Source organism: Telluria sp. LT1R51-2, from assembly GCF_059685775.1.
In genome coordinates, this window is record NZ_JCASIM010000001.1 from 3,381,004 (window position 1) to 3,496,346 (window position 115,343).

Consider the following 115,343-nt stretch of genomic DNA (forward strand, 5'->3'; position numbering starts at 1 on the left):
GCATTGAACACCGACCCGGCCATCCACGGCATCCTGGTGCAGATGCCGCTGCCGAAGCACATCGACCCGAACAAGGTCATTGAAGCGATTTCGACGGCCAAGGATGTCGACGGCTACTCGGTGCTGTCGGCCGGTGAACTGATGACAGGCCTGGAAGGCTTCCGTCCATGCACCCCGTACGGCTGCATGAAGCTGATCGAAACCACGGGTGTCGACCTGCGCGGCAAGCACGCCGTTGTTATCGGCCGCAGCAACACCGTCGGCAAACCAATGGCCATGCTGCTCTTGCAAGCCAATGCCACCGTGACCATATGCCATAGCGCGACTGCGGATCTGGGCTATCACACCCGCCAGGCCGACGTTGTGGTGGCCGCTGTCGGCCGCCGCAATACCCTGACCGCCGATATGGTCAAGCCGGGCGCCATCGTGATCGACGTGGGCATGAACCGCGACGACGCGGGCAAGCTGTGCGGCGACGTCGATTTTGCCGGCGTGCGTGAAGTGGCCGGCCACATCACCCCGGTGCCGGGCGGTGTGGGCCCGATGACGATCACGATGCTGCTGCAAAACACGGTGGAATCGGCGGAACGCGAACTGAAGAACCAACGCTAACGAATCTGGAAGGACTATTGATGACGAACGAAACGAGCAATCCCCTCCTCGACTTTTCCGACTTGCCGCGCTTTGACGCGATCAAGCCCGAACACGTCACGTCCGCCATCGACAGTCTGATCGCCGAGGCGAACGCCGTCGTGGCGCAGCTCGAGGCGCCGCTGGATGAGGTTACCTGGGCCACGCTGGCCCCGCTCGACGAGGTCGGCGAGCGCCTGAGCCGCGCCTGGGGCGTGGTCGGCCACCTGAACCATGTGGTCGACACCCCCGAGCTGCGCGCCACCTACAACGAGAACCAGCCGAAGGTCGTCGAGTTCTCGACCGCGCTGAGCCAGAACGAGGCGCTGTTCGCCAAATACAAGCAGCTGCGCGAAAGCGCGGGCTTTGCCGCGCTGAGCGACACCCGCAAGCGCATCGTCGAGAATGCACTGCGCGACTTCCGCCTGGGCGGCGCCGAGCTCGCCGCCGATAAAAAAGAACGCTTTGCCGAAATTCAGGAACAGCAGTCGCAACTGTCGACGCGCTTTTCTGAAAACGTGCTCGATGCCACCAACGACTACAAGCTCGTGGTCGACAGCGAAGCCGAACTGGCCGGCCTGCCGGACGACGTAAAGGCTGCTGCAAAGGCCGCCGCCGAACGCGATGGCAAGACCGGCTGGCTGTTCACGCTGCACTTCCCGTCGTATTTCCCGATCCTGCAGTTCAGTACCAACCGCGCGCTGCGCGAAACGATCTACCGCGCCACCGCGACCAAGGCGTCCGACGCCGGCATCATGTTTACCGATGTCGCGAAGTGGGACAACTCGTCGAACATCGTCAAGTTGCTGCAACTGCGCAATGAAGAAGCGAAGATGCTCGACTACGGCAGCTTTGCCGATATCTCGCTGGTGGCCAAGATGGCGCAAAGCCCGCAGCACGTGATCGAATTCCTCGAAGACCTGGCGCGCCGCGCCCGCCCGTACGCCGAGAAAGACCTGGCCGAACTGCGCGCGTTTGCCCGTGACGAGCTGGCGATCGACGACCTGCAATCGTGGGACGTGGCCTTCGCCTCTGAAAAGCTGCGCGAGCAGCGTTACGCGTTCTCGGCCCAGGAAGTGAAGGAATACTTCCCTGAGCCGAAAGTGGTTGCCGGCCTGTTCGGCGTGATCCAGGAACTGTTCGGCGTGACCGTGCGCCCGGACGACGCACCGACCTGGCACCCGGACGTGCGCTTCTTCCGCATCGAGCGTGACGGCCAGCTGGTCGGCCAGTTCTACCTCGACCTGTACGCGCGCGCCGGCAAGGCGCAAGGCGCGTGGATGAACGATGCGCGCGGGCGCCGCCTGCTCCACGGCGGCGCCGTGCAGACGCCGGTGGCCTACCTGGTCTGCAACTTCACGCCGCCGGCGATGAAAGACGGCGTGTTGCAGCCATCGCTGTTCACGCACGACGAAGTGACCACGCTGTTCCACGAATTCGGCCATGGCCTGCACCACATGTTGACCGAAGTCGAAGAACTGTCGGTCTCGGGCATCTCGGGCGTCGAATGGGATGCGGTGGAACTGCCATCGCAGTTCATGGAAAACTTCTGCTGGGAGTGGGACAAGCTGCAGCAGATGACGGCGCACGTGAAAACGGGCGAACCGCTGCCACGCGCGCTGTTCGACAAGATGACGGCCGCGAAGAACTTCCAGTCCGGAATGCAGACGCTGCGCCAGGTCGAGTTCTCGCTGATCGACATGCACCTGCACTACGACTTCGATGCGCACAACGGGCAAGTCCAGACGCTGATCGACGACGTGCGCCGCAACTTTGCGGTGATCACGCCGCCATCGTTCAACCGCTTCCTGCATTCGTTCAGCCACATCTTCGCAGGCGGTTACGCGGCCGGCTACTACAGCTACAAGTGGGCCGAGGTGCTGTCGGCCGACGCTTATGCCGCATTCGAAGAAGCCGTCGTCGATGGCGGCGCCGACCTGTTCGAAACGGGCCGGCGCTTCCAGCGCGAGATTCTGGCGGTGGGCGGTTCGCGCCCGGCGCTCGATTCATTCAAGGCGTTCCGCGGCCGCGAACCCTCGATCGACGCCTTGCTGCGCCATAGCGGCATGAATGCCTGACCAATTGGATTGACCCTGTCGGGAGTGCCAGCGCACTCCCGATTTTCCATAAGCGCCCATGACCCGCATCGACTTTCATACCAATATCCCGGATAAGCTGGCCTATGCCTGCCGCCTTGCGCGCAAGGCATATGGCGCGCGCGCCAAAATCGTGGTGCTGGCCGATAGCCCCGAACAAGCCGACGCCTTGAATGCCGCCATGTGGACCGTGTCGGATACTGATTTCATTCCGCACGTGATGGCCGGCGACGGGCTGGCACCGCAAACGCCGATCGTGATTACCGATAATGAAGACAGCGAACTGCCGCACCACGATATGCTCGTGAACCTGACGCGCCGCAGGCCGCGCAACTTCACGCAATTTGCGCGTGTGTTTGAAATTATCTCGATCGATGAAGAAGACGCCGCCGAAGGCCGCAAACGCTATATCGCGTATAAAAAAGAATCCTATCCGCTGACCCACTTCGTCGCAGGACAATCATGAGCCACGATCCCGCTTTCGATACCAGTATTCCCGTGTTGACCGAAGTATTCGCGGAACCAACCGCGCCGGGCGCGCCGCTGGCGCAGCCGGCGCCGGTGGTGGAGGCCGAAGCCCCGCCGCCGCCTGCGCCCGTGGTGGCCGCGCTTGAGGATGCGCCAGAGGCGCTGGAACGGCGCGCCGTCGACCATTGGAGCGGCGAGCAATGGAGCGTGATGGAGCGGCGCGTCACTGAGCGCATCCTGCAGCAATTGCAGGGCCGGATCGATTTCGTGCTCGAACAGCGCCTGCGCGATGGCATTGCCGATGCCGTCGACAAAGCAATGACCAGTTTCTCGGCCGATATTCGCAACAGCCTCGGCGATACGCTGAACGACGTCGTGACGCGCGCAGTTTCCCAAGAAATTGCACACATCAGAATGCTGGAAAAATAAACCCGCTCCACATGCCGTTCTGCCTTTCATTTGATTCGAAATTAACCCCGCGCACGATTGTCATTCCAATTTGACGATTCAATAGTAAAATCCCTGCGCGGCCCTTCGAAACGAATCGAATCACCTAATCAAGGAAGAAACAAAATGGCAAACATCAATCTGTCGGGTTATAACCTCGCCGAACTGAAAGGTCTTCAATTCGATATCGAAAAGGAGATCAAAAACCGCCAGCAGCAAGACGTCAAAAAAGCGCGTGAGCAAATTCTCGAGATCGCCCAGAATATGGGCATCTCGGTCGAGGAACTGCTGGCCAAGGGCGGCAGTACCAAAGCCAAGAAGACGGGCGGCGGCGCGAAAGTCAATCCGCAATATCACAACCCGGCGGACAATACCCAGACCTGGACCGGCCGTGGCCGTCAACCTAAATGGGTTGTCGACGCACTGGGCAAGGGCAAGTCGCTGGACGATCTGCGCATTTAAGCCTTTCAGTACCACGCACGACCTGCACGCCGCCGCGACGTTCGTCCGGCGGCGTTCGCATTTCTGCCCGCCCCATCCATTGGCGTGTTTCGGCTAAGATTGCAACTTCAGCAATCAGCCGGTCGTCGTCGTGAAACGCACTCCCCTCATCGCAGCACTCGCCGGCGCCGCCATCCTGGCCGTCGGCACCGTCTTCTGGTTCACTGACCGGGTCGAACCCCACAGCGGCGCCACCCCGGTACTGACCGCCCCCGTCGCCAAAACGCAGCCATTCTGGCCTGCCCGCGTGCACCTGCTGGCCGGCGACGGCCAGGACGGCGTGCTCGACGGCGCAGCACCCGCCAGCCGCTTCAGCGATCCGTACGGCGTGGCCATCGGCCCGCGCGGCGCGATCTATGTCGCCGACGGGGGCGAGGCCAACCGCATCCGCATCGTCCAGCCCGATGGCGCGGTCTCGACGCTGGCCGGTGGCAAGGAAGGCTTTGTCGATGGCCCGGGCGCGGCCGCGGCGTTCAACACGCCGTCCAGCATCGCGCTCGACCACCTGGGCAACTTGTACGTGGCCGACACGGGCAACCACGCGATCCGCCGCATCGCGCCGGGTGGCGCCGTGACGACCCTGGCCGGCAACGGCAGTCCCGGCTATGTCGATGGCATCGGCCGTGCCGCCCAGTTCAACGGCCCGGTGGGCATCGCGGTGGACGACGCCGGCATCGTCTACGTGGCCGACACCTACAACGACCGCATCCGCCGCATTGCCCCCGATGGCACGGTGACCACGCTGGCCGGCACCGGCAAGCCGAACCTGTTCGACGGCCCCGGCCCGGCCGCGGCGTTCGATACCCCGAGCGCGCTGGCCGTCGACCACGACGGCAACCTGTACATCGCCGACACCGGCAACAACGCGGTGCGCCGCCTGCGCCCCAACGGCACGGTCGATACGCTCGCGCTGCCGCCCGAGGCCGAGCGCCGCCCCGCGCTGCGGCGCCCGGTGGGTCTGGCCGTCACGCGCGACGGTTACCTGTACATCGTCGCCAGTGCCGGCGGACGCATCCTGCAGATGACGCCCACGGGCGAATTCCGTCCGCTGGAGGACACCGACCACCCGCTCGAGCCGAACGGTTTCGGCAGCGATGGCACCGTGCAGCTCAACGGCCCACGCGGCATCGCGGTGGCGCGCGACGGCAGCCTGGTGGTGGCCGACGCCAACGCCCATCGCCTGCACCGCCTGGCGCCGCCGCGCGCGGGTGAAGCCGCGCCGGTGCTGGCGCGCCCGGCGCTGCAACGGCGCACCGAACCGATGCCCTGGCCGCTTGGCCCGCAAGACACGGTCCATGAAGTCGTGGGCGTGATGGGCGAAGTACGCGGCACGTATGGCGGCGACAGCCGCGACCACTTCCACGCGGGCCTGGACGTACGGGGCGACGTCGGCGCGACCGTGCTGGCGATCCTGCCGGCCAAGGTGACGGATCCGTATGCCAATTGGGGGTTCAACAACCTCGGCGAAGGCATGAGCGTGGGGCCGCTGTCGTACATCCACATGCGCGTGGGCCGCGATCCGCAGGGCCGCGCGCTCGATCCGCGCTTCCAGATCCAGCGTGAAGAAACCGCCAATGGCAAACCCACTGGCAAGGCCGTGCGCGTGCGGGTGCCGCGCGGCACGCGCTTTGCCGTCGGCGACAAGCTCGGCACGCTCAATGCGCTGGCGCACGTGCACCTCGATTACTACCAGGGCGGCTCGCTCGTCAATGCGCTCACGCTGCCGTTCACCGGCTTCGTCGACACGGTGACGCCGACGATCTCGCGCATCGCGCTGTACGACACTGCCGGCAAACGCATCACGGCGAACAAGGGCCAGCTCCTGCGCCTCGACCGTACGCTGGGCGAGCTGCAGATCGTCGTGAACGCCTACGACCAGGTGGATGGCAACCTGGCGCGCCGCAAGCTGGGCCTGTACAAGCTGGGCTACCAGGTGCTGCGCGCCGACGGCACGCCGCTGCCCGGCTTCGAACAACCCGTCATCACGCAGGTCTACGACCGCCTGCCGCGCAATCCTGACGCCGTGAAAGCGGTCTATGCGCCGACCAGCGGCATCACGGTCTACGGCAGCGCATCGACCCAGTTCGACTATGCGCTGAACAACCGCCTGCGCGATGGCAGGATCGAAACGGGCAGCTGGCGCATCGCCGACCTGGCGCCGGGTGAGTACCTGCTGCGCATCCACGCCGCCGACTATGCGGGCCAGGTGGCGCAGAACGGTCGCGATCTGGCGTTCGTGATCGAGTAGAGCGCCTGGCAGCGAGCCGCGCATGGCTGGTAGGCGTGCAAAAATTCGTGCAGGGCGTGGACGTGATTTACCGGATCGGCAAGTAGGCCGGCCTGCCTTGCCGTGCGCCATGTCACGTGCCTGTCATGGAGACGTGAACGGATGAGTGCTCAGGCGTATGATGGACTCATCCACTGTCCACGAGAGGCACCAGCATGAGCAAGCACCACAAAACGAAGCACCTGACACCCGAGATCGCGGCGGTTGCCACGCCCGATCTGACGGACGCAATTACCATTACAGAGGCGACCGACGTGGCCGATGCCGCCGACGAACCGCAAACGGACCAGCCGCTGCCGCAAGAGCCAGCGCCAGCGCCAGAAGTCAAACCAGCCCCGATCGGCGCCGTCAAGGCCGAGCCGGTCCACCTGCGCGGGCGCATGACGCTCGAAGATGCATTCCAGGCCATTGGCCTCAATTGTGTGGCCCAGATCGAAGCAAACGTGCCGGGCGTACTGAAACAGCATGTCGAAAGTCTGCACCAGATGCGCGTCGGTCTGCGCCGCCTGCGCGCGCTGCTCGCGATGTTCGAAGAACTGGCGCCGCCGCCGGTGCCGCTGCATGCAAGCGTCGAGTGGCTGTCCGGTGAACTCGGACCCGCGCGCGACTGGGATGTGCTGGCCGATTCCACCATCAAGCGCGTGCCGGGCATTGATGCGCAGGCGCTGCGCCAGGCCGCGCACGACCGCGCCACGGGCCACCACGCGCAGATCCTGCACGTGCTGCGCGATGCGCGCTACACCGAATTGATGGCGCAACTGACCGACTGGCTGAGCGAACGCCGCTGGCAGCCAGAAGGCGGCCTGCCGAAGGATTCGCCGCTGCAAGAGCGCGCCGCGAAAAGCGCCCTGCCCCTGCTGCGCGCAGCCGAGAAGCGCCTGGCCAAGCGCATCGACGGGCTGGATGAAGCCGACGCACCGGGCCGTCACCGTGTGCGCATCGCCGCCAAGAAGGCGCGCTATGCGGCAGAGTTCTTCCGCGATCTGCTGCCGGCGCAGCGCGTCAAGCGCTACCTCGGGCACCTTGAAAAGCTGCAGGATCGCCTGGGCGCGCTGAACGACCTGGCCGTGGCCGACCAGCTGCTCGAAGAACTCAAGGGTGGCAGCAGTCAGGTCGCCAAGCAGGCGGCCTATGTGCGCGGCTATATCGCAGCGACGGGGCAAGCCGATGCGCAGGGGTTGTCGAAAGTGCTGGCCGACGTCGCCAAGCGCCGCATCACGCGCTGATTCACACCGGCCACGCTGACAGCATGGCCATCCGATGCCCCGCCAGTGTGCGGGGCATCGCTACGTTTGCACCATGCGCGTACCGCGGTTTCGCAGCGCCGCACTGCCCCGGTGCACGCCGCGCCGCGCCGTTGTTCGTCACTGGTTTATCGCTTGCTGATCACTTTGCGCCGCCTGTGATTTGCTGTAACGTCGCCATGTAACGGGCCTTGCGCCACGTTTGCGGCGTTGTGACCATCACCATCTTGCGGAGACTTTCCATGCAGTTTTGCACCAGGCTTATCCCGTTCGCCATCGCCCTTGCCTTCGCCGGCGGCGCCAGCGCCCAGCAGGTCGTCAAAATCGGGCACGTCGGCCCGGTGTCGGGACCCAATTCGCACCTGGGCAAGGACAACGAGAACGCTGCGCGCATGGCGATTGATGAACTCAACGCCAAAGGCTTCACCATCAACGGCCAGAAGGTCACGCTGCAACTGCTGGCCGAAGACGACGCGAGCGACCCGAAACAGGGTACCGCCGTGGCCCAGAAACTGGTCGACGCCAAGGTCAATGGCATCGTCGGTCACCTGAACTCGGGCACCAGCGTGCCGGCCTCGCGCATCTATCACAACGCCGGCCTGGTGCAGGTCTCGCCGGCCACCACCGCAACCCAGTTCACGAAGCAAAAATTCCCCGGCGTGTTTCGGGTGGTGGCCAACGACGCCAAGCTTGGCGGCACGCTCGGCAAATACGCGGTCGAGACGCTCAAGGTCAAGAATATTGCCATCATCGACGACCGCACCACCTATGGCCAGGGCGTGGCTGCCGAATTTGCAAAAGCCGCCCGCGGCCCCGGCGTGCGCATCGTCGACAAGCAGTTCACCAGCGCCACCGCGACCGATTTCACCGCCATCCTCACGGCGATTCGCGCCAAGAAGCCCGACCTGATTTTCTTTGGCGGCATGGATGCGGTGGCCGGTCCGATGCTCAAGCAGATGAAGGCGCTGGGCATCACGGCCCGCTTCATGGGCGGCGACGGCATGTGCACCGAAGCGCTGGGCCGCCTGGCAGGCGATGCGGTGGGCGATGGCAAGGTGGTGTGCGCCGAAGCCGGTGGCGTGAAAGGCGCGCAAGAGCAGAAGATGGCCGAGTTCCGCGCACGCTTCAAGCAGAAGACGGGCCAGGAAGTGCAGCTGTATGCGCCGTATGTGTACGACTCGGTGATGGTGATGGCGACCGCCATGCAGAATGCGAAATCGTCGGAGCCGGCAAAGTACCTGCCGGAACTGAAGAAGATCAAGTACGAGGGCGTGACCGGCACGATCCAGTTCGACCCGTCGGGGGACATCCTGAATGGCGCGCTGACGCTGTACACCTACCAGGGCGGCAAGCGTACGCGGATGGATGTGATCCGCTGAACGACAACCCGGCGCCCGCAGGCGCCGGGTAGGACGTCAGTCCAGCATTACTTCACGTCGAAGCGATCCAGCTCCATCACCTTGGTCCAGGCCGCCACGAAGTCCTTCGCGAACTTCTGGCCGGCGTCGGCGCTGGCATACACTTCCGAGATCGAACGCAGCTGCGCATTCGAGCCGAACACCAGGTCGACGCGCGACGCGGTCCACTTCTTCTCGCCGGTCTTGCGATCGCGGCCTTCGAAGCGTTCGACGCCCTGGCCAGGCCGCGTCGTCGGCCGCCATTCAGTGGCCATGTCGAGCAGGTTGACGAAGAAGTCATTCGTCAACGCGCCCTTCTGCTGCGTCAACACACCATCGGCGCTGCCGCCGGTATTGGCGCCCAGCACACGCAGACCACCCACCAGCACCGCCATTTCCGGCGCGGTCAGCGTCAGCAACTGCGCGCGGTCGATCATCAACGATTCAGCCGGGATGCTGTACAGGGCTTTCTCGAAGTTGCGGAAGGCATCTGCCACCGGTTCCATCGCATGGAACGATTCTACGTCGGTCTGCTCCTGCGACGCATCGGTACGGCCCGGCGTGAATGGCACGGTGATGTCGTGGCCTGCCGCCTTGGCTGCCGCCTCGACGCCTGCATTGCCGGCCAGGACGATCAGGTCAGCCAGCGACACTTTCTTGCCGCCCGTCTGCGCCCCGTTGAACTCGCCCTGGATGCTTTCGAGCTGCGCCAGCACGCGGCCCAGTTGCTCCGGCTCATTGGAGGCCCAGTCCTTTTGCGGGGCCAGGCGGATGCGTGCACCGTTGGCGCCGCCACGCTTGTCCGAGCCGCGGAAGCTTGCGGCCGAGGCCCACGCCGTCGACACCAGCTCACCGATGCCCAGGCCGGATGCCAGCACCTTGTCTTTCAGGGCTTTGGCATCGGCGTCGTCAATCGCCGCGCCTTCAGCAGCCGGCACCGGATCCTGCCAGATCAGCACTTCGGCCGGGACCTCCGGGCCGAGGTAGCGGGCACGCGGCCCCATGTCGCGGTGGGTCAGCTTGAACCAGGCGCGGGCGAAGGCGTCCGCGAACTGGTCCGGGTTTTCCAGGAAGCGACGCGAAATCGCCTCGTAGGCCGGGTCCATGCGCAGGGCCAGGTCGGACGTCAGCATCGTCGGGCGGTGACGCTTGGCAGCGTCATACGCATCCGGCACGGTGGCATCGGCGTCCTTGGCGATCCACTGGTGGCCGCCGGCCGGGCTTTTCGTCAGTTCCCACTCGTGACCGAACAGGTACGTGAAGTAGTCGTGGCCCCACTGGGTTGGCGTGCTGGTCCAGGTGACTTCGAGGCCGCTGGTGATCGTGTCCGGGCCCTTGCCGCTGCCGAAGCTGTTCTGCCAGCCGAAGCCCTGGGCATGCAGGCCGGCTGCTTCCGGCTCTTCCTTGACGTGCTCGGACGGACCGGCGCCGTGCGTCTTGCCGAAGGTGTGGCCGCCGGCGATCAGCGCCACGGTTTCTTCGTCGTTCATGGCCATGCGGCCGAACGTGTCGCGGATGTCGCGCGCCGATGCGACCGGGTCGGGCTTGCCGTCCGGGCCTTCCGGGTTCACGTAGATCAGGCCCATCTGCACTGCCGCCAGCGGGTTCTCGAGGTCGCGCGAATGGGTGATCTCGCTGTCGTCGTCCTTGTCGATAACGCCGCGGCCTTCGACGCCGGGCGAACCCACCGTGTAGCGCTCGTCGCTGCCCAGCCACTTGTTCTCGCGGCCCCAGTACACATCGAGATCGGGTTCCCACACGTCCTGGCGACCGCCGGCAAAGCCGAAGGTCTTGAAGCCCATCGTTTCGAGAGCGACGTTACCGGTCAGGATGATCAGGTCGGCCCACGAGATTTTCTCGCCGTACTTTTGCTTGACCGGCCAGATCAGCCGGCGTGCCTTGTCGAGGCTGACGTTGTCAGGCCAGCTGTTCAGGGGTGCAAAGCGCTGCTGGCCGCGGCCAGCGCCGCCGCGGCCGTCGCCGATGCGGTAGGTGCCGGCGCTGTGCCATGCCATGCGCACGAACAGGCCGCCGTAGTGACCGAAGTCAGCCGGCCACCAGTCCTGGGAATCCGTCATCACCTTGGCCAGGTCGGCCTTGACTGCCTCGAGGTCGAGGCTGTTGAAGGCAGCGCGGTAATCGAAGTCGCCACCCATCGGGTCGGACTTGGTCGAATGCTGTGCCAGCAGATCGAGACGCAGTGCCTTTGGCCACCAGTCGCGATTGGTGGTGCCGGTGCCGGCTGCGCCGCTGAACGGGCACTTGGCCGGGATATTGTCCACACTCATTTGTTTCTCCTGTCTGGTCGGTAAGATTTGACAAAATTATAGGGAAACTTCGGGCGTTCATGGATTGGCAATGTTGATGGATGCGATAGCGGTTTGTCGCACGGTAGATTCACCGCAGATTCTGGCATACGCACTTTTGAACCGCCCTTACTTTCCAAACGACAACATTACATCGACAACCACGTTTTTGCGCGTTATCTTTCTTTCTTTCCAATCAGAAAGAACTTCTCGATGTCGATCAACCAACTCGTCTACGTCAGCCAGGCTACCCGCAAGATGTCCCCTGCCGACCTCGCCGCCATTCAGGATACGGCGAAAAACAACAATGCTCCACTCGACGTGACTGGAAGCTTGTTTTACAACGGCGGTTGGTTCCTGCAGGTTCTGGAAGGCCCGGTGACGACGCTCGACAAGCTGTACCACAAGATCGAACTCGATCCGCGCCACAAGAATTCGCGCGTTCTGTACAACGAACCAGCCAAGTTCCGTACGTTCCCACGCTGGAGCATGAACATGATCAACCTGAACGATCGTCAGGCCGACAAATACGATGAACTGGTGGAGGTGCTGGAAGCGGCGCAAGCCAATCGCCGGATCGGCGCAGCAGCCCCGGCAGTGGCGTTACTGAAGATGTTCGCAAGCTGATCCCGAGCTGATGCCGCAGCGGCGCTCGCTACCAGCGGTCGAGCGTCACAAAATCGCCCAGCGTTCCACGCTGAGCCCAGCCTTCGAGTTCCAGCATCGGCTTCGGATAAAACGCGGCCACGTGCCCGAGGCACAGGATCGCCACCGGCTTGCCGCCTTCCGGTATCCCGAGCAAGGCCGCGAGCTGGTCGGGATCGAACAGCGACACCCACCCCATTCCCAAGCCTTCGGCGCGCGCCGCCAGCCACATGTTCTGGATCGCGCAGGACACCGAGGCCAGGTCCATCTCGGGCAGCGTGCGGCGTCCGAACACGTGCCGCTCGCGCCCGTCCATCAGTGCCACGACCAGCACCTCGCCGCATTCGCGCAAGCCCTCGACCTTCAGTCGCATGAATTCGGCGCCACGCTTGCCCAGGGCGTCGGCAGTGGCCGCGCGCTCCGCTTCAACAAGCGCGCAGATCTGCTCACGCAATGGCGTTGACGCAATGCGGATGAAGCGCCACGGCTGCATCATGCCGACGCTGGGCGCCTGGTGCGCCGCCGTCAGCAGGCGCAGCAGCACCGCCTCGTCGATCGCACCAGGAATGAAGTGGCGCACGTCACGCCGCTCGGCGATGGCGCGGTAGACGCCGTCGACCTGGGCGTCGTCGAAGCGGTGCGCCATTGTCGTCATGCCTCGATGCCTGCCTGGTGGAATACCAGGTCTTCCACACGCTCACCGTTGCACAGGTGCTGGTCGATGATGCGGTCCATATTGTCCGGCGTGACATTGTAGTACCAGGTGCCGTCCGGGTGGACGCAGACGATCGGCCCGCCCTTGCACGCGGCAAAGCAGCTCACCCGGCTGCGCTTGACGCGCAGCGGGCCGCCATCCAGACCGCTGGCCTTGAACTTTTCGCCCAGGCTGTCGAACAGCGCCTGTGCAGCCCCATCGGCGTTGCAGCGAGGGCCGGTGCACACGAGCAGGTGGCGGCGGTAGACGCCGATGGTCGGTTTGACGACCTGGCGGGGCGTATCGGGTGCAGGGGAATCGATGGTGATCATCCGTTGGTCAGGTGGGTGGCAGGCGAACAAGGGGCGATCTTACACCACGCCGCCTGTGCGACCGCCCATAAAAAAGCGCGCCTTGCTCACGCAGGCGCGCTTTATGTCGTGCAGCAGCCGGACGGCTTATTTGGTCGCGAGCACCCACTTGACCAGCGAACGCGCTTCGGCTTCGCTGACCTGCGGATTGGCCGGCATCGGGACCGGGCCCCAGGTGCCCGAGCCGCCCTTGAGCACCTTCTGCACCAGCTTGTCTTCGGCGCCCTTCTGGCCGGCGTATTTTTCGGCGACGTCCTTGTAGGCAGGCCCGACCAACTTGGTAGCCGACGTGTGGCAGGCCATGCAATTCTTGGCCTTGGCCAGATCGGCCTGGGCCAGGGCGCTGCCTGACGCAAACGCCGACAGCACGACACACAACAACAGGGACCGCTTCATGGCATTCTCCGGATTAATAACTGAGTGAATTTTACCGGCAATCCTCCAGACCTTCTGCAAGCGATACACTCTGTAACGCGATCACCACATTTGCTCATACGGTGTAACAGAAAACTGCCAGATTTTCCCACCAGCATCATTTACGCCGTAAGATGTGTGGCTACAAGGAGTTCTCACCATGCCCCTCATCCTCTTGATCGCCCTGCTCGCCGCCCTGCGCGGCTTTGAAGTCTGGCGTTTCGCCGACCTGTCCTGGTGGTACATCATCGGCTTGATGGTCGTCGCGTTCATCTGGTTCGAGTACATCGAAAAGGCGCTTGGCCTGGACAAGCGCAAGGCGCACGACGTCGATGAACAGCGCCGCGCCGACCGCGTGAAAAAGTCGATGGAAAAACGCCGCTAGCACGACCGCATTGCCGCCAGCCGCAGGGCTTGTGACCACCTTGCTGTGATACATTGGACAACTCACCGAGTCCTGTCCATTCATTACCTCCATCAATGCATCCCGAACTGCGCCAGCTGCGCCATTTCGTCGCCGTGGCCGAAGAGCTGCATTTCGGCCGCGCCGCGCAGCGCCTGCACATGACGCAGCCGCCGCTCTCGCAAAGCATCGCCAATCTCGAAGACCTGCTCGGCGCGCCCCTCTTCTTGCGCAACCGCCGCATGGTCGGCCTGACGGCGGCCGGCAGCGCGCTGCTGCCCGAAGCACGCCGCATCCTCGACGAAGCCGGCGCCCTGCCCGAACTGGTGCGGCGCGCGGCCAGCGGCGAGGCGGGCCGCCTGGCGCTGTCGTTTGTGTCCACGGCGGGCCTTGGCATGCTGCCCGACGTGCTGCGCCGCTACCGCGCCGCATTCCCGGGCGTGCGCCTGGTGCTGCACGAGGCGACGTCCGACGTGCAGTTCGACGACCTGCTGTCCGGCCGCATCGATGCCGGCTTCGTGATCCCGCTGCAGCCCGGCGCACCGGCCGGCATGGCCGATCCGGCGCTCGACTACCGCAAGCTGCTCGACGAACCTCTCGTGCTGTGCGCGCCCAGCGGGCTGGCAGCGCTGGCCGCACCGGGACCGGTGTGGCTGCGCGACCTGCCCCCGCTGCCGCTGGTGATCTTCCCGCGCACGGTGGCGCCTAGCCTGCACGATGCGATCCTGGCCTGCTACCGCGCCGCCGGCGTGGTGCCCACGATCGGGCAGGAGGCAATCCAGATGCAGACCATCGTCAGCCTGGTTTCCGGCGGCATGGGCTTGGCACTTGTGCCACAATCCGTGTCGAACCTGATGCGCCCCGGCGTAGAATACCGTGCCCTGCGCGATGCCGCGCCGCTGGCCGAAACGGGCCTGGCATGGCGGCGCGATAACGATTCGCCCGTCCTCAAGGGCTTCCTCGACCTATTGAAGAAAGACTGATTATGCTGATTCATCCGCAGCCGGACCCGATCGCGCTCGCGCTCGGGCCGGTGCAAATCCACTGGTATGGCCTGATGTACGTGGTCGCCTTTGCCCTGTTCATCATGCTGGGCCGCGTGCGCATCCGCATGCCGCACGTGGCGGTGCAGGGCTGGACCAAGGATGACCTGGACGACATGCTGTTCTACGGGATGCTCGGTGTGATTCTCGGCGGCCGCCTGGGCGAAGTGCTGTTCTACCAGCCGCTGTACTACCTGGCGCACCCGCTCGAGATCTTCATGATCTGGCGCGGCGGGATGTCGTTCCACGGTGGCTTTTTGGGTGTGCTGATCGCGATGGCGCTGTGGGCCCGCAAGCGCCGCCGCAACATCCTCGACGTGTACGACTTCATCGCGCCGCTCGTGCCGCTCGGGTATGCCGCCGGCCGCATGGGCAACTTCATCAACGCCGAACTGCCGGGCCGCCTGGCCGACCCGAGCCTGCCGTGGGCGATGATCTGGCCGGGCGTGGCTGGTCCGCGCCATCCGTCGCCGCTGTACCAGGCACTGATCGACGGTGTGCTGGTCTTCATCATCCTGTGGATGTTCGCGCGCAAAGCGCGTCCGCGCCTGGCCGTGGGCGCGATGTTCACGCTGCTGTATGGCTGCGCGCGCTTCTTCACCGAATGGTTCCGCGTGCCGGATTGGGAAACCACCGTGTTCGGCTTGCCGATCACGTCGGGCCAGGTATTGTCGCTGCCGATGATCGTTGGCGCGCTGGCCATGCTGGTGTGGGCCTATCGCAAAGCGCCGGCGCGCCCCGTGACGGCATAAGTCCCCCTGGGTGGGCGAACGCACAGAGCGCCCACCCTCGCTGCATCCACAATGGGACTCCTCTATATGGAGTCCCGATGGTTCAAGTCCGGCGCACACGACATATCGGCTGGTGGCTGCTGCTCGCAGCCGTCATCGTTGCTACCGGCATCGCGTTTGCCATCATGTGGCGTCCCGCGCTGGCACCGCAGCTCACACCACCATCCTTCGACACCACCCGCATCGAACGCGGCGCCAACCTGGCGCGTCTTGGCATGTGCGCGTCGTGCCACACACCGGATCTGGCGCGGCCCTTCGCTGGCGGCAAGCCGATGAACACGCCGTTCGGCACGGTCCACAGCACCAACATCACCCCCGACACCACCACCGGCATCGGCGCCTGGAGCGAAGCGGCTTTTACACGCGCGATGCGCGAAGGTGTCGCGCGTGATGGTCACCTGTTGTATCCCGCCTTCCCGTACAACCACTATGTACGCATGACCGATGGCGACATCCAGGACCTGTACGCCTACTTCATGACGCGCCCCGCGATCGTGGCGCCGGCGCGCGAGAACCGGATGACCTTCCCGTTCGGATTCCGCCCGCTGGTGGCGTTCTCGAACGTGCTGTACCTGGACGATGCGCCCTGGCAGCCGGTCGCCGGGCAATCGGCCGAATGGAACCGCGGTGCGTACCTGGCAGACGCCGTCGCGCACTGCGCGGCCTGCCACACGCCGCGCACGCTGCTGGGCGGCCCCGATCTGAAGAAGCAGCTTGGCGGCGGCGAAGCCGATGACTGGTACGCGCCGGCGCTGAATGAACATTCGCCGTCGCCCCTGCCATGGACGCGCGAACAACTGCACGCGTATCTGCGCACCGGCGTCGCGCACGATCACGCGATGGCGGCGGGGCCAATGCAGGATGTGGTCACGCACCTGGCGCAAGCGGATGAACGCGACGTGGCGGCGCTGGCCGCCTGGACCCACAGCCAATTGGCCAAGGCGCCGCCGCGCAAGACACCGGCGCAGCAGGCCGGCCCGCTGCCCAAGCCTGCGAAGGACGATCCCGACCTGCAGCGCATGACGCTCGGCTACGCCGTCTACGCCAATTCGTGCGCGCGGTGCCACGACGCCGGGCGCGACGCCAGTTCCGGCACCGCGTTGCCGCTGCAAAAGGCGATCGCGCTGTACGACCCCGACCCGCGCGACCTGATTCACATCACGCTGGATGGCATCACGCCGCCCGATGGCGAGCCGTCGCGCTTCATGCCGGCCTTTAAAACGATCCTGACCGACGAACAGACCGGCGCCCTAGCAGCCTACCTGCGCAAATATGGCGCGAACCAACCCGTGTGGCCCGATCTGGACAAGGCCGTGCGCAAAGCGAGCAAAGAATGACGACCTACCGCCTGCAAGTGAACGGCAAGGTGCATGCCGTCGACCAGGATGCCGACACCCCGCTGCTGTACGTGCTGCGTAATGAGCTGGCCCTGAATGGCGCCAAGTTCGGCTGCGGCCTGGGCCAGTGCGGTTCGTGCACCGTGCTGCTGGATGGGAAGCCGGCGATGTCCTGCATGGTGCCGGTGTCCGTCGTCGGCCAGCGGCCGGTGCGCACGGTCGAAGGCCTGGGCAATGCCACCACGCCAGGCGTGCTGCAGCAAGCCTTCATCGACGAGCAGGCCGCCCAGTGCGGCTACTGCATCGCCGGCATGCTGATGCAGGCCACGGCGCTGCTCGAAAAGACGCCCGCGCCGACCGACGCCCAGATCCGCACCCACATGTCGCCGAACCTGTGCCGGTGCGGCACGCACATGCGCATCCTGCGCGCCGTACGGCGCGCCGCCAATACGTTGGCAGCGAAGGGCAAGCAATGACGATCGATACCGGCCGCCGCGCATTTCTCGCTGGCGGCGGCGCCCTGACCCTGTCCTTCGCGCTGCCGGCAAGCGCCTTTGCCGCCCCTGGCGAACTGCCCAAGAGCCTGGACAAGTCACCCTGGCTCGACGCCTGGATCCGCATCGAGGCCAATGAACGCATCACCGTCTTTACCGGCAAGGCCGAACTGGGCCAAGGCATCAAGACCGCGCTCTTGCAGGTAGTGGCCGACGAACTGCGCCTGGCGTCTGGCCGGCTGCAGCTCGTTACTGCCGACACGGCGCGCACCCCGGACGAAGGCATCACCGCCGGCAGCAATTCGATGAAGGACAGCGGCACGGCGCTGCGCCATGCGGCCGGCCAGGTACGTATGCGCCTGGGCGAACTGGCTGCCACGCGGCTGGGCGCACCCGTGGGCAGCCTGGCGCTGAAGGATGGCGCATTCAGCGCGGGCGGCCGGCGCGTCACGTTCGGCCAGCTGGTGACGGGCCAGGAACTGCACCTGCGCGCCACGCCGACCGCGGCGCCGCCCCCGCCAGGCCCGCGCACGGCAATCGGCAAGTCGGTGCCGCGCGTCGACATTCCGGCCAAGGTCACCGGCGGCGTCGCCTACGTGCAAGACCTGCGCCTGCCGCAGATGGTGCATGCGCGGATCGTGCGGCCACCGTCGCAGGCAGCGCGGCTGATCGCCGTCGATGTCGCCGCGATCGAACGCCTGCCGGGCGTGCTCAAGGTGGTGCAGGACGGGCGCTTTCTCGCCGTGATCGCCGAGGGCGAGTACCGCGCCGTGAAGGCGGCAACGGCGCTGGCGCGCGCGACGCGCTGGGAGACGCCGGCGTCGCTGCCAGTGCATCCCGACGTGAATGCCTTTATCCGCGCCCAGCCCGCCGAGGCGCTGCCGATTCTGGCGCGTGGCGCCGCCGGATCGGCGGGCCGCCAGTTCGCTGCGCGCTACACGCGCCCGTTCCAGCTGCACGCTTCCATCGGCCCCTCGTGCGCCGTGGCGCAACTGGTCGACGGCCGCTACACGGTCTGGACCCACGCACAGGGTGTCTACCCGCTGCGCACCGCCCTGGCTGAGCTGATCGCCGTGAACGAAGACACGATCCGCTGCATCCACGTCGAAGGGTCGGGCTGCTATGGCCACAACGGCGCCGACGATGTCGCGGCCGACGCCATCCTGCTCGCGCGCGCCCTGCCCGGCCGGCCCGTGCGCGTGCAGTGGATGCGCGAAGAAGAACACGCGTGGGAGCCGTTCGGCGCGGCGATGGTGGTGCAGGTGGCCGCCACGCTCGACAGCACGGGCCGCATCGCCGACTGGCAGCACGACGTCTTCACGCCGCCGCACAATACGCGCCCCGGCAAGGCCGGCAACCTGCTGGCGGCCACGCACCTGGCGCGCCCGTTTGCCCCGCCGGTCGCCAAGCCTGCGCCGCAACCCGAAGGCAGCGGTGACCGCAATGCGATTCCGTATTACGTGCTGCCCAATGCACGCGTGGTGCACCACTTCCAGCCAAAGCCGGTCCTGCGCTCGTCGGCGCTGCGCGGCCTGGGCGCCTACTGCAATGTGTTTGCCATCGAAAGCTTCATGGACGAACTGGCGCGCGCCGCGAACAGCGACCCGGTCGCGTTCCGGCTGCGGCATCTGGACGATCCACGCGCGCTCGACGTGGTCAAGCTGGCGGCAGCGAAGTTTGGCTGGGATGGCTACCGGCGCCCTGCCCGGCGCGGGCGCGGCTTCGCGTTCGCGCGCTATAAAAACCTGGCATCGTACTGCGCGATCGCAGTGGAAGTCGAAGTGGCGCGCGAGACGGGCCTGGTGCGCATCACGCGCGCAGTGAGCGCCGTCGATTGCGGCGAAATCGTCAGCCCGGACGGCGTGCGCAACCAGATCGAGGGCGGCATCATCCAGTCGGCCAGTTGGACCTTGCTGGAACAGGTGCGCTTCGATGCGTCGCGCGTGCTGACGGTGGACTGGGCGTCGTACCCGATCCTGCGCTTTGCCCAGGCGCCGGAGCAGATCGATGTGCACCTGATCGACCGCCCCGGCCAGCCGTTCCTCGGCACCGGTGAAGCGGCCCAGGGCCCGGCGGCAGCGGCGATTGCGAACGCGGTGTTCGACGCCTGCAGCCTGCGCATGCGCGACCTGCCGCTGGATCGCGCGCGGGTGCGCAAAGCCTAGTGGCGGCTAGTTGAAGGCTTTCCAGAACATGTAAGTGGCCAGCGCGTACAGGATGATGGCGAAGATGCGCTGCAACTGCCGCACCGGCATCTTGTGCGCGGTGCGCGCGCCGAGCGGCGCCAGGCCCATGCTGGCCACCACGATGATCGCCAGCGCCGGCAGATAGATGAAGCCGAGCGACCATGCGGGCAGACCGGGCTCGCCCCAGCCGTAAAACACGTTCGACAAGGTGCCCATCAGGGCAATCGGAAAGCCCAGCGCCGCGCTGGTGGCCACCGCGTTATGGATGCGCACATTACAGCGCGTCATGAACGGCACCGAGATGAACGCACCGCCCGCGCCGACGATCCCGGACAGGATGCCGATCACGCCGCCGGCGGCAAACATGCCCGGTTTGCCGGGCAGCTCGCGCGCTGCCGCCGGCTTTTTCCCGATCAGCATCTGGGTCGCCGAAAACGCCACGAAGCAGCCAAAGAAAAACGCCAGCACCGAGGTGTTCATCTGTTTGCCGATCCAGGGGCCGACCCAGGCGCCAACCAGAAGACCGGGCGTGAACAGGCGCACGATCGGCCACAGCACGGCGCCGTGCTTGTGATGCGCGCGCACCGACGACAATGAGGTGAAGAAGATGGTGCCGAGCGACGTGGCGATCGCCATATGCACGACGAGTTCATCGGGAAAGCCGCGCGCCGTGAAGATCATCGTGATGAACGGGACCAGGATCATGCCGCCACCGATGCCGAGCAGACCGGCCGCAAAGCCGCCAAACGCGCCCATCGCCAGCAGGGCCAGGATCAGCAGCGGATCGAATGCGGGCGCCATCATGTCGCGCCCTTGCCGCGTACCAGCGCAACGATCGCCGTGTACTGGGCCTTCGTGACCGGCGAAATCGACAGCCGGCTACCCTTCTGCAGCAGCACCATGTCTTCCAGCGCAGCCACCGTGCGCAGTTCGGCCAGCGGCACGAAGCGGCCCGCTTCAACTGCCTTGACGTCGACCGACACCCAGCGCGGCGTCTCCGGCGTGGCCTTCGGATCGTGGTAATGGCTGGCAGCGTCGAACTGGGAGGCGTCGGGGTATGGGCCGCTGACGATGGCGGCGATGCCGGCCACGCCCGGCAGCTTGCCGCCCGAGTGGTAGAACAGCACGCCGTCGCCGACGGCCATGGCGTCGCGCATGAAGTTGCGCGCCTGGTAGTTGCGCACGCCAAACCAGGCCACGGTGGCGCCGGGGGCGGCCAGGACGTCGTCGAAACTGACTTCGTCGGGCTCGGATTTCATCAACCAATAGCGCATCGCGCTGTTCTCCCTGCCAGCACACGATGCGCCGGATGCATCAACGAATGAGCACATAAAAAAAAGCGGCTGCGTACCGAGTGCGCAACCGCTTGTATGTTTAGTCCCCGCCTGTGCCGTTTTTGCCGGCATCCTGAACCACAACGGTTCAAGGCGGTCACGGTCAGATCAATTTCGGGTTCGTCGGACTAGCGACGCTCACACCCATCGAACTTGTTCCACGACCTATGCGTAAGAATGGTTCAAGGAATATATGGCAAATCTCGAACACCGCAGGGCAGGAACGAGTTTACTCCTTTGCCCGGCCCTGTCAAACGGATTCGGCCTTTCAGGCCAGATTTTCCTGGTCGGCCAAAACCCGGTCCAGCACCGTGTGCATCGACTCGAGCTTTTGCTTGACCTCGAGGATCGACATGTCCGACAGCGGTCCCTGCGGCGATTTCACCGACAGGAATTCAGCGGCCACGCTCAGCGCTGCCATCACGGCAATGCGGTCGGTGCCCTTGACCTTGCCCGAATCGCGCAGCTGGCACATCTTGCTGTCGAGATAACTCACGGCTTCGCGCAGCGTGCGCTGTTCGCCATCGCGGCAGGACAAACGGTACGACTGGCCCATGATATGTACGTCGAGATAAATCATCGTGCCCCCTCGGTTCGGGCGTGACCGGGATGCGGCGGGATCGGCGCTGTCGGATCGGGCGGTGCGCCGTCGGCTGATGCAGCGTCGACAGGCCCGGCCTCGTCAACCGTCTCATCCGGCGGCTTTGGCAGCTCGTCGAGCAGGGCTTCGACGCGGCGCTGCGCTTCGATCAGGCGCTCCTTGAACGCAAGGTTCTCGGCGCTGAGCAGTGTATTGGCCTGGCGCAGCAGGTAATTCTCGGCGCGCAACGACTGGGTCAGTTGCGCAAGCCGGTCGATTTTGTCTGAAAGGTCTTGGAATTCGGAAATCATCCGACACTATAGGATCGAGTTGCTTTTTCCGTCAACCGGTGCGGATTGCCGTGCGGCAGTAATGACAATCTGGCGTGCGGCGTCAATGTGGCTGGCAGTGTACGCTGCCGGCCTCCTGTCGTTTCACCCGGGTCGAATGAAGCTTGCCACAGCTTGTGAGAATGCCAATGTCATCATTGCGCTATATCACATGTTTAAAATGATTTCGCCATCATGCGCCTTGAAATGACAGGGTATCGTCCCTATAATTAGCACTCGTTAGCTGAGAGTGCTAACAACTCTTTGCAGACCGGCGCAGCATCATCAAATTGCTGCGACGGCGTCAAAAACGCCAGTTAAACCATTGAATATTAAGGAGTTTTGCATGAACCTTCGCCCTCTGCACGATCGCGTAATCGTGAAGCGTCTCGACCAGGAAACCAAGACTGCGTCCGGCCTGATCATCCCTGATGCCGCGGCAGAGAAGCCGGACCAAGGCGAAGTTCTCGCCGTTGGTAACGGTAAAGTGCAAGATAACGGCCAGCTCCGCCCTCTGGAAGTGAAAGTCGGCGATCGCGTGCTGTTCTCCAAGTATGGCGCTCAGACCGTCAAGATCGATGGCCAGGAACTGCTGGTGCTGCGCGAAGAAGAAATTCTCGCGATCGTCGCACTGTAATTTCTGACCCCATTCACGAACATTTCGGAGAAATAACAAATGGCAGCTAAAGAAGTAGTATTCGGCGACGCAGCGCGCGCCAAGATGGTCGAAGGCGTCAACATCCTCGCCAATGCAGTCAAAGTCACCCTGGGCCCAAAAGGCCGTAACGTCGTGCTCGAGCGCTCGTTCGGCGCGCCGACCGTCACCAAGGATGGTGTCTCGGTCGCCAAAGAAATCGAACTGAAAGACAAGCTGCAGAACATGGGCGCGCAGATGGTCAAGGAAGTTGCGTCCAAGACCAGCGACAACGCCGGTGACGGCACCACCACCGCGACCGTGCTGGCACAAGCCATCGTTCGCGAAGGCATGAAGTTCGTTGCCGCTGGCATGAACCCGATGGACCTGAAGCGCGGCATCGACAAGGCAGTTGCTGCCACCGTCGAAGAACTGCGCAAGATCGCCAAGCCAACCACCACCACCAAAGAGATCGCACAAGTCGGCGCCATTTCGGCCAACTCGGAAACCTCGATCGGTGAGCGCATCGCTGAAGCGATGGAAAAAGTGGGCAAGGAAGGCGTCATCACCGTGGAAGACGGCAAGTCGCTGAACGACGAGCTGGACATCGTGGAAGGCATGCAGTTCGACCGCGGTTACCTGTCGCCGTACTTCATCAACAACCCGGACAAGCAAGTCGCTGTGCACGAAAACCCATTCGTCCTGCTGTGCGACAAGAAAATCTCGAACATCCGTGACCTGCTGCCGGTACTGGAACAAGTCGCGAAAGCTGGCCGTCCACTGGTCATCGTCGCAGAAGACATCGACGGCGAAGCGCTGGCGACCCTGGTCGTCAACAACATCCGCGGCATCCTGAAGACCGTCGCTGTCAAGGCCCCGGGCTTTGGCGACCGTCGCAAGGCCATGCTGGAAGACATCGCTGTCCTGACCGGCGGCCAGGTCATCGCTGAAGAAGTCGGCCTGACGCTCGAAAAGGTCACGCTCGAAGAGCTGGGCCAGGCCAAGCGCATCGAAGTCGGCAAGGAAAACACCATCATCATCGACGGCGCCGGCCAGGCTGAATCGATCGAAGGCCGCGTCAAGATGATTCGCGCCCAGATCGAAGAAGCGACCTCGGACTACGACCGCGAAAAACTGCAAGAGCGCGTGGCCAAGCTGGCCGGCGGCGTTGCCGTGATCCGCGTCGGTGCAGCCACCGAAGTCGAGATGAAAGAAAAGAAAGCACGCGTTGAAGATGCACTGCACGCTACCCGCGCTGCCGTGGAAGAAGGCATCGTTGCCGGCGGCGGCGTGGCCCTGCTGCGCGCCCGTGCCAACATCACCGTCAAGGGCGACAACCCTGACCAGGACGCTGGTATCAAGATCGTCCTGCGCGCAATGGAAGAGCCACTGCGCATGATCGTCCAGAACGCCGGCGAAGAGCCATCGGTCGTCGTTGCAGCAGTGTTGGCCGGCACCGGCAACTACGGCTACAACGCTGCCAACGGCACCTACGGCGACATGGTCGAAATGGGCGTGCTGGATCCAGCCAAGGTCACCCGTTCGGCACTGCAGAATGCAGCGTCGATCGCCGGCCTGATGCTCACCACCGATTGCATGGTGTCGGAACTGTCGGAAGACAAGCCAGCCGGCGGCATGGGTGGTATGGGCGGCATGGGCGGTATGGGCGGTATGGACGGCATGATGTAATTGCCGGGGCGGTCCGGGCGAAGCGCGCTGCATGCTTCGCCCAGGTCACCCACGATAAAAAACCCGCGAGGTTTACACCTCGCGGGTTTTTTGTTGTCTGTGCTGACTGCCTTGTCGCGCGTTTCAGCGGGCGCGTGGGCCCTTGCGGCGCAGCCACAACAACGCGGCCAGTGCGATACCGCCAAGCCACAGCGTGCCTGGTTCCGGCACTTCGGTCGGCGCAACCGGGTCAACCACGCTGTTGCCAGGCGGCGTTGGGGCGGTTGGCGTCGCTGGCGTCGCTGGCGTGGCTAGTGTGACAGGTACATCGCCCGGCGTGTCGGTATTGGGACCCGGCGTTGGCAGCGATGGTGTGGAATTGACCGGCACTTCTGGTGCGCCGCCGCCATCGGGGGCTGCAACCGGGGTCAAACCCGTGTCGCCAATGCCGACGTTGCCCGGCACCGTGCCGCCGCCAATCTCCGTTGCCGGGGCCGGCGCGCCGATGACCGTGTCGTCACTGTCGACGATACGGCTGGCGGGGCTCAGCACGCCGCCACGATAGATCGGTGTGTCATACCAGTGCGGCATCCCGGGCGCCTGGCCCTGGCGGGATGGGGTCGGCGTCGTATTCGCCATCGTCAGCAGACCAGCGCCGTTCGGGAAGCTGGTCGCATAGTAGCGCTGCCCCACTGCCTCGCTGGTGCCCAGGTCATCCATGCCCACGGGCAGCACGCCGCCCTCTTCGCCGGGCGCACCAACCATGTCGGATGGGGCGGCAACCGCGAGCACGGTATCGAGTTCGGCTGCGCTTGGCCCATGGGGTTCGACCGGAAACTGTGGCACGTCCGAGATGCGGTTGGCACAGCGGGCGCGGATGTCGTGCTCGCCGTCGGTCAGGAGCGTCTCGCCCTGTTCGAGCATGACCTTTTTCGACGTCCAGTAGATCTGGTCGTTCTTCCGGTACGAGACGTACACGGCGCGCGGGGATGTCACGGTGACGGCGCGCGCATTGTCGACGTTGAAGGTGGCGTAGTGCGCCGCCACGAGGCGGTCGGTCCGCAGGATCTGCGCCAGTTCGACCTTGTCCGCCACACCACCCGGCACGACCGAGTGCCGGTAGATGCGCCGCGCCGCGCCTGGCTGCTGTGCAGGTGGGGTTGCGCTTAACCCGCGCGCTGCCGGCTGGACGGCCCCGGTGGCTGGTGTAGCGGTCGAAGCCAGCCCGAAAATCGGCCAGCTGATCGATGGCGATGGCAGCACGACGCCGGCCACACCGACGGCTACGCCCAGCACGGCAAGTGTCATCAGCCGCTTTTCACGATGCAAGCTTCGTTCGAGACGACGTTGATAAGTAGCGCGGGTGTCCATGGGCGTAATGACTGGTAGGAGTGATCCTACAGAATATCATTAGTTGCACCAACAAAATCAGATGCCAACATGAAACACATGGCAAGCGTGGCGAAAACCACGAAAGCATTTCCATGTGGAAATAATAAGGGGGTTAACGACCTTGGAGAGATCGAATTTGCCGCTGAAACGACCATGGTTTAGTATGGCCGTCTCTTTTCCCGGAACCTGCCATGTCCAATCGCGCCGCCTCGTTCACCCTGCGCACGACGCTTGCCACGCTCTTCCTGTGCTGCGCGGTCGCCAGCTGCAAGCGCGCCGAGCGCCCGGTGGCGCCGCCCGCAGCAGCGCCAGCCGCACCCGTCGTCCAGGCGCCCGCGTACAGCAAGGAACAGGCGATGGCCACACTGCTGGCATTGCCGGAGCTGGCAGCATGGTCGGCGCAGATCGAGCGGCGCACGGGCGGCAAGGCACGCGGCGCCGTGGTTGAAGACAACCCGGTGCCGCGCGAAGTGAATGGCAAGACCTACTACCAGCTCAGTTTTGTCGAGAACCGCGCGCAGGACGCGCGGCGGCAGGAAAGCTTTCTGGTCGCGCAGGACGGCAGCGAAATCCTGGTCGAGGACACCGAATCCGACACCCTGCTGAGCCTGCAGGAGTGGCGCCGCACGATCGAGCGCGTCAACCTGAAAAGCGCAGATTAACTATCCAGGTGCGAAATCAGTAGCCGGCGCGGATCCTGGCCCGGGGCCGGTCCATGCTGGCCATCGACCGAGATCCCGACGGCCATGATGTCGATCAGCAGCAATTGCAGGATGCGCGAAATCATCGACAGAAAACTCGTGCTGTCCTCGGCATGGTCGACCGCCAGGCACACGCTGGCCTTGCGCGCCAGCGGCGACTGGCTGTTGCTGATCGCAATGACGTCGGCGCCGGCCGCGCGCGCGATGTCCACCGCCTCCAGCAGTTCAGGCAGGCCGCCTGAATTCGACACCGCAATCACCACGTCGCCCGGCCCGAGCAGTTCGGCGGCAAGCGTGAACAAGTGCGCATCGCCATACAGCGCAGTGGGAATGCGAAAGCGGAAGAACTTGTGCTGGCCATCGAGCGCCACCGCGCGCGAATTGCCCATCGCGTAGAACTCGACCCGTTTGGCGCGGCTGACCATCTCGATCGCGCGGTCCAGCGAGCGCACGTCGAGCTGGTCGCGAAAACGCAGGATCGCCGAGACCGTGTTGTCGATCACCTTGGCCGACAGATCGTGCGTGCTGTCGCTCAGGCGCACCTGGCTGTGGCGCACGGGGATCGAGCCAGTCAGGCTGCTGGCGAACTTGAGCTTGAAGTCGGCCAGGCCCTGGAAGCCCAGCGAGCGGCAAAACCGGATCACGGTCGGCTGGCTCACGTCGGCCAGGCGCGCGATCTCGGCGATCGGTTCATTGAGCACCATGCGCGGCTGGTCGATCACGAGGCTGGCCACGCGCCCTTCGGCTGGCGAGAGCTCGTGGCGCAGCTGCGTGATGCGCTCCATCAGCGTGTTGGCCCCGCTGCGCCCGCGCAGGTGTTCGGCCAGGATGGTGGCCACGCCATGAAAGGCGGGGTTCGGCGTCGTGATCACCCAGGTCGGAATATCGGCCAGGTAGTCCGAGAACCGGCCCTTGGCTTCGAAGCGCGCGCGAAACGGCGAGCTGGCAAACCACTCGCCCAGGCGCGGCACGATGCCCCCGCCGATGTACACGCCGCCAAACGCGCCAAGCGTGACGGCCAGGTTGGCCGCCGCGCCGCCCAGCATGCCGCAGAAGCACTCGAGCGTTTCCAGGCACAGCGCATCGTTCTGTTCGAGCGCGCCGGCCACGATCGTCGCGGCCGTGCGCGGCGCGGCGTCGACGCCATTGCGGTCAGCCAGCGCGCGGTAGATCACTTCCATCCCGGGCCCGGAAATCAGGCGCTCGTTCGACACGTGCGGCCACTCGCGCCACGCGTATTGCAGGATCGCGAATTCGCGCTCGTCGAACGGCGCAAAGTTCACGTGCCCGCCTTCGCTGCCCAGCGTAACGAAACCGTCGGCAGTCGGGATGCCGCCCGAGACGCCCAGGCCCGTGCCCGGGCCCAGCACGCCGATGACGGCGCCCGGCACCGCCTTGCCCGGACCGACCTGCATCAGGTCGTCGCGGGAAAAATTGGGCAAAGCCGTGGCCAGCGCCGTGAAGTCATTGACGATCAACAGCGTGGCCAGGCCCAGCTCGCGCCGCACCGCATCGGTGGAAAACTCCCACGCGCGGTTGGTCATGCGCACATAGTCGCCGCTGATCGGATTGGCCACCGCAAAGGCGCCGTGGTGCAGCGTGACGTCCTGGTGGTCGAGCAGGTAATGGCGCAGCAGCGGCACGATGCCGGCGAAATCATCGCAGCGCAGCACCGCCACGTCGCGAAATACGCCGGGCGCGCATTGCAGCGCGAAGCGCGCATGCGTGGCGCCAATGTCCGCGAGCAGGCGCGGGCCATCGGCAAACGCCGTGCGCGCGAATTTTTCGGGCTGCGCGCCGGCCATCAGCGGTCCGCCGCCAGGCTACCGAACCAGGCGCCGAAAGGCGCCAGCGTGACGCGGCCCAGCTGCGCACTGCCCTGCAGACCATCGACCGGCATCTGCGCCACGCCGTCCGTTGCCGGCCAGTCGAAGCTGACTTCTTCGTTCGACAGGTTGAACGCAGCCAGCACGCTGTCGTGCCCCGCCAGGTCGCGGCGCAGGGCCAGGACCGGCTCGGGTGCATCGAAGAACGCGATCTCGCCGCGCGTGAGTTGCGGCAGGCTGCGGCGCAGGGCGATGAAGCGGCGCTGGAAGTTCAGCATCGAGTCATGGTCGCGGTCCTGCAGATCGACAGAGGCCTTGACGTGCGCGGCGTCCACCGGCAGCCATGGCTGGCCGTCGGTAAAGCCCGCGTGTGGCGCAGCGGCGACCCACGGCATCGGCGTGCGGCAACCGTCGCGGCCCTTGAACTCGGGCCAGAAGGTCTTGCCGTACGGGTCCTGCAGCAGTTCGTAGGGCACGTCAGCCTCGGTCAGACCGAGTTCATCGCCCTGGTACAGGCATGGCGTGCCCTTGAGCGAGAGCTGCATCGCCAGTACCAGCTTGGTGAAACCAGGCGCCGGGTTGATGCCGCCCCAGCGCGTGGCCACGCGGATCGCATCGTGGTTGCCGACTGACCACGACGCCCAGCCATCCTTGACGCGCTCGTTGAATTCCTCGACCTGGCGGCGCACGTGGGCCGCATTGAAGACCGGCGTGAGCAGGTTGAAGCTGTAGGCCATGTGCAGCTTGTTGCCGCCTTCGGTGTACTCGCTCATCTGGGCGAGCGCATCGTCCGAGCTGATTTCGCCGATCGATACAGCGCCGAATTCATTGAGCTGTGCGCGCACGCGCTCGAGGAACGCGATGTTCTCGGGCTGCGTCTTGTCGTACAGGTGCGCCTGCATGCCGTACGGGTTCACGTCCGTCACGGTCGACGTATCGCGCACCAGCGCCGGCGGGTTGCTGCGCAACTGGCGGTCGTGGAAGTGGAACACGCACGCATCCATGCGCACGCCGTCGACGCCGCGCTCGAGCCAGAAACGCTGCGCATCGAGGTGCGCCTGCTGCACCAGCGGGTTGTGGAAGTTCAGCTGCGGCTGGCTCACGAGGAAGTTGTGCAGGTAGTACTGCTTGCGGCGGGTATCCCACTGCCACGACGAGCCGCCAAACACCGACAGCCAGTTGTTGGGCGGGTTGCCGTCCGGGAGCGGGTCGGCCCACACATACCAGTCCGACTTCGGATTGTCGCGGCTGGCGCGGCTTTCGACGAACCATTTGTGGGTGTCGGCCGTGTGCGACATGACCTGGTCGATCATGATCTTCAGGCCCAGGCTGTGCGCCTTGGCGACCATGCGGTCAAAGTCGGCCAGGTCGCCGAACAGCGGATCGACGTCGCAATAGTCTTCGATGTCGTAGCCGAAATCGGCCATCGGCGACTTGAAGAACGGCGACAGCCAGACGATGTCGACACCCAGGCTCGCGATATAGTCGAGCTTTGCGGTCACGCCGTTCAGGTCGCCGACGCCGTCGCCGTCCGTGTCGAGGAAGCTGCGCGGGTACACCTGATAGATGATGGCTTCGCGCCACCAGTTCGGGTTATCGGTCGTCGAGATCTGGGTCATTGGCTGGTCCGGGCGGATGCATGATGTGGAATTCTAGGCAATATACATCAGGCGAACGGTCTTGACAATTCCGACCAGTCAGCGATAAATCAAATTTAGTCTTTTGATTTCAATGACTTGAAACGTTATAGGCGATTCTGCCGATTCTTCATCCGTACCTAAACTACGTATGCATGTTGCCACTTTGTTTCTAGTTTGTTTCACGACAATTTTTATGTTGCAAAGAGAGGCGTCCCCGTCATAGCATCGCGTCTGTTTGCCAATTCAAGGAAGCGGTTCGATGACATCTCTCGCAAAGCCAGGCACCGGGCGCATGCCCCGGCAAATCCCCTACATCATTGCCAATGAGGGGTGCGAACGCTTCAGTTTCTACGGGATGCGCAACATCCTGACGCCCTTCCTGATCACGACCCTCCTGATGTTTTTGCCGGAAGACATGCGCACCGGCGAAGCCAAGCACGTGTTCCACACCTTCGTCATCGGCGTCTACTTCTTCCCGCTGCTGGGCGGCTGGCTGGCCGACCGCTACTTCGGCAAGTACAACACGGTGTTCTGGCTCAGTCTCGTGTATTGCCTGGGCCACGCCTGCCTGGCCATCTTTGAAGACAACGTCAACGGCTTCTATTTCGGCCTGTTCCTGATCGCGCTCGGCTCGGGCGGCATCAAGCCGCTGGTGGCCAGCTTCGTGGGCGACCAGTTCGACCACACCAACAAGGACAAGGCGAAAGTCGTCTTCGACGCGTTCTACTGGATCATCAATTTCGGTTCGTTCTTCGCCTCGCTCCTGATGCCGCTGCTGCTGCGCGACTACGGTCCGGCCTGGGCCTTCGGCGTGCCCGGCATCCTGATGTTCATCGCCACCATGGTGTTCTGGAGCGGCAAAAAGAAATACGTGCACGTGCCGCCGGCACCGGCCAATCCGCACTCGTTCATGCGCGTGGCAAAAAGCGCGCTGCTGGCCAGGCAGCCGGGCCAGGGCCGTCCGGGCCTGAACCTGGCCTTGCTGGGCGCCGCCGGCGCATTGGCGTCGCTGGCCATGGCCGCCCAATGGGGCTTCGTGATCGCCGCCTGTACCGCCCTGGTGCTGTTGATGGCCTTTGGCGGCATGGGCACGTCGATGCAACTGGACCGCGCACGCGGCCTGCATCCGGACGACGCCGTGGACGGCGTGCGCGCCGTGCTGCGCATCCTGATCGTGTTCGCGCTCGTCACGCCGTTCTGGTCGCTGTTCGACCAGAAGGCCTCGACCTGGATCGTGCAGGCCAACACGATGACCACGCAGGTGAACCTGCTGGGCTGGACCTTCGACGTGATCCCGGCCCAGATGCAGGCCTTGAATCCCCTGCTCGTGATGCTGCTCATCCCGATCAACAACCTCGCGCTGTTTCCGCTGATGCGCAAGCTGGGCGTCGAGCCGACGCCACTGCGCCGCATGACGGCCGGCATCGCGCTGTCGGCCGCGGCCTGGATCGTCGTGGGCAATCTGCAGGTTGCGCTCGACGCCGGCGACGCTGTCTCGATCGCGTGGCAGATCGCGCCGTACGCGCTGCTCACGCTGGGTGAAGTGCTGGTCTCGGCGACGGGCCTCGAATTTGCGTACAGCCAGGCGCCAGCCTCAATGAAAGGCGTGATCATGGCCCTGTGGTACCTGGCCGTCACGGTCGGTAACCTGTGGGTGCTGATCGTCAATGCCAGCGTGAAGAACGAATCGGTGATCGCGTATATCGAAGGCTCGGGCGTCGGGGTGATGGCGTTCCAGATGTACTTCTTTGCCGCGTTCGCGCTGTTGTCGGCGGCGGCGTTCGGGTGGTATGCGACGCGCTACCGCATGGTCGACCACTATCGCAGCAGCGTCGCGGGGTAAGCGGTCCATGAAACGTCACCTTGTCCTGCTGGCAGCATCGCTGTCCTCCAGCGCGTACGCTGCTGTTCCTCCCGCCACCTGCGACAGCCCGGCCTTCCAGGAGGTGCTCAGCGCCTCCGCCGCCAAACTCGATGCGCGCGCCGTCTGGCTCGACCGCCGCTTCGTGCGCTGGCCTGGCGCGGCTGGCGACGGCGTGTATCGGCTGTACCATTCGCCTGCCGGCGGCATTCAGGCCGCGGCCGGCAGCAAGGTCACCGGCAGCGCCGGTTCGATCACGCTGGCCGTCTCGCGCGTCGCAGTGCCGCAAGCCGTCGCCACGCGCTTCAAATGGGTCGCCAGCGGCCCGACCCTGAGCGTGCAGGAAACCGACCTGGCGCGCCTGCCTGCCCTGCACCGCGAACAGCTGGTGCTGGTGCACGAAAACCCGGATGGCACCGTGCGCGACGCAACGCGCGTGCAGGCGGCCGGCGCACTCGACGACCTGTATGCGGCGGCCGAACGCATCCCGGATCTGGGCGCGACGCCCACCGCCAATAAAACCGACTTCAAGCTGTGGGCGCCAACCGCGCGCGATGTGGCCGTGTGCACCTATGACAGCGCAACGGGCCGCGCGAATGCCGTGCTGCCGCTGACGCTGGACGCCCTCACCGGCGCCTGGGCCGCCAGCGTCCCGCGCGATTTGTCCGGCACCTATTACAAGTACGCGGTCGACGTCGTCGCCGATGGCGCCGGGCTGGTACGCAACCTGGTGACCGACCCGTATTCGGTCAGCCTGAATGCGGACTCCAAACGCAGCTACATCGCCGACCTGGATGCGCCGAACCTGAAACCGGCCGGCTGGGACGCCACGCAGCCACCGGCCACGGTCAAGGCGCAGACCGACATGGTCATCTACGAGCTGCACGTGCGCGACTTTTCGCTGATCGACCAGACCGTGCTGCCGGCCAAACGCGGCAAGTACGGCGCGTTTGGCGAGACCAATTCGAACGGCATGCGGCACCTGCGCGCGCTGGCACAGGCAGGCCTGACCGACATCCACCTGCTGCCCGTGTACGACATCGGCAGCATCCCTGAAGTGGCATGCGCGCAGCCCGCCCCCGCCGGCGCGCCGGATGGCGAGAGCCAGCAGGCACTGGTCGTCAAGACCGCCCACACCGACTGCTTCAACTGGGGCTACGACCCGCAGCACTTCAACGCCGTCGAAGGCAGTTACGCGAGCGACCCGCAGGACGGCGCGCGCCGCATCATCGAGTTCCGCCAGATGGTCATGGACCTGCACAAGGCCGGCCTGCGCGTGGGCACCGACGTCGTCTACAACCACACCTTCATCGCCGGCCAGGAAGAAAAGTCGATCCTCGACCGCGTGGTGCCGGGCTACTACCATCGCCTGAACGCCGTGGGCGGCATCGAAGCATCGACCTGCTGCTTCAACACGGCGACCGAGAACACAATGATGGCCAAGCTGATGATCGACTCGTCGGTCCTGTGGACGCGCCAGTACAAGATCGATTCGTTCCGCTTCGACCTGATGGGCCACCAGCCGCGCGACGCGATGGTGCGCCTGCAGCAGGCCGTCGACGCGGCGGCAGGCCGCCACGTGCAGCTGATCGGCGAAGGCTGGAACTTCGGCGAAGTGGCCGACGGTGCGCGCTTCGTGCAGGCCTCGCAGCTGTCGCTGAACGGCACCGGCATCGGCACCTTCAGCGACCGCGCGCGCGACGCCGTGCGCGGCGGTTCGCCCGGCGACTCGGGCACACCGGTCATCAAGCAGCAAGGCTATATCAATGGCCTGGTGTATGACGCGAACGCCCTTGGCGGCGACGCGCAGAAGGCTGACCTGCTGCGCGCGGCGGACCTGATCCGCGTCGGCCTGGCCGGCTCGGTGCGCACGTATCCGATGCAAGGGTTCGATGGCCAGGTGCGCCAGTTACAGGCGATGGTCTACGGCGGCAACCAGCCGGCCGGCTACGCGAGCGAGCCGGGTGAAGCGGTCAACTACGTCGAGAACCACGACAACCAGACGCTGTACGACATCAACGTGCTCAAGCTGCCCGTGGCAACGAGCAGCGCGGAGCGCGCGCGGGTGCAGGTGCTGGGGATGGCGATCAATGCATTCAGCCAGGGCGTGGCGTACTACCACGCCGGCATCGACACGCTGCGCTCGAAATCGCTGGACCGCAACAGCTTCAATTCGGGCGACTGGTTCAACCGCATCGACTGGACCTACCAGGACAACTTCTTCGGCACCGGCCTGCCACCGGCGCCGGACAATGCGAAGGACTGGCCGCTGTTCAAGCCATTGCTGGCCAATGCCGCGATGAAGCCGGCGCCCGCCGACATCGCGTTCGCGCGCGACGCGTTCCGCGACCTGCTGCGCATCCGCGCCAGCAGCACGCTGCTGCGCCTGCGCACGGCCGACGACATCAACAAGCGCCTGCGCTTCTTCAATACGGGGCCGCAGCAGGAACCGACCGTGCTGGCCGCCTGGCTCAATGGCAAAGGCTATCCGGGTGCCGGCTTTGCCGGCATGGGTTACCTGGTGAACGTCGACAAACGGGCGCACACGATCAGGGACGCCACGCTGCGCGGCAAGCGTCTGAAGCTGCATCCGGTGCACAGCGCCCCTGGCGCGGCCGACAAGCGTGCGCTGAAGGCACGCTTCGACAGCGCCAGCGGCACCTTCACGATACCGCCGCGCACCGCCGTCGTCTTCGTCGAGTAGGGTGGACGGCTACGCCGTCCACGCGGTGATGGTTGGCAGCGAGATCAGCCGGCATGCTCCAGCACGGGCGCCGGCGCCGCCACCATCGCCAGCCGCGCAATCGCAAACGTGTTGCGCCCCTTGTCCTTGGCTTCATACAAGGCGCTGTCGGCCAGTTCACTGATCGTCAGCGCCGTCACGCCCGGCGCGTCGGCCAGTGCAATCCCGATGGTCGCGCTGACGGAAATCGGCTGGGAGCCGACCATGAACGGTGCTTCCATGACCTGCATGATCTTCTTGGCCACCAGCTCGACGTCGCGCGGCGAATTGACTTCGTCGAGCAGCACCGTGAATTCGTCGCCGGCCAGGCGCGCTACCATGTCGGAGCTGCGCACCACCTTGCGCACGCGCCGTGCAAATTCGACCAGCACCATGTCGCCTACCGCGTGGCCGTAGGTGTCGTTGATCCGCTTGAAGAAATCGATGTCGAGATAGAACAGGGCAAAGGCGCGCTCGCGCTGCGGCGCACGCTCCACGGCTGCCTGCAGCGCCAGCTCGAACTGGCGCCGGTTCGGGATGCCGGTCAGCGCGTCGGTGTGGGCCAGTGCGTGCAGGTTCCGTTCGTGCATGCGTGCAGCGGTGGCGTCGGTGGTCAGGATGTACACGCCCACCACTTCGCCATCGCGCAGATGCGGCAGGAAGGTCGAGTGGACGATGCGGATGTGCTTCTTGCGCACGATGTCATGCTCGCACTGCGAGGCCTTGCCCAGCCAGGCGTCGTCCAGCGCTTCCTTCTGCTGCAGGTAGAAATCTTCGCCGAATGCTTCCACCATGGTCTGGCCGACGACCTGCTCGGACGCCTTGCCGAGCCATGACTGGTGCACCGCATTGGCGAACATGTAGCGGTGATCCTGGTCGAGGTGCGCGATCAGGACCGGCAGGTTGTCGGTAATCGTGCGCAGGCGCTCTTCGCTGTCGGCCAGGCGGTCGCGCGATGCTTTCAGTTCGGTGATGTCCTTCATCGCCACCACCGCGCCGAGGGTCTTGCCCTGGGCGCTGCGCAGCGGCCGGCCACTGGCCAGCAGCGTGTACGGCGCGCGGCCGGCCGGTGCGATGACCATCGCGCCGTCGCGCACGACTTCGCCCTTGAGCGCGCGCACCAGCGGCACGTCGTCCATCGCCATCGGGGTCTGGCCATCGCCGTGGTACAGCGAATAGAACTGCGGCCATTCCGAGGGCGCGATCGCCTTCAGGTCGTGACCATGCAGAGCGCGCGCCGTGCGGTTGAACAGCGTCAGGTTGCCGACGGCGTCGCAGGCGACCACGCCGACATCGATCGATTCGAGCACCGCGTCGATCAGTTCCTGTTTTTCTTCCAGCTGCTGCTGCGTGCGGATGCGCTCCGAAATGTCATTGACGAAGGCGCCGATGTAACGCGCGCCGTTCCACTCGTGGGCCGCCACCGTCATCTGGATCGTGATCTGGCGCCCGCTCTGGGTCAGCGCCGGCAATTCGACATTCTGGTTCAGGTACGGGCCAGCGCCGGTATCGAGCAGGCGGCGGATATTCGCGTCATGCGCTTCGCGCTGCTGCGCCGGCATCACCAGCTCGGACAGCTGGCGACCGCGCGCGTACTCGCCCGACCAGCCGAAGATGCGCTCGGCCGACGTGTTCCATGCCACCACCACGCCGTTGCTGTCGGCGCCGATGAAGCCACTGAACGACGAATCGATGATCGTGCGGTTCCAGGCTTCGCTCTCGCGCAGCAGCGCTTCGGCCGCTTCGCGCTGCGTTACTTCGCGCGACAGTTGCTCGACCTTGTCTTCCAGTTCGGTGGTGCGCGCGACGATGCGCGCTTCCAGGTCGGTATTGAGCGACTTGAGCGCCTGCTCGGCGAGCATGCGCGCCGTCACCGCCTTCAGGTGATTGATTTCAACTTCGACCAGCCCGGCCAGGTCGGCCAGCACCTGGCGCTGCTCCTGGTTCAGGCGGCGCGGCGCGCGGTCGATGATGCACAGGGTGCCCACGGCCTCGCCATCGCTGTACACAGGATGCCCGGCGTAGAAGCGGATATGCGGCTCACCGGTGACGAGCGGGTTCTCGGCGAAACGGGGATCCTGCGCCGCGTCCTCGATCACGAGCAGCGCGCGTGCCTGTACCGCGTGGCTGCAGAACGACAGCGAGCGCGGGGTTTCCGAGGCTTCCAGACCGTGATGCGATTTGAACCACTGGCGCTCGGCATCGATCAGCGATACCAGCGCAATCGGCACGTCGAACGTCATGGCGGCCAGGCGGGTAAAGCGGTCGAAGCGGGTCTCGGCTGGGGTGTCGAGAATCTGCAGTTCGGCCAGCGCAGCAAGGCGGGCCTGTTCAATTAACATTTGGCTGACGATGATAAAACCTCTTCCATGGTCCGGAACGGGGGACGATAGGGCAGGACGACCCTGTCGACACGGCACCGGGGATTGGGGGAGCCACATGAAATGGTAGCACGCAGTGCTGTGTGGAAACTACAGGTTCCGTCCCGTGCGTCGCGTGGCGTTGACGTTTTTTTGACAACTTTTAGCGATACATCGGTACAAAAGCGCGTGGACGGGCCAGGCATGACCCGCAATGCAGGCTGTGTTTACGCGTGTCCGCGACCCCGTGGCGCCTGGTTCCTCAGATATCCAGGTGCGAGATCAGCAGCCGGCGCGCATCGATGTCGCCCTGGTGGTCAAGGCTGCCCTCCCCTTGGGTGCCAAGGGAAATCCCGACCGACATGATGTCGATGAGGAGCAGTTGCAGGATGCGCGAGATCATCGATAAAAAGCTCGTGCTGTCTTCGCTGTGATCCACCGCGAGGCACACACTGGCCTTCTTTGCCAGCGGCGAGCGGCTGGCCGTGATCGCAATGATGTCGGCGCCCCGCGCGCGCGCCGTGTCGACTGCCTCGAGCAGCTCGGGCAACTGCCCGCTGGTGGAAATCGCGATCACCACGTCGCCCGGCGCCAGCAAGTCCGCAGCGAGGTTCAGCAGGTGCGAGTCGCCGTACGATGCGGCCGGGATGCGAAAGCGAAAGAACTTGTGCTGGCCGTCGAGCGCCACCGCACGCGCATTGCCCAGTGCGTAGAACTCGACCCGGCGCGCGCGCCGCAGCAGCTCGATGGCGCGGTCGATCGCGTGCACGTCGAGCGCATCGCGAAACTTCAGGATCGCCGACACCGTGTTGTCGATCACCTTGGCCGACAGGTCATGCGTGCTGTCGGTGACGCGCACCTGGCTGTGGCGCACGGGGATGGTGCCGGTCAGGCTGCCGGCGAACTTGAGCTTGAATTCGGCCAGGCCCTGGAAGCCCAGCGAGCGGCAGAAGCGGATCACGGTCGGCTGGCTCACGTCGGCCAGGCGCGCGATCTCGGCGATCGGTTCGGACAACATCTTGCGCGGATGCTCGATCACGAGCGCAGCCACGCGCTGCTCGGCCGGCGAGAGCTCGTGCAGCAGTTGCTGCACGCGGTCGGTGAGCGTGTTGGCGCCGCTGCGCCCGCGCAGGTGCTCGGACAGGATCGCCGAGACGCCGTACAGCGCCGGGTTGGGCGTCATGATGATGTAGGTCGGAATCTGGGCGATGTAGTCACGGAAGCGCCCCTTGGCTTCGAAGCGGGCACGAAATGGCGACTGCGCAAACCAGGCGCCCATGCGCGGCACGATGCCGCCACCGATGAACATGCCGCCAAACGCACCCAGCGTCACGGCCAGGTTCGCCGCCGCGCTGCCCAGCATGCCGGCGAAGGTTTCCAGCACCTCGAGGCACAGCGGATCGTGCGCATCAAGGGCCGCGCTGACGATGTCGGCGGTGCTGCGTGGCGGCGCTGCGACGCCGTTGCGCCCGGCCAGCGCGCGGTAGATCAGTTCGATGCCGGGGCCGGAGATCAGGCGCTCGTTCGACACGTGCTGCCACTCGCGCCATGCGTACTGCAGGATCGCGAATTCGCGCTCGTCGCTCGGTGCGAAGTTGACGTGGCCGCCCTCGCTGCCGAGCGTGACGAAACCGTCGATGGTCGGGATCACGCCCGAGACGCCCAGGCCCGTGCCCGGCCCCAGCACGCCTGACACGGCATGGGTCTGTGGCGCGCCGCCGCCGATCTGCAGCAGGTCCTTCGGCTGAAAGCCCGGCAGCGCCATCGCCAGTGCGGTGAAGTCGTTGACGATCAACAGCGTCGACAGGCCCAGCGCGCGGCGCACGGCATCCGTCGAAAACTGCCAGTCGCGGTTGGTCATGCGGATGAAGTCACCGCTGATCGGATTGGCCAGCGCAAAGGCCGCATGGTGAATGCGCCCGCCCGGATGCTGTTCGAGATAGGCGTGCAGCAGCGGGATGATGCCGTCGAAGTCGTCGCAGCGCAGCACGGCGACCTGCCCGAGCACACCGGGCGCGGTCTCGAGGCCCAGGCGTGCATGGGTGGCGCCGATGTCGGCCAGCAGGCGCGGGCCGTCGGCAAAGGCGGCGCGCGGGGGTTTGCTTTTTGGATCAGGGTCTTCCGTCATCGCGCAAGGATAGCATTAACCCAATGACAAGAGAATGGGCCCTGGTCAGCGCACGAGCCCCTTGAGCAGCGCCTTGTGGAACTGCACCGGGTCCTGCATCTGCGGCGCGTGCCCCATCTCGGGGAAGGTCACCAGCACCGAGCCCGGAATTGCTTTGCGCGTGGTCTCGGCCAGTACCTTGTAGTTGCCCAGTGTCGGGCGCACGTCAGCGGGCGCGGCGTCCTTGCCGATCGCGGTCGTGTCCTTCAAGCCCATCAGCAGGAAGGTCGGCGTTTTGATCAACGGGAATTCATGCACCACCGGCTGCGTGTAGATCATGTCGTAGATGAGCGCCGAATTCCAGGCCACGAGCTCCTTGCCCTTGCCACGGTACATCCCGGCCAGCATCTGGACCCACACTTCGTACTCCGGCTTCCACTGGCCGTTGTAATAGGTCGTGCGCTCGTACTCGCGCACGCGCTCGGCCGACAATTTCAGCTCGCGCTCGTACCATTGATCGACACCCAGCGACGGCACGCCCAGGTTCTTCCAGTCTTCCAGGCCGATCGGATTGATCATCACCAGCTGGTCCGTCAACTCGGGATACATCAGCGCATAGCGCGTGGCCAGCATGCCGCCGGTCGAGTGGCCGATGATGATGGCCTTCTTCACGCCGATCGAGGCCAGGAGCTTGCGCGTGTTGTCGGCCAGTTGCTGGAACGTGTACTGGTAGTGCTGCGGTTTGGTGGATTTGCAAAAGCCGATCTGGTCGGGCACAACGACGCGGTAGCCGGCGTCGCTCAGCGCCTTGGTGGTACCAGCCCAGGTCGCGCCGCAGAAGTTCTTGCCGTGCATGAGCACGACGGTGCGGCCGTTCGGGCTGGCCGGCTTGACGTCCATATAGGTCATCTGCAGATCGACGCGCTGCGACGTGAAGCGGTATTGCTGCGTCGGTGCAGGGTAGGCGAATTCTTCGAGTTCGGCGCCGTAGACTGGCGCCGCGGCCGATTGTGCCTGCGCCGGGGCCAGCGCGAGGGCGAAACCGAGGCCCGCGATGGCGCGGGCGATGTGCGTAAAGACGGGCATAAAAGTAGGCATGAAAGCGGGCAGACTGGCAGCCGAAAATGGACAGAACGGCCAGTCTACCCCGGAACCCGGTCAGTCCTGCGCGATCAGCGCCACCTGTGCGGCGGTTGCGAACCGCACCTTGCCATCCTTGACCACGGCGGTATTGCCGGTGTACCAGTCGCGTACCGTGGCGCCGTCGTTGAAGACGCCGCCCACCGAAATGGCCACCGGCTGCTGCGTCGACAAGCCCAGCGCGACGACCACGCGGTCGCTCACGCCATTCTGTTCCCACGTGCGCTTGAACGTGTACGGGCTCGAGCCGATCATCTGGTGCTTGCCGGCGCCGACGGCCGGGTGCGCAGCGCGGAAGCGCCCCAGGCGCGCCCAGTGCGCGCGAATATCGGCCACGCGGTGCAGGCCACGCTCGGCGTTCGACGCCAGCTCGTCCCAGTTCATGAAGGTGCGCAGATTGGCGTCGCCCTCGGCGCCATCGAACTTCAGGACACGCGCCGTTTCGTCGCCGTAGTAGATCTGCGCCGCGCCAGGCGCCAGCAGCAGCTTGTTGGCCGACTCGAATGGCTGCTCGCGCAGCGGATCGAACGGGCTGCTGTCGTCGTGCGAGCTGATGTAGTTCAGCACCGAGAAGCCCTTCATCTCGCCATTGAGGATGGTCGAGTATTCCGAGAACACCTGTTCGTACGGGCGCTTGGCGTCGCTGCGCAGACTGAAGCTGATCATGCTGTCGAAGCCCTGGTTCAGGTAGTCGACGAATTCGCCGCCGCCCAGATCGAACTTGCGCGCGTGCTTGATCTCATAGTTGTAGACCTCGGACACCATCCAGAACGGCTTCTGGTCGATGCTCTTGGCCGGATTGGCGCGCTTCCAGTCCGCCAGCGCCAGGCTCGCTTCTTTTTTGAGTTCCTTCCACAGGCCAGGCTCGGTGTGCTTGACGGTGTCGGCGCGGAAGCCATCGATACCGAACTTGCGCACCCAGTCGGCATGCCATTTCATCAGATAGTAACGCGGCGCGCGCGGGTAGCCGGTGCGCTTGAAGAACGCATCGAGCTCCTTCACCTCACGCTCGTAGCGCCCTTCTTTCTTCCACTTGGCCACCAGGTGCGGCGGCAGGTCGACCGGCTTGTCGCTGCCCGTCAAGAAGTCCGGCAGGTTCGCCACCAGCGTGCAATCGACCGTCGTGCGCGCATCCTTGTAGGTGCAGGTAGGACCGGTGCGCACCCACGACGCCGGCCAGACTTTATCCTGCGGCGTGACGGGGCCCGTGTGGTTCATCACCACATCGAACACGATGCGGATGCCCTTGGCATGCGCCGTGTCGACCAGCGTGCGCAATTCGTCCTCGGTGCCAAACGCAGCGTCGAGCGCCGTGAAGTCCTTCGCCCAGTAGCCGTGGAAGGCGTAGCTCTTGCCGGTGCCTTCATCGGTCGCGCCGTGGATCTGTTCGATCACGGGCGTCAGCCAGATCGCATTCACGCCCAGGTCGGTGAAATACCCTTCGTTGATCTTGGCCGTGATGCCGGCGATGTCACCGCCCATGAAACCGCGCAGCGGCGCTGCGTCGTCCTTGCGGCCGTAAGCCTTGTCGTTGGCCGGGTTGCCATTGTTGAAGCGGTCCGTCAGCAGGAAGTAGACGGTCGCGTTCTCCCAGACGAACGGCTTGGCGGCGGGCGCAGGGCCGGGCAACTGGGCGCTGGCAGGGGCCATCGCACCGAAGGCAAGCAGCATGGCGGAAGCAAGGACGGGTAGTTTCATGCGGGGTTCCTGTGTAATGAAAGGGTCAGGTGACGACCGTAGGTTCGCTGCGGCCGGTGCGCTGGCGCAGATCGGACAGGCTTTCGGCCAGATCGATCAGGCCTTGCAGCGCGGCCTGCGTGTCGAGGTTGTGGTGCGCCGGATCGGCTTCGTAGCGTTCGAGATAGACCCGCACGGTGGCGCCTTCGGTGCCGGTGCCGGACAGGCGGAACACGATGCGCGAGCCGTCCGCCATGATGATGCGGATGCCCTGCTTGGTGGAGATTGAGCCGTCGACCGGGTCGGTATAGGCAAAGTCGTCGGCCAGCGCAATCTGGTGGCCGGCCAGCGTCTGCCCTGCCAGCTCGGGCAGGCGCGCGCGCAGCGCGTCCATCATGGCGCCGGCGGCGCCGGCATCCACGGCTTCGTAGTCGTGGCGCGAATAGTAATTGCGGCCAAAGCGCGCCCAGTGCGCCGCCAGCAGCTGTTCGACCGTCTGGCCGCGCACGGCCAGCAGATTGAGCCAGAACAGCACGGCCCACAGGCCATCCTTTTCGCGGATGTGGAACGAGCCGGTGCCATAGCTTTCTTCGCCGCACAGCGTGACGAGACCGGCGTCCATCAGGTTGCCGAAGTACTTCCAGCCGGTAGGCGTTTCGAAGCAGGCGATGCCCAGTGCTTCGGCCACGCGGTCGGCCGCCATCGACGTGGGCATCGAACGGGCGATGCCCTTGATGCCGCCCTCGTAGCCCGGCGCCACGGTGGCGTTGGCGGCGATGATGGCCAGGCTGTCCGATGGCGTGACGGCGATGCCGCGGCCGACGATCATGTTCCGGTCGCCGTCGCCGTCCGAGGCGGCGCCGAAGTCCGGCGCATCGGGCGCAGCCATCGCGGCAATCAGCTCATGGGCATTGACGGGATTCGGGTCCGGATGCCCGCCGCCGAAGTCTTCGCTCGGCACGCCATTGACGACCGTGCCAGCGGGTGCGCCCAGGATGCCTTCGAGGATCGTGCTGGCATACGGGCCGGCCACCGCGTGCATGGCGTCAAAGCGCATCCGGAAGCCGCTCGCGAACAGGCCGCGGATCGCATCGAAATCGAACAGGCCTTTCATCAGCTCGGCGTAGTCGGCCACCGGGTCGATCACTTCGATCACCATGTTCTCAAGTCGCGTGGTGCCCAGCACATCCAGGTCGACGGCCGCTGCGTCGCTGATCCGATACTGCGTGATTGTCTGCGTGTGCGCGAAGATGGCGTCGGTAATTTTCTCGGGCGCCGGACCGCCATTGTCGATGTTGTACTTGATGCCGAAGTCGCCGTCCGGGCCGCCCGGATTGTGACTCGCCGACAGCACGATGCCGCCCTGCGCGCGGTGCTTGCGGATCACGCAGCTGACGGCCGGCGTGGACAGGATGCCGCCCTGCCCCACCAGCACGCGCTCGACGCCGTGCGCGGCCGCCATGCGCAGGATGGTCTGGATGGCTTCGCGGTTGAAATAGCGGCCATCGCCGCCAACGACCAGGTGACGGCAGGCGCCTTCGCCCAGCGTCAGGAAGATCGACTCGACGAAGTTTTCAAGGTAGCCCGGTTGCTGGAACTCGGTCACTTTTTTGCGCAGGCCCGAGGTGCCGGGCCGCTGGCCGGCGAACGGGGTGGTCGCGACGGTCTGGATGGTCATGCTTTACTCCTGTCAATGTAAACGTTCACAACACTGCCGGACGGGGCCGGACAATGTTGATAAAACGTTACGATACGACAGACGCCGGATTTACGGCGCGCACACGCGAACCGTGCGCGCCGGACATCAGACGCCGGCCTTGACCGGCGCTGCCTTGTCCGTCACCAGAAGCGTCAGCAGTGCGGCGATGAGCATGCAGGCGCCGCCCAGCACGAGCGTGAGCACGGCGTGGCCATCGAACAGGTGCTTGGTCACAAAGCCCAGCAGCAGGCCGCTGACGATCTGCGGAATCACGACGAAGAAGTTGAACAGGCCCATGAAGTAGCCCATGCGCTTGGCGGGCAGCGAGCCGGCCAGGATCGCGTACGGCATCGTCAGGATCGACGCCCACGCGATGCCGATGCCGATCATCGGCACGACCAGCATGTTCTTGTCGGTGATGAGGAATACGCTGGCCAGGCTCAGGCCGCCAATGGTCAGGCACGTCGCATGGACGACCTTGCGGCTGGTCATGCGCGCGAACACGGGCAGGATGAATGCGGCCAGTGCCGACACGCCGCTGTACACGGCGAACATGATGCCGACCCAGCTACCGGCGTCCTGGTAGGCACTCGACTGCGCATCGGTGGTGCCATAGACGCTGTCGGCAATGGCGGTGCCGGTATAGATCCACATCGCGAACAGCGCGATCCAGGTGAAGAACTGCACGAATGCCAGTTGCACCATCGTGCGCGGCATCTTGCCAAAGCCGCCGAAGATCTCGGCGATGGCCACACCCACGCTGCGCGAAGCGGCGCGCTCCTTGTTGAACGCTTCCATGTCGGGCGGCGGCAGTTCGTCGGCGGACACCACGGTCCAGGTCACGGCCAGGAAGAACACGAGGCCACCGGCGTAGAACGAGTAACGCACGGTGTCGGGGATCACGCCGCCGATGACGGCGTTCGACACGCCCATGCTTTCAAAGAACGTCGGCAGGAGCGAGGCGATGACCGCGCCGCAACCGATAAAGAACGTCTGCATCGCGTAGCCGGCGGTCTGCTGCGACGGATCGAGCTTGTCGCCGACAAAGGCGCGGAACGGCTCCATCGACACGTTGATCGCGGCGTCCATCATCCACAGCACGGCCACGGCCATCCACAGCGCGGTGGAGTTGGGCATCAGGAACAAGGCAATGGCAGCCAGCACGGCGCCGATGAAGAAGAACGGCCGGCGGCGGCCCCACTTCGGGTGCCAGGTGTTGTCACTCAGGTAGCCGACGATCGGCTGGATCAAGAGGCCCGTGACGGGCGCAGCGAGCCAGTAGAGGGAAAAGTTTTCGGGGTCGGCGCCAAGGGTGGCGAAGATGCGGCTGGTGTTCGCATTCTGCAGTGCGAAGCCGAACTGGATGCCGAAGAAACCGAAGCTCATGTTCCACAGCTGCCAGAACGACAGGCGTGGTTTGAGCACGGTCGATTGCATATCCATGTGTGTCCCCAATCTGGCCCGACACGGGAGCGGGCGCTGTTATGTGAATGCGCGGCGCACTGGTGGTGGGCGCCGTTGATGCAGAGGCGTGCCGGAACAGACAACAATCCTGCCAGCGTATCTGTAGCAAAATAACATGGAGGTATCAGGGTGTCAATCGTGTAGATCCCATAGTGATACCAGCGCAACGCCCACAGGGTCTGTGGGGATTTGTAGTCAAACAACAGAGGCAGGAAAGCTTGTTGTTCAAGCTGCCGACGTAAAAACGTCGCTCCTGCTTGCACGGGAACGACGTTTTTCAGACTACGGTGAAACGATCAGTCCTTGCTGCCCTCGCCCTTGCGATGCGGCTTCTTGCCCGGCATCGGCTTGTCGGTCACCCGGCGGTCAGCGCCGCTTTTCGTGAACGGCTTCTTGGCGCCAGCGGCTGGCACGGCTGGCGTTTCGCCGTCACGCGTGATCGACAGCTGGCGACCGGCGACCCAGATCGACTTGAGCTGCGTGAACAGCTCGGCCGGCATGTCCGATGGCAGGTCGAGCGTCGAGTAATCGTCATAGATCTCGATGCGGCCGATCTGCTTGGACGGGATGTTTGCTTCGTTGGCGATCGCGCCGACGATATTGCCCGGCTTGGCGCCGTGGGCAAAGCCCACTTCGATGCGGAACGTCGCCATGCCCGGCTCAGGGTCGCGCATGACGCGCTCTTTCTTGAAGCCTGGGTCGCGCGCAGGCCGTGCCGGACGCTCTTCCCAGTCACCACGCGGTTCGCGCGGTGCACGCTCGTGGCTGCCGCCGAATTCGCGCTGCGATGGCATGCTCTCTGGACGCACGTCTCGGTCGGGCTTGGTCAGCAGCAGCGGCTCATCGCCACGTGCCATCTTGGCCAGGGCGGCAGCGATGTCGATCGCCGGCACGTTGTCGTCGCGCTCGACGTCTTCGATCAGGGCGCGGAAGACTTCGAGGTTGCCTTCGGCCAGCGTGGCGCGGATCTGGTCCTTGAAGCGCGTCATGCGCACTTCGTTGACGGCCTTGACGGTCGGCAGTTCGAGTGGCGACACCGGCTGGCGGGTCGTGCGCTCGATCAGCTTGAGCAGGCTGCGCTCGCGCGGCGTGATGAACAGGATCGCTTCGCCGCTGCGGCCAGCACGGCCGGTACGGCCGATGCGGTGGGTGTAGCTCTCAGGGTCCGATGGCACGTCGTAGTTGATGACGTGGCTGATGCGCTCGACGTCCAGGCCGCGCGCGGCAACGTCGGTTGCGACCAGGATGTCGATCTTGCCCTTCTTGAGGTTATCGATCGTGCGCTCGCGCTGTTGCTGGGCGATGTCGCCGTTGATGGCAGCGGCCGAGAAACCACGCGCCTGCAGCTTGGTCGCCAGTTCTTCGGTGCCCAGCTTGGTGCGCGCAAAGATGATCATGCCGTCGAAGGCTTCGGCTTCAAGGATGCGGGTAAGCGCGTCGAGCTTGTGCATGCCGGCCACCAGCCAGTAGCGCTGGCGGATATTGTCGGCGGTGCCGGTCTTGGCCGCAACCGTGATCTCTTGCGGCTCGCGCAGGTAGGTCTTGGCGATGCGCTTGATCGCTGGCGGCATGGTGGCCGAGAACAGCGTGGTCTGGCGCGTGGCCGGGGTCTTTTGCAGGATCTGCTCGACGTCGTCGATGAAGCCCATACGCAGCATTTCATCGGCCTCGTCCAGCACGAGGGTGGTCAGCTTCGACAGGTCAAGCGAGCCCTTCTGGATGTGATCGATGACGCGCCCTGGCGTGCCGACAACGACGTGCACGCCGCGGCGCAGCGACGACAGTTGCGGGCCGTAGCTCTGGCCGCCGTAGATCGGCAGCACGTGGAAGCCCTTGATGTGGGCGGCGTAGCTCTGGAACGCTTCGGCGACCTGGATCGCCAGTTCGCGCGTCGGCGCCAGCACCAGCGCTTGCGGCGCGGTCTGCTTGACGTCGATGTTCGACAGGATTGGCAGTGCGAAGGCAGCGGTTTTACCGGTACCGGTCTGCGCTTGTCCCAGCACGTCGCGCCCTTCCAGCAACAGGGGAATGGTGGCTGCCTGGATCGGCGACGGCGTTTCGTATCCGACGTCTTTCAATGCTTTCAGGACAGCCGCCGAAAGATTGAGGTCGGAAAACGATGGGATTGGGGTGTCTGACATAGAGGAAGTTGCTCTTATTAAGTAAGTACGAATGCGACAGTTTACACCGTTGCTTCGTGGGGGGCGCTAAATACAATGGACCGGGCGGCCGAAACCACAGAATCCGAACAATGAAAAATGCCCTTGCAGGCACACCTGCAAGGGCATTGGCGGTCATGGTCGCGCCCCGTTGGGTGGCGCCACCTTCGCTTGATACCGGATTACAGCTTGTAGTTCAGGCCGAACAGCATCTGGCGGCCATACTTGGCATAGCCGCGCGGACGGTCTTCGGTACCAGCGTAGCTGCGGAAGGCAGTGTCGGTCAGGTTGTTGACCTGGAACAGCACGGACAGACCTTCGACTTGCTTGAAGTCATAACCCAATTGCAGGTCGACTACTTTATCAGCTTTTACGTAAGTCAGCTCGGTTCCGCCGCCAATTCCGCCAATTTCACCCACATAATCGCTGCGATAGCGCTGGCTGATACGTGCCGAGAAGCCATCTTTCTCGTAATACGCCGTCACGTTGAACACGCGCTTCGACAGGCCCGGCAGCGGAATCGCGACATTGCCGAAGCGCTGGTCGAGAATCGAGATCTCGCTGTTGGTGAACGACGCGTTGGCGGTGATGCCGAAGCCGTCGAGCATCGGGTGGATCATGTCCAGCGGGGTCGACGCAGCAAACTCCAGACCGCGCAGACTGCCGCCATCGCCGTTGCGTGGCTGGGTCAGGGTGCCGATATTGGTCAGCGCACCTTGCAGGTTGAACTTCGAGAAGTCATTCGGCACGGTCACGCTGTAAATGTACGAGGACAAATCCTTGTAGAAACCGGCAGCCGAGATATAGCCCTTGTTGCCGAAGTATTTCTCGTACGACAGGTCGACCTGCTTGGCGCGCCATGGATCGAGCTGCGCATTGCCGCCGTTGCCGTACGGGGTGCCGGTGGTCTGGGCGGTCAGGCCCACTTCCAGCGCCGCGTTCAGCTGGTTCAGCTTGGCGCGGGCCAGCGTCTTGCCGGCGCCGAAGCGCAGGAATTGCTGGTCAGGCAGGCTCCACGCCAGATTGATGCTTGGCAGGTAGTCGGTGTACTTTTTACCGTCGGTCAGCGGCACCAGGTCGGCGAACGGATAGGCGCGCAGCGTGTTGGCGGTCGAGCTCTGGTTGGTTTCGATGACCTGCATGCCGATATTGCCGCGCAGTGGCATCGACATCAGTTCGGTGTCGATGTTCAGCTTGGCGTAGCCGGTCTTGACCTTCTCTTCGATGGTCCAGTTCTTGGTCGCGCCCCATGGCACCAGCACGGCTGGCGTGAATGGGCCGAAGTTGTTGGCCAGCACGCCGTCGATGTCCCAGCTCAGGCTGTTCTGCAGGCCGTACAGCGCTTGCGAATCGTTCAGCACATTGGCGCCGAAGGTGCCGTTGCCGATCTTCGAGAAGCCCGTTTCCAGGTGCTCTTTTTCCTTTTCACGCTTCGAGTAGTTGAAGCCGACTTCCATACTGCTGAAGTACGCGCTGTCGAACTTGCGCTCGATGCTCGTGCGGAACGAGGTCATCTTGTCGGTCATGTTCGGTGCATTGACATAGCCTTCGCCGAACTGGCCGCCGATGGCGATCTGCGACGGATCGTCGTAAGTGCCCGACAGGCCCAGCACAGGAATCGTGCCGCCGTTATAGCTGTAGTTCAGCGTCTGGCGAGCAGCGCGGCCGGCGTTGATCTCGATCAGCTGTTCCTTGTGGTCAGCCTTCGAGCGGCTGATGTCGACGATACCAACCCAGTCGCCCGTCGTGTAGCGGTTGTTCCAGCCGAAGGCGGTCAGCTTGTCGTCGCGCGTCAGGCGGTTGTTGCGCACCACCGGATTGACGTTGTTGGCGGTGCCACTGATCATCGTGCCATTCACGACCGTCGGGTTCGAGAAACTGACTTGCCCGTCGTCCTTGAGCGGCATTTCGATGCCGCGGCGGATTTCTTCCTGGTCGAAACGCGAGTGGTAAACGTCGAAGGTCGAGCTGAAGTTGCGGTTAGGACGCCATTCGAGCACACCCATCAGGCCATCGCGCACCTGGTTGCCGGTCGTGGCGATCGACTTCATGCCCTTTGGCACTTTGACGGTCGAGCCTGGCACGACATTGGTGTCGTCCACCCAGTCCCAGGTTTCGAACTGTTCGCCGACGTTCGGCTTGTCCTGGCGTGCGTAACCGATGGCCACACCGAGCGTGCGGTTGGCGAACTGGTCGATGTACGACGCGCTGACGCGGCTGCCGGTGTCCGGCGAGCCGGCGCTGATTTCACCTTTCGAGTTCTTTTCGCCGCGCACATTGACGGTGACGACGCGTTCGCGCAGCGACAGCGGCTTGATGGTTTGCAGGTCGACCGTGCCCGACAGGCCCTGGCCGATCACGGCGGCGTCGCCGGTTTTATACACGGTGACAGCGCTGATCAGTTCGGATGGGTACTGGTCGTATTCGACGGTACGGTCCGAGCTGGTGGTGACTTGTTCGCGGCCGTTGAGCAGCGCGGTCGACAGGTCGCCCGAGGTGCCGCGGATGCTGATCGACTGGGCCTGGCCGTTGACGCGCTGAGCCGACAGACCTGGCAGGCGGGCCAGCGATTCGGCGATCGACACGTCCGGCAGCTTGCCGATGTCTTCCGACGAAATGGCTTCGACGATGCCGGTCGATTCACGCTTGACGGCAATCGCGTCTTCAATGGCGCGGCGGATACCGGTCACGGTCACGGTGGTGACCGGCGCATCGCTGATGGCGGTGTCAGTCGTCGTGGCGGTTTGCGCCTGCGCGCTGCCGGCCATGATGGTGACAAAGATGGCGCACCCGGCGGCCACTGGGCTCAGCTGGAATGCGGAACGCTTGTTGGCGAAAGTTTTCATGATCTCCTCAGAACGACGTAATTTCCCTAGAGCAGCTTTCGACCGCCATGTTCGGGACTTTGTTATGACACGCCTCAACATCAACGCTCGGCGGGATTCTGTATTAAAACTAGATGCACTGTCAACGGGAGTACATTTCAAACGAACTCACCTGGCATGAAGTTCATAAATTCAATAAAAACAACCACTTACTAACTGATGAGCAGCCGGAGTGTGGTTTTTAAAGCCTGTAGTCGGGCTACAAACGCTCTAAAAAGCAACGGATTATGCTCAATTGCACCGAATCGGTGCGTGGGATGTAGTAAAACATTCATGCCTTGCAATACGCCTTGTAACTTCACTACACGAATTTTGTATTTTTACAACAGACAAAAAAAATCCCCGGCAGCCTTGCGGCTGTCGGGGATGGCTTGATGCGGATCGGAAGCTGCTTATGCAGCCTCGCCGGTCATCAGAACTTGTAGTTGGCGCCGAACTGGTAGGTGCGGCCGTAGTCGACGCGACGGGTGATCGAATCGCTGCTGTTCGTGTACTCCTGGTACGGCGCATTGTTCCAGTTGTTGGCTTGGGCAAACACCGACAAGCCCTTGGCGAAGCCAGACTGGATTTCATACGACAGTTGGAAGTCGACGATGGTCTCGCCCTTCACGAACGTGTACTGCAGCGTGTCCGAGAAGTCCGGCGACTGGCCCAGGAAGTCCGAACGCTTGCGCGCTGCGGCAGCGATCTGGAAGCCGTACTTTTCGTAGTACACGCGCAGGTTGCTGACCTTGCGCGACAGGCCCGGCAGCGGGATCGACTGCGCCGAGGTCTGGACATTGCCAAAGCCCAGTGCCGGAATGTCGATCGCCGAGCTGGTGAACGAGTGGTTGGCCATGATGCCGAAGCCGTCCAGCCACTCGCTCGCCATGTTCAGCGGAATGTTCACGGCCAGCTCGTAGCCCTTGATGCTGCCGCCGTTACCGTTTTCAGGACGGTTCAACACGCCAACGGTCGAGCCGGCGAAGTCGCCGGTGGTCGGCAGCGGCGTGGTCGAGGTCGTCCATGGCGCGAAGTCGTATTCTGACGGCGTGCGCAGGATGAACGTGTCGAGCTTCTTGTAGAACACGGCCGCGCTGACATAGCCTTTCTTCGCGAAGTACTTTTCGTACGACAGGTCGAACGCCTTCGCCTTGAACGGCTTGAGCCCCGGGTTACCGCCACCACCGCTGATGAACGGGTTGGTCACGCCGGTGTTCACGCCAAAGCCGATGCCGCCGCGCAGGTCGTCCAGGTTCGGACGCGACAGCACTTGCGCCAGACCCATGCGCAGCACCTGGTCGTTCTTCAGGTCGAACGACAGGTTCAGGCTTGGCAGCACGTCCCAGTAGCTGACGCTGTCGACGACGCGCACTGCCGGGCACGCATCGGCCGTTTCGCCGGTGCAGTTGCCGCTGTTGTAGCCGCCGCCGGTCTGCTTCGTGTGCACGAATTGCGTTCCGACGTTACCGCGGTATTCAAAGCCGAGCAGCTCGCCGTTCAGGTCGCCCATCAGGTAAGCGGTTTGGACCGTTTCCTTGACATCCCAGAACTTGGTCAGGATGTCGGCGTTGACCTTCGTGGCCAGCTGGTACACGGTGCCGAGCGAGCCGGACGGATTCCACGTAGCGATCGGAAGGCCGGTGGTGCCGGCAACGCCGGTACCCGTGCCCGGCATCGTCTGCGCAGCGAACTGGGCGCCGCCCAGGATCTCAAGACGGCCTTCTTCGCCGCTGCGCGCTTTTTCGCGGTCGGTGAAGTTGTAGCCGAACTGCACGGCCGACATCGGGCCCCACTCCACCGGACGCTTGGCGTTCAGGCGGATTGCCTTGAGCGTGTCTTCCACGTACGGCTGGGCCAGGTAACCGGCTTGCGGCAGGATGTTGGTGGCGGTGCCCGACCAGCCGTTCACGTCGGTCAGTTGCGCGACTGCGCGGTCCGAATAGTTCAGGCCCGTGCGCCATGCGACGTCGGTGAAATTGCCGCCGTTAAAGCCCGACCACGAAATCGTGTCCAGCGGGTTTGCATTGCCCGGCAGACCGGCGGTGGTTTCGTAGCGCGCGCTCAGCTTGGTCGCTTTCGACCAGGTGATGTCAGCGCTCGTGCTCCAGTCGCCCAGCTTCAGTTCGTTCTTCCAGCCGACCGTCTTCAGGTCGTCTTCCGACGTCTCGACGTGGTTACGCACCACGCCCTTGTAGTTGGTCAGCGTGCCGCTGGTGGCCACGCCATTTTGCACGACGACGTTCTGCAGCACGCCTGCCGGGTCATACAGGCCCGACGTGTTCGAGCCGACCGCGCCTTCGAAACCGCTGCGCTTCAGGCCCGTCTCGCCGGCCGAATAGAACAGGTCGAGGGTCGAGCGGAAATCGCGGTTCGGACGGAACTGCAGCGACATGAAGGCGCCGTCACGCTTGTGCGACGTCGATTCGGTGTCGGCGGTAAAGCCCAGCGGCACCAGCACATTTTGACCATTGAAAGGCAATGCGGCTGTGTTGCCGCCCCAGGCGTCGAACTTGCGCTGCTCGCCGCCGGTCTCGTCGTACGACGTGATGCCCAGCGCGATACCGAACTTGCGGTCGGCGAACTGGTCGATGTACGAGAACGAGACGCGGTCGCCGCTGCCTTCTTCGGCAGTGCGCACGCCCAGACGGCTGCGTTTGTAGTTGGCGGCAATGACGCGCTTGCCGAAGTCCAGCGGCTGCACGGTTTTCAGGTCGATCGTCGCGGCCAGACCCTGGCCGATGACGCTCGCGTCCGGCGTCTTGTAGATCACGACGCCGCCCATCAGCTCGGATGGGAACAGGTCGAATTCAGGATTACGGGCATTGCCGGTCGAGGCCATTTCGCGGCCATTGAGCAGCGTGCCGTTGAAGCTTGGCGACAGGCCGCGCACCGAGATTTCCGATGCACGTCCCGAACCGCGGCTGCGCTGGGCGGTCACGCCCGGCAGGCGCGCAATCGATTCAGCAACCGACGTGTCCGGCAATTTGCCGATATCTTCAGCCGAGATCGCTTCAACGATCGAATTCGAATTGCGCTTGATCGAGATCGCCGCTTCGATGCCGGTACGAATACCGGTCACGGTCACTTTCGAGACGGCGCTGTTCGGGAACGCGGTGGGTGCGGCGGCCGGCGCTTCTTCCGGGGTCTGCACCGTGGCGGCGGCCACGGGCGTGTTCGGTGCGACGGGAGTGGCTTCTTCGCTGCCCGAGGCTTGCGCATACGCGTTACCTGCCAGGACCGACAGCAGCACGGCGCAACCGGCGGCGAACGGGTTCAACGGGAATGCAAAAGTGGCTGCAGTACGGCGACGGGCCTGGGTGGCCCGGGTAGCGGTGGCGTTCATGTGTCTCCTCGGTTTTTCTTAACTGCCGGTTACGACTCTGTACTAAAACTAGAATCGGAACAGGGCAGCAATGTGTGGCGAGGATCATGGCATGGTTTGCACGGCAACAACATTGTGCACGTTGTACTTGGGCTACACATTTGCGGGGTTTTCAGCGCCTTAAAAGACTTTCTCACTGAATCTGAAGGCAATCTGAAGGTTGGCCCGTCTTGAGCCTATGTAGTCGGGGTGAAATCGAATCCACCCCGCATGATTGTTAGGCGGCAGGGTTTATAGTAACCTTCCATCAACACAACAATTACCGGCCCCGCGTTCCACTGTCGACATGCAGACCCTGTAGTCCAACTACGTCAGCAGTATCACGACTGGCACCAGCCCCAGAACCCATGAGACAACTCCTCGCCACCATCGTGCTCGGCAGCGCTTCGCTTGCCGCCTTCGCCCAGGCTCCGGCCATCGACCGCATGGAGCCGCCGTTCTGGTGGGCTGGCATGCACGACAACAAGGTTCAGCTGATGGTCCATGGCGAGGCGATTGGCGATCTGACGCCGACGCTGACCTACCCTGGCGCGCGCATCGCATCGGTCACGCGCACGCCAAACCGCAACTACCTGTTCATCGACCTCGTGCTCGACGCGAAGGTGGCGCCCGGCACGTTCGACATCACGTTCAGCGGCGCCGGCCGCACGACCACGCATGCCTACCGCCTGCTGGCGCGCGACCCGGGTTCCGCGACGCGCCAGGGCTTTTCCAGCAAGGACGCGATCTACCAGATCATGCCGGACCGCTTCGCCAATGGCGACCCGTCCAACGACAACGTCGCCGGCATGCTCGACAAGGCTGACCGCAAGGGCGGCCTGGGCCGCCACGGTGGCGACATCCAGGGCGCCATCAACCACCTCGACTACATCGCGGACATGGGCTTCACGCAGCTGTGGCCGACGCCGCTCATCGAAAACAATATGCCGGGCTACTCGTACCATGGCTATGCGGCCACGGACCTGTACAAGATCGACCCGCGCTACGGCAGCAACGAAGACTTCGTGCGCCTGTCGACCGAAGCGAAGAAACGCGGCATCGGCATTATCCAGGACGTGGTGCTGTCGCACATCGGTTCGCATCACTGGTGGATGAAGGACGTGCCGGCGCCGGACTGGATCAACTACAGCGACAAGTTCGTCCCGACCCAGCACTACCACACGGCGGTGCAGGACCCGTACGGCGCGAAAGAGGACGCCGACAACTTCACGCGCGGCTGGTTCGTCAAGAGCATGCCCGACCTGAACCAGTCCAATCCGCTGCTGGCCAACTACATCATCCAGAACAACATCTGGTGGATCGAATACGCAAAGCTCTCGGGCCTGCGCATCGACACCTTCGGCTATTCGGACAGCGCGTTCCTGTCGGAGTACACGCGCCGCATCATGGCCGAATACCCGAACCTGAACCTGGTCGGCGAAGAGTGGAACACGAAGGTGCCGGTCGTGGCGCGCTGGCAGCGCGGCAAGGACAACTTCGACGGCTACCGCGCCTACATGCCGAGCATGATGGACTTCCCGGTGGCCGAGGCGATGCGCAACGCGCTGGCCGACAAGAAAGGCGGCAACGTGTTCTCGGACGTGTATGAGACGCTGTCGCTCGACTACCTGTACCCGGAACCGGGCAACCTGGTGCTGTTCGCCGACAACCACGACATGTCGCGCATCTACAGCGTCGCCGGCGAAGACTTCGACAAGTACAAGATGGCGATGGTGTTCATGATGACGGCGCCGCGTATCCCGCAGTTCTACGTGGGTGACGAGCTGCTGTTTACCAGCCCGACGAAAGACCGCGACGACGCCAGCTACCGCATCCCGTTCCCGGGCGGCTGGGCCGGCGACAAGGTCAACGCCTTCACCGGCGCGGGCCTGAAGGACAAGCCGCGCGCGGCGCAGGCGTTCGTGCGCAAGCTGGCCAACTGGCGCAAGGGCCAGCCGGTGATCCACAATGGCCGCATGATGCATTACGGGCCGCAGAACAATACCTACGTCTACTTCCGCTACAACGCGGACAAGAAGGTGCTGGTCGCGTTCAACAACAACGCGAAAGAAATGGCGCTCGATGTCGACCGTTTCCGTGAAATGCTCACGGGCGTCACCAGCGGCGTGGATGTCCTGAGCGGCAAGACGTTCGACCTGCGCTCGAAGCTCACACTACCTCCAGGTGCTTCCGTTATCCTGGAACTTGATGCGCTGGAGCTGGAGGCAGCGCGATGATGCGCAGCGCCATCGCACTGGCTGCCCTCCTCGCCTGCGGCGCCGCCCACGCGCAGATCGATACCACGTTGTTTGTGCGCGGTGCGTTCAATGGCTGGGGGACGGCCGATGCGCTGGCGCCCAAGGGCAAGGGCATTTACCAGGCCGACATCGCTGTCGCGCCGGGTAACCATGCCTTCAAGCTTGGCAGCAGCGACTGGGCTGCCGAGTGGGTGATCGATCCGGACAAGAGCGTCAATGTGGCGCCTGATACCGCGTACCAGCTCGAACGCCTGTCAGGGCCGGAGACCTTCCTGTTCGTGCGCACGTCCGGCACCTACCGCTTCACGCTGGACGCGAGCGATCCGGCCAAACCGGCGCTGAAGGTCACGCGTCTTCCCGATGCCGACCGTGCCAGCGCGCCCGATCCGCACGCGGGCCACGCTGCCGTCGCCACGCAAGCCTGGCCGACCTGGGACGGCAAGACGGAAACGGTGCGCTACTCCACGCCGGATGCGCAGGCGCTGCTGCGTCAGTACGTCCAGTCAAGCACGATGAGCTTGCGCGATCCCGGTCCGCAGCATGTGGCGTACGCCGAACAGGAAGGCTTGCCGCGCGCCCGCACCGGCAACCTCGCCTTCGACGCGCTGTTCGCACTGGCCGGCGCCGAGATGCGCCTCAATTCGGTCAGCCAGATCAAGGACGGCAACTACAACGGCGGCAACGCCATCGATTGCGACTGCTTCTCCACCGGCGAGAAGTGGGCGTATGTCTGGACGCGCGACCTGTCGTACGCGGCCGACCTGGGCCTGGCCCTGCTCGACCCGCAGCGCGTACGCAATTCGCTCGACTTCAAGCTGTCTAGCTGGCGCGCCGGCGTCACGCCGGTGGCGCAGATCCCTGCCACGACGGACGGCCTGCAGATCGTGCAGGACACCGGCAGTGGCGGCAGCTGGCCGGTCAGCACCGACCGCCTGACGTGGGCCTTCGCGGCCGAAGAAACGCTGCGCACGCTGCCCGCTGCCGAGCGCGCGGCATTCGCCGGCAAGGCCTTGACGGCGCTGTCGAACACAATCGAGATCGACCGCGTGGCGGCGTTTGACGCAGCCACGGGCTTGTACACGGGCGAGGAATCGTTCCTCGACTGGCGCGATCAGACCTACGCCGCCTGGATGCCAGGCGACCTGGCGTCGATGGCCAGTTCAAAGGCGCTGTCGACCAACGTCGTCATCTTCCAGGCGCTCAAGCTGGCGGCGCAACTGGCGCGCGAACAGCGTGATGCGACGAAATCCGCGCGCTACACGCGCTGGGCATCGGCGCTGAAACGCGCGATCAACAAGGAACTCTGGCTGGCCGACGAAGGCATGTACAGCAGCCTTACCGCCGGTCACCTGGACGGCGCGCCGCTGCACAAATTCGACTGGCTCGGCCAGGCGCTGGCCATTGTCAGCGGCGTGGCCGACGACAGGCAGACGGCATCGATCCTGGCGCGCTATCCGCATGGCCCGATGGGCGCGCCCGTGATCTGGCCGCAGCAGATCGGCGCGCCGGTGTACCACAACCGCGCCATCTGGCCCTTCGTCACCGCATACGGCTTGCGCGCTGCGGTGCAGGGCAAGAACGCAGCGGTGGCCGATGCTGCCTATGCGACGCTGATGCGCGGCGCAGCGGTGAACCTGTCGAACATGGAAAACCTCGAGTGGTTGTCGGGCCAGCCACTGCTGCTCGACGAGAAGACCCCATCGCTGAGCGGCCCCGTGATCAACTCGCGCCGCCAGTTATGGTCGGTCGGCGGGTATCTGGGCATGGTGATCGGCAATGTGTTCGGCGTGACCGTGCAGGACGACGGTATCGCGCTGCGCCCGTTCGTGACGGCCAAGCTGCGACGCGAGACCTTTGGCGCATCGAACGAGATTGCGTTGCACGACCTGCGCCTGCACGGCAAGCGCATCGACGTCGTGCTGCGCCTGCCGCCAGCGGCTGAAGGCGACGGCTATCACCGGGTCGAGCGCATTCTGTTGAATGGCAAGCAGGTCAGGGACACGCTGCTATCCAGCGATTTGCAGGGCGAGAATCGTATCGAGATCGTGCTGGGCAAACTCGTCGCCGGGGCGCAAGGTATCCGCCGCGTGCAGGCCAATCCGTATGAAGAATCGTCCGTCACGTTCGGTCCGCGCGAACCGGTGATCGAGGCGCTGACGCGTGCATCGTCCGGCGCCGTGGGGTTGACGATTGGCGCGAACGGCAATGCGGCGGGCGTGACCTACCGCGTCTACCGCGACGGCAAGCTGGTGGCCGACAAGCTGCCGGCCGGCGCCTGGACCGATGACAAGGCCAGCGTGGCGTCGTGCTATGCGGTCGAGGCGCGCTTTGCCGACAGCGGCAATGTCAGTCACCACAGCCAGCCGCGCTGCATCGACGGGGTTGCTGGTGCTGGCATCGACATCGGCGTGACCGACCCGCGCGTGACGTCGAACCTGACGACCACGGCGCCGGATGCGCGCTTTTCACTACCCGCGATCCGCGACTGGGGCCGGCCGCAAGACCGCTTTGCCGTGGACGGGATGCGCGTCGAAAGCACCGGTGATTACCGGATCCAGGTGCGTTATCACAATGGTGCGAACCAGGTGAATCTGGGGATCAGTGGCGGCGTGAAGTGGCTGGCGTTGAAGAACAGCTCGGGCAAGATCGTGGCCCAGGGCGTGATCCAGTTACCGCATGCGCCGCTGTTCAAGGGCGCGACGCCAACCGTGTATTCGACGCCGCTGGCCGCGCGCCTGACAGCCGGCAACTACCGCCTGGAGATGACGGACTTCTACAATATGAGCTACCTGGAGAGCAACCGCACCTTCACCGGTGCCGGTGGCGCCGAACCGGCCAACCGGTTCGACATCCATGGCGTGCGCCTGCTGCGGGTGAAATAGGCCGGCTGGTTCAGGCAGCGTCGCCAGGTGCGGCGGCGGCTGCCTGTGGCGGCGCCAGCAGCAGCTTGAGCCGCCCTTCCAGTACCCGGAACTCGAACGGCGTCGCCATCTTGCTGACTTCGCCGTCGACGGCGACCTTCAGGCGCTTGCGCCCGTACAGCGACGGCGTGCGCACGGTCATGCGCTTGAACGAAAACGCCACGACGTCGTCGGCGCCACCCAGCTTGCCAAGTGCACCGCGCACCAGCAGGCCCAGCAGCCCCAACTTGCCCATCGGCTTGGGCGCCAGCGCCGCCAGCTGGCCATCCTCGACCGCATCGGTCAATTGCTCCATGCCGACCTGTTCCATCTGCAGCCGGTTATTGCCAACGAACAGCGTCGTCGTGCGCAAGCGTTGTTCCTTGCCATCGAGCTCGAGCCGGATCTGCAGATGGCGGTGCGCCCGCAGCGTCATCTTGATGGCCGAGAGAAACGCGACCACGCGGCTGCGTCCGAATTCGCGCTTGTCGTGCTCGCGTTCTTCGAGCAGCGCCGGGTACAGGCCGACACTCGCATTGACCAGGAATATCTTGTCGTTGAGCATGCCTACCTGCACCGGCTTGATCTTGCCGCGCAGCAGCGCGTGAACAGCCTCGGCCAGGTCTTCCGGAATCCCGTGGGTGCGCCCGAAATAATTAAAAGTACCTTGCGGCAGCACGCCAAACGGACATCCGGCCAGCACTGCCTGGTGTGCGACCGTGTTGATGGTGCCGTCGCCGCCAGCGGCCACCAGCACGCCGCCGCTGGCGACGGCCTTGGCCGCCATGTCCTTCGCGATCTGTTCGATGCGCTCGGGCTCGTCCACCACTTCCAGATGGCATACGCGGCCACCGGCATCCATGACCTCGTTGATCGTGGAGATGCGCATCTCGGTTTCGGAATGACCCGATCCCGCGTTCAGAACAATGAAGAAAGGAGCGTCAGGTAGCAACTCGGTGGCTGGCATCGCAGGGTCGATTCGGTGAAGGATGGTTGATCGAAATTGCAGCCATCGTATCACCGGCGTTGCCGGCGCTAGGTGCGTTATTCAACCGTCGCGTGCAGGCGCCAGGGCGGCGCGCGAAGCAGTCTCCAGCGATGAAAGTGGCGCATACCAGGGTCAGCGAAACATTTTGTTGCGCACACGATTCACTTTTTTACTTTATTTCAAGTTACCTGCCTGCCTGCCTGCCTGTAGCGTGACTGCACTCAATTAGCGTGCCGCGATACCTTTTTTTGCAGATTTTGCAAATGCGAAATTAATTCGAGCAGACCGAGTTCCTGTACCGTTTTTTGAAGGTCCACACTGGTTTTAATTTTTGCAATGCCATCGGCTGATTGACCCATGCACAGTGCTAACCAAACCGCTTTGGCATCGCCTGGACTGGATGCGGCTCCCGCCGCCACGAGAATGCCGGTGATCTTTGCGTATGGCGGTACCGGATTGGACAGGTAATAGGGTTGCGTTACCATGAACGGTATGAAACCTGACGGATCTTCGATCATCTTCGGGTTGCAAGCCAGCGCAGCTTGCTTCAGCGACAAGATGGAGGCGATCCATGGTGTCATTCCCTTTTCGCCGGCATCATTGATATGAAGCCTGACAAGGTCGGATGTCAGCAATGCAGAAACAACGTTCGGGTAGCCAAGATAGGCCGCCAGTGTCAGCGGAGATTGACGCTCCTGCTCTTTTCCGAGCAGACCAGCCGTCGAACCGCTCGAGATATATCGGCGTATTTCATCGGCAGCGCTGGCTTCGGCCGCGATCATTTCTTCAGCATTCCCTGTCGTTTCTCCCACTGAGTAAATACGGTCAGCCAAAGATGCGATGACACTGGATGGATCGCGTGCCAGCTCTGCGGCATTCGCACAGAAAGAAAACGAGAGACATGCTGCCAGTAAAAATGCGTAAACTGGTCGTGTTCTTCCGGATGTCGTCATGTGGTCCGATTGATTGGGTTTGATTGCTGCGTAAGCCAGATATTGAATTGAGCCATGAGCTTGGCATCGCATTCGAAGCCAGACTCTCCGTCTAAAGCAATGCAATAGTAGCCGAGCGGCGTTCCAAACGAATGGCAATCTTTGTCATCCTTCCAAATGGCACTGCAATGGATGACGAGTGCGCGCCTGAAGCGCACCGACCGCTGAGCGTCGTCATTCGGGGGGCACTAACGCCAGTGAAGTTTGAGGGATCGTGCAAATGCGCCCTTCAACCACGTGACAGCATCGGGATCGGCAGTACCCTTCACGCACCTGGCACGTCGTCAGCCGTCGGCCAGTGATCGGGATCCTGCAGCAGCTGGTACATCACGTAGGCATCGATATAGCCCAGGCGCTTGTGGCGAAACGCCTTGGGCAACGTGCCGACAATCGAAAAACCGAGCTTCTTCCACAGCCCGATCGCCGGCCCGTTGGTGCTGACCACATGGTTGAATTGCATCGCCAGATAGCCGCGCTCGCGCGCTTCGGTCAAGCTATGCTGACCCATCGCACGGCCCACGCCCGCGCCCTGCGCCGCCGGGCTCACCATGTACGAGGCATTGGCCACGTGATGGCCACGCCCGACCTGGTTCGGCACCAGGCGGTACATGCCCAGCACCCGGCCGCCCGCGCTCACCGCGACAAAGCTGGCCACGCCCTCGCCCAGCCAGTAGTGGTAGCCGGCTTCGCGGGACGTTGCCGTGCTGAAGACATAGCTTTCACCCGCCTCGATATGGGCGCAAAAAATAGTCCAGATCGACTCGAAATCGGCTTCGAGCGCAGGACGGATAACAAGATCTTTCACAACAATCTACGGGAGTGCCGGGACAGGGCGGTCCGCTATTTTGCCTGAAAATACACAGATTATCACGCACTATATTGACATTTTAGCTACGGCCGAGGCGGAAGTCGGCGCTGTCAGGGCGTCCCGGCAGATGCAGGCGGCTGGCCGCTGCGGGCGCTTCGGCCACGACCTGGCCGCGCCGCAAAACGAAGCGGCGCGGGGCGCGCAGGCGGATGGCTTCCACCGTCGAGCCGGCGTCGAGGATCACCAGGTCGGCATGGCAGCCCGGCGCCAGACCATAGCCGTCAAGGCCGAGGATGCGCGCGGGCGTCTCGGTAATGGCGGTAAAGCACGACTGCATTGCTTCGAGGCCCGTCATCTGCGCGACGTGCAGGCCCATGTGCGCCACCTCGAGCATGTCGCCCGAGCCCATCCCGTACCACGGATCGAGCACGCAATCGTGCCCGAAGGCGACGTCGACGCCGGCCGCCATCAGCTCGGGCACGCGCGTCATGCCGCGCCGCTTCGGGTAGGTGTCGTTGCGGCCCTGCAGCGTAATGTTGATGAGCGGATTGGCGATCGCCGCCACACCGCTCTCGGCGATCAGCGGAATCAGCTTGCTCACATAGTAATTGTCCATCGAGTGCATCGAGGTCAGGTGCGAGCCGGCCACCCTGCCCTGCAGCCCCAGGCGCTGCGTTTCGTACGCCAGGGTTTCGATATGGCGTGACATCGGGTCGTCGCTCTCGTCGCAGTGCATGTCCACGCGCAGGCCCCGCTCGGCGGCGAATTCGCACAGCAGGCGCACGGACTCCGCGCCCTGCGCCATCGTGCGCTCGAAGTGCGGAATGCCGCCGACGACATCGACGCCCATGTCGATCGAGCGCTTGAGGTTCTCGAACGCATTGGCGCTGCGCAGCAGGCCGTCCTGCGGGAACGCGACCAGTTGCAGGTCGAGGTACGGCGCGACACGGCGCTTGACTTCCAGCAGCGCCTCGACCGCCAGCAGCCGGTCGTCGCACACGTCGACGTGGGTGCGGATCGCCAGCAGGCCGCGCGCCACCGCCCAGTCGCAATAACGCAACGCGCGCTCGATCAGCGCATCCTGGCTCAGCTGCGGTTTCAGCTCGCCCCACAGCGCGATCCCTTCCAGCAAGGTGCCGCTCTGGTTGACGCGCGGCAGGCCGTAGCTCAGCGTGGCATCCATATGGAAGTGTGCATCGACGAACGGCGGGCTGACCAGGTCGCCGGCGGCGTCGATCTCGCGCACGCCCCGTGCAGCCAGTTGCGGCGCCAGCGCCGCGATGCGGCCATGTTGAATGCCGATGTCGATGCCGGTGCGGCCGTCGGGCAGCGTGGTATTGCGGATCACGAGGTCCATGGTGACTCCATTAAATGGTTGTCCGATTGTAGCAACTGCGGCGCCGCCGTATGGCAATGCTGCAACGCAATATCACCCGCGCCGAATAAGCCACCATCGTTCATTGCACGGGCCAGGAATCGTGGGTACACTGACTTTATTGCAGCGCGCCATACTTGACAGATAGGAAACTTCATGACCTCACTCTCCGAGCAGTTGTCCGCAGCACCCAATCATTACCTGACTGCACCGATGAACGCTCAGCTGACGGTGCTCAATGCCTTGACCACCCAGGCACTCGACAGCGCCAGCCGCATCACCGCGCTGAACCTGTCCACGTCCCAGGAAGTTCTCGAGCGCTCGGCGCAGACTGCGCGCCAGCTGATCGGCGCACGCGACGCGCGCGACCTCGCCGTGCTGCGCAGCCATGCCGAAGAACAGGTGCGCAGCCTGTTTGCCTACAGCCGCGAATTGCTCGGCATCGCTGCCGGCGTCCAGCCGTTTCTGGTACCCAGTGTGACGCCGGCACCAATGGCGGCGCCGGTTGCCGAGATGGCGCAGGCCGTCACCGAAGCCGGCGAAGACGCCTCTGCCACATTGCAGGCAGCGGCCGAGCGCACGATCGAGGCAGTTGCAGCGGCGCCGACGCCGGTTGCCGAAGCGCCAGCGCCAGCGATTGAAACAGCGCCAGCAGCAGAAGCACCCCAGCCTGCCCCGACCATCGAAGCGGTGGCCAGCATGGTGCAGGAACCAGCGCCCGATGACGCGGCGCTGAATGTCCTGTCGAGTCCTGATGCCGCCAAGCCCACGCCGATCGCCCAGGCTGCCGGCAACGGCGCCGTCCTGGCGGCAACGCCACTGGCACCAGCAGCCGCGCCGATCGAGCGGCGCGACCCTGAAATCCCTGCCACGGCGGCCGCGCCACGCCGGCGCCGCAAGTAGTGGCATGGCGGGCGTCATCGCCAGAGCGCAGCAGACGAGGGCACCAAGCAGGGTGCTGCGCTGCGCCAACTAGGCAAAACGACTACACTAGCGGGCTCTGGCCCGCTTTTTTTTCGGGCGCAACCGCAAGGAATTCGAATGAGTTTGTCCAGGCTGATCGGCGGCTTCGTGCGCCGTCATTGGCAATCCTATGCCTCATCGGCCGTGATGCTCGTCGGTGTGGCGATCTGCACGGTCCTCATCCCCCGCAAGGTCGGCGCACTGGTCGACGCGCTCGCCAACAACCGCCTGGCCGAACAGGACCTCCTGCTCGGCATCGCCCAGGTTCTCGGCCTGGGTGTGGCCATCTACGTGCTGCGCGTGTGCTGGCGCATCCGCCTGTACTCGGCTGCCTACCAGCTCGGCGTCGAGCTGCGCACGCGCCTGTATGCACGCCTGGCCGCGCAAGGCCCCGCCTTCTATCAGCGCCAGCGCACGGGCGACCTAATGGCGCTGGCCACCAACGACATCGATGCCATCGAGATGGCGGCCGGCGAAGCGTTGCTGGCCGCGTTCGACGGCACGCTCACGCTGGTGATGGTGCTCGGGATCATGACGCTGGGCGTGGACTGGCGCCTGGCGCTGGTCGCGCTGCTGCCGTTCCCGCTGATGGGACTCGCCTTCTGGTACATCTCGACCCACATCCAGAAGGCCGAGGGGGATGCGCTCAAGGGTTTCTCGAAGCTGAACGACCATGTGCAGGAGTCGCTGTCCGGCGTGCGCACGCTGCGCGCCCTCGGCCTCGAAGCGCGTAGCAGCACCCAGTTCGGCGTGCTGACGGCCAATGCGGCCGAGGCCAGCCTCACCGCACAGAAATGGGAAGCGGCCTATGAACCAGCGGTCGGCCTGGCGCTGACCGCCGCCACCGGCCTGACGCTGGGCCTGGGCGGCTACCTGGTCTGGCAGAACGAACTGACGGTCGGCGCGTTGACCAGCTTCACGATGTACCTGGGCCAGCTGATCTGGCCCATGTTCGCCGCCGGCTGGGTGGTTACGCTGATCGAACGGGGCCGCGCCGGCATGGCGCGCCTGCAGCCGCTGCTCGAGGCGCCGCTGTCGGTCGAAGACGCCGGCACGATCGACCAGGTGGGCCAGGGCCCGCTGGTGCTCGAAGGCGTCACGTTCACGTATGGCGTGAACGGCGCCGGCAAGGACGGCGCGGCCGCTGACGACACGGCGCAGGCGCCCGCCCTCTCCGGCGTGTCCGTCACGCTCGAACCCGGCCAGACGCTGGGCCTCGTCGGCCCGACCGGCTCGGGCAAATCGACGCTGCTGCGCGTGCTGCTACGCCAGGCGACACCGCAGCAGGGCCACGTGCGCTGGGCCGGGCAGCCGCTCGACGCCTATCGCCTGAGCGCCCTGCGCAGCGCCACCAGCTGGGTGCCGCAAGAGTCGTTTTTGTTCTCGGCCACGATTGCCGAAAACATCGCGCTGGCCCGGCCTGACGCCACGCGCGCAGAGGTCGAGGGCGCGGCGCGCATGGCCGCCATCCACGACGACATCTTGCGCTTCCCGTACGGCTATGACACGCCGGTCGGCGAAAAAGGCATCACGCTGTCGGGCGGCCAGCGCCAGCGCGTGGCGATTGCCCGCGCGCTGCTGGCCGACAATCCGCTGCTGCTGCTGGACGACGCGCTGTCGGCGGTGGACACCGGCACCGAAACGCGCATCCTCGAGCACCTGGCCGAGCTGCGCCGCGCGCGGCCCGAGCGCGCCGCCATCATCGCCAGCCACCGCTTGTCGGCGGTGGTCGCGGCCGACCACATCGTGGTGCTGCGCGCCGGACGCGTGATCGAAGCGGGCACGCACGACGAACTCTTGCTGCTGGATGGCTGGTACGCCAGCCAGTGGCGCTATCAACAATTGGAGGCCAGCCTTGACGCAACCTGAAGCAACGCTGGACACGGCCGACGCATCCATCACCACGAACGCGCCGCCGCCCAAGCTTGATAACAGCCTGGAACGCGGCGTGATGCGCGACCAGGCCAGACTGGCCACGCGCCTGCTGCGCCGCGCCGCCGCGCCCGAACGGCGCCCCCTGATCATCGCCACGCTGTGGCTGATCCTGGCGGCGGCCTTCGAAGTGGTCGGCCCGCTGCTGGGCAAGGCGCTGATCGATGACCACCTGCTGCCGCGCCATCTCGACTGGCCGCAGATGGCCCTGCTGCTGGGCGGCCTGGTGGTCACCGGCTGGGTCTCGAGCTGGGTGCGCTATCTGCAACTGATCCGCCTGTCCGGCGTGGCGATGCGCTCGGTGCAGCGCCTGCGCGAGTGGGTCTATGACCACGTGCTGCGCCTGCCGATGGCATTTTTCGACCGCGCCATCACCGGCCAGCTGGTCAGCCGCGTGACGAACGACACCGAAGCCGTCAAGACGCTCTACATCCAGGTCCTGTACGTCTTGCTCGACAACTCGATCGTCCTGATCGGCACGATGGTCGCGATGGCCTGGCTCGACTGGCGCCTGATGCTGATCGTGCTGTTGCTGGTGCCCGCGGTGGTCGGCATCGTCTGGCTCTACCAGCGCCTGTCGGCGCCGGCCGTCACGCGCGCACGCGCGCTTCGCAGCGACATCAATGCGCAGATGGCCGAGTCGATCGGCGGCATGACCGTCCTGCAGGCCAGCAATGCCGAGCTGCGCTTCGGTGAACGCTTCCTGGCGACCAACCGCACCCACTACACGGCGCGCCTGGCCGAGCTGCGCGCCAATGCCTTCCTGCTGCGCCCTGCGCTCGACCTGCTCAACGTAGCCCTGCTGGCATTGGTGATCTTTGCCTTCGGCCGGCGCGAGATCGGCGCCGTCGAAGTGGGCGTGCTGTACGCGTTCGTCAGCTACATCGCGCGTGTGGTCGAGCCGCTCATCCAGATCACGATGCAGTTCAGCGGCCTGCAGCAGGCGGTGGTCGCGGCCGCACGCGTCAACACCCTGCTCGATGAAGCGGGCGCACCGGAACACGACGTGGACCGCATGGACGGTGAGAACGCGTTTTCGCCCGATGCCCCGGCAGTCAGCGTGCGCAACGTCGACTTTGCGTACGTTCCCGGCCAGCCGGTGCTGCACGACCTGTCGCTGGACGTCCCGCAAGGTGCGTTCTTCGGCATCGTCGGCCACACGGGCAGCGGCAAGTCGACGCTGCTGTCGCTGCTGCTGCGCTACTACGTCGTCGAACAGGGCAGCATCGAGATCGGCGGCGTGCCGCTGGCGAAGATCGGCAACGAGCGCTTTCGCAACGAAGTGGGCCTGGTGCCGCAGGACCCGTTCATCCTGGCCGCCAGCGCGCGCGAAAACATCGACATGGGCCGCGGCCTGCCGCTCGAACGCCTGATGGATGCAGCGCGCGCGGCGCATGCGCATGACTTCATCAGCGCGCTCGAACAGGGTTACGACACGCAGCTGGGCGAAGGCGGCTCACGCCTGTCGTCGGGCCAGAAGCAGCTGATTGCCATTGCCCGCGCGCTGGCGGGCGAGCCGCGTGTCCTGCTGCTCGACGAAGCAACGTCGCGCATCGACAGCGCCACCGAACAGGTGGTGCAACAGGCGCTGGAAGAATTGCGCGGCAAGGTGACCATCATCGCCATCGCGCACCGCCTGTCGACGATCCGCGACGCCGACCGCATCATCGTGCTCAACCACGGCAAGATCACCGAGGCCGGGCCGCACGAAGAATTGATGCGGATCGAGGGTGGCCTGTACCAGCGCCTGTATCTGCTGCAGCAGATCGCGCTGTAGGGGATTCCCGGCGGAGCAGCTCAGGGGCGGCTCCAGTTGACGCAGCCGCCCGGGGCGCCCGCCCCGCTCACCAGCAGCGCGCCGTGCCGGTACAACGTCAGATGGTCCCTGGCCGGGATGGCCATCACGACCACGCCCATTGCGCGGTCGCTCCAGACCAGGCGCCCGTCGACGGCGTCGAGTGCGGCGAACACGTCACGCGGCCCGACACCCGGATGAAACACGACCGTGGTGAGGTTTTGTCCGGACGGCGGCACGAGCGCCCAGCCACCGAGGGCGGCGCTGCCGGCGGCCAGCAGCGCCAGGCTGGCCAGCGAGCCGCGCGCACCCGTGCCGCCACCGCGCCGCTGCAACCAGCGCCAGCCCAGCACCAGTGGCACGATGCCGAACACGACCAGCCAGGCCAGGTCCCACAACAGCGGATCGGGACTGTCGATGCGGATGCGGTGGATGCCCAGCAGCCAGTGCGACAGCAGTGCATCGATCGTATGCCACAGCCCGAAGCCGACCAGCATGGCGCCCGCCAGTGGCCGGCCCCAGTCCAGCGCGCCGCGCCGCTGCGCGCGCCACAGGCCCGCCAGGCCCACGAGCGCGACCACGTACATCAGCAGATGGAAGTAACCATCCCACAGCACCTGCAGGCGCAGGTCGTCCATGCCGGGCACGAGGCTAAACAGATGGTGCCATTGCAGGATCTGGTGCAGCAGGATACCGTCGAAGAAACCGCCCAGGGCAAAGCCCAGCGTCCCGCCCCACCTGACCCACGGTGATGTCCACATGACCGACCTCTACACAGATAATGTCCGGCCAGTATAGGTCGATGGTTCGACGGCGCACGCACGCTTGCCAGTGCTGCGTGAGACACTTGGAAACGATGCCGCTGTGTCATTTTTGTGACATTTCACGACAAACTGAATTTCTTGTTTGCAACAGCAATATAATGTTTCAAACCAACTTCTGCCGGTTGTTCCCGGTGCGACGAAACCACGGCATGTTCGCTATCCTGCACCGCGCCCTGTCGCGCTCCCGATCCAACGCCGTGGCCCTGTCCCTGTGCGTGGCATCGGCCTGTGCGTTTGCCAGTAACGCCCCGGCGCTCGATGCGCGCCTGGCCGAGATCCGGGAAGTCAACCGCATCGTTCCCGAACGCGCCCTGCCGATGCTCGAAGCCATCGAGGACCAGGCACGCGTGGCACCGCTGCCGCAGCGGATCGAATTTCTGAACCAGATGGCCGCCGCCCGCCACGGCATGGGTCAGCATGCGCAGGCATTCGCGCTGGCCAACGAACTCATTACCCTGGGCCGCCAGCACGACCATACCGGCGCACTGGCCAAGGGCCTCCTGATGCAGGGGTATGCCGCGTTCGCGCAGCACCGCCCGGGCGAATCCCATCGCCTGATCTGGGAGGCCGAGAAGCTGGCCAACACCACGAGCGACATCGATCTGCGCGTGCGCGCCGCGATATCGTCGGGCGAATCGTATGCCGAGGAAGGCAACCTGCCGCGCGCCCTGCAGGGCCTGCAGAGCGCCGCTGCGCTGGCGCGCTCGAGCGGCGATCCGATCCATACGGTGATGGCGCTGTATTCGCTGGCGCGCCTGTATTTGCAGATGCGCGAACCCGAAAAAGGCTTCGCCGTGCTGGACGAGGCCTACGCCGCCGCGGCCAGCGCCAACTCGCCCGGCCGCACGATGCTGCTCAAGCGGATGGAATACGGCCTGGCGATGGACAGCGGGCAGAATGAGCGCGCGCTGCGCGTGCTGCAGGAAGGCCTGGCGCTCGAGCGCAAGATCGGCGCCAGCAATCGGATCGCCGGCACCCTGGTCAACCTGTCCGACTGGTATCTCAAGACGGGCGACTACCGCAATGCGGTCAGCTACGCGCAGCAGGCAGTCGATGCCGCGCGCCCGCTGAACGATCGCAAGCTCGACGCGATCGCGCACCTGAACCTGGGCCAGGCCTTCCTGGCCACCGGACGGCTCGTCGATGGCAAGCGCCATATCGAGGCCGGTATCGCCGGCTATGAAGAAATGGGCGACAAGCCCGAACTGCAAACCGCGCTGGTGGAATACGGCGAGGCGCTCGAGCGCGCGGGCGATTTGCCGGGCGCCCTGAAGGCCTACCACCGCGAGCGCACCCTGTCGAACGAACTGTTCGAAAAGCGCCGCCAGCAGGCGATGCTCGAGCTGCAAGAGAAATACGAAGCCGAACGCAAGCAGCGCCAGATCGAACTGCTGCGCAGCGAGAACACGATCAAGTCGGCCGAAATCGACAACCGCCGCCTGCAGCAGCGCGTCTGGTGGCTGGTACTGGCCGTGATCGCGCTGGCGGCAGTGGTGGTGGGCCTGTTGTATCGCAAGGTGCGCCACGCCAATGCGCAGCTGCATGCCAAGAACACCGAACTGAAGCAGCAAAGCGTGCGCGATCCCCTCACGGGCCTGTACAACCGCCGTCACTTCCTCGAATACATGCGCGCGCTGCCGGCGTCCGTCCCGACAGCGCCCGGCGAAGAAGGCGTCGGCGCACTGTTCCTGCTCGACGTCGATCACTTCAAGCACATCAACGATACCCACGGCCACGCGGCCGGCGACACGGTGCTGACCACGATTTCGGCCAGCCTGGCCGAGATCCTGCGCGAGACCGACATGATCGTGCGCTGGGGCGGCGAAGAGTTCCTGGCTTTCCTGCCGTCGGTGCCGCGCCATCGGATGGACGAAGTGGCCGCGCGCATCCTGGCAGGCCTCAATGCCACCGTCATCGATCACGCCGGCGTGCAGATTAAGGTGACCGTGTCGATCGGTTTCGCGCCGTTCCCGCTTGCCGTCGGCAAGCAGATGATGGCGTGGGAACGCGTGGTCAACCTGGTGGACATGGCGCTGTACATGGCCAAGTCGCATGGCCGCAACCGCGCTTACGGCGTGCGCGGCTTTGCCGATGGCGAACGTGTCAGCCTGGATGTGATCGAACAGAACCTGGAACACGCCTGGCGCTCGGGCCAGGTCGACATGGCCATCGTGTACGGCGACCCGGACATGCCGCGCGCCGCCAACGCTTAACCTTCCTTGTCCTTGTCCTTGTCCTTGTCCTTGTCCTTGCCAGCATTCTCCTGAATCACCTGGCCTGCCCGCTCGACCGACTTGCCCATCTTCTCGGTGGCGCGCTCCAGGCCCCGGCTGGCTTCCTGCGTCGCATTGCCGACTTTCGCGCGCGCATCGTCGACTGCGTCGTCGGCGCGGGCGATTTCATCCTTCACCGAATTGGTGACCCCGGCAGTGGCCTGATCGAGTGCCTTGCCGACGCGCTCGGCCGGGCCCTTGCCCTCGTCGTCACGCGCGCAGCCGGCCAGCGCCAGCAGCAGTGCCGCCGCCAGCAGCGTGTTCGTGGTGATGGCTTTCATGCTGTGCTCCTTGTTTTCAACGCGTTCAATACTACACAAGGCGGGGCGGCGTGGCTGTCCTTACGGGGTCAGCGCGAAGGATCGGCCAGCGGATGGTCGCGCCGGCCGGCGTCGATGCGCGCCTTGACTTCGCGCGTGCGCGCGTCCTCGCCCCAGCGTTTGGTAAACGTGGCCAGGCGGGTGCGCGCCTGTTCGAAGCTGCCCGCATTCAGCAGGCGCTCGATGGCGTTGTTGGCGGTGGTCCACGCGGCGCGGCGCTGCTCGGCGCGGGTGCAGGCCGCTGCCGCCGTGTTGAGCGCACTTTGTACCTGGCGCAGCTGCTCGGGCGTCGCGCGGGTCTTGCGCAGCGCAATCAACTCGTCCTGCGCGTCCTTCGGTTTGCACTCCTTGGCCAGTGCAACGGCCGATGCCATGCGCCGCTCGATGCGGGCCGCAGTGGGTTTGGTCAGCATCCAGGCCAGCCACAGGACGCTCAGGCCGATGAGCCACCAGCGCAGGCGGATCGGTTTGCGCGTCGGGACGACGGGGCGTGGCGCGGCGTTCGCGCGAACGGGCGGCGGCGGCGGCGGGACGGGCCTCGGGGCAGGCGCTGGCTGGATTACTGGCGCGGGCGGCACTGGCGGCTTTGGTGGCATTGGTGGCACTGGTGGCGTTGGCGACACCGGTGGCACCGCTGGCATCACGACCGGCGGCGCCGGCACGGCGCTGACCGGCCCCTGCGCCGTTCCGCACCACGGGCAAAAATCGACCGGATGGGGAAACGCGCGGCCGCAGCCGGTGTTGATGCAGGAATCGTCGTGTGCCATGGTGCCCCGTATTTCGCTGTTGCCGTAAGTGCCGAAAGACGGCCTGCCAACTGCTGTCTTGATCGTGATCGAAGGCCGCATGATAGCGCCCCGCAGGCCCACGCGTCGCGCTGTTTGCTCGGTAGCGCCGCCTGATCCCTGACGGTGCAACGGAACGTATAATGGCCGCTTCCCTCTTCCCTCCTTGTGCGCCAATGACCGCTGCCGCCTCCCTTCTTTCCGACGACGACCTGCCCGCCACCGTGGTGGACGCCGCGACCGCGCACCTGGCGGCCGTGCTGTCGATCGCCCTCGAACACGGCCCGGCGCACAAGGCGCTGGTCGTGTACGACACACGCACGCCGCTGGCGCGTGCCCTGCTCGCGGGCTACCGGCGCAATCTGCCCGACGCGGTGTTCGTCGACTTCGACAGCGTGACGCCCGATGCGGTGCTGGCGGCGTTTCGTTCGATGGCCGCGCACGATCTGGTGGTGCTGGTCCAGTCGACCAATTTCCGGCTCGACGGCTTTCGCATCCGCGTCGAGCTGTTCAAGCTCGATCTGAAAGTGATCGAGCACGTGCACCTGTCGCGCATGCCCGGCATCCAGGGCGAACACTACATCAATGCGCTGGCCTACGACCCCGCCTACTTCCGCGGCACCGGGCGCGCGCTCAAGGCGCTGATCGATAGCGCGCCGCATGGCCGCGTGGTCGGCGGCGGCGAGACGCTCACGTTTGCCTCGCCGTTCGAAGCGGCCAAGCTGAATATCGGCGACTACAGCGAGATGAACAACGTCGGCGGCCAGTTCCCGATCGGCGAAGTGTTCACCGAAGCACAAGACCTCGAAGCCGTGCATGGCCGGGTGCAGATCCACGTGTTCGGCGATACCAGTTACCGCTCGAACCATCCCGACGTGCCGGTCACCTTGATCATCGAAGCGGGTCGCGTGACCGGCACCGAACACGCCACGCCCGCGTTCGAGCAGGTGCTCGAGAACATCCGTCTCGAGGAAGGCGAAGTCTGGGTGCGCGAGCTGGGCTTCGGGCTGAACCGCGCCTTCACGCGCGACCTGCGGGTCGACGATATCGGGACCTATGAGCGCATGTGCGGGATCCACCTGTCGCTCGGCGCCAAGCATGGCGTGTACACGAAGCCGGGCTTCAAGCGCAAGGATGCGCGCTTTCACATCGACGTGTTCGCGGTCACCGATGCGGTGTTCCTGGGCGACGTGCAGGTGTATGCCGACGGGCGCTGGCTGGCCTGAACCGGACCGCGCCCACCCGCGGATGGTATGATTTCGACCTCATTTACCAGGGCCCCATGATGCCAGACACCGTACCCCAGCACGTCAGGGAAATCCAGGCCATCGCCGCCGTGCCGCGCGTGCTGGAAACCGTGGCGACCATGACCGGACTGGGGTTCGTCTGCATTGCGCACGTCACCGACACGACCTGGACCACCTGCGCCGTGCACGACGAGCTCGGGTTCGGCCTGCAGGCGGGCGACCCGCTCGACGTCACCACCACGCTGTGCGAAGAAGTGCGCGCGACGCGCCAGCCGATCGTCATCGACAGCGTGCGCGACAGCGATTCGTACCGCGACCACCACACGCCGCGCCTGTACGGGTTCCAGAGCTATTTTTCGATCCCGATCTTCCGTCCCGACGGCGACTACTTCGGCACGCTGTGCGGTCTCGATCCCGAGCCGGCGGCACTGAGCGAGGGCGCCACGATGTCGGCGCTGACGCTGTTTGCCGAACTCATTTCGCGCCAGCTCGAAACCGACCGCTCGCTGCGCGACACGCGCTCGGACCTGCTGTCCGAACGCGAAACGGCCGAACTGCGCGAACAGTTCATCGCGGTGCTGGGCCACGACCTGCGCACGCCCCTGAGCGCCATCCTGACCGGCGCCGAACTGCTCAAGCGCCGCAGCACCGATCCGGCCACCGACAAGATCGTCGAACGCATGCGCAGCAGCGCCATGCGAATGGCCGGCCTGGTCGACAACGTGGTCGATTTCACGCGCGGGCGCATGGGCTCGGGCCTGGCGCTCGAACTGTGTCAGAGCGCCGACGTGCACCTGATGCTCGACCAGGTCGTCGACGAGCTGCGCGGCGTGTACCCCGACCGCGTGATCCGGTCCGACATCGCGCGTGACATCGCGCTGCGCAGCGATCCGCAGCGGCTCGCCCAACTGCTGTCGAATCTGCTCAAGAATGCGCTGCTGCACGGCGACAGCGGGGAGCCGATCCACGTGGACGCGCGCGTCGACGGCGCCAGCTTCGTGCTCGCCGTGAGCAACGCCGGCCCCGATCTGAGCCAGGCCGTCATCGACCAGCTGTTCAAACCCTACTGGCGCGCCACCTCGCGCGCCGGCGACGAAGGCCTGGGACTGGGCCTGTACATCGTCGACCAGATCGCGCGCGGCCACGACGGCGCGATCGGCGTCACGTCAATGGACGGGCGCATCACGTTCACCTTCAGCATGCCGGCGGCATAGCTTTCTCCCGGTGCTTGCCGGCCTGGCCGCACCTGCCCATACTGTTTGCCATTTGTGCAACCATGTCTGGAGAAGAAGATGCGTTCCGCCCTGCCCCGCCGCCACGCCCATATTGTGTATCTCGCCGCCTGCATCGCAACGCTGGCTGCTGCCGGCGCACACGCCGATGACAGCGCCGACGACAGCGCCGCCATCGCCCGCATCGAGTCCGGCCTGCGCCCGGAAGTCGCCCTGGCCGATGTGCCGGTGGCGCCCCTGGCCCTCATCGACGAAATGAAACGGCTGAACGTGCCGGGTATCAGCGTGGCAGTGATCAAGGACGGCAAGGTGGCCTGGACGCGCGGCTATGGCGTGGCCTGGACCGGCGGACCCGCCATTACGCCGCAGACGCTGTTCCAGGCAGCCTCGCTCAGCAAACCCGTGTCGTCCATGGCAGCGCTGCGCATGGTCGAACAGGGCAAGCTCGATCTGGACGCCGGCATCGACCAGGCGCTCACCAGCTGGACGCTGCCCAAGGGTGACGGCACGCCGAGCCTGCGCCAGCTGCTGTCGCACACCGGCGGCATGAGCGTGTCGGGCTTTCCCGGCTACGCCGCCGGCAAGAGCGTGCCGACGCTGCAGCAAGTGCTCGACGGCGCCGGCCCCGCCAACACGAAAGCCATCCGGGTCACTGCGGCGCCGGGTTTGGCCTTCCGCTACTCGGGCGGCGGCTACACCGTGGTGCAGCAGGCGATGATCGACCACGCCGGCCAGCCATTCGACGCGATCCTGCGCGAACTGGTGCTGGCGCCGCTGGGCATGAGCGCCAGCACCTATGCGCAGCCACTGCCGCCAGAGCTGGCGCCCAACGCCGCGCGGCCGCATGACGAAGACGGCAAGCCGTTCCCCGGCGGCGCCTACACCTATCCCGAGCAGGCTGCCGCTGGCCTGTGGACCACGCCGCACGACCTGGCGCGTTTCGCGATCGCCATCCAGCAGGGCGCGGCCGGGGCGACGGACGGCGTGCTCTCGCCCGCGATGACGCGCACGATGCTCCAGCCGGTGAAGAACAACTATGCGCTGGGCTTGCAGATACAGGACGGCGGCAAGGGCTTCAGCCACGGTGGCAGCAACCAGGGCTTCAAGGCGGTGTTCTACGCTGGCGTCGCTGACGGCAACGGCGCGGTCATCCTGACCAACGGCGACAATGGCATCGACGTGGCAGCAGGTCTGATGCGCGCCATCGCCTACGAATACAAATGGGACACCAACCAGACCAAGCTGCGCAAGGCCGTCCCCCTCGCGCCGGAAACGCGGCGCACGCTGGTGGGGCGCTACCAGCTCGACGCCGTGACGGACTTCGAGATCGCCGAGCGCAAGGGCGAGCTGGTGGTCAAGCAGCGCGGCGGCCAATGGGAACCGTTGTACGCGGAATCGGACAAGGTCTTGTTCGTGTTGTCGCGCGACCTTGAACTGCACCGCTACGACGCCGACTTTGGCACGATCGTGCAGGGCACGTGGGTGCGGGGGTATGCGCGCGTGACCGACATGTACTGAACATGCAATAAGCATGCAGGCGCCGCCATTGGTGTGGCGCGCGCCACATGTATCTGGATTTTTACAAATACGTTAAGCAATTGAGGAATATCAACGATAGAATTCCTGTCATATTTCCAACAACAAATCCAGGGGAATCATGTTTCGTTTGCCAATCGGCGTAGCAGCTCTATGCCTCGCAGCATCATCGTTTGCCGCAGCACCGTTCGACGACAAGTTCCGCCAGCTCGATGAGCTGCTGCCGACCCCAGGCACGATCCGCACCGCCTCCGGCGCCCCGGGCCACGCCTACTGGCAGCAACGCGCCGATTACACGATCCGCACCACGCTCGATGAAGCCAAACGCGCGCTCTCCGGCGCCGGCACCGTCACCTACCACAACAATTCCCCGGATACCCTCAAATACCTGTGGGTGCAGCTCGACCAGAACATCTACAAGACCGATTCGGATGCGCGCCAGAGCGCCATCCTGCCTTCGCGCGATGCCTGGGCCAACGGTACACAGACCACCGGCCTGAAATACGATGCCCTGCGCACCGTTCTCGAGGGGCGCACCTTCCCCGGCGGCTTCGACATCCTGGCAGTCAAGGATGCGGGCGGTCGCCCGCTGCCGTACACGATCAACAAGACGATGATGCGGATCGACCTGCCGCAGCCACTCAAACCCGGCGCGAAGGTGACGTTCGGGATCGACTGGCGCTACAACATCAATGAGCAGAAGGTGCTGGGCGGGCGCGCCGGCTACGAAACCTTCGACGACAAGAACGACCTGTTCGAAGTCGCCCAGTGGTTCCCGCGCATGGCCGCCTACTACGACGTGTATGGCTGGCAGCACAAGCAGTTCCTGGGCTCGGGCGAATTCACGCTGGAATTTGGCGACTACGACGTGCGCATCACGGTGCCGGGCGACCACATCGTCGCTTCAACCGGCGAACTGCAAAATCCGGGCGAGGTCCTGACGGCCGCCCAGCGCGATCGCCTGCAGCAGGCGAAGACGGCGAAAAAGCCGGTCATCATCGTGACCCAGGCCGAAGCCGAAGCGGCCGAGAAGGTCCGTAGCACGGCGATGAAAACCTGGCACTTCAAGGCGAAGAACGTGCGTGACTTCGCGTTCGCGTCGAGCCGCAAGTTCATCTGGGACGCGCAGGCGGTCAAGAGCGGCAAGCAAGACGTGCTGGCGATGTCGTACTACCCGAAGGAAGGCAATCCGCTGTGGGAAAAGTACTCGACCCAGGCGATCATCCACACCATCGAGCAGTACAACAAGTACTCGTTCGACTACCCGTACCCGACCGCGATCTCGGTCAACGGTCCGGTGGGCGGCATGGAATACCCGATGATTTCGTTTAACGGTCCGCGTCCGAGCAAGGACAAGAAGACCGGCGAGCTGACGTACTCGCAGCGCACCAAGTATGGCCTGATCGGCGTGATCATCCACGAAGTGGGCCACAACTACTTCCCGATGATCGTCAATTCGGACGAGCGCCAGTGGACCTGGATGGATGAAGGCCTGAACTCGTTCGTGCAGTTCCTGGCGCAGGAAGCCTGGGAAGCCAACTGGCCGGGCGGCCGCGGCGACCCGCGCGCCATCACCACCTACATGAAGAGCACGAATCAGGTGCCGATCATGACCAACTCCGAATCGGTCCTGCAGTTCGGTAACAACGCCTATGCGAAGCCGGCCACCGCGCTGAACGTGCTGCGCGAAACGGTGCTGGGCCGCGAACTGTTCGACTTCGCGTTCAAGGAATACGCCGAGCGCTGGAAGTTCAAGCGCCCGACGCCGGCCGACTTCTTCCGCACGATGGAAGACGCGTCGGGCACGGACCTCGACTGGTTCTGGCGCGGCTGGTTCTACACCACCGATGCGGTGGACGTGAGCGTGGACGGCATCACCGAGTACACGGTGTCCTCCAAGGACCCTGAAGTCGAGAAAGCCATGGCGCGCGCACGTCGCGCCGCCGAGCCGGTGTCGATCACGGACCAGCGTAACAAGGGCATGCCACGCCGCGTCGATGCGCATCCCGAACTGAAGGACTTCTACAACGAGAACGACGAGTTCACCGTCACCAACAAGGACCGCAACAAGTTCGCGGAAACGACGGCCGATCTGGAAGACTGGGAAAAGGCGCTGCTCAAGGAAGGCAAGCACCTGACGCTGGTCGACTTCTCGAACGTGGGCGGCCTGGTCACGCCACTGATCGTGGAACTGACGCTGAAGAACGGCCAGAAAACCATCGAGCGCATCCCGGCCGAAGTGTGGCGTTATTCGCCGACAAAGATCACGAAGCTGTTCGTCACCGATGAACCGATCGTCGGCCTGACGCAGGATCCGAACTGGGAAACGGCCGACGTCGACGTCAGCAACAACAGCTGGCCACGCAAGGCGACGCCGTCGCGTCTTGAACTCTTCAAGACCGAACGCGATCCGAACAACCTGATGCGCGACTTCAATTCGAAGCTCAAGACGAAGGATGCGCAAGGCACGCCGGCGCCGGAGGCGGCGCCAACGCCAGCGGAATAACGCGGCATCCAGTTGGTTCATTACCCGGGCGGAGCGATCCGCCCGATGTCATTTTTTGGGCACCACGATCATGAAACTCCCTCACCTGCACGCGGCCTTCGCGACCCTCACCCTTGGCGTTGCGATGGCCGCCAGCGCGGCCGGCCCGGCCTTCGACGACAAGTTCCGCCAGCTGGACGACCTGCTGCCGACGCCCGGCGTCACGCGCAACGCGGCCGGCGCACCGGGCCACGCCTACTGGCAGCAGCGCGCCGACTACAAGCTGCGCGTGACGCTCGATGAAGCCAGTCGCGCAATCAGCGGCGCCGGCACGGTCACGTACCACAACAACTCGCCCGACACGCTGTCGTACCTGTGGGTGCAGCTGGACCAGAACATGTTCCGCAGCGACTCGGACAACCGCAAGATCACCACGCTGCCGTCGCGCAGTGCGTGGCAGGCCAGGGGCAACGATGGCGTGAAGTTCGACGCGCTGCGCTTCACGCTGGAGGCAGGCAAGTTCGCCGGCGGCATCGAGATCGGGAGCGTGACCGGCAGCGACGGCCGCGCGCTGGCGCACACGATCAACAAGACGATGATGCGGATCGACCTGCCGCAACCACTCAAGCCGGGTGCAAAGGTGTCGTTCAACGTGGCCTGGCGCTTCAACATCCCCGAAATGAACGTGCTGGGTCGCCGCATGGGCTTCGAGCGCTTCAAGGATGGCAACGACATCTACGAAATCGCGCAGTGGTTCCCGCGCATGGCCGCCTACTACGACGCCGCCGGCTGGCAGAACGCGCAATACCTCGGCGACGGCGAATTCACCCTGGAATTTGGCGACTACGACGTGGCGATCACGGTGCCAAGCGACCATATTGTGGCCGCCACGGGCGAACTGCAGAACGCGGGCGAGGTCCTGACCAGCACCCAGCGCGAGCGCCTGCAACAGGCCAAAAAGGCCGGCAAGCCCGTGATGATCGTGTCGCAGGCCGAAGCGCAGGCGACCGAAAAGGGGCGCGCCAGCGGCAACCGCACCTGGCGCTTCAACGCCAAGAACGTGCGCGACTTCGCGTTCGCGTCGAGTCGCAAGTTCATCTGGGATGCGCAGGGGATCAAGAGCGGCAAACAGGACGTGATGGCGATGTCGTACTACCCGGCCGAAGCGAATCCGCTGTGGGAAAAATACTCGACGCCGGCCGTGATCCACACGATCGAGCAGTACAACAAGTACTCGTTCGACTACCCGTATCCGGTGGCGATCTCGGTCAACGGGCCGGTGGGCGGCATGGAATACCCGATGCTGTCGTTTAACGGCCGCCGCCCCGTCAAGGATGCCAAGACGGGTGAGCTGACGTACTCGCAGGCCGCCAAGTATGGCCTGATCAGCGTGATCATCCACGAGGTGGGCCACAACTATTTTCCGATGATCGTCAATTCGGACGAGCGCCAGTGGACCTGGATGGACGAAGGGATGAACAGCTTCCTGCAGTTCCTGGCCGAACAGGCGTGGGAAGAGAACTATCCGGCGCGCCGTGGCGAGCCGCGCGACATCGTCGACTACATGCGCAGCACGAACCAGGCGCCGATCATGACGAATGCCGAGTCGACGCTGCAGCGCGGCGCCAACGCCTACGCCAAGCCGGCCACCGCCTTCAACATCCTGCGCGAGACGGTGCTGGGGCGCGAGCTGTTCGACTTCGCCTTCAAGGAATACGCCGAGCGCTGGAAGTTCAAGCGTCCTACCCCGGCCGATTTCTTCCGCACGATGGAAGACGCGTCGGGCACGGACCTCGACTGGTTCTGGCGCGGCTGGTTCTACACGACCGACGCCGTGGATATCAGCGTCGACGGCATCAGCGAGTACACGGTGTCGTCGAAGGACCCGGAAGTCGAAAAAGCCTGGCAGCGTGCGCGCCGCGCCGCCGAGCCGGTGTCGGTGACCGACCAGCGCAACCAGGGGATGCCGCGCCGCGTCGATGCGCATCCTGAGCTGAAGGACTTCTACAACGAACACGACGAATTCACCGTCACCAACAAGGACCGCAACAAGTTTGCCGAAACGACGGCCGACCTGGAAGACTGGGAAAAGGCGCTGCTCAAGGAAGGCAAGCACCTGACGCTGGTCGACTTTTCCAATCGCGGTGGCCTCGTGATGCCGCTGATTGTGGAGCTGACCTTCAAGAGCGGCAAAAAAACGATCGAGCGCATTCCGGCCGAAGTCTGGCGTTATTCGCCGAAGAAGATCACGAAGCTGTTCGTCACCGATGAACCGATCGTCGGCCTGACGCAGGACCCGTACTGGGAAACGGCCGACATCGATGTCAGCAACAATAGCTGGCCACGCAAGGCGACGCCATCGCGCCTGGAGCTGTTCAAGACTGAGCGCGATCCGAACAACCTGATGCGCGACGCGGCGACGCCATTAAAATCGGCACCAACCGCGGCACCAACCGCGGCACCGAAGGCGGCCCAATGACGCTGCGCGGATTGAAATCGCTGCTCCTGGCGCTGCTGCTGTGCGCCAGCACTGCGGCCAGCGCGCACCGCTTCCACTTCGGCATGACCGACATCTCGTACAACGCGCGCACCGAAAGCACGGAAATCGTCCACACGTACACGGCGCACGATATCGATGCGCTGCTGCTCAATCTGTACGGGCGCCAGTTCGACCTGAGCGACGCGGAAGACCAGGCCGTGCTGCGCACCTACGTCGAACGTCACTTCTGGCTCGCCGACAAGAACGGCAAGAAGCTTCCTGTGACCTGGGTCGGCATGACGGCCGATGCGCAAAGCGTCATGATCTACCAGGAACTGGCCGCCACGCCCCTGTCGACAACCGCCGTGATCCACCAGGGCGTCCTGGTCGACTTCATGGCCGAACAGGTCAACACCGTGAACCTCAACGAAGGCGGCGCCGTACGTTCGCTGACCTTCATGCGCCAGACGCTCGAACAGCCTGCGCGCTGAACCCTTACTCTGAAATTGCCATGCTGCTTCGTCCGATGCCTCTTCGCCCAATCGCTTGCGTGCTCGCCGCGCTGTTCGTCTCATCGACCGCCCACGCCGATGATTTCCAGCTCCAGCGCGTGCTGGTCGAAGGCGCCCGCGCCAGCCAGCTCGGGATCGCCGATTCGGCCGGCGCCGGCAGCGCCGGTGCGAAGGACCTGGCCGGGCGCATCGCCTACCGGCCGGGCGAACTGCTCGAAGTCACGCCCGGCCTGATCGCCAGCCAGCACAGTGGCGAAGGCAAGGCCAACCAGTTCTACCTGCGCGGCTTCAATCTCGACCACGGCACCGATCTGGCCACCTGGGTCGACGGCATGCCCGTCAACCAGCGCAGCCACGCGCACGGCCAGGGCTGGACCGACCTGAATTTTTTGATCCCCGAACTGGTGGGCCGGCTCGATTACCGCAAGGGCCCGTACTCGGCGCGCGAAGGCGATTTCTCGTCGGCCGGCGTGGCCTCGCTCAGCTATGCCAATCGCCTGGTGAAAAGTATCGCGTCCGCGACGGTCGGCCAGGACGGCTATGCCCGCACGATGCTGGCCGGCTCGCCCGAGGTTGCCGGCGGCAGCCTGCTGTACGCGCTGGAGCTGATGAAGAACGACGGCCCGTGGACGCGCCCCGACGGCTACCGCAAGGTCAACGCCGTGCTGCGCTACAGCCAGGGTTACGCCAACAATGGCTGGAACGTCACGGCGATGAGCTACAGCGGCCACTGGAATTCGACCGACCAGATCCCGCTGCGGGCCGTCGAGGATGGCCGCATCGGGCGCTTCGACCTCATCGACGACAGCGATGGCGGCAAGGCGCGGCGCCAGAGCATCTCGGGCATCTGGCGCAGCACGGATGCCGATTCGGCCTCGAAAGTCAGTGCCTACGTGATCCGCAACGAGCTTGAACTGTTCTCGAACTTCACCTACTTCTTGAACGATCCAGTGAACGGCGACCAGTTCGCCCAGCCTGACCGGCGCGTGACGAGCGGCGTGGACGCCACCCACACCTGGCACATGCACCGCAGCGACACGCTGTCGTCCGACCTGACGGTGGGCGCGCAGCTCCAGAACGACAATATCTTCAACGGCCTGTACGACACCCGCAAGCGCGCGCGGATTGCCACCACGCGCGAAGACCACATCGTCGAGACGAGTGGCGCGGTGTTCGTCGAGAATGCCACGCGCTGGAGCGATGCGCTGCGCACGGTCGTCGGTGTGCGCGCGAATAACTACCGCTTCCGCGTCGATGGCGACCGGCCTGAAAACGCCGGCAAGGCGCACGACACGCTGGTCACGCCGACGCTGAACATCGCCTACGGCCCATGGGCCTCGACCGAGCTGTATGCCAACTACGGCCACGGCTTTCACAGCAACGATGCGCGCGGCACGGTCGCCACGGTCGATCCGAAAACACTCGATGCGGTGGAGCGCACGCCGGGCCTCGTGCGTTCGCGCGGCGTGGAGTTTGGCCTGCGCACCGAGGCGATTCCGAAGATGCAGATGTCGCTGGCCGTGTACCGCCTCGACTTCGATTCCGAGCTGACCTATATCGGCGACGCCGGCAACACCGAGGCGGGCGATCCGAGCCGCCGCTACGGCATCGAGTTTTCGAACTACTACCGGCCCTACAAATGGCTGTCGGTCGACTTCGACGCCGCCTGGGCACGCGCGCGCTCGCTGGGCAACCGGATCCCGGGCGCCATCGAAGGCGTCGCGCAACTGGGCGTCACGGTCGACCGCAGCGGACCATGGTCGGGTTCCCTGCGCCTGCGCTGGTTCGGCCCACGCCCGCTCATCGAGGACGACAGCGTGCGTTCGAAGGCGAGCGTGACGCTCAACGGGCGCGTGGGTTACCAGCTGGCAAAGGACCTGCAGCTGGAGCTCGAAGCGTTCAACCTGACCAACCGGCGCGCCTCGGCGATCGACTACTTCTACGAGTCGCAACTGGCGGGCGAAACGGCGCCCGTGGCAGATGTGCATTTCCACCCGATTGAACCGCGCTCGCTGCGCCTGACGCTGGTCAAGACCTGGTGAAGTCTGGCCGGGCAGCAATGAAAGTGCTAGGCTAGCGGGATGACCACTCCGCCCCTGCCCTATCTCGATCCGTCGCACCTGACGGCCGCACTGCGCGACACCGGCTACGCCCTGCTGCGCCCTGACGACGTTGCGCTGCTGGCCGGTTGCAGCCTGCCGGATCTCGCCACGCTCGTGCCGAGCTGGGACCGGCTCGAACTCGACGATTACCTGAAGGATGGCGGGCGCTATCGGCGCCGGCGCCACTCGTGCTTTATCGACGACGGCGCCAGCCTGGTGCAGACGCCGCACCGCGCGCACTGGCAGCCGGTCGAGTACAACGCGCTGCACGGCGGCATGCACCGCCTGTTCGCGCCGATGGAAACGGCGACCGTCGCCAACCCGGCCTGGGAACGCCTGCTGCGCGCGCTCGGCGCGGCCTGTTCGGCGGTAACGCCAGCACAGCCGTGGTTCGTCGAAGCGCACCAGTTCAGGATCGACACGGCGGACGGCATCGGCCGCCCGACACCGGAGGGCGCGCACCGAGACGGTGTAAATTTCGTGGCCGTGATCATGATTGGCCGCCACGGCATCAAGGGCGGCGAGACGCGCGTGTTCGACGCCGACGGCCCGGCCGGTCAGCGCTTTACGATGACCGAACCGTGGACACTGCTGCTGCTGGACGACGCCGCCGTGATCCACGAATCGACGCCGATCCAGCCGCTGGCCGAGCATGGTTACCGCGATACGCTGGTGCTGACCTGGCGCGCCGGGTCATTCCAGGGCGAAAACGCTTGAACAGAGCAAAAAAAACGCCCGCAGAACCTGTTGGTTGGCGGGCGGCAAATCCAATTTTCGGAGAAAACTGGAGGAGACAGTTCCAATATATCTCTTTTTATTGTGCAGTGCAATACGGTAGATCTACTGTTGTAAATTTGTAGAACGCCCTGCCAAACCGCCCATTTTTCCGCACTGCACTATTTGTAATGACACCCGTGCAGCCCTGCCGGGGGCGTCACATTTGCTACACTCAGTTGCTTGCCGGAGCGCCGGACCACCGGATTGCTGGACCAGGCCGCGATCACCCAGACACCATGAAAACCATTCGACATCCACGTGCCCTTGCCATCGCCCTTGGGGCTGCGTCGCTGTGCGCCGTCATTGCGCTGGCGACGATCAACCGCGCCGACGCCAAGGAAGAAAAGGCCGCGCCGCGCCCTGCCCTGAGCGTTACCACGACGCGTCCCGCCACCGCCAGCCTGCCGATCAACCTGACCGCCAACGGCAGCATCGCCGCCTGGCAGGACGCCGTCATCGGCAGCGAATCGAACGGGCTGCGCCTGAACGAAGTGCGGGTCAATGTCGGCGACGTGGTCAAGAAGGGCCAGGTGCTGGCCGTGTTCGCCGATGAAACCGTGCGCGCCGATATCGAGGGCGCGCGCGCCGCGCTGCTCGAAGCGAAGGCCAATGCCCTGGAATCCAGGGCAAACGCCGACCGCGCGCGGGCACTGGAAAGCTCCGGCGCCCTCAGTGCCCAGCAGGTCACGCAATACGTGACGGGCGAGCAGACTGGCGCCGCGCGCGTCCAGTCGGCCCAGGCCACGCTCACACAGCAGCAGCTGCGCCTGAAGTACACGCAGGTGACGGCGCCCGACAGCGGCGTGATCTCGGCGCGGGGCGCCACCGTCGGCGCCGTCGTCGGCGTGGGCACCGAACTGTTTCGCATGATCCGCCAGGGCCGCCTCGAATGGCGCGCCGAAGTGACGGCGCAGGACCTGGGCCGCATCAAGGCGGGCACGCGTGCCATCGTGCGCGGCGCGAGCGGGCTCGAAGTCACGGGCAAGGTGCGCGTCGTGGCGCCGTCGGTCGATCCGCAGACCCGGCTTGCGCTGGTCTATGTCGACCTGCCGCCGGCGCTGTCGGGCGACATGCCGCTCAAGGCCGGCATGTTCGCCAGCGGTCGTTTTGAACTGGGCACATCGAACGCCCTGACCGTGCCGCAGCAATCGATCGCGGTGCGCGACGGCTTCAGTTATGTATACCGCCTGAATGCCGACAGCCGCGTGAGCCAGTTGAAGGTCACCACGGGCCGCCGCCTGGGCGACCGGGTCGAGATTGTCGGCGGCCTGGCGGCTGACGCGCCGATTGTCGTCACCGGCGCCGGGTTCCTCAATGACGGCGATCTGGTACGCAATATAGCGACGCCCGCAGTTGCGCCAGCAGCCGCGCTGGGACCAGTACCAGCAAAGGCCGCACGATGAATTTCTCCGCCCTGTCGATCCGCAATCCGATCCCGGCGATCATGCTGTTCGTCCTGCTCACCGTAGCAGGACTGATGGCCTTCAATGCCAGCAAGGTGCAGGACTTCCCGGACATCGAACTGCCGATCGTCACCGTCACCGCCGTCCTCGACGGCGCCGCGCCGGCGCAGCTCGAAACCGAAGTCGCGCGCAAGATCGAGGACTCGGTCGCCACGCTGCAGGGCATCAAGAACATTTACACGCGCGTGCTCGACGGCGTGGCCACCGTCACGGTTGAATTCATCCTCGAGCGCGATTCGGCCGAAGCCGTCAACGACGTGCGCGACGCGGTCTCGCGCGTGCGCGCCGACATGCCGGCCGAGCTGCGCGAACCGACCGTCACCAAGGCCGCCACGGCCGGGCGCGTCGTCTCCACCTTCACGATCGCCGCGGCCGAGGGCTCGGGCCTGGACGACCAGGACCTGAGCTGGTTCGTCGACAACGACGTCGCCAAGCGCATGCTGGGCGTGCCGGGCCTTGGTGAAATCCGGCGCGTGGGCGGCGTCACGCGCGAGATGCGCGTGGAGCTCGATGACCAGAAGATGGCGGCGCTGCGCGTCTCGGCGCTGGATATCTCGCGCCAGCTGCGCAATGTGCAGCGCGAGGCGCCAGGCGGCCGGGGCGACGTCAGCGGCGTCGAGCAATCGGTGCGCACGCTGGCCACCGTCGGCACCGCGCAGGCGCTGGCCGCGATGGAGATCCCGCTGCCGGACGGGCGCCACGTGCGCCTGGACCAGGTCGCGCGCGTGCTCGACACCGTGGAAGAACCACGCGCCCTGGCCGAGCAGGATGGCCGCCGCGTCGTCGCCTTCGAAGTGTTCCGCACGCGCGGGGCCGGCGAGATCGATGTCGCCACCGGCGCGCGCGCCGCGATGGAACAGCTCAAGAAAGAAAACCCGAAGCTGATCGTCAACGAAGTGATCGACAACTCGGTGTCGGTCGACGAGAACTTCGACGCCTCGATGCACATGCTGTACGAAGGCGCGCTGCTGGCGGTGCTGGTCGTGTGGTGGTTCCTGCGCGACTGGCGCGCCACATTGATCGCCGCGGCCGCCCTGCCCCTGTCGGTGATTCCGGCCTTCCTGGGCCAGTACCTGTTTGGCTACACGCTCAATATGGTCACGCTGCTGTCGCTGGCCCTCGTGATCGGCGTACTGGTCGACGATGCGATCGTCGAGATCGAAAACATCTCGCGCCACCTCCACATGGGCAAGTCGCCGATGCAGGCCTCACTCGAGGCGGCCGACGAAATCGGGATGGCGGTCATCGCCACCACGTTCGCGCTCGTGGCCGTGTTTTTGCCGACCGCCTTCATGGGCGGCATCCCCGGCAAATTCTTCAAGCAGTTCGGCTGGACTGCCGTGCTGGCGATCCTGGCGTCGCTGCTGGTGGCGCGCCTGCTCACGCCGATGATGTGCGCGTACCTGCTCAAGGCGCCGAAGAACGCCGGCGTGGCCGGTCACGAGCCGCAGGATGGCGCGATCATGCGGCGCTACCTGGCCGTGATGCAGTGGTGCCTGCGCCGCCGTGGCCTGACGATGCTGGGCGCCGCCGTGTTCTTTGCGGGCTCGCTGGCGCTGGTGCCGTTGCTGCCGACCGGCTTCATGCCGCCGGCCGACCGCTCGCAGACGCAGGTCAACGTCGAACTGGCGCCGGGCGCCACGCTGGCCCAGACCCGCGCCGTGGCCGAACAGGTGCGCCTGGAACTGATGAAGGTCGAAGGCGTGACGAGCATCTTCAGTTCGATCGGCGGCGGCTCGAGCGGCGACGCGTTCTCGCCCGGCGCCGCCGCCGAAGCACGGCGCGCTGTGCTGACGGTGAAAACGGTGGACCGGGGTGACCGCGACGTGAAGCTGGGCGTGATCGAAAACACGATCCGCGACCGCGTGGCCGCCATTCCCGGCGCGCGCTTCACGGTCGGCATTCCCGATGCCGGCACCAAGATGCAGCTGGTGCTGCGCAGCGAAGACGCGAATGCGCTCAGCACCGCTGCGCGCCAGGCCGAGCGCGAATTGCGTGGCCTGCCCGGCATCGGCAACGTCAGTTCGAGCGCGTCGCTGGTGCGCCCCGAAATCATCGTGCGACCCGACTTTGCGCGCGCGGCCGACCAGGGCGTGACGGCGGCGGCAATCGGCGAGACGGTGCGCGTGGCGACCGCCGGCGACTATGAACAGTCGCTGGCCAAGATGAACCTGGACGAGCGCCAGGTGCCGATCCGCGTGAAGCTGCCGGATTCCGTGCGCGCCGACCTGGATGCGATCGGGCGTCTGACGGTGCCCGGCAAGAATGGCCCGGTGCTGCTCTCGACCGTGGCCGACATCACGATGGAAAGCGGCCCGGCGCAGATCAATCGCCTGAACCGCACCCGCAACGTCACGCTCGACGTCGAACTCTCGGGTCGCTCGCTCGGCGAAGTCAATACCGCGGCGCGCGCGCTGCCCGTGTTCCAATCGCTGCCGTCGTCGGTAACGATCGCCGAGCTGGGCGACGCCCAGGAAATGCAGGCGCTGTTTGCCAGCTTCGGCCTGGCGATGCTGATCGGCGTGCTGTGCATCTACGGCGTGCTGGTGCTGCTGTTCTCGGACTTCATGCAGCCGGTGACGATTCTGGCTGCGCTGCCGCTGTCGATCGGCGGCGCCTTCGTGGCGCTGCTCGTCACCAGCAATGCGCTGTCGATGCCGACGATGATCGGCCTGATCATGCTGATGGGGATCGTGACCAAGAACTCGATCCTGCTGGTCGATTACGCGATCCTGGCGCGCGAGGCGGGCATGAACCGTTTTGATGCGCTGGTTGACGCCTGCCACAAGCGCAGCCGGCCAATCGTGATGACCACCATCGCGATGGGCGCCGGCATGCTGCCGCTGGCGCTGGGGTTCTCGGGTGACCCGAGCTTCCGCTCGCCGATGGCGGTGGCCGTGATCGGTGGCCTCATCACGTCGACGTTACTGAGCCTGCTGGTGGTGCCGGCCGTGTTCACGTATGTCGACGACTTTGAAAATTGGCTCAAGCGCACCGGGCGCAGGATGCGGCGCCAGCCGGCGCGGGCCGTCGAGGTGGACAACACCCCGGCCTGAACGCGGCTTCTTCTCAGTGAGGTTCTTCGACGCCGGCAGCCTGCAACAGCTGCCAGAGCGCGAAGACCTTCGCGCCATCGTCGGCCGGGCAATACCGCAACAGCCCCGCCCTGCTGTGTTCATCCATCGCAGCGACAATCCGTCCGATCAGCACCGCATCGTCGTCGCTGACGATGGCGAGCGGGTGCGCCCAGCGCGGACAGCCCGGTTCGCGGCCGAACAGCCACACCGGCAGCACGCCCAGCAATAGCAGCGGGCACACGACGGGAATCAGATAAGTCCACCAGGGCGACCAGAGCGCGCCGACCAGGCCGGTCAGTGCCAGACTGGCCACGATGGTCGCGCCGTATAGCTGCGCGCCGCACCGCTCCAGCCAGTCCGGCGGATAGGCCCTTGCCAGCCGGTTCACCACGCCCTGCAGACGGACATGGTCGCTGCGTGACAGGGCACTCGGGGCAGGATAGACGACCGTGCGGAGCATGCTCATGATGGCCTGCCCTGCAAGGTGGCGATCAGCGCCACGACGATCGTGCATGCGATCCAGATCGACCACAGCGTATGCGTCATGAAATGCGCGCCGCGCAGTTGCTGCAGATAGCCGACCGTGGCGCCGGCGCCGATCGCCAGCAGCGCAGCGGCGCGTGCCCGCGATGGCCGCGCCGGCAGCCAGCAGACGGCCAGTGCCACCAGCCACAGCGCGCTCGACGCATGGCCGGCAGGCAGGCACTGGCCCGGCAGCGTATCGGCCGGGAACGCGCCGAACAGGCGCACGTACGGCTGCTCGCCGCCATAGCGCACCAGATCCCATGGGCAGTGCGATGCGCTCAGGTGCTTCAGGGTACTGGTCACGGCCGGCACCAGGATGGCGGCCAGCGCGACGATGCGTAGCTGCACGCGGCCAAGGGCACTCAGCGCGGCGCGGGGCCGCCAGGCGTCGATCAGTGCGTAGCCGACGATGCCCACGGCAAGCAGCATCAGGAGCTGCTTGACGATCACGTGGTTGAACGTGACGGTCAGCCACGTATCACGCCAGGGAAAGACGCGGCGCTCTGCGTCGAACACGGCATCGGCCAGCACCAGGTCGAGATCCGTATAGCGCCCGAGCCACAGGATGGCCAGCGCGCCCGCCGCCAGCATCATGGCCAGGCGCTGCAGGGCGTGCGCCGACAGCAGCGGCGCGTGCAACCCAGGCTCGGCCCGCATCTGGTGAAGCTCACGCATCTCGAGAATCTCGCGCATTTCATGCATGTCAGGCTCCCCGCACGCACGCATGGAACAGGTCCAGGCGCGGATTGAGCACGGCCGTGTTCACGTCGAGCATGCCGAGCACCGAGTGGAACACATTGTCATGCGACAGCGGTTCGTTGCGCCGCGCGGCCAGGCAGCGCCGGTCGATGCGGAACCGGTCGCTGAAGCTGTCGGACATCCACAGCATCATTGGCACCTCGGTCTGTTCGCGTGGCGCGAACATGTACGGCGCGCCGTGCAGATACACGTTGTTTTCGCCGAGCGACTCGCCATGGTCCGAGAAGTACAGCATGGCCGTATCGGCGTCCTGCGCGGCCGCGATCGCGCGCAAGCCGTCGATGGTCTTGCTCAGGAAGTAATCGGTGTACAGGATCGTGTTGTCGTAGGCAGCGCGGATCGATTCGCGCGAGCACGTGTCGAAGTCATTGCTCGCGCAGACCGGACCGAAGCGGCCGAACCCTTGCGGGTAGCGGCTGGCATACGCCGGGCCATGGCTGCCCTTCTGGTGCAGCACCACGACCAGGTCCTTGCTGCTGTTGGCAAGCAGGTCCGGCAAGCCATCGAGCAGGCGCTCGTCGTAGCATTCGTCGCCGCTGCAGTGCACGTTCTTGCCATCGGGCCGCGACAGGTCCTCGTACTGCACGCGCTTGCACACGCCCTTGCAGCCCGAATTGTTGTCGCGCCACAGCACGGCGAAACCCGCGTGCGTCAGCACGTCGAGCAGGCCTTCCTGGCTTGCTGCTTTGGACTGGCTGTAATCGTTGCGGCCGAAGGCGGAAAACACGCATGGCACCGACACCGCAGTCGCCGTACCGCACGAACTGACACGCGAGAAATTGATCAGGCCAGCTTGCCGCGCCAGCAGTGGATTGGTGTCGCGGCTATAGCCATCGAGCGAAAAATTCGCCGCCCGCGCCGTTTCGCCCACGACAATCACCGTCAGCGTCTTGCGGTGATGGCCAGCCCAGGCAGCGCCCTTCACGGCATCGCGGCCCAGCGGCGCGACCACGATCTGGGCCGCCCAGCGGCTGCGCAGATACCCATCCACGGCCTGGATGAAATTGGTGGGCGTGAGCAGGAAGCGCAGCTCCCGGTGCTCGTGCAGCGTCGGCGCCAGGCTCTTGAAAAGCAGCGCCAGCAGCATGAACGCCAGCAGCAGCGAGCCGCCCGCATTGCTGCTGCGCTTGAGCAGACCTTTCACGCCACGGGGAAACTGGATATTGGCACGCGCGATCCACAGCGATGGCAGCACGCCCAGCAAGCCGATCCTGGCGGCCATCTGCCAGCTGATCAATTCGGTCGCTTCGCGCGTATCGGTCTCGAACACATTCTGGATCATCGCCTTGTCGATGACGATCCCGTAAGCCGCGATGAAGTAGCCTGCCGCAGACGCCACCAGCACGAGGGCGATCAGCACCGGCTTGGCGAGGTAGCGAAAGCTGGCCAGTGTCAAACAGGCATTGAAGAACAGGACGACGATCAGGAAGGTGCCGGCCAGCATGGGCAGGCTTGACAGCGACACACCCCCGGCGGCATGGGCCAGCACGCTCCAGAAGGTGACGTTGCCCAGGCTTGCCAGCAACAGCGCCACGACCAGCACGAGCAGCGATGCATCGATCCGTCTTGTAAACAGTTTATCCATTTCACACCCTAGTCAACATTGCAGCAACCATCGCTGCAGTGCTTCAAGGATAGAAAGGATGATGGCAAGCCACCGTCAACGCGGCGTTAGGATGGCGTGAACGTCACAGGAAAAATGATGGTAAAGCGGCTGCCGCCGGTTGGGCGGTTTTCGTACACGAGCGATGCGCCCAGGTATTCGCAGATGCGCTTGACCAGCGACAGGCCCAGCCCGGTGCCGGCCGAGCCGCTCGACGGGATCGGGCGTGCACCCTCGCCCAGCGTCTGCCGTACCGCGTCGGGCAAACCACGCCCCGTGTCTTCGACCGTGATGCGCCCCGGTTCGATGACGACCGTCACCTCGCCCTGTTCGGTGTACTGGCAGGCGTTGCGAATCAGGTTGGCGATGGCCGACACGCACAGTTCGGCAGGCGCGCAAATGCGAAACGCGGCATCGCCGACACAGCGCAGCGTGACGGGCCGGCCAGTCACCATGGCTTGATAGCGCTCGGTTTCGCGGCGCGCGATCTCGTTGACCGAGACGGGAGAAAACAGGGCAAGCTGGGGTGCGCGTGCCAGCACCAGCAGCACCGTCACGCACTCCGTCGCTTCCTGCGCCGCCCGGTAAATGCGCTGCGCCGGCGCCTGCACCGCCGGGCCCCTGTTATTTTCGACCAGGATCTCGGCTGCGCCCATGATGACGGTCAGCGGCGTGCGCAGCTCATGGCTCACGTCGCCGGTGAACAGGCGCTCGCGGTCGAGGTATTCGCGCAACTCACGCGTGTGCGCGGCCAGCGCGCGCGCCAGGGTTCCCAGCTCGTCACCCCGTTCGGTGTGCGGCAAGGCGAATGCACCCTGCCCCACGGCGTCGGCCAGTTCGCGCAGCGGCGTGACGATGCGTCGGCCAACAAAGCGGCCAAGAAACAGCGCCAGCGTGACGAAGCCGGCAAAAAAGGCGGCGAACATCGAGTACACCAGGACTTCGATCTCTTCGTAATCGCTTTCGTGGTCGACCACGACATACGGCCCCCGTTCATCGGCGCCGGACAGCACATGCAGGCCGATGCCATCGACCTCGGCCTCGGACACCCCCGCCGGCAGCGCACGCAGCGACAGCGGGATATCGTCGCCCCGGTGAAAGCGCAGGCCCGCCGGCAGGTCGGCCGGCAGCCCGGCGGCAGCCCGGGGGCGCGCCCACTTTTCGACTTCGGCCAGACGCTCGTCGACCAGATGCACTTCGATCCCTTCGACCACCAGCGCGGCCAGCACGGCGAAGAACAGCGACAGGACGACACCGAACAGGATAAAGGCAACAACGATCGGCCGGCTGAGTGAACTAGCCGGGCGCATCGGGCATCGCCAGTTTGTAGCCGACGCCGGCGATGGTATGGATCAGGGGCGAGGCAAACGGCTTGTCGACCGCCTGGCGCAGCGCATGGATGTGTGTGCGCAGCGCGTCGCTCTCGGGCCGGTCTTCGCCCCAGACCGCCTGCTCGAGCGCCTCGCGCGGCACGATGCGCGGGGCCGCCGCCATCAGGCAGCGCAGCAACACATAACCGGTCTTGGTGAGCACGATCCTGGTGCCGTCACGCGACGCCTGTTGCTGATCGGGATCGAACACGAGCGGGCCGAAGCGCAGCACGCGGCTGAACGCGTGCTGCCCGCCCGCACGGCGCGCCAGCGCTTTCAGGCGCACGTCGAGTTCAACCAGCGAAAACGGCTTAACCAGGTAGTCGTCGGCGCCGCTGTCGAAGCCCAGCACCTTGTCCTGGAGACTGTCGCGCGCCGTCAGCATCAGCACCGGCGTCGCGCTGGAGAGCTCGGTGCGCAGTTTCTGGCACAGCTCCAGGCCGTTCAGGCCCGGCAGCATGACGTCCAGGATGATGACGTCGTAGTTGTTTTCGGACGCCAGGGCCAGGCCGCCGTAGCCGTTGCGCGCCGAATCGACGGCGTAGCCCTTCGGCTCCAGGAAGCCGTACAGGTTGGCCAGGATGTCCGGGTTGTCTTCGACGATGAGGATGCGCATGCTGGTCATTGTAAGGCGAATCGGTCGCCGTTTTCAGCGCGGGCGATAGCGCTGCTCGCGATACAGGATCGATGGCAGGATCACATGTGCCATCGCCTTGTCGACCTGCGCCTGCGTCGGGCTGCCGTTGCCCGGACTGAAATGCCCGCTGGCCGCGTCGTACCGGCCCGGCAACGGCGGCTGGCCGGGCCGCAGCACGGTGGCCGACGTGCCTTCAAGGTAGGCAAAATAATCGTTGAACTGGATCAGCGCGCGGCCCGGCGTCGTGCTGTCTTTCGCCAGGTCGCGTCCGATCATCGGGTGCGTGCTCGACACGCCCAGCAGCGACAGCAGCGTCGGCGCCAGGTCGATCTGGCTGGCGATGGTCGTGATGCGCTTCGGCGCGATGTCCGCGCCCAGGATCAGGCCTGGGATGTGGAATTTCTTGATCGGCACGAGGCTGTCGCCATACACGCGGTTGTCGTGGTCGGCCACGATCAGAAACACTGTGTCTTTCCAGTAGGCCTGCTGTTTGGCTGCGCGGATGAATTTGCCCAGCGCGTAGTCGGCGTATTTAACCGCGTTGTTGACGGTCTGCTTGTCGCCGTCGTGCAGCGCGATTTTACCGTCCGGGAATTCGAACGGCTCATGGTTCGACGACGTGAAGATCAGGCTGAAGAATGGCTTGTTCGCGGCATGCAGGGTATTGAGGCGTTCGAGCGACTTGTCGAACAGATCTTCATCGGATGCGCCCCAGCTGGCGACGAACTTCGGTTTCATGTCGCCGATGTCGACGATCTTCTGGAAGCCGTTGCCGGTGAAAAAACTACGCATATTGTCGAAGTGCGCTTCGCCGCCATAGACGAATTCGGTGTGGTAGCCCTGGTCGCCCAGGCCGGCCGCCAGCGTATAGAAATTCTGCTGCGACAGCGACAGCTTGACTGTACTGCGTGCGGGCGTGGGCGCATAACCGGCCACCACTGCCTCGATGCCGCGCACCGAACGGGTGCCGGTGGCGTACAGCTGCTCGAACCACCAGCCCTCGCCCTTGAGTTTTTCGAGCTCCGGCGTGACGGCCAGCCCGCCCAGCGACTCGACGAACGTCGCGCCCAGGCTTTCCTGCAGCACGATGACAAGATTCAACGGTTTGGCGCGCGTGACGGCTGCGCTCTGGTAGTGCCGCGTCGGCTGGTCAGCGTTGGCGAACTGGTAATCGCGCAGCCATGGCGCCGCCTTCACTTCGGCAAACACCTTCGCGCGCGGGAAGTCGCCATAGATATCGGACGACTTGGCTTCGTTGTCCATCGAGCGCATCGCGTCGAGCACCGACCATGCCGAATTGATGACGAGCGAATTGACCATCGCATCGCCCGTCAGCGCGAACATGGCCGGATTGGCAGGCCGGTGGCCGGTGGTCGAGCGGATCTGCATGAACACGAGCAGGCACAGGACCGGCCACACCAGCAGCATCCTGCGGCCCGGCCACATCGGCGTGCTGGCGGAGGCGCCTTTCAGCAGGCGCACCAGCGCGACACCCACGAGCACGGTGACCGCGCAGCCCAGCAGTACCGCCGTGCGGAAACCGTGCCACAGCGTGGAAAAGACTTCCCGCGGATTGTTCAGGTATTCGATGAACAGGCGGTTTGGGCGCACGTCGTACTGCATGATGAACTGCGGCGACGCGACTTCCATGAACAGGATGAAGATCAGCGCCAGCGTCGTCCAGCCCAGCGTGAAGCGTTGCCACAGGCGGGCCGTACGGCGATGCGCCAGGAACGGTGCCAGCAGCAGCGGAATGGCCAGGCAATAGCCAAGCAGGATCAGGTCGGCGCGTACGCCCTGCACGATGATTTCGAGCATGGCGCCGGTCGCGCGCACGCGGTCCCATTGCCAGGCCAGCATCGCCAGCCGAAAGCCCGAGAGCAGCACCAGCCCGATGAGCAGCATCTGCACCAGCGGCGCGAACGGGCCGGCCATGCGTGTGCTGCGCGCCAGCCAGGTGGATGCCGGACGCGTCTGGGCAGTAGTTGCCTCATGCAGGTAGAGCTTGTCAGTCTTCATGAATCCGTCGGATGTGCCAGGCGTGCCCTGCCCGGCGATAAATCGATCACGCGGAACTGAATCCAACGCGCCTTCTGATGCGGTATGGATGCTAGATTGCCTACCGTCACCACGACGTTAATCAGGCGTTAAGAAAGCGTTAAAACGCCGGACGCAAAAAAGCCTGGCCAGCAGATGCTGGTCAGGCTTCGGATCGGCACATCGATGATGCGCCGGAATCAATCCACAATATTAAACTGTGGAATTAATCGCGGTACGAGTTGTAGTCTTTGCGGTAGTCGTTGCGATAATCGTCACGATAGTCGCTACGGTCGCTCGAGCCACCCAGCAGCTTGGCCAGGATGAAGCCGACGCCGACTGCAGCCAGCAGTGCGCTGCCTGGGTTGTTCTTGACGTATTCCTTGCCCTGGGCCGACAGGTCCGAGTATTTCTCGGTGATCTGGGTCGAACGGTCGCCGAATTTCTCTTGCGCGGTGCTGATCAGGCCAGTGACCTTTTCGACGCCTGCGTGTGCCTTCGAAGCGATGTTGTCGACGACTGGCTGAGCGGCTTGCGCTGCCTTGTCGATGGCGCCGTGGGCTTTCTCTGGCGTGATCGACGACATGGCTGCCTTGATGCTGCCAGCGGCGTTTGCTGCGGTGTCGCTGATCGACGATGCGGCCGACGATGCGGTCGACGAGGTCGATGGCGTCGACGACGAACCGGTGGTCGAGCCCGACGTGTTGCCGGCGCCGGTGCTGGCGCTGCTGCCGCTGTTGCCCAGACCGCTGTTGCCGGTCACGCTGCTCGTGCCCAGCGAACCGGTGCCGGTGCTGGTGCCCGACGACGATGCGTTTTGCTGGTTGCCCGAACCTGGGTTCGATGCGTTGGTTGCGTTGATGCCTTTACCCTCGGTAGACTTTTGATTATCCATGATGTAACCCTCATAAAATAGTGATCAACGCGGAGTAGAACGAAATTCGACTAGCACCACATCTTTGATTGAATAAGTCCGATACAACAAGCGGGAACGATCTTGGACTGCGCTACATCAACTTCGGTTCGACCCGGCGTCTCTGTACATTTTCTTAGCGTCCCATCCCGGTTGGCCACCTTGCGGCAACTTTCCGAGTCGCAGTATCGGATTCACTGCGTCGCGATACAAAAAATACAATGGCCACCCGGCGCAGACCGTGCGCTGCCTAACAGAACCATCACATCGGTTCACAAAGCGGTCATTTTGGGTGATTTAGGCGCACTTTACTGACAGCTGACGGTACCATACGCCCCCTATTACTTGCAGGAACGGACGACATGGCAGCAGAGAAGGACCCGGGCGCGGCGCGCCTGCCGCCGCTGCGACGCACGGATGCGGCGCAGGCGGAACAGGACGCGGCAGCGCGCGCGCAGCGCGACGCACAAGTGCGCGGCGTCGACTCGATTCCGGCCATGCGCGAGGCCATCAAGGCCGCGGCCCGTGCCCTGCCCCCGTTCACGCACGTGCCGCGCCTCGCGCGCCTCGATGCGGCGGCATTCCGCACGCATGCGCTGGCCGGCATGCCGTTTCTGGTGACGGACGTGGTCGGGCGCTGGCCAATCGTGCAGCTGGACATGGCCACCCTGCGCGCGCAGTACGGCCACCTGCCCGTGCGTGCGCGCGTGGGCGACTATGTGCACACCGCGCTCGCGCCGGACCGGGCCATGCAGGACATGCTGCTGCGCGACTATCTCGATCTGTCCACGCTGCCCGAATCGGGATTGCCGCCGTATGTGGGCAACCTGGCACTGCGCGAATTGAACCGGCTGTGCCACTGGCCAGCGTATTTCGACAAGATGGGCCCGCCCCGCTTCTGGATCGGCCCGGCGCGCACGATCACGCCGCTGCACTGCGACTATGACGACAATATCTTTGCCCAGATCCGCGGCGTGAAGCGAATCTTCCTCGCCCCGCCCCACCACGACGCGTATTTGTATACGCGGGAAGCCAATCCGCTGCTGTTCGGCTCACCGGTCGATCCGGAAGCGCTGGACGACGCGCGCTTTCCGCTGGCGCGCCAGGCGGCGCTGGTGGAAGTAATCGTCCGGCCGGGCGACATGCTGTATGTGCCGGCCGGCTGGTATCACCAGGTGCGGGCGCTGGAATTTTCGCTGTCGTCGAACCGCTGGGCGCGCGGATTGCCACTGGCGCTGGCGAGTCGGCAGCCTGATTAGGCGGCCTTCTTCGGTCGTTCGATTGCGGGCTCGGCCGACTTTTCCTCGCCCAGCTTCAAAAATTGCGTGGAAGGCCGGCCATCGGCATTGTGCTGCACGATGCGCTCGGGCCGGCCCTTCGCATCGAGCCAGACCTGACCGATGCCGGAACCATTCCACAGGCGCTCGCCGTGCTTGCGCTGGTCGGGCAGGTGCGGCGTAATCGACATGGCGCGCCGCTTGGTGAACCAGTTCAGCGGCGAGCGCGGCGAATACAGCCAGCGATTGAGGCGGTCGAGCCAGTTGAGCAGGTCTTCAGGGAATTCGTTCTTGAAGCCGCTGCTGGTGATCTGCCAGATATGCGGCGGCCGGGTGTCGTCGCGCACTTCGACGTCGTAAGCAAACGAATAATGCACGTCGCCCGACAGGATCACGTAGTTGCCCGGTGTGCGCGAGTGGCGGAAGATGTTCAGCAGGCTGCGGGCCGCGCCGCGGTGCGCCATCCAGTTCTCGGCGTCGACGGTCAGGGCCTGGCCCATCAGCGTCGCAATCTTCTGCACCACCTCGATCAGCTTCACGCCGAACATCGGCGCCGCCGACACGATTACCGCGGCCGTCTCATCGATCAGCTCATGCTGGAATTCGGTCAACGACTCCCAGTCCATCAGGCCCGACGGATGGCTCGGGCGACGCTGGTTGCGCCAGCGCCGCGTGCGGGTATCGAGCACGATGACGGCCGGCTGCGTGCGCAGCATGTAATCCCACTGGCGGAACGTCAGCAGCCGCTCGATCAGCGCGCCATGCGGTTCGGGTTCGAGGCGGTTCTTGCTATCGGGCCTGGCGGCCATCGCCGCCATGTCGTCGAGCACCTCGCCGAAGACATCGGGCCGGTTGCCCCAGCCCTGGCACAGCATGTAGGCCACCAGTGCATTGCCCATGATGCGGCGCGAAAACGGGTGGCCGTAGGCGGTTTTTTCCCACTTGTACGACAGGTTCCAGTCATCCGTGACGTCGTGGTCATCGAAGATCATCAGGGTCTGCACGTGCGCCATCAGGCGCGCGGCGCGTGGCAACTCGTCGCAGAAGCCGTGAATGATGCCGGCTTCGTCGTGCCAGCGCTCCTGGTGCTTGGGGTCGAGCTGGGGCATCGCGATCTCGCCAATCACCTGCCACGGCACCGGCGACCAGACCAGCAGGTACATCGCCAGTACTTCGCCCAGCGTCATCAGGTGGTTATAAGCGTTGGCCGTCGTGAAGATCGGCTTTTCCACGCCGCCGAAGAACTTCTCGCGCAGCGCCTCGCTCGACTTATGCGCCGGCAGCAGGCGCTGGCGGCCATAGTAGCCGTCGGGATGGGCGTACAACTCGTCGCTGTCGGCGACGATGGCGCCTTCGACGCATTCGCCGAACAGGCCCAGACGCTCGATCAGCGCGTGGGTCGCGCCCAGCATCGGGCCGGCCACGTCGTCGGCATACACCTGGTCGCCGGCCAGCAGCAGCATCGACGGGCGCTCGCCGGCCTGATCCACGTGCCCGGCAATCAGATCGTCGCCCCGCGCCAGGCCGTCGCGCGACGGGTGATGGGGCTTGCGGCACGAGCCATAAAGGATGTTGTCGGAGCGGCTGCGCAGCACCATATTGGGCATCGCGGCGCCGTCGTGCACCAGATGCGGCGCCCATGCAGCGATGCCCTGTTCGACGCCTTCGACATCCGTCAGCAACAGGTCGTAGTCGATCAGCGTGTCCTGCGGCAGCGGCTCGGGCAGCGTGACATCGATAAAGTGAATGTGCGCATCGCGCCCGATCGGAATGATGCGGCACGAGGCTTCATCGACCACCAGCCGCTGCGCCTCGCCGCCATGCGGTTCCAGCACCAGGGTGAAGGACAACGGCGTGCTGCCGACCAGCCAAAGGACGAGACGGCCAGGTTCGAGGCGGCGCAACAGGGGGCCGACGAGGACGGATGGGAGGCCGTTGGGGGTGTGTATGTGGATCACGCGGACGACGGCTGGCTGTGAAAAAAGTCGGGTCAGTGTAACAGAGCCATCTGGAAATCAAAGTTGCTTATCCATCCGCGCGGGTATGCATGATCACGTCAGATGCGCTCTCGGCGATATCAAGGAAGTTGTAAATTCTGCTTGCACGGCGCGCAGACTGCGATAGAATAAATGAGAATCATTATCATTTGATGGAGGGCACTGTCCTCCTGCCACTTTCTGTGCCAAGAGGATCTGCCATGTGCGACAAACACGCTTCGACCGTACCCTGCTCCAACGATGGCGCGCAGAGCTCGCGCCGGCGGCGCGTCTGGGAGTTGTCGCATGCGTCGCATTGCCCGCTGGTGGGCGTGGGGCTGCCGTTGAATGGTTTGCGCAAGTTGGTCGAGAAAGTGACTGGCGGGAAGGTGCTGCATGACGATTACGATATCCACGTCGGCACCGTCAGCGAATGCGCATTGCGCACGCCTGTCGCCGATGCGGTTCAGAAAGAGCTCGAACGTCGCTATGCGCAGCATATCCAGCGCTTCCGCGCAGCCAAGACCACCGAACAGGTCGAAGCGATGTGGGCGGCGGCCGTTGCGGCGGGCGATGTGGCTGGCGCATTCTGGGCTGGCCTGTCACATCCCCGCTGCACGGTGGCGCTCGAAGAGAAGATGTGCCGCGATATCCACATGGTCCAGCACCAGGCCGGCGCCTGCGCCCGCGCCGATCTCAACAAGTTCAATGCGATCGTCGCCGACCATTCCCGGCTCGAACGCGAGGTCGTCCGCCTGCAGGAGCGCTGCAACGCGCTGGCGCACGAAAAGGCGCTTGACGCCGAGCGCCATGAGCAGCTCTTGATGACCGCGCGCGCCGCCACCATTGCGCGGGATGGCGATGTCGCCACCCTGCGCGCCGAGCTGGCGCGGCTGCAAGCCAGCATCCCCGACCTCGATACCCGCGAACGCATGGCTGAACGCATCGCGCAACTGGAAGCGCGCGAGCAGGCCCTGCGCTCGCAGGTCGCTGAACTGAAGACATTGCGCCCTGCCGCACCCGATGCCGAAGCGGCTCCCGCGCCGACGGAGGAACCCGTCGCCGTTCCCGTTGCGATGCCGGTACGGCTGCACAACCGCGCCGTGCTGTGCGTTGGCGGGCGCAGCAGCAGCGTACCAATCTACCGCACGATGATCGAACGGGTCGGCGCCCAGTTCGCGCACCACGACGGTGGCCTGGAAGACAGCAGCAGCCAGCTCGATGCCAGCCTGGCCGCTGCCGACCTGGTGATTTGCCAGACCGGCTGCATCAGCCACAGCGCCTACTGGCGCGTGAAAGACCATTGCAAGCGCCATGGCAAGCGCTGCGTGTTCGTCGACAATCCGAGCGTGTCGAGCCTGGCGCGCGGGTTGCAGGAAGCTGCGACCGAGGATGTCCAGCCTGGTTGACGGCCTGCGATCGGCCAGCACGCGGCTCGCCGCCATCCTGGCCTCACGCGGCGCAGTATTCGATCGACACAGGACTGCGTGCCGCCAGCGATCATCAGCCCATACAGCGCGCGAACAAGAAAAAAGGGTTACCGGCCGAAGCCTGTAACCCTTTTTTCTGACTAACTAATTTTGGTGCCGCTGACCGGAATCGAACTGGTGACCTTCGCATTACGAATGCGCTGCTCTACCGACTGAGCTACAGCGGCGAAACCTGTGCTTCGCCTTCCATCATGCCCGACAAACAAGCCGTCGCTCACGAAAGAGCCGTATTCTAGCAAACAAACCGGCAACCTTGCTAGTGTGTATCGCGTCACTTTCGCAAGATTTCCGGTTTGCCTAATTTATACGCAGGCGAGCAGGTGGGCCATCAGCCCGCGTGATAGCCCGTAACCACATCCACTTCTTCCTTCGAACCCAAAAACACCGGCACGCGCTGATGCAGCTTGGTCGGCTGGATATCGAGAATGCGGCCCTGGCCGTCGGTGGCGGCGCCGCCCGCCTGCTCGACGATCATCGCCATCGGATTGGCTTCGTACATCAGGCGCAGCTTGCCTGGCATGCTGGTGTCGCGCAGGTCGGCCGGGTACATGAAGACGCCGCCGCGGGTCAGGATGCGGTGCACGTCGGCCACCATCGAGGCGACCCAGCGCATATTGAAGTCCTTGCCGCGCGGGCCGGTCGAGCCTGCCAGCAGTTCGTCGACGTAACGCTTCACCGGCGGATGCCAGTGGCGCTGGTTCGACATATTGATCGCGAATTCCTTGGTCGCTGCCGGAATCTGCATATCGCTCTGGGTCAGCACCCACGAACCCTGCTCGCGGTCGAGCGTGAAGCAGTGCACGCCGTTGCCGGTCGTGAGCACCAGCATCGTCTGCGGGCCGTACACGGCGTAACCGGCGGCCACCTGCGTGCTGCCGGCCTGCAAAAAGTCCTGCTCGGTCGGGTCCTGCATGCCTTCCGGCGCCTTGAGCACCGAGAAGATCGTGCCGATCGACACGTTGACGTCGATGTTCGACGAGCCGTCCAGCGGATCGAACAGCAGCAGGAACTCGCCCTTCGGATAGCGGCTCGGGATCTGGCGGATGGTTTCCATTTCTTCGGACGCCATCGCGGCCAGGTGACCGCCCCACTCGTTTGCTTCCAGCAGGATTTCGTTGGAGATCACGTCGAGCTTTTTCTGCACTTCGCCCTGGATGTTTTCGGTGTCGGCACTGCCGAGCACTTCGCCCAGCGCGCCTTTGCTCACCGAATAGCTGATGCGCTTGCAGGCGCGGGCCACGACTTCGATCAGCAGGCGCAACTCCGCATTGATGCTCTGGTGCTGGCGTTGCTCTTCCACCAGGTACTGCGTCAGACTTACGCGTTTCATGGGTTCCTCAGGTTGTGTTGAATATGTTTAGTTGGCCAGCGCCTTGCCGACGATCTCGCGCACGTCGTTCGACAGCTTGACCTGCCCCGCCACCTTCTGCAAGGCTTCGCGCATCTGCCACTGCAGGGCCGGCGCGTAACGGCGCCAGCGGTCCATGGCGCGCGCCAGGCGGCTGGCCACTTGCGGGTTCAGTGCGTCGAGTGCGATCACTTGCTCGGCCCAGAAGGCGTAGCCGCTGCCATCCGGCGCGTGGAACTGTACCGGATTGTTCACGCAGAACATCGCCACCAGGCTGCGCGCGCGGTTCGGGTTGCGCAGCGTGAAGGCCGGGTGCGTCATCAGCGCGCGCACGGCGGCCAGGTCGGTGGTCGGGCTTGACGCCTGCATCGCGAACCATTTGTCCACGACCAGAGCCTCGTTCTGGAATTCGTCATAGAACACGGCCAGCGCGTCGGCCGCCTGCGGCACGCGCGCGGCGACCAGGGCAGAGAGCGCTGCGGCGCGGTCGGTCATGTTGTCGGCTTCATCGAACTGGCGCTGCGCCAGTGCGACGCTGGCGGCGTCCGGCGCGGCGTTCAGGTAGGCCAGGGCCAGGTTCTTCAGGGCGCGCTTGCCGGCCGAGGCTGCGTCCGGGCTGTAGGGTCCGGGCGTGGCGTTGGCCTCGTACTGGGCCATGAGCTCGCTGCGCAGGCGCGCACCGAGGTCGGCGCGCACGAACTGGCACGCGACGTGCACGGCCAGTGGATCGACGCACTCGAGCTGCTCGGCCACCATCGATTCGGACGGCAGCGTCAGGCACTGCTCGCGGAAGGCCGGATCGAGCGTCTCGTCGACCAGGATCTTGCGCAGCGCCTCGATGAAGGTCTCGTCCAGGTTCAGGCTGGCGGCGGCATCGTCCTTGCTACCTGCTTCGCCGGTCAGTTTCAACAGGCGCTCCATGGCCAGGCGCTGGCCCGCTTCCCAGCGGTTGACCGGATCGCTGTCGTGGCTGAACAGGTGCAGCAGGTCGGCATCGGTGTAGCCGCCCTGCAGGATGACCGGCGCCGAAAAGTCGCGCAGCACCGAGGCGACCGGTTGCCCGGCCACACCCGTGAAGACGAAGGTCTGCTCGGCCTCGGTCAGCTCGAGCACGGCGGTGGTGCCGCGCTGCTGGCCATCGACGACGAGTGGCATGTCGGCGCCGGCGGCGTCGAGCAGGCCAACGGCCACCGGGATGTGGAACGGCAGTTTTTCGGGTTGGCCGGGCGTGGCCGGGCACGTCTGGAACAGCGTGAGCGTATAGGTCTGCGCGGCCTCGTCCCAGCGGCCCTCGAAGCGCAGCACCGGCGTGCCGGCCTGGCTGTACCAGCGCTCGAATTGCCCCAGTTCGCGGTTGTTGGCGTCGGCCATCGCGTGGCGGAAGTCGTCGCACTCGACGGCTTGCTCGTCATGGCGCGCGAAGTACAGGTCCATGCCCTTGCGGAAACCGTCAACGCCAAACAGCGTCTGGTACATGCGCACGACTTCGGCGCCTTTTTCGTACACCGTCACGGTATAGAAATTGTTGATCTCGACAAACGAGTCGGGCCGCACCGGGTGCGCCATGGGGCCGGCGTCTTCCGGGAACTGGGCCTGGCGCAGCGTGCGCACCTGGTCGATGCGGGTGACGGCGCGCCCGGTGGCGGTGCCGATCATGTCGGCGGTGAATTCCTGGTCACGGAACACCGTCAAGCCTTCTTTCAGCGACAGCTGGAACCAGTCGCGGCACGTCACGCGGTTGCCGGTCCAGTTGTGGAAGTATTCGTGCGCCACCACCGCCTCGATGCCCTGGAAGTCGATGTCGGTGGCCACGCGCGGGTTGGCCAGCACGAACTTGGTGTTGAAGATGTTCAGGCCCTTGTTTTCCATCGCGCCCATATTGAAGTCGCTGGTGGCGACGATCATGAAGCGGTCCAGGTCGAGCTCGAGTCCGTATTTTTCTTCGTCCCAGCGGATGCTGTGCTTGAGCGACTGCATCGCGTAATCGGTCTTGTCCAGGTTACCGTCCTCGACCCACACCTGCAGCAGCGCGTCGCGACCGTCGGCCAAGCGGAAGGTTTCTTCCTGGCAGACCAGTTGCGCGGCCACCAGGGCGAACAGGTAGGACGGCTTCTTGAACGGGTCTTCCCACAGTGCATAGTGGCGGCCATCGTCCAGGTCGCCTTCTTCGAGCAGATTGCCGTTGGACAGCAACACCGGATAGCGGGCCTTGTCGGCGCGCAGCATCACGGTGAACTTGGCCATCACGTCCGGACGGTCCGGGAAGTACGTGATGCGGCGGAAGCCTTCGGCTTCGCACTGCGTGAAGAAGTTGCCGTTGGACACGTACAAGCCGCTCAACGTCGTGTTTTTATCGGGTGCGCACAGCGATTCGATCTCGAGCACCACATCGTCCGGCGCCGAGCGGATCGTCAACAGGTTGTTGGCCAGCGTGTAGTCGCGCTTGCCCAGCAGCTTGCCATTCAGGCGCAGCGCCACCAGCTCGATGTCTTCGCCGTGCAGTTCGATGCCGCGCGTAGTGGCGGCCGGGTTGCGCCGCAGCGTAAGCCGGCTGGCCACGACGGTGCGCGCCGGGTCCAGGTCGAAGCCCAGTTCGACGGTATCCACCAGATAGCTGGGCGGGGTATAGTCCTTGCGGAAGATGGTCTGGGGCGTATCGGGGCGCATGGTGGGCTCGGGCTGACACAGTGGATGAGGGGCTTATTTTACCAACAAGCTTTTGGATCGCCGCCGACGAATTGCCATGTATCGCTTTGTATGCACGGTAACCGGGTGTAAAAGTGGCTCCACCGAATCTGAACAACGGGTAATCTTGAAGATCGGGGAAAGACCGACAAGACAAACGGGAGATTTGCATGAAACGCTTCATCACCATCGCTCTGGGTACCGCGTTCGCGTTGCTGCTGGGCGGCTGCGCGACGAGCATCCGCAGCGATGTCACCACGTTCCACCAATGGCCGGCGCAGATTGCCGACAAGAGCTATGTGTTTGAAGTCCCTTCACCGCAGGACGATACCCTCGAGTGGCGCAGCTACCAGAACCTGGTGCGTGGCCAGCTGGCACGCCAGGGCTTCCGCGATGCCAACGGCGCAACGCCGGAGTTGACGGTATCGATGCGCTTTACCACCACCGACGTGCCGGTGCGCGTGATCGAACCGTTGATGACGCCGTATTTCTATCCGAGCGCGCGCTTCGGCTACGGCGGCTACCGCGGCGGCTTCAACCGCCGCTACTGGGGCGGCTGGTACAGCCCGTTCTACGATCCGTTCTGGGGCCCGTACCCGTCCTACCAGACCTCGATCGAGCACCAGTACCGGCGCGAGCTGCAGGTGGCGATCAAGTCGTCGCGCGACGGCAAGCGCCTGTTCGAAGTAACCGTGCACAACACGAGCCGCAATATGTCGACGCCTGAAGTCATGCCAGCGCTGGTGCAAAGCGCGTTCGAGGGCTTCCCTGGCCAGTCGGGCGTGGCACGCCGCGTCGTGGTGACGAAGGAACCGGGCGCTTGACCAGGCCTTGAAGACGGACCGAAAGCCAGGCAACGCTGCCTGGCTTTTTTTACGTCCGCCCATTTACTGCTAACTGAAATACGCCTCCGACCCGAACGTGATGGCCACGACCAGCAGCAAGGCCAGCACCAGCACGACCAGCAGCCGCCCGAATTTCGGCGCGCCATCGCCCGTCGGCCGCGATGGCGGCGCAAACGGCGACTCGTCACGGGTATCCCTCATGGCAGCAGCACCGTCGAGCCCGTGGTGCGGCGCGACTCCAGCGCGCGGTGCGCATCGGCCGCCTGCGCCAGCGGGAACGTCTGGTTGACGTTGATGGTCACCTTGCCGCTCGTGACCATCTCGAACAACTCGGCCGACATCGCTTCGGCTTCCTGCTGATTGGTCATGTAGTCGAACAGGGTCGGGCGCGTGATGTACAGCGAACCGCGCTTGGCCAGCTCGCCAGGCGTGAACGGTTCCACGGCGCCGGACGCATTGCCGAAGCTGACCATCAGGCCGCGCCGCTGCAGGCAGTCGAGCGACGCGGCAAACGTGTCCTTGCCCACTGAGTCATACACCACCGGCACGCCGACCCCGCCCGTGATCTCTTTCACACGCGCGACGATGTCCTCGTCGTTGTAGTTGATGACATGCGCAGCGCCATGCGCCAGCGCCAGTTCGCCCTTCTCTTTGGAGCCGACGGTGCCGATCAATTTCACGCCAAGGGCGCGGGCCCACTGGCAGGCGATCAGGCCCACGCCGCCGGCTGCGGCGTGGAACAGGATTGTCTGGCCGGCCTTCAGCGGGTAGGTCGAGCGAAACAGGTATTGCACCGTCAGGCCCTGCAGCATCATGGCCGCTGCCGTCTCGAACGAGATCGCGTCGGGCAGCTTGACGACAACCGCGGCCGGCATCACGCGCAGCTCGGCGTAGGCGCCGTTGGGCCCGCCGGCGTACGCGACGCGGTCGCCCGGCTGCACGTTGGTCACGCCCTCGCCCACCGCCTTGACCACGCCCGCGCCTTCCTTGCCCAGGCCGCCGGGTAGCGGCTGCGGGTACAGGCCGGTGCGAAAATACACGTCGATGAAGTTCAGGCCGATCGCGTGCTGACGCAGCAGGATCTCGCCCGGGCCGGGCGCGCCCACGTCGACATCGACATACTCCATCACCTCGGGGCCGCCATTGGCGGCGATGCGGATTGCTTTGGCGTGCATGCAGTTCTCCTTTGTGTGCACCAAGAATACCGTATTCGTGCTCGTCGGCGGCGAAAGCACCGGCGCGCCAGACTGTTGTTTCCATGCCGATTCGCGCCCCCGGCTTGATGGCCCTTGGACCTTTTTGCAAGGGGGCGCTATGCTAGAATGTCGGCCACTCTTGCATACCGTCTAAGGAATTCTCGACATGGCTGGACACAGCAAATGGGCCAATATCAAGCACAAAAAGGCCGCAACTGACGCCAAGCGCGGCAAGATCTGGACGCGCCTGATCAAGGAAATCACCGTCGCCGCGCGCATGGGCGGCAGCGACATCCCGTCCAATCCGCGCCTGCGCCTGGCAGTCGAGAAGGCGGCCGATGCGAACATGCCGAAAGATAACGTCACGCGCGCGATCCAGCGCGGTTCGGGCGAACTCGAAGGCGTCAACTACGAAGAAGTGCGCTACGAAGGCTATGGCATCGGCGGCGCGGCGATCATCGTCGAGTGCCTGACCGACAACCGCGTGCGGACCGTGGCCGAAGTGCGCCACGCGTTCAGCAAGAACGGCGGCAATATGGGCACCGAAGGTTCGGTTGCGTTCATGTTCCAGCACACGGGCCAGTTCCTGTTCGCGCCGGGCGTGGACGAAGACAAGCTGATGGAAGCGGCGCTCGAAGCCGGCGCCGACGATGTCGCGGCCGACGACGAAGGCGGCTTCGAAGTGCTGTGCGATCCGCACGCCTTCGCGTCGGTGAAAGAAGCGCTCGAAGCGGCCGGCTTCAAGGCCGAAGTGGCCGAAGTCATCATGAAACCCGCCACCGAAACGGTGTTCACGGGCGACGACGCGATCAAGATGCAAAAGCTGCTCGATGCACTGGAAAACCTGGACGACGTCCAGGAAGTGTTCACCAACGCCGTGATCGACGAATAACCTGGTAGGCAATATGAAAATTCTCGTAGTCGGCTCGGGCGGCCGCGAACACGCGCTGGCGTGGAAACTGGCCCAATCGGAACGCGTGCAGACGGTGTTCGTCGCTCCCGGCAACGGCGGCACCGAGCTCGACACGCGCCTGGTGACGGTCGACCTGCACGAGCCGCAGGCGCTGGCCGACTTCGTCGTGGCCGAGCACATCGCGCTGACGCTGGTGGGCCCTGAAGTACCGCTGGCTGCCGGCATCGTCAACCTGTTCCGCTCGCGCGGCCTGAAGATCTTCGGCCCCACCCGCGAAGCAGCCCAGCTCGAGAGCTCGAAAGATTTCGCCAAGTCGTTCATGCAGCGCCACGGCATCCCGACCGCGAAGTACGAGACATTCTCTGATGCCGCTGCGGCCCACGCCTACATCGACGCCAACGGCGCCCCGATCGTCATCAAGGCCGACGGCCTGGCGGCCGGCAAGGGCGTTGTCGTCGCCATGACGCTGGAAGAAGCGCATGGCGCGGTAGAGCATATGCTGGCCGATAACGCCTTTGGCGACGCCGGCGCACGCATCGTCATCGAAGAATTCCTGGCCGGCGAAGAAGCCAGCTTCATCGTCATGTGCGACGGCAAGAACGTGCTGGCCCTGGCCACGAGCCAGGACCACAAGCGCCTGAAAGACCACGACCAGGGCCCGAACACGGGCGGCATGGGTGCGTACTCGCCGGCGCCGATCGTCACGCCGTCGATGCATGCGCGCGTGATGCGCGAAATCATCAACCCGACCATCCAGGGCATGGCGCGCGACGGCATTCCGTTCACGGGCTTCCTGTACGCCGGCCTGATGATCGATGCCGACGGCAATCCGCGCACGCTCGAATTCAACTGCCGCATGGGCGACCCGGAAACCCAGCCGATCATGGCGCGCCTGAAAAGCGACTTCGCCACCGTGCTGGAGCACGCCTGCAACGGCACGCTCGACACGGTCGAACTCGAATGGGACCGCCGCACCGCCGTGGGCGTCGTGATGGCCGCCGCTGGCTACCCCGACAGTCCGCGCAAGGGCGACGTCATCGACGGCATCCCGCCCGAAGTACCCGAATGCGTCACCTTCCACGCCGGCACGCGCGTCGTGGGCGGCACGCTGCAGGCCAGTGGCGGCCGCGTGCTATGCGTCGTGGGTCTGGGCGACAGCGTCAAGATGGCGCAGAAGCGCGCCTACGAGACGGTCGAGAAGATCCACTTCAATGGCGCGCAGTACCGGCGCGACATCGGCTGGCGCGGCATTAAGTAAGCACCATCCTCACAACGAGTGACCACCACGTGCGCAGGTGTACAATCTGCGCTCTTTTCATTTCCCGACCGCGATCGTTCCATGCCATCCCTTCATAGCGCAGCCATCAAGGCCTGGTTGCTCGACCTCCAGGCACGTATCGTCCAGGACCTCGAACAGGTCGATGGCAAGCCATTCCTGCGCGACGCATGGGAACGGCCCGAAGGCGGCGGTGGCATCTCGCGCCTGATCGAAGAAGGCAATGTGTTCGAGCGCGGCGGCGTGAACTTTTCGCACGTGATGGGCGCTGCCCTGCCCCCGTCGGCCAGCGCCGTGCGCCCCGAACTGGCAGGCCGCGCCTGGGAAGCAATGGGCGTGTCGCTGGTGCTGCATCCGCGCAATCCATACGCGCCGACGGTGCACATGAACGTGCGGTTTTTCGAAGCGACCGCGCCCGGCGAAGAGCCGGTCTGGTGGTTCGGCGGCGGCATGGACCTCACGCCGTACTACGGCGACGAGGCCGACGCGCGCCACTTCCACCAGAGCTGCCACGACGCGCTGGCGCCGTTCGGTCCGACGCTGCATCCGCGCTTCAAGACCTGGTGCGACGAGTATTTTTATCTGAAGCACCGCAAGGAAGCGCGCGGCGTGGGCGGCATCTTTTTCGACGACCTGAACGAACTGGGGTTCGAGCAGTCGTGCGCGCTGATGCAAAGCGTCGGCAACAGCTTTACCACGGCCTACCTGCCGATCCTGACGCGCCACAAGGACCGCCCATACGGCGAGCGCGAGCGCGATTTCCAGGCTTACCGGCGCGGCCGTTATGTCGAGTTCAACCTGGTGTGGGACCGCGGCACGCTGTTCGGCCTGCAATCGGGCGGGCGCACCGAGGCGATCCTGATGTCGATGCCGCCGATCGTCAAGTGGCGCTACGACTGGCACCCCGAGCCGGGCAGCCCGGAAGCGCGCCTGACGACCGACTTTTTGCCGCACCGGGACTGGCTCGCGCCGTGACGGCCTGCATCGCCGTGCTGGGCGGCAGCTTCGATCCGGTGCACCTCGGCCATGTCGCGCTGGGCCAATTGTTTTGCGGCTTGTTGCAGGCGGACGAATTGCGCATCCTGCCCGCCGGCCGCCCCTGGCAAAAGAACGGCATGGAAGCGGGTGACGCGCATCGCATCGCGATGCTCGAACTGGCGTTCAGACCACTGAACAACGACCAGTTGCACGTCGTGTTCGACCTGCAGGAAATCGAACGCACGACGCCAACCTACACGGTCGAGACCTTGCGCGCGCTGCGCCGGGAACTCGGCCCGCAGGTATCGATCGTATTCCTGATGGGCGCCGACCAGCTGCGCAATCTGGATACCTGGAATGAATGGCGCGAACTGTTCGCGCTGGCCAACCTCGGCGTGGCCACGCGCCCTGGGTACGACCTGGCGCAAGAAACCTTGCCGCCACCGGTGGCACAAGAATTGTCGACGCGCCTTGCGACGCCCGACACCGTGCGCGCAAGCAGCCACGGAAAAGTTTGCCTCGCACCGACGCTGGACGTCGACATTTCGTCAAGCCGCATTCGTGCGGCCTTGCACGCGGGCCAGGAAGCGGACGCAAACGCGCTCGCAATGGCGCAAGTGCTAGACTATATTCAACAACATAACCTGTACAAAAACTAATGGATCTCAAGAAACTTCAAACCCTCGTCGTTGACGCCCTGGAAGATGTCAAGGGCCAGGACATCGTCATGTTCGACACGACGCACCTGACCAGCCTGTTCGACCGCATCGCCGTCGTCTCGGGCACCTCGAATCGCCAGACCAAGTCGCTGGCCGCATCGGTGCGCGACAAGGTCAAGGCTGCCGGCGGCGACGTCATCGGCATGGAAGGCGAGGACACCGGTGAATGGGTGCTGGTCGACCTGGGCGACATCATCGTCCACATCATGCAGCCGGCCATTCGCCAGTACTACCGCCTCGAAGAAATCTGGGGCGAAAAGCCGGTCAAGCTGGGCGCCGCCAAGCGCAAGTCGACCGCTGAAGGCGCTGAGGCCGACGAAGCCAAGCCGAAGTCGAAGCACCTTGCCGCCAACCAGGACAAGGTCGAGGCCAAGCCGGTCAACGAACGTAAACCTGCCGCCAAGCGCGCCGCCACCGTCGCCAAGACCATCGCTGCCGAAGGCCCTGCTGCCGCCAAGAAGCCGGCTGCCAAGAAGGTTGCCGCCAAGGCCGTCCCAAGCGGCAAGACCGTGAAGGTCGGCCCGAGCAAGACCGAGACCGCCGCTGTCGAAGCGACCAAGGCCAAGCCGCCAAAGCGCGCCGTGAAAGCTGCCGCGCCGAAAGAAGCGCCAGCGGTCGAGGCGCCAGCCAAGAAAGTGATCCGTCGTATCAAGAAGGATGCCGAGTAAGCGTCCATGCAATTGATCATTGCCGCGGTCGGTCACAAGATGCCGGCCTGGATCGAGTCGGGTTTCACCGAGTACACGAAGCGCATGCCACCCGAGCTGCGCATCGTGCTCAAGGAAATCAAGCCGGTCGAGCGCTCTGGCAGCAAGACCGCCGCCACGGCGATGGCGCTCGAACGCGAGCGCATCGAAGCGGTCTTGCCCAAGGGCGTCCGCATCATCGCGCTCGACGAGCGCGGCCGCGACCTGACGAGCGTCGGCCTGTCGCAGCAGCTGGAAACCTGGCAACGTGACGGGCGCGACACCGCATTCCTGATCGGTGGCGCCGATGGTCTCGATCCCGAGCTCAAGGCGCGTGCCGAGGGCCTGATCCGTATTTCCAGCATGACGCTGCCGCACGGTATGGTGCGGGTCATGCTGGCGGAGCAGTTATATCGTGCCTGGTCAATCACCCAGAATCACCCTTACCACCGGGTCTGAATTTTGCTTTTGCAGTAATTCCTTACCTGCCCGACAGCCTTGCCTGATCGTCCGAATCGATGAGAAACAACCAGAACAAGATCTACCTCGCTTCGAAAAGCCCGCGCCGACGCGAATTGCTGCGCCAGATTGGCGTTGACTTCGAGCTGATGCTGCTGCGCAGTGATCCGGCCCGCGCGGTCGACGTCAGCGAAGACGTGCTGTCGGACGAAGACGTGCACCATTACGTGGCGCGCGTTGCCAAGGAAAAAGGCGCGTTTGCCTTCAACCTGCTCCTGCAACGGCGCCAGCCGCTGCGCCCGGTATTGACGGCAGACACCACTGTCACGATCGATGGCGAAATTCTCGGCAAGCCAGCGGATAACCGAGAGGCGATCGCCATGCTCGAGCGCCTGTCAGGTCGTACGCACCAGGTGCTGACCTCGGTCGCCGTGCACGCCGAACGCGTGGCCGAGCAAGTTACGCAAGTATCGAACGTGCGCTTTGCCAAACTCACGCCGGAACAGATCCGCGCCTATTGCGCCACACCCGAGCCGTACGACAAGGCCGGCGGTTATGGCATTCAAGGCCCGGCGGCGCTGTTCATCGAGCACATCGAAGGCAGCCACTCCGGCATCATGGGCCTGCCCCTGTTCGAGACCGCCAGTTTGCTGCGCAAGGCGGGCCTGACGGTCTGAATTGATCGCCTTCCCGCCCCGGCGATGCCCCGTGAGCGTGTATCATGATCACCCTGAACAATACGTGCGGCAGGGTCCATGAACGAAGATATTCTCATCAACATCACGCCGCAGGAAACACGCGTCGCGCTGGTCTTGCAAGGCGCGGTGCAGGAACTGCACATCGAGCGCACGCTCACGCGTGGGTTGGCGGGGAATGTCTATCTGGGCAAGGTCGTGCGCGTGCTGCCAGGCATGCAGTCGGCGTTTATCGACATCGGCCTGGAACGCGCCGCTTTCCTGCACGTGGCCGACATCTGGGAAGCGCGCAGCCATGACGGCAGCAACGTCCCACCTACCGCGATTGAAAAACTGCTGTTCGACGGCCAGGTATTAACTGTCCAGGTCATCAAGGACCCGATCGGCACCAAGGGCGCGCGCCTGTCGACCCAGATCTCGATTGCCGGGCGCATGCTGGTGTACCTGCCGCAAGACCAGCACATCGGCATCTCGCAAAAAATCGAAAAGGAAAGCGAGCGCGAACGCCTGCGCACGCGCCTGCAAAACTTGCTGCCGCCCGACGAAAAAGGCGGCTACATCGTGCGCACGATGGCCGAAGAAGCACCGGACGACGACCTGGCCGCCGACGTCGACTACCTGCGCAAAACCTGGGGCGCCATTGTCCAGGGCGCCCGCACCCGGCCACCGACCACCCTGCTCTACCAGGACCTGTCGCTGGCCCAGCGCGTACTGCGCGACTTCGTGCACGACGAAACCGCCACCATCCAGGTCGACTCGCGCGAGAATTACCTGAAACTCGTCGAATTCGCGCAGGTCTACACGCCGAGCGTGCTCTCGCGCATGGCGCACTACACGGGCGAGCGGCCGCTGTTCGACCTGTACGGCGTCGAAGAAGAAATCCTGCGCGCGCTCGGTCGCCGCGTCGACCTGAAATCGGGCGGCTACCTGATCGTCGACCAGACCGAGGCGATGACGACCATCGACGTCAACACGGGCGGCTACGTTGGCGGGCGCAATTTTGCCGACACCATCTTCAAGACGAATCTCGAATCGGCGCACGCCATCGCGCGTCAGCTGCGCCTGCGCAACCTGGGCGGCATCATCATCCTCGACTTCATCGACATGGAGAACAACGAGCACCGCAACCAGGTGCTCGCCGAGCTGAAGAAAACCCTGGCACGCGACCGCACCAAGGTCTCCGTGAGTAACTTCTCGGCGCTGGGCCTGGTGGAAATGACGAGGAAGCGCACGCGCGAATCGCTGGCCCACATCCTGTGCGAACCCTGCCCGGCCTGCTCCGGCAAGGGCCAGGTGAAAACCAGCCGGACGATCTGCTACGAAATCCTGCGCGAACTGCTGCGCGAAGCCAAGCAGTTCAACCCGCGCGAGTTCCGCATCGTCGCGTCGCAAGAAGTGATCGATCTGTTCCTGGAAGAAGAATCGCAGCACCTGGCCATGCTGGGGGACTTCATCGGCAAGCGCATTTCGCTGCAGGTCGAGAAGGGATATCACCAGGAACAGTATGATGTGATTTTGATGTGAATTTTTTCCTTTTAATTACAAGCACTTAGATAAAGTATTTCCAGAATTTAGCGAATCGCTACACGCGTAACTACACAAATCTATCGATGCAAAGGAGGTAGCGTTAGTCAGGATTGTTTGCGGCTGATATATGCTCCTTGGCCCGCTTTGTGGATTTTCTCTCTTGTACTGAATCGAGCGGCACAAGTGATAGATACCCGCCGTTAACCATATCGGTCGCACGCCTCATATCAGATTTCATACGGTCCGCCGTTCGGGCAAGTTCAGCATCCGTGAGAAAGTATTATGAGAGGCCGATTGTCGCCGGCGTGCTGTTCGTTTTGCGTTTGACACAGCCTGACCCACGAGCGGCCGTTCGGCAGCTGCCCTCAAGTGCGATGAGCTATTAAAAAAGGTATTTTAAAGCTCAGTTGCTTGTTATTTTCAAAATTTTCTTGAAACTATGAAACTTACTTTTCAATGGTTACGCACAAATCTTACGGGAATCTCTACACCATTTCTGGGTTTGTCCTGGACTCCCCCGGCCTCGGAGAGGGACGCGATACGCAAACTACTTATTTACCTCGAAGATCGTCGTGCATTGTATTTATCGAGATATGAGTATCAGCATTCAGGCCGTTCAGAGCACTTAACTGAGTCTGTCTTGGACATCAGACGGACGTTAACCGTAACATTGCAATCGGTTGATTTTCAGAGTGAAACAAAACAGCTCCTTGAATCAATGCGCGTTGCCTGCCGAAGCTTTCTCGACGATACTCCGCGAATCGTTCGCTCATCCGAAGACAATCGTAAAGCCGCCGTGTCCTCAACGAATATGCGCCCACTACAAAAAGCGATGGCAACTTCTATTGCTAGCCTTGCGATCTTATATCAATTTGACTTGGACGAGAATCTCTCAAGTTTGGTTAGCTCCGTTCTTTAAAACGCGCACATTTCGTGCGGTGTCCGCCGTTGGTATAAAGCTTTTCTGGCCTAGGGCTTTTGGCACTCGCTTGCGCAACTAAGGCTGCGTCATCCCAGCGCCTTGTTACCGC

87 protein-coding genes, 1 tRNA gene and 1 other RNA gene (1 of these 89 running past the window's edge) are annotated in these 115,343 nt (G+C 64.5%); 48 read left to right on the forward strand and 41 right to left on the reverse strand.

The window, feature by feature from the left end:
- The 8 genes from folD to AC56LH_RS15015 form a co-directional block, all read left to right on the forward strand.
- Window positions 1-612, forward strand: the 3' portion of a protein-coding gene (gene folD, locus AC56LH_RS14980; protein WP_499647285.1) for a bifunctional methylenetetrahydrofolate dehydrogenase/methenyltetrahydrofolate cyclohydrolase FolD. It extends 249 nt beyond the left edge of the window; only the last 612 of its 861 coding nucleotides appear in the window; its start codon lies off the left edge, out of view; its stop codon occupies window positions 610-612.
- Window positions 613-632: 20 nt separating this feature from the next.
- The gene (locus AC56LH_RS14985; protein ID WP_499647287.1) at window positions 633-2,708 is read left to right on the forward strand and encodes a M3 family metallopeptidase; all 2,076 of its coding nucleotides are present in this window, start codon (window positions 633-635) and stop codon (window positions 2,706-2,708) included.
- Window positions 2,709-2,766: 58 nt separating this feature from the next.
- Window positions 2,767-3,192 (forward strand): DNA polymerase III subunit chi, encoded by a 426-nt coding sequence (locus tag AC56LH_RS14990; protein ID WP_499647289.1) that lies wholly within the window; start codon window positions 2,767-2,769, stop codon window positions 3,190-3,192.
- On the forward strand, window positions 3,189-3,623 hold the full coding sequence (locus AC56LH_RS14995; RefSeq protein ID WP_499647291.1) for a DUF2486 family protein: 435 nt from the start codon (window positions 3,189-3,191) through the stop codon (window positions 3,621-3,623). Before AC56LH_RS14990 ends, AC56LH_RS14995 begins: the two co-directional genes overlap by 4 nt.
- Before the next feature lie 144 nt (window positions 3,624-3,767).
- Window positions 3,768-4,103, forward strand: a complete 336-nt coding sequence (locus AC56LH_RS15000; RefSeq protein ID WP_183555866.1) for an H-NS histone family protein — start codon at window positions 3,768-3,770, stop codon at window positions 4,101-4,103.
- Between the two features lie 130 nt (window positions 4,104-4,233).
- Entirely contained in the window at window positions 4,234-6,390 is a 2,157-nt protein-coding gene (locus AC56LH_RS15005) for an NHL repeat-containing protein (RefSeq protein WP_499647293.1), read from the forward strand.
- Between the two features lie 194 nt (window positions 6,391-6,584).
- Window positions 6,585-7,655, forward strand: a complete 1,071-nt coding sequence (locus tag AC56LH_RS15010; protein ID WP_499647295.1) for a CHAD domain-containing protein — start codon at window positions 6,585-6,587, stop codon at window positions 7,653-7,655.
- Between the two features lie 260 nt (window positions 7,656-7,915).
- Complete coding sequence (locus tag AC56LH_RS15015; RefSeq protein WP_499647297.1) at window positions 7,916-9,052, forward strand: branched-chain amino acid ABC transporter substrate-binding protein; 1,137 nt, start codon at window positions 7,916-7,918, stop codon at window positions 9,050-9,052.
- Between the two features lie 47 nt (window positions 9,053-9,099).
- Here AC56LH_RS15015 and katG read toward each other — a convergent pair whose 3' ends face one another.
- Window positions 9,100-11,358: a catalase/peroxidase HPI gene (gene katG / locus AC56LH_RS15020; RefSeq protein WP_499647299.1), complete on the reverse strand. Its 2,259-nt coding sequence runs from the start codon at window positions 11,356-11,358 to the stop codon at window positions 9,100-9,102.
- A gap of 231 nt (window positions 11,359-11,589) precedes the next feature.
- Between katG and AC56LH_RS15025 the strand changes: the two genes are divergently transcribed.
- Window positions 11,590-12,003, forward strand: a complete 414-nt coding sequence (locus AC56LH_RS15025; RefSeq protein ID WP_499647301.1) for a BLUF domain-containing protein — start codon at window positions 11,590-11,592, stop codon at window positions 12,001-12,003.
- A 28-nt stretch (window positions 12,004-12,031) separates the two neighbouring features.
- Here AC56LH_RS15025 and bluB read toward each other — a convergent pair whose 3' ends face one another.
- The 3 genes from bluB to AC56LH_RS15040 form a co-directional block, all read right to left on the reverse strand.
- Window positions 12,032-12,667, reverse strand: coding sequence for a 5,6-dimethylbenzimidazole synthase (gene bluB / locus AC56LH_RS15030; RefSeq protein ID WP_499648478.1), 636 nt, complete (start codon window positions 12,665-12,667; stop codon window positions 12,032-12,034).
- A 5-nt stretch (window positions 12,668-12,672) separates the two neighbouring features.
- Window positions 12,673-13,047 (reverse strand): (2Fe-2S) ferredoxin domain-containing protein, encoded by a 375-nt coding sequence (locus AC56LH_RS15035; protein ID WP_499647303.1) that lies wholly within the window; start codon window positions 13,045-13,047, stop codon window positions 12,673-12,675.
- Window positions 13,048-13,173: 126 nt separating this feature from the next.
- Window positions 13,174-13,482, reverse strand: coding sequence for a c-type cytochrome (locus AC56LH_RS15040; protein WP_499647305.1), 309 nt, complete (start codon window positions 13,480-13,482; stop codon window positions 13,174-13,176).
- A gap of 178 nt (window positions 13,483-13,660) precedes the next feature.
- On the opposite strand from AC56LH_RS15040, the gene AC56LH_RS15045 reads away from it, so the two are divergent.
- The 6 genes from AC56LH_RS15045 (at window position 13,661) to AC56LH_RS15070 (ending at window position 19,733) form a co-directional block, all read left to right on the forward strand.
- Window positions 13,661-13,885, forward strand: a complete 225-nt coding sequence (locus tag AC56LH_RS15045) for a TIGR04438 family Trp-rich protein (protein ID WP_499647307.1) — start codon at window positions 13,661-13,663, stop codon at window positions 13,883-13,885.
- Between the two features lie 95 nt (window positions 13,886-13,980).
- Window positions 13,981-14,886, forward strand: coding sequence for a LysR family transcriptional regulator (locus AC56LH_RS15050; protein WP_183555877.1), 906 nt, complete (start codon window positions 13,981-13,983; stop codon window positions 14,884-14,886).
- Between the two features lie 2 nt (window positions 14,887-14,888).
- Window positions 14,889-15,698 (forward strand): prolipoprotein diacylglyceryl transferase, encoded by an 810-nt coding sequence (lgt, locus tag AC56LH_RS15055; protein WP_482899955.1) that lies wholly within the window; start codon window positions 14,889-14,891, stop codon window positions 15,696-15,698.
- Window positions 15,699-15,775: 77 nt separating this feature from the next.
- Window positions 15,776-17,074, forward strand: a complete 1,299-nt coding sequence (locus tag AC56LH_RS15060; RefSeq protein WP_499647309.1) for a c-type cytochrome — start codon at window positions 15,776-15,778, stop codon at window positions 17,072-17,074.
- The gene (locus AC56LH_RS15065; protein ID WP_499647311.1) at window positions 17,071-17,550 is read left to right on the forward strand and encodes a (2Fe-2S)-binding protein; all 480 of its coding nucleotides are present in this window, start codon (window positions 17,071-17,073) and stop codon (window positions 17,548-17,550) included. The genes AC56LH_RS15060 and AC56LH_RS15065 overlap by 4 nt, the downstream gene beginning before the upstream one ends.
- Entirely contained in the window at window positions 17,547-19,733 is a 2,187-nt protein-coding gene (locus AC56LH_RS15070) for a xanthine dehydrogenase family protein molybdopterin-binding subunit (protein WP_499647313.1), read from the forward strand. Before AC56LH_RS15065 ends, AC56LH_RS15070 begins: the two co-directional genes overlap by 4 nt.
- Before the next feature lie 6 nt (window positions 19,734-19,739).
- On the opposite strand, the gene AC56LH_RS15075 is transcribed toward AC56LH_RS15070, so the two are convergent.
- The 5 genes from AC56LH_RS15075 to AC56LH_RS15095 form a co-directional block, all read right to left on the reverse strand.
- On the reverse strand, window positions 19,740-20,555 hold the full coding sequence (locus AC56LH_RS15075; RefSeq protein WP_499648480.1) for a sulfite exporter TauE/SafE family protein: 816 nt from the start codon (window positions 20,553-20,555) through the stop codon (window positions 19,740-19,742).
- The gene (locus tag AC56LH_RS15080) at window positions 20,555-21,028 is read right to left on the reverse strand and encodes an EVE domain-containing protein (RefSeq protein ID WP_499647315.1); all 474 of its coding nucleotides are present in this window, start codon (window positions 21,026-21,028) and stop codon (window positions 20,555-20,557) included. Before AC56LH_RS15080 ends, AC56LH_RS15075 begins: the two co-directional genes overlap by 1 nt.
- A gap of 100 nt (window positions 21,029-21,128) precedes the next feature.
- A non-coding RNA gene (ssrS, locus tag AC56LH_RS15085) (6S RNA) lies at window positions 21,129-21,310 on the reverse strand.
- Window positions 21,311-21,356: 46 nt separating this feature from the next.
- Complete coding sequence (locus AC56LH_RS15090; protein ID WP_482899960.1) at window positions 21,357-21,668, reverse strand: cell division protein ZapA; 312 nt, start codon at window positions 21,666-21,668, stop codon at window positions 21,357-21,359.
- On the reverse strand, window positions 21,665-21,979 hold the full coding sequence (locus AC56LH_RS15095; RefSeq protein WP_499647317.1) for a hypothetical protein: 315 nt from the start codon (window positions 21,977-21,979) through the stop codon (window positions 21,665-21,667). Before AC56LH_RS15095 ends, AC56LH_RS15090 begins: the two co-directional genes overlap by 4 nt.
- 364 nt (window positions 21,980-22,343) lie before the next feature.
- Here AC56LH_RS15095 and groES point away from each other — a divergent pair, with 364 nt between their 5' ends.
- Both groES and groL read left to right on the forward strand, forming a co-directional pair.
- On the forward strand, window positions 22,344-22,634 hold the full coding sequence (gene groES / locus AC56LH_RS15100; RefSeq protein ID WP_183555885.1) for a co-chaperone GroES: 291 nt from the start codon (window positions 22,344-22,346) through the stop codon (window positions 22,632-22,634).
- A gap of 39 nt (window positions 22,635-22,673) precedes the next feature.
- Complete coding sequence (groL, locus tag AC56LH_RS15105; protein WP_183555886.1) at window positions 22,674-24,320, forward strand: chaperonin GroEL; 1,647 nt, start codon at window positions 22,674-22,676, stop codon at window positions 24,318-24,320.
- Window positions 24,321-24,443: 123 nt separating this feature from the next.
- On the opposite strand, the gene AC56LH_RS15110 is transcribed toward groL, so the two are convergent.
- A complete protein-coding gene (locus tag AC56LH_RS15110) occupies window positions 24,444-25,607 on the reverse strand; it encodes a PEP-CTERM sorting domain-containing protein (RefSeq protein ID WP_499647318.1) in 1,164 nt (387 codons plus the stop codon).
- A gap of 275 nt (window positions 25,608-25,882) precedes the next feature.
- Between AC56LH_RS15110 and AC56LH_RS15115 the strand changes: the two genes are divergently transcribed.
- Window positions 25,883-26,353, forward strand: a complete 471-nt coding sequence (locus tag AC56LH_RS15115) for a hypothetical protein (protein WP_499647320.1) — start codon at window positions 25,883-25,885, stop codon at window positions 26,351-26,353.
- On the opposite strand, the gene AC56LH_RS15120 is transcribed toward AC56LH_RS15115, so the two are convergent.
- Together AC56LH_RS15120 and AC56LH_RS15125 are read right to left on the reverse strand one after the other, a co-directional pair.
- Window positions 26,350-28,197 (reverse strand): glucokinase, encoded by a 1,848-nt coding sequence (locus AC56LH_RS15120; RefSeq protein ID WP_499647322.1) that lies wholly within the window; start codon window positions 28,195-28,197, stop codon window positions 26,350-26,352. The genes AC56LH_RS15115 and AC56LH_RS15120 overlap by 4 nt on opposite strands.
- A complete protein-coding gene (locus AC56LH_RS15125) occupies window positions 28,197-29,837 on the reverse strand; it encodes an alpha-amylase family glycosyl hydrolase (protein WP_499647324.1) in 1,641 nt (546 codons plus the stop codon). The genes AC56LH_RS15120 and AC56LH_RS15125 overlap by 1 nt, the downstream gene beginning before the upstream one ends.
- Window positions 29,838-30,117: 280 nt before the next feature.
- Here AC56LH_RS15125 and AC56LH_RS15130 point away from each other — a divergent pair, with 280 nt between their 5' ends.
- Both AC56LH_RS15130 and AC56LH_RS15135 read left to right on the forward strand, forming a co-directional pair.
- The gene (locus AC56LH_RS15130) at window positions 30,118-31,701 is read left to right on the forward strand and encodes a POT-type proton-dependent oligopeptide transporter (protein WP_499647326.1); all 1,584 of its coding nucleotides are present in this window, start codon (window positions 30,118-30,120) and stop codon (window positions 31,699-31,701) included.
- A 7-nt stretch (window positions 31,702-31,708) separates the two neighbouring features.
- Window positions 31,709-34,423, forward strand: coding sequence for an alpha-1,6-glucosidase domain-containing protein (locus tag AC56LH_RS15135; RefSeq protein WP_499647328.1), 2,715 nt, complete (start codon window positions 31,709-31,711; stop codon window positions 34,421-34,423).
- A 44-nt stretch (window positions 34,424-34,467) separates the two neighbouring features.
- Here AC56LH_RS15135 and AC56LH_RS15140 read toward each other — a convergent pair whose 3' ends face one another.
- The 9 genes from AC56LH_RS15140 to AC56LH_RS15180 all read right to left on the reverse strand — a co-directional run bounded on the left by AC56LH_RS15140 (window position 34,468) and on the right by AC56LH_RS15180 (window position 53,257).
- The gene (locus tag AC56LH_RS15140) at window positions 34,468-36,783 is read right to left on the reverse strand and encodes a sensor domain-containing diguanylate cyclase (RefSeq protein ID WP_499647330.1); all 2,316 of its coding nucleotides are present in this window, start codon (window positions 36,781-36,783) and stop codon (window positions 34,468-34,470) included.
- A 280-nt stretch (window positions 36,784-37,063) separates the two neighbouring features.
- The gene (locus AC56LH_RS15145; protein WP_499647332.1) at window positions 37,064-38,929 is read right to left on the reverse strand and encodes a glucokinase; all 1,866 of its coding nucleotides are present in this window, start codon (window positions 38,927-38,929) and stop codon (window positions 37,064-37,066) included.
- 45 nt (window positions 38,930-38,974) lie between these two features.
- Window positions 38,975-39,994 carry an alpha/beta fold hydrolase gene (locus AC56LH_RS15150; protein ID WP_499647334.1) on the reverse strand — a complete coding sequence of 340 codons (1,020 nt, stop codon included), beginning with the start codon at window positions 39,992-39,994 and terminating at the stop codon, window positions 38,975-38,977.
- 72 nt (window positions 39,995-40,066) lie between these two features.
- Window positions 40,067-41,746 carry an alpha-amylase family glycosyl hydrolase gene (locus AC56LH_RS15155; protein ID WP_499647336.1) on the reverse strand — a complete coding sequence of 560 codons (1,680 nt, stop codon included), beginning with the start codon at window positions 41,744-41,746 and terminating at the stop codon, window positions 40,067-40,069.
- A 25-nt stretch (window positions 41,747-41,771) separates the two neighbouring features.
- Window positions 41,772-43,403, reverse strand: a complete 1,632-nt coding sequence (locus tag AC56LH_RS15160; RefSeq protein WP_499647338.1) for an alpha-D-glucose phosphate-specific phosphoglucomutase — start codon at window positions 43,401-43,403, stop codon at window positions 41,772-41,774.
- Window positions 43,404-43,529: 126 nt separating this feature from the next.
- Window positions 43,530-44,867, reverse strand: a complete 1,338-nt coding sequence (locus AC56LH_RS15165) for an MFS transporter (protein WP_499647340.1) — start codon at window positions 44,865-44,867, stop codon at window positions 43,530-43,532.
- Between the two features lie 317 nt (window positions 44,868-45,184).
- Window positions 45,185-47,029 (reverse strand): DEAD/DEAH box helicase, encoded by a 1,845-nt coding sequence (locus AC56LH_RS15170; protein ID WP_499647342.1) that lies wholly within the window; start codon window positions 47,027-47,029, stop codon window positions 45,185-45,187.
- Window positions 47,030-47,229: 200 nt separating this feature from the next.
- Entirely contained in the window at window positions 47,230-49,893 is a 2,664-nt protein-coding gene (locus AC56LH_RS15175; protein ID WP_499647344.1) for a TonB-dependent receptor, read from the reverse strand.
- Window positions 49,894-50,344: 451 nt separating this feature from the next.
- Window positions 50,345-53,257: a TonB-dependent receptor gene (locus AC56LH_RS15180; protein WP_499647346.1), complete on the reverse strand. Its 2,913-nt coding sequence runs from the start codon at window positions 53,255-53,257 to the stop codon at window positions 50,345-50,347.
- Between the two features lie 386 nt (window positions 53,258-53,643).
- Here AC56LH_RS15180 and AC56LH_RS15185 point away from each other — a divergent pair, with 386 nt between their 5' ends.
- Together AC56LH_RS15185 and AC56LH_RS15190 are read left to right on the forward strand one after the other, a co-directional pair.
- Complete coding sequence (locus AC56LH_RS15185) at window positions 53,644-55,512, forward strand: glycoside hydrolase family 13 protein (protein WP_499647348.1); 1,869 nt, start codon at window positions 53,644-53,646, stop codon at window positions 55,510-55,512.
- On the forward strand, window positions 55,509-58,415 hold the full coding sequence (locus AC56LH_RS15190) for an early set domain-containing protein (protein ID WP_499647350.1): 2,907 nt from the start codon (window positions 55,509-55,511) through the stop codon (window positions 58,413-58,415). Before AC56LH_RS15185 ends, AC56LH_RS15190 begins: the two co-directional genes overlap by 4 nt.
- 10 nt (window positions 58,416-58,425) lie before the next feature.
- On the opposite strand, the gene AC56LH_RS15195 is transcribed toward AC56LH_RS15190, so the two are convergent.
- The 4 genes from AC56LH_RS15195 to AC56LH_RS15210 all read right to left on the reverse strand — a co-directional run bounded on the left by AC56LH_RS15195 (window position 58,426) and on the right by AC56LH_RS15210 (window position 62,578).
- Window positions 58,426-59,400 (reverse strand): diacylglycerol/lipid kinase family protein, encoded by a 975-nt coding sequence (locus tag AC56LH_RS15195; protein ID WP_499647352.1) that lies wholly within the window; start codon window positions 59,398-59,400, stop codon window positions 58,426-58,428.
- A gap of 242 nt (window positions 59,401-59,642) precedes the next feature.
- Window positions 59,643-60,374 carry a hypothetical protein gene (locus tag AC56LH_RS15200; protein ID WP_499647354.1) on the reverse strand — a complete coding sequence of 244 codons (732 nt, stop codon included), beginning with the start codon at window positions 60,372-60,374 and terminating at the stop codon, window positions 59,643-59,645.
- Between the two features lie 304 nt (window positions 60,375-60,678).
- Window positions 60,679-61,218, reverse strand: a complete 540-nt coding sequence (locus AC56LH_RS15205) for a GNAT family N-acetyltransferase (protein WP_499647356.1) — start codon at window positions 61,216-61,218, stop codon at window positions 60,679-60,681.
- 82 nt (window positions 61,219-61,300) lie between these two features.
- Window positions 61,301-62,578, reverse strand: a complete 1,278-nt coding sequence (locus AC56LH_RS15210; protein WP_499647358.1) for an amidohydrolase family protein — start codon at window positions 62,576-62,578, stop codon at window positions 61,301-61,303.
- A 174-nt stretch (window positions 62,579-62,752) separates the two neighbouring features.
- On the opposite strand from AC56LH_RS15210, the gene AC56LH_RS15215 reads away from it, so the two are divergent.
- The 3 genes from AC56LH_RS15215 to AC56LH_RS15225 all read left to right on the forward strand — a co-directional run bounded on the left by AC56LH_RS15215 (window position 62,753) and on the right by AC56LH_RS15225 (window position 67,268).
- Window positions 62,753-63,499: a phasin family protein gene (locus AC56LH_RS15215; RefSeq protein ID WP_499647360.1), complete on the forward strand. Its 747-nt coding sequence runs from the start codon at window positions 62,753-62,755 to the stop codon at window positions 63,497-63,499.
- Window positions 63,500-63,637: 138 nt separating this feature from the next.
- On the forward strand, window positions 63,638-65,428 hold the full coding sequence (locus tag AC56LH_RS15220; protein ID WP_499647362.1) for an ABC transporter ATP-binding protein: 1,791 nt from the start codon (window positions 63,638-63,640) through the stop codon (window positions 65,426-65,428).
- Window positions 65,429-65,510: 82 nt separating this feature from the next.
- Window positions 65,511-67,268 (forward strand): ABC transporter ATP-binding protein, encoded by a 1,758-nt coding sequence (locus AC56LH_RS15225; RefSeq protein WP_499648481.1) that lies wholly within the window; start codon window positions 65,511-65,513, stop codon window positions 67,266-67,268.
- A 20-nt stretch (window positions 67,269-67,288) separates the two neighbouring features.
- Here AC56LH_RS15225 and AC56LH_RS15230 read toward each other — a convergent pair whose 3' ends face one another.
- Window positions 67,289-68,047 (reverse strand): DUF2243 domain-containing protein, encoded by a 759-nt coding sequence (locus AC56LH_RS15230; protein WP_499647364.1) that lies wholly within the window; start codon window positions 68,045-68,047, stop codon window positions 67,289-67,291.
- A gap of 212 nt (window positions 68,048-68,259) precedes the next feature.
- Here AC56LH_RS15230 and AC56LH_RS15235 point away from each other — a divergent pair, with 212 nt between their 5' ends.
- Window positions 68,260-70,323, forward strand: coding sequence for a tetratricopeptide repeat-containing diguanylate cyclase (locus AC56LH_RS15235; protein WP_499647366.1), 2,064 nt, complete (start codon window positions 68,260-68,262; stop codon window positions 70,321-70,323).
- Here AC56LH_RS15235 and AC56LH_RS15240 read toward each other — a convergent pair.
- On the reverse strand, window positions 70,320-70,664 hold the full coding sequence (locus tag AC56LH_RS15240) for a hypothetical protein (RefSeq protein WP_499647368.1): 345 nt from the start codon (window positions 70,662-70,664) through the stop codon (window positions 70,320-70,322). The genes AC56LH_RS15235 and AC56LH_RS15240 overlap by 4 nt on opposite strands.
- A gap of 68 nt (window positions 70,665-70,732) precedes the next feature.
- Complete coding sequence (locus AC56LH_RS15245) at window positions 70,733-71,470, reverse strand: hypothetical protein (RefSeq protein WP_499647370.1); 738 nt, start codon at window positions 71,468-71,470, stop codon at window positions 70,733-70,735.
- A 194-nt stretch (window positions 71,471-71,664) separates the two neighbouring features.
- On the opposite strand from AC56LH_RS15245, the gene AC56LH_RS15250 reads away from it, so the two are divergent.
- The 10 genes from AC56LH_RS15250 (at window position 71,665) to AC56LH_RS15295 (ending at window position 88,377) form a co-directional block, all read left to right on the forward strand.
- Window positions 71,665-72,714: a hypothetical protein gene (locus AC56LH_RS15250; protein ID WP_499648483.1), complete on the forward strand. Its 1,050-nt coding sequence runs from the start codon at window positions 71,665-71,667 to the stop codon at window positions 72,712-72,714.
- A gap of 56 nt (window positions 72,715-72,770) precedes the next feature.
- The gene (locus tag AC56LH_RS15255; protein ID WP_499647372.1) at window positions 72,771-73,949 is read left to right on the forward strand and encodes a sensor histidine kinase; all 1,179 of its coding nucleotides are present in this window, start codon (window positions 72,771-72,773) and stop codon (window positions 73,947-73,949) included.
- A gap of 78 nt (window positions 73,950-74,027) precedes the next feature.
- On the forward strand, window positions 74,028-75,485 hold the full coding sequence (locus AC56LH_RS15260; protein WP_499647374.1) for a serine hydrolase domain-containing protein: 1,458 nt from the start codon (window positions 74,028-74,030) through the stop codon (window positions 75,483-75,485).
- Window positions 75,486-75,624: 139 nt separating this feature from the next.
- The gene (locus AC56LH_RS15265) at window positions 75,625-78,009 is read left to right on the forward strand and encodes a M1 family metallopeptidase (protein WP_499581008.1); all 2,385 of its coding nucleotides are present in this window, start codon (window positions 75,625-75,627) and stop codon (window positions 78,007-78,009) included.
- Window positions 78,010-78,079: 70 nt separating this feature from the next.
- The gene (locus AC56LH_RS15270) at window positions 78,080-80,467 is read left to right on the forward strand and encodes a M1 family metallopeptidase (protein WP_499647376.1); all 2,388 of its coding nucleotides are present in this window, start codon (window positions 78,080-78,082) and stop codon (window positions 80,465-80,467) included.
- A complete protein-coding gene (locus tag AC56LH_RS15275; RefSeq protein ID WP_499647378.1) occupies window positions 80,464-80,958 on the forward strand; it encodes a DUF6702 family protein in 495 nt (164 codons plus the stop codon). Before AC56LH_RS15270 ends, AC56LH_RS15275 begins: the two co-directional genes overlap by 4 nt.
- Before the next feature lie 35 nt (window positions 80,959-80,993).
- Window positions 80,994-83,021: a TonB-dependent receptor gene (locus AC56LH_RS15280; protein ID WP_499647380.1), complete on the forward strand. Its 2,028-nt coding sequence runs from the start codon at window positions 80,994-80,996 to the stop codon at window positions 83,019-83,021.
- A 39-nt stretch (window positions 83,022-83,060) separates the two neighbouring features.
- Window positions 83,061-83,798, forward strand: coding sequence for a 2OG-Fe dioxygenase family protein (locus AC56LH_RS15285; RefSeq protein ID WP_499647382.1), 738 nt, complete (start codon window positions 83,061-83,063; stop codon window positions 83,796-83,798).
- A 296-nt stretch (window positions 83,799-84,094) separates the two neighbouring features.
- Complete coding sequence (locus AC56LH_RS15290) at window positions 84,095-85,261, forward strand: efflux RND transporter periplasmic adaptor subunit (protein WP_499647384.1); 1,167 nt, start codon at window positions 84,095-84,097, stop codon at window positions 85,259-85,261.
- A complete protein-coding gene (locus AC56LH_RS15295; RefSeq protein ID WP_499647386.1) occupies window positions 85,258-88,377 on the forward strand; it encodes an efflux RND transporter permease subunit in 3,120 nt (1,039 codons plus the stop codon). Before AC56LH_RS15290 ends, AC56LH_RS15295 begins: the two co-directional genes overlap by 4 nt.
- A gap of 13 nt (window positions 88,378-88,390) precedes the next feature.
- Here the strand turns inward: AC56LH_RS15295 and AC56LH_RS15300 are convergent, their stop codons facing one another.
- The 7 genes from AC56LH_RS15300 to AC56LH_RS15330 form a co-directional block, all read right to left on the reverse strand.
- Window positions 88,391-88,864, reverse strand: a complete 474-nt coding sequence (locus AC56LH_RS15300) for a hypothetical protein (RefSeq protein ID WP_499647388.1) — start codon at window positions 88,862-88,864, stop codon at window positions 88,391-88,393.
- Window positions 88,861-89,625, reverse strand: coding sequence for a phosphatase PAP2 family protein (locus tag AC56LH_RS15305; RefSeq protein WP_499647390.1), 765 nt, complete (start codon window positions 89,623-89,625; stop codon window positions 88,861-88,863). The genes AC56LH_RS15300 and AC56LH_RS15305 overlap by 4 nt, the downstream gene beginning before the upstream one ends.
- A gap of 1 nt (window position 89,626) precedes the next feature.
- Window positions 89,627-91,267 (reverse strand): phosphoethanolamine transferase, encoded by a 1,641-nt coding sequence (locus AC56LH_RS15310; protein ID WP_499647392.1) that lies wholly within the window; start codon window positions 91,265-91,267, stop codon window positions 89,627-89,629.
- A gap of 86 nt (window positions 91,268-91,353) precedes the next feature.
- Window positions 91,354-92,595, reverse strand: a complete 1,242-nt coding sequence (locus tag AC56LH_RS15315) for a sensor histidine kinase (protein ID WP_499647394.1) — start codon at window positions 92,593-92,595, stop codon at window positions 91,354-91,356.
- On the reverse strand, window positions 92,582-93,271 hold the full coding sequence (locus AC56LH_RS15320) for a response regulator transcription factor (protein WP_499647396.1): 690 nt from the start codon (window positions 93,269-93,271) through the stop codon (window positions 92,582-92,584). The genes AC56LH_RS15315 and AC56LH_RS15320 overlap by 14 nt, the downstream gene beginning before the upstream one ends.
- A 33-nt stretch (window positions 93,272-93,304) precedes the next feature.
- Entirely contained in the window at window positions 93,305-95,311 is a 2,007-nt protein-coding gene (locus AC56LH_RS15325; protein ID WP_499647398.1) for an LTA synthase family protein, read from the reverse strand.
- Window positions 95,312-95,555: 244 nt separating this feature from the next.
- A complete protein-coding gene (locus tag AC56LH_RS15330; RefSeq protein WP_499647401.1) occupies window positions 95,556-96,224 on the reverse strand; it encodes an ElaB/YgaM/YqjD family protein in 669 nt (222 codons plus the stop codon).
- A gap of 380 nt (window positions 96,225-96,604) precedes the next feature.
- On the opposite strand from AC56LH_RS15330, the gene AC56LH_RS15335 reads away from it, so the two are divergent.
- Window positions 96,605-97,501: a cupin-like domain-containing protein gene (locus AC56LH_RS15335; protein ID WP_499647403.1), complete on the forward strand. Its 897-nt coding sequence runs from the start codon at window positions 96,605-96,607 to the stop codon at window positions 97,499-97,501.
- Here the strand turns inward: AC56LH_RS15335 and AC56LH_RS15340 are convergent.
- Entirely contained in the window at window positions 97,498-99,423 is a 1,926-nt protein-coding gene (locus AC56LH_RS15340) for a metallophosphoesterase family protein (RefSeq protein ID WP_499647405.1), read from the reverse strand. The genes AC56LH_RS15335 and AC56LH_RS15340 overlap by 4 nt on opposite strands.
- Window positions 99,424-99,716: 293 nt before the next feature.
- On the opposite strand from AC56LH_RS15340, the gene AC56LH_RS15345 reads away from it, so the two are divergent.
- Entirely contained in the window at window positions 99,717-100,904 is a 1,188-nt protein-coding gene (locus AC56LH_RS15345) for a DUF2325 domain-containing protein (RefSeq protein WP_499647407.1), read from the forward strand.
- A 172-nt stretch (window positions 100,905-101,076) separates the two neighbouring features.
- On the opposite strand, the gene AC56LH_RS15350 is transcribed toward AC56LH_RS15345, so the two are convergent.
- The 3 genes from AC56LH_RS15350 to pepN form a co-directional block, all read right to left on the reverse strand.
- A tRNA-Thr gene (locus tag AC56LH_RS15350) sits at window positions 101,077-101,152 on the reverse strand.
- Between the two features lie 161 nt (window positions 101,153-101,313).
- Window positions 101,314-102,315 (reverse strand): class 1 fructose-bisphosphatase, encoded by a 1,002-nt coding sequence (locus AC56LH_RS15355; RefSeq protein ID WP_499647409.1) that lies wholly within the window; start codon window positions 102,313-102,315, stop codon window positions 101,314-101,316.
- Between the two features lie 27 nt (window positions 102,316-102,342).
- Window positions 102,343-105,000 (reverse strand): aminopeptidase N, encoded by a 2,658-nt coding sequence (gene pepN / locus AC56LH_RS15360; RefSeq protein ID WP_499647411.1) that lies wholly within the window; start codon window positions 104,998-105,000, stop codon window positions 102,343-102,345.
- A 188-nt stretch (window positions 105,001-105,188) separates the two neighbouring features.
- Between pepN and AC56LH_RS15365 the strand changes: the two genes are divergently transcribed.
- Entirely contained in the window at window positions 105,189-105,842 is a 654-nt protein-coding gene (locus tag AC56LH_RS15365) for a DUF4136 domain-containing protein (RefSeq protein ID WP_499647413.1), read from the forward strand.
- Window positions 105,843-105,911: 69 nt separating this feature from the next.
- Here AC56LH_RS15365 and AC56LH_RS15370 read toward each other — a convergent pair whose 3' ends face one another.
- Together AC56LH_RS15370 and AC56LH_RS15375 are read right to left on the reverse strand one after the other, a co-directional pair.
- Window positions 105,912-106,064: a hypothetical protein gene (locus AC56LH_RS15370; RefSeq protein ID WP_499647415.1), complete on the reverse strand. Its 153-nt coding sequence runs from the start codon at window positions 106,062-106,064 to the stop codon at window positions 105,912-105,914.
- Entirely contained in the window at window positions 106,061-107,038 is a 978-nt protein-coding gene (locus AC56LH_RS15375) for a quinone oxidoreductase family protein (protein ID WP_499647417.1), read from the reverse strand. The genes AC56LH_RS15370 and AC56LH_RS15375 overlap by 4 nt, the downstream gene beginning before the upstream one ends.
- A 187-nt stretch (window positions 107,039-107,225) precedes the next feature.
- Here AC56LH_RS15375 and AC56LH_RS15380 point away from each other — a divergent pair, with 187 nt between their 5' ends.
- From AC56LH_RS15380 to AC56LH_RS15420, 9 genes are all read left to right on the forward strand, one after another.
- On the forward strand, window positions 107,226-107,951 hold the full coding sequence (locus AC56LH_RS15380) for a YebC/PmpR family DNA-binding transcriptional regulator (RefSeq protein ID WP_183556443.1): 726 nt from the start codon (window positions 107,226-107,228) through the stop codon (window positions 107,949-107,951).
- Window positions 107,952-107,964: 13 nt separating this feature from the next.
- Window positions 107,965-109,230 (forward strand): phosphoribosylamine--glycine ligase, encoded by a 1,266-nt coding sequence (gene purD / locus AC56LH_RS15385; protein WP_499647419.1) that lies wholly within the window; start codon window positions 107,965-107,967, stop codon window positions 109,228-109,230.
- A gap of 81 nt (window positions 109,231-109,311) precedes the next feature.
- On the forward strand, window positions 109,312-110,223 hold the full coding sequence (gene hemF, locus AC56LH_RS15390; RefSeq protein ID WP_499647421.1) for an oxygen-dependent coproporphyrinogen oxidase: 912 nt from the start codon (window positions 109,312-109,314) through the stop codon (window positions 110,221-110,223).
- A complete protein-coding gene (locus AC56LH_RS15395; protein WP_499647423.1) occupies window positions 110,220-110,885 on the forward strand; it encodes a nicotinate-nucleotide adenylyltransferase in 666 nt (221 codons plus the stop codon). Before hemF ends, AC56LH_RS15395 begins: the two co-directional genes overlap by 4 nt.
- Window positions 110,885-111,613 (forward strand): ribosome silencing factor, encoded by a 729-nt coding sequence (rsfS, locus tag AC56LH_RS15400; protein ID WP_499647425.1) that lies wholly within the window; start codon window positions 110,885-110,887, stop codon window positions 111,611-111,613. The genes AC56LH_RS15395 and rsfS overlap by 1 nt, the downstream gene beginning before the upstream one ends.
- Before the next feature lie 6 nt (window positions 111,614-111,619).
- Window positions 111,620-112,090 carry a 23S rRNA (pseudouridine(1915)-N(3))-methyltransferase RlmH gene (gene rlmH, locus AC56LH_RS15405; RefSeq protein WP_183556438.1) on the forward strand — a complete coding sequence of 157 codons (471 nt, stop codon included), beginning with the start codon at window positions 111,620-111,622 and terminating at the stop codon, window positions 112,088-112,090.
- A gap of 59 nt (window positions 112,091-112,149) precedes the next feature.
- Window positions 112,150-112,767, forward strand: coding sequence for a Maf family protein (locus AC56LH_RS15410; RefSeq protein WP_499647428.1), 618 nt, complete (start codon window positions 112,150-112,152; stop codon window positions 112,765-112,767).
- Window positions 112,768-112,845: 78 nt separating this feature from the next.
- On the forward strand, window positions 112,846-114,309 hold the full coding sequence (gene rng / locus AC56LH_RS15415; RefSeq protein WP_499455445.1) for a ribonuclease G: 1,464 nt from the start codon (window positions 112,846-112,848) through the stop codon (window positions 114,307-114,309).
- A gap of 442 nt (window positions 114,310-114,751) precedes the next feature.
- The gene (locus AC56LH_RS15420) at window positions 114,752-115,231 is read left to right on the forward strand and encodes a DUF6650 family protein (RefSeq protein ID WP_499647430.1); all 480 of its coding nucleotides are present in this window, start codon (window positions 114,752-114,754) and stop codon (window positions 115,229-115,231) included.
- The last annotated feature ends 112 nt before the right edge of the window (window positions 115,232-115,343 follow it).

What these genes read in the sequence shown, in the direction of transcription:
- AC56LH_RS15200 (WP_499647354.1), bottom strand. Translation starts at nt 60,374, where the DNA reads ATGACGACATCCGGAAGAACACGACCAGTTTACGCATTTTTACTGGCA.
- AC56LH_RS15250 (WP_499648483.1), top strand. Translation starts at nt 71,665, where the DNA reads ATGACCGCTGCCGCCTCCCTTCTTTCCGACGACGACCTGCCCGCCACC.
- AC56LH_RS14990 (WP_499647289.1), top strand. Translation starts at nt 2,767, where the DNA reads ATGACCCGCATCGACTTTCATACCAATATCCCGGATAAGCTGGCCTAT.
- AC56LH_RS15060 (WP_499647309.1), top strand. Translation starts at nt 15,776, where the DNA reads ATGGTTCAAGTCCGGCGCACACGACATATCGGCTGGTGGCTGCTGCTC.
- AC56LH_RS15300 (WP_499647388.1), bottom strand. Translation starts at nt 88,864, where the DNA reads ATGAGCATGCTCCGCACGGTCGTCTATCCTGCCCCGAGTGCCCTGTCA.
- AC56LH_RS15310 (WP_499647392.1), bottom strand. Translation starts at nt 91,267, where the DNA reads ATGGATAAACTGTTTACAAGACGGATCGATGCATCGCTGCTCGTGCTG.
- AC56LH_RS14995 (WP_499647291.1), top strand. Translation starts at nt 3,189, where the DNA reads ATGAGCCACGATCCCGCTTTCGATACCAGTATTCCCGTGTTGACCGAA.
- AC56LH_RS15370 (WP_499647415.1), bottom strand. Translation starts at nt 106,064, where the DNA reads ATGAGGGATACCCGTGACGAGTCGCCGTTTGCGCCGCCATCGCGGCCG.
- AC56LH_RS15375 (WP_499647417.1), bottom strand. Translation starts at nt 107,038, where the DNA reads ATGCACGCCAAAGCAATCCGCATCGCCGCCAATGGCGGCCCCGAGGTG.
- AC56LH_RS15285 (WP_499647382.1), top strand. Translation starts at nt 83,061, where the DNA reads ATGACCACTCCGCCCCTGCCCTATCTCGATCCGTCGCACCTGACGGCC.
- AC56LH_RS15290 (WP_499647384.1), top strand. Translation starts at nt 84,095, where the DNA reads ATGAAAACCATTCGACATCCACGTGCCCTTGCCATCGCCCTTGGGGCT.
- AC56LH_RS15255 (WP_499647372.1), top strand. Translation starts at nt 72,771, where the DNA reads ATGATGCCAGACACCGTACCCCAGCACGTCAGGGAAATCCAGGCCATC.
- AC56LH_RS15040 (WP_499647305.1), bottom strand. Translation starts at nt 13,482, where the DNA reads ATGAAGCGGTCCCTGTTGTTGTGTGTCGTGCTGTCGGCGTTTGCGTCA.
- AC56LH_RS15185 (WP_499647348.1), top strand. Translation starts at nt 53,644, where the DNA reads ATGAGACAACTCCTCGCCACCATCGTGCTCGGCAGCGCTTCGCTTGCC.
- AC56LH_RS15025 (WP_499647301.1), top strand. Translation starts at nt 11,590, where the DNA reads ATGTCGATCAACCAACTCGTCTACGTCAGCCAGGCTACCCGCAAGATG.
- bluB (WP_499648478.1), bottom strand. Translation starts at nt 12,667, where the DNA reads ATGGCGCACCGCTTCGACGACGCCCAGGTCGACGGCGTCTACCGCGCC.
- AC56LH_RS15315 (WP_499647394.1), bottom strand. Translation starts at nt 92,595, where the DNA reads ATGCGCCCGGCTAGTTCACTCAGCCGGCCGATCGTTGTTGCCTTTATC.
- AC56LH_RS15225 (WP_499648481.1), top strand. Translation starts at nt 65,511, where the DNA reads ATGCGCGACCAGGCCAGACTGGCCACGCGCCTGCTGCGCCGCGCCGCC.
- AC56LH_RS15115 (WP_499647320.1), top strand. Translation starts at nt 25,883, where the DNA reads ATGTCCAATCGCGCCGCCTCGTTCACCCTGCGCACGACGCTTGCCACG.
- AC56LH_RS15065 (WP_499647311.1), top strand. Translation starts at nt 17,071, where the DNA reads ATGACGACCTACCGCCTGCAAGTGAACGGCAAGGTGCATGCCGTCGAC.
- AC56LH_RS15270 (WP_499647376.1), top strand. Translation starts at nt 78,080, where the DNA reads ATGAAACTCCCTCACCTGCACGCGGCCTTCGCGACCCTCACCCTTGGC.
- AC56LH_RS15295 (WP_499647386.1), top strand. Translation starts at nt 85,258, where the DNA reads ATGAATTTCTCCGCCCTGTCGATCCGCAATCCGATCCCGGCGATCATG.
- AC56LH_RS15220 (WP_499647362.1), top strand. Translation starts at nt 63,638, where the DNA reads ATGAGTTTGTCCAGGCTGATCGGCGGCTTCGTGCGCCGTCATTGGCAA.
- AC56LH_RS15355 (WP_499647409.1), bottom strand. Translation starts at nt 102,315, where the DNA reads ATGAAACGCGTAAGTCTGACGCAGTACCTGGTGGAAGAGCAACGCCAG.
- AC56LH_RS15050 (WP_183555877.1), top strand. Translation starts at nt 13,981, where the DNA reads ATGCATCCCGAACTGCGCCAGCTGCGCCATTTCGTCGCCGTGGCCGAA.
- AC56LH_RS15325 (WP_499647398.1), bottom strand. Translation starts at nt 95,311, where the DNA reads ATGAAGACTGACAAGCTCTACCTGCATGAGGCAACTACTGCCCAGACG.
- groL (WP_183555886.1), top strand. Translation starts at nt 22,674, where the DNA reads ATGGCAGCTAAAGAAGTAGTATTCGGCGACGCAGCGCGCGCCAAGATG.
- AC56LH_RS15345 (WP_499647407.1), top strand. Translation starts at nt 99,717, where the DNA reads ATGTGCGACAAACACGCTTCGACCGTACCCTGCTCCAACGATGGCGCG.
- AC56LH_RS15125 (WP_499647324.1), bottom strand. Translation starts at nt 29,837, where the DNA reads ATGACCCAGATCTCGACGACCGATAACCCGAACTGGTGGCGCGAAGCC.
- AC56LH_RS15010 (WP_499647295.1), top strand. Translation starts at nt 6,585, where the DNA reads ATGAGCAAGCACCACAAAACGAAGCACCTGACACCCGAGATCGCGGCG.
- AC56LH_RS15045 (WP_499647307.1), top strand. Translation starts at nt 13,661, where the DNA reads ATGCCCCTCATCCTCTTGATCGCCCTGCTCGCCGCCCTGCGCGGCTTT.
- katG (WP_499647299.1), bottom strand. Translation starts at nt 11,358, where the DNA reads ATGAGTGTGGACAATATCCCGGCCAAGTGCCCGTTCAGCGGCGCAGCC.
- purD (WP_499647419.1), top strand. Translation starts at nt 107,965, where the DNA reads ATGAAAATTCTCGTAGTCGGCTCGGGCGGCCGCGAACACGCGCTGGCG.
- AC56LH_RS15230 (WP_499647364.1), bottom strand. Translation starts at nt 68,047, where the DNA reads ATGTGGACATCACCGTGGGTCAGGTGGGGCGGGACGCTGGGCTTTGCC.
- AC56LH_RS15215 (WP_499647360.1), top strand. Translation starts at nt 62,753, where the DNA reads ATGACCTCACTCTCCGAGCAGTTGTCCGCAGCACCCAATCATTACCTG.
- AC56LH_RS15075 (WP_499648480.1), bottom strand. Translation starts at nt 20,555, where the DNA reads ATGGCGCCCGCATTCGATCCGCTGCTGATCCTGGCCCTGCTGGCGATG.
- AC56LH_RS15070 (WP_499647313.1), top strand. Translation starts at nt 17,547, where the DNA reads ATGACGATCGATACCGGCCGCCGCGCATTTCTCGCTGGCGGCGGCGCC.
- AC56LH_RS15175 (WP_499647344.1), bottom strand. Translation starts at nt 49,893, where the DNA reads ATGAAAACTTTCGCCAACAAGCGTTCCGCATTCCAGCTGAGCCCAGTG.
- AC56LH_RS15090 (WP_482899960.1), bottom strand. Translation starts at nt 21,668, where the DNA reads ATGATTTATCTCGACGTACATATCATGGGCCAGTCGTACCGTTTGTCC.
- pepN (WP_499647411.1), bottom strand. Translation starts at nt 105,000, where the DNA reads ATGCGCCCCGATACGCCCCAGACCATCTTCCGCAAGGACTATACCCCG.
- AC56LH_RS15035 (WP_499647303.1), bottom strand. Translation starts at nt 13,047, where the DNA reads ATGATCACCATCGATTCCCCTGCACCCGATACGCCCCGCCAGGTCGTC.
- lgt (WP_482899955.1), top strand. Translation starts at nt 14,889, where the DNA reads ATGCTGATTCATCCGCAGCCGGACCCGATCGCGCTCGCGCTCGGGCCG.
- AC56LH_RS15165 (WP_499647340.1), bottom strand. Translation starts at nt 44,867, where the DNA reads ATGGATATGCAATCGACCGTGCTCAAACCACGCCTGTCGTTCTGGCAG.
- rsfS (WP_499647425.1), top strand. Translation starts at nt 110,885, where the DNA reads ATGGATCTCAAGAAACTTCAAACCCTCGTCGTTGACGCCCTGGAAGAT.
- AC56LH_RS15140 (WP_499647330.1), bottom strand. Translation starts at nt 36,783, where the DNA reads ATGTTAATTGAACAGGCCCGCCTTGCTGCGCTGGCCGAACTGCAGATT.
- AC56LH_RS15015 (WP_499647297.1), top strand. Translation starts at nt 7,916, where the DNA reads ATGCAGTTTTGCACCAGGCTTATCCCGTTCGCCATCGCCCTTGCCTTC.
- AC56LH_RS15335 (WP_499647403.1), top strand. Translation starts at nt 96,605, where the DNA reads ATGGCAGCAGAGAAGGACCCGGGCGCGGCGCGCCTGCCGCCGCTGCGA.
- rlmH (WP_183556438.1), top strand. Translation starts at nt 111,620, where the DNA reads ATGCAATTGATCATTGCCGCGGTCGGTCACAAGATGCCGGCCTGGATC.
- AC56LH_RS15110 (WP_499647318.1), bottom strand. Translation starts at nt 25,607, where the DNA reads ATGACACTTGCCGTGCTGGGCGTAGCCGTCGGTGTGGCCGGCGTCGTG.
- AC56LH_RS15120 (WP_499647322.1), bottom strand. Translation starts at nt 28,197, where the DNA reads ATGGCCGGCGCGCAGCCCGAAAAATTCGCGCGCACGGCGTTTGCCGAT.
- AC56LH_RS15265 (WP_499581008.1), top strand. Translation starts at nt 75,625, where the DNA reads ATGTTTCGTTTGCCAATCGGCGTAGCAGCTCTATGCCTCGCAGCATCA.
- AC56LH_RS15130 (WP_499647326.1), top strand. Translation starts at nt 30,118, where the DNA reads ATGACATCTCTCGCAAAGCCAGGCACCGGGCGCATGCCCCGGCAAATC.
- AC56LH_RS15150 (WP_499647334.1), bottom strand. Translation starts at nt 39,994, where the DNA reads ATGCCCGTCTTTACGCACATCGCCCGCGCCATCGCGGGCCTCGGTTTC.
- AC56LH_RS15080 (WP_499647315.1), bottom strand. Translation starts at nt 21,028, where the DNA reads ATGCGCTATTGGTTGATGAAATCCGAGCCCGACGAAGTCAGTTTCGAC.
- AC56LH_RS15420 (WP_499647430.1), top strand. Translation starts at nt 114,752, where the DNA reads ATGAAACTTACTTTTCAATGGTTACGCACAAATCTTACGGGAATCTCT.
- AC56LH_RS15095 (WP_499647317.1), bottom strand. Translation starts at nt 21,979, where the DNA reads ATGATTTCCGAATTCCAAGACCTTTCAGACAAAATCGACCGGCTTGCG.
- AC56LH_RS15235 (WP_499647366.1), top strand. Translation starts at nt 68,260, where the DNA reads ATGTTCGCTATCCTGCACCGCGCCCTGTCGCGCTCCCGATCCAACGCC.
- AC56LH_RS15195 (WP_499647352.1), bottom strand. Translation starts at nt 59,400, where the DNA reads ATGCCAGCCACCGAGTTGCTACCTGACGCTCCTTTCTTCATTGTTCTG.
- AC56LH_RS15330 (WP_499647401.1), bottom strand. Translation starts at nt 96,224, where the DNA reads ATGGATAATCAAAAGTCTACCGAGGGTAAAGGCATCAACGCAACCAAC.
- AC56LH_RS15260 (WP_499647374.1), top strand. Translation starts at nt 74,028, where the DNA reads ATGCGTTCCGCCCTGCCCCGCCGCCACGCCCATATTGTGTATCTCGCC.
- AC56LH_RS14985 (WP_499647287.1), top strand. Translation starts at nt 633, where the DNA reads ATGACGAACGAAACGAGCAATCCCCTCCTCGACTTTTCCGACTTGCCG.
- AC56LH_RS15135 (WP_499647328.1), top strand. Translation starts at nt 31,709, where the DNA reads ATGAAACGTCACCTTGTCCTGCTGGCAGCATCGCTGTCCTCCAGCGCG.
- AC56LH_RS15160 (WP_499647338.1), bottom strand. Translation starts at nt 43,403, where the DNA reads ATGACCATCCAGACCGTCGCGACCACCCCGTTCGCCGGCCAGCGGCCC.
- AC56LH_RS15410 (WP_499647428.1), top strand. Translation starts at nt 112,150, where the DNA reads ATGAGAAACAACCAGAACAAGATCTACCTCGCTTCGAAAAGCCCGCGC.
- AC56LH_RS15240 (WP_499647368.1), bottom strand. Translation starts at nt 70,664, where the DNA reads ATGAAAGCCATCACCACGAACACGCTGCTGGCGGCGGCACTGCTGCTG.
- AC56LH_RS15145 (WP_499647332.1), bottom strand. Translation starts at nt 38,929, where the DNA reads ATGACGGAAGACCCTGATCCAAAAAGCAAACCCCCGCGCGCCGCCTTT.
- AC56LH_RS15180 (WP_499647346.1), bottom strand. Translation starts at nt 53,257, where the DNA reads ATGAACGCCACCGCTACCCGGGCCACCCAGGCCCGTCGCCGTACTGCA.
- AC56LH_RS15245 (WP_499647370.1), bottom strand. Translation starts at nt 71,470, where the DNA reads ATGGCACACGACGATTCCTGCATCAACACCGGCTGCGGCCGCGCGTTT.
- AC56LH_RS15190 (WP_499647350.1), top strand. Translation starts at nt 55,509, where the DNA reads ATGATGCGCAGCGCCATCGCACTGGCTGCCCTCCTCGCCTGCGGCGCC.
- groES (WP_183555885.1), top strand. Translation starts at nt 22,344, where the DNA reads ATGAACCTTCGCCCTCTGCACGATCGCGTAATCGTGAAGCGTCTCGAC.
- AC56LH_RS15275 (WP_499647378.1), top strand. Translation starts at nt 80,464, where the DNA reads ATGACGCTGCGCGGATTGAAATCGCTGCTCCTGGCGCTGCTGCTGTGC.
- hemF (WP_499647421.1), top strand. Translation starts at nt 109,312, where the DNA reads ATGCCATCCCTTCATAGCGCAGCCATCAAGGCCTGGTTGCTCGACCTC.
- AC56LH_RS15305 (WP_499647390.1), bottom strand. Translation starts at nt 89,625, where the DNA reads ATGCATGAAATGCGCGAGATTCTCGAGATGCGTGAGCTTCACCAGATG.
- AC56LH_RS15000 (WP_183555866.1), top strand. Translation starts at nt 3,768, where the DNA reads ATGGCAAACATCAATCTGTCGGGTTATAACCTCGCCGAACTGAAAGGT.
- AC56LH_RS15170 (WP_499647342.1), bottom strand. Translation starts at nt 47,029, where the DNA reads ATGTCAGACACCCCAATCCCATCGTTTTCCGACCTCAATCTTTCGGCG.
- AC56LH_RS15365 (WP_499647413.1), top strand. Translation starts at nt 105,189, where the DNA reads ATGAAACGCTTCATCACCATCGCTCTGGGTACCGCGTTCGCGTTGCTG.
- rng (WP_499455445.1), top strand. Translation starts at nt 112,846, where the DNA reads ATGAACGAAGATATTCTCATCAACATCACGCCGCAGGAAACACGCGTC.
- AC56LH_RS15210 (WP_499647358.1), bottom strand. Translation starts at nt 62,578, where the DNA reads ATGGACCTCGTGATCCGCAATACCACGCTGCCCGACGGCCGCACCGGC.
- AC56LH_RS15155 (WP_499647336.1), bottom strand. Translation starts at nt 41,746, where the DNA reads ATGAAACTACCCGTCCTTGCTTCCGCCATGCTGCTTGCCTTCGGTGCG.
- AC56LH_RS15320 (WP_499647396.1), bottom strand. Translation starts at nt 93,271, where the DNA reads ATGCGCATCCTCATCGTCGAAGACAACCCGGACATCCTGGCCAACCTG.
- AC56LH_RS15380 (WP_183556443.1), top strand. Translation starts at nt 107,226, where the DNA reads ATGGCTGGACACAGCAAATGGGCCAATATCAAGCACAAAAAGGCCGCA.
- AC56LH_RS15280 (WP_499647380.1), top strand. Translation starts at nt 80,994, where the DNA reads ATGCCTCTTCGCCCAATCGCTTGCGTGCTCGCCGCGCTGTTCGTCTCA.